At 55.7% G+C, this 115,343-nt stretch carries 92 protein-coding genes, 1 pseudogene, 1 riboswitch and 1 other annotated feature (1 of these 95 cut by a window edge); of the genes and pseudogenes, 28 read left to right on the forward strand and 65 right to left on the reverse strand.

The window, feature by feature from the left end; translation table 11 throughout:
• The 5 genes from NNL35_RS00710 to ychF form a co-directional block, all read right to left on the reverse strand.
• Positions 1-100, reverse strand: the 5' portion of a protein-coding gene (locus NNL35_RS00710) for an L-threonylcarbamoyladenylate synthase (RefSeq protein WP_006680165.1). It extends 1,073 nt beyond the left edge of the window; 100 of the gene's 1,173 nt are visible here — the first part of the coding sequence; the start codon lies at positions 98-100; the stop codon falls past the left edge of the window.
• A gap of 210 nt (positions 101-310) precedes the next feature.
• The gene (gene spoIIR, locus NNL35_RS00715) at positions 311-1,099 is read right to left on the reverse strand and encodes a stage II sporulation protein R (protein WP_040734622.1); all 789 of its coding nucleotides are present in this window, start codon (positions 1,097-1,099) and stop codon (positions 311-313) included.
• A 252-nt stretch (positions 1,100-1,351) separates the two neighbouring features.
• Entirely contained in the window at positions 1,352-2,335 is a 984-nt protein-coding gene (gene prmC, locus NNL35_RS00720; RefSeq protein ID WP_006680167.1) for a peptide chain release factor N(5)-glutamine methyltransferase, read from the reverse strand.
• Positions 2,332-3,405, reverse strand: coding sequence for a peptide chain release factor 1 (gene prfA, locus NNL35_RS00725; RefSeq protein WP_006680168.1), 1,074 nt, complete (start codon positions 3,403-3,405; stop codon positions 2,332-2,334). Before prfA ends, prmC begins: the two co-directional genes overlap by 4 nt.
• Before the next feature lie 121 nt (positions 3,406-3,526).
• Positions 3,527-4,627 carry a redox-regulated ATPase YchF gene (ychF, locus tag NNL35_RS00730; RefSeq protein ID WP_006680169.1) on the reverse strand — a complete coding sequence of 367 codons (1,101 nt, stop codon included), beginning with the start codon at positions 4,625-4,627 and terminating at the stop codon, positions 3,527-3,529.
• 407 nt (positions 4,628-5,034) lie between these two features.
• Here ychF and NNL35_RS00735 point away from each other — a divergent pair, with 407 nt between their 5' ends.
• Complete coding sequence (locus tag NNL35_RS00735) at positions 5,035-5,175, forward strand: hypothetical protein (protein ID WP_006680170.1); 141 nt, start codon at positions 5,035-5,037, stop codon at positions 5,173-5,175.
• Between the two features lie 92 nt (positions 5,176-5,267).
• Here NNL35_RS00735 and NNL35_RS00740 read toward each other — a convergent pair whose 3' ends face one another.
• Positions 5,268-6,428 (reverse strand): hypothetical protein, encoded by a 1,161-nt coding sequence (locus NNL35_RS00740; protein WP_006680171.1) that lies wholly within the window; start codon positions 6,426-6,428, stop codon positions 5,268-5,270.
• A gap of 448 nt (positions 6,429-6,876) precedes the next feature.
• Here NNL35_RS00740 and NNL35_RS00745 point away from each other — a divergent pair, with 448 nt between their 5' ends.
• Positions 6,877-7,050, forward strand: a complete 174-nt coding sequence (locus tag NNL35_RS00745) for a hypothetical protein (protein ID WP_254552832.1) — start codon at positions 6,877-6,879, stop codon at positions 7,048-7,050.
• A gap of 503 nt (positions 7,051-7,553) precedes the next feature.
• Here NNL35_RS00745 and NNL35_RS00750 read toward each other — a convergent pair.
• From NNL35_RS00750 to NNL35_RS00805, 14 genes are all read right to left on the reverse strand, one after another.
• Positions 7,554-8,543 carry a hypothetical protein gene (locus NNL35_RS00750; RefSeq protein ID WP_006678469.1) on the reverse strand — a complete coding sequence of 330 codons (990 nt, stop codon included), beginning with the start codon at positions 8,541-8,543 and terminating at the stop codon, positions 7,554-7,556.
• A 166-nt stretch (positions 8,544-8,709) separates the two neighbouring features.
• A complete protein-coding gene (locus NNL35_RS00755; RefSeq protein WP_006678470.1) occupies positions 8,710-10,065 on the reverse strand; it encodes a sodium-dependent transporter in 1,356 nt (451 codons plus the stop codon).
• Positions 10,066-10,549: 484 nt separating this feature from the next.
• Complete coding sequence (locus tag NNL35_RS00760; protein WP_006678471.1) at positions 10,550-11,380, reverse strand: energy-coupling factor transporter transmembrane component T family protein; 831 nt, start codon at positions 11,378-11,380, stop codon at positions 10,550-10,552.
• Positions 11,373-13,085 carry an ABC transporter ATP-binding protein gene (locus NNL35_RS00765; protein ID WP_006678472.1) on the reverse strand — a complete coding sequence of 571 codons (1,713 nt, stop codon included), beginning with the start codon at positions 13,083-13,085 and terminating at the stop codon, positions 11,373-11,375. Before NNL35_RS00765 ends, NNL35_RS00760 begins: the two co-directional genes overlap by 8 nt.
• A gap of 128 nt (positions 13,086-13,213) precedes the next feature.
• Positions 13,214-13,777, reverse strand: a complete 564-nt coding sequence (locus NNL35_RS00770) for an ECF-type riboflavin transporter substrate-binding protein (RefSeq protein WP_006678473.1) — start codon at positions 13,775-13,777, stop codon at positions 13,214-13,216.
• Positions 13,778-14,096: 319 nt separating this feature from the next.
• Positions 14,097-15,146: a type 2 isopentenyl-diphosphate Delta-isomerase gene (gene fni / locus NNL35_RS00775; protein WP_006678474.1), complete on the reverse strand. Its 1,050-nt coding sequence runs from the start codon at positions 15,144-15,146 to the stop codon at positions 14,097-14,099.
• Positions 15,147-15,169: 23 nt separating this feature from the next.
• Complete coding sequence (locus NNL35_RS30290; protein ID WP_276540116.1) at positions 15,170-15,301, reverse strand: hypothetical protein; 132 nt, start codon at positions 15,299-15,301, stop codon at positions 15,170-15,172.
• Between the two features lie 126 nt (positions 15,302-15,427).
• A complete protein-coding gene (gene sdaAA / locus NNL35_RS00780; RefSeq protein WP_006678475.1) occupies positions 15,428-16,336 on the reverse strand; it encodes an L-serine ammonia-lyase, iron-sulfur-dependent, subunit alpha in 909 nt (302 codons plus the stop codon).
• 34 nt (positions 16,337-16,370) lie between these two features.
• The gene (gene sdaAB / locus NNL35_RS00785; RefSeq protein ID WP_006678476.1) at positions 16,371-17,033 is read right to left on the reverse strand and encodes an L-serine ammonia-lyase, iron-sulfur-dependent subunit beta; all 663 of its coding nucleotides are present in this window, start codon (positions 17,031-17,033) and stop codon (positions 16,371-16,373) included.
• A gap of 286 nt (positions 17,034-17,319) precedes the next feature.
• Positions 17,320-18,546 carry an MFS transporter gene (locus NNL35_RS00790; RefSeq protein WP_006678477.1) on the reverse strand — a complete coding sequence of 409 codons (1,227 nt, stop codon included), beginning with the start codon at positions 18,544-18,546 and terminating at the stop codon, positions 17,320-17,322.
• 234 nt (positions 18,547-18,780) lie between these two features.
• The gene (locus tag NNL35_RS00795) at positions 18,781-19,635 is read right to left on the reverse strand and encodes an ABC transporter ATP-binding protein (protein ID WP_040732938.1); all 855 of its coding nucleotides are present in this window, start codon (positions 19,633-19,635) and stop codon (positions 18,781-18,783) included.
• Positions 19,636-19,762: 127 nt separating this feature from the next.
• Positions 19,763-19,897: a hypothetical protein gene (locus NNL35_RS30295; protein WP_274380418.1), complete on the reverse strand. Its 135-nt coding sequence runs from the start codon at positions 19,895-19,897 to the stop codon at positions 19,763-19,765.
• 28 nt (positions 19,898-19,925) lie between these two features.
• Positions 19,926-21,437, reverse strand: coding sequence for a cardiolipin synthase (cls, locus tag NNL35_RS00800; RefSeq protein WP_006678479.1), 1,512 nt, complete (start codon positions 21,435-21,437; stop codon positions 19,926-19,928).
• A gap of 243 nt (positions 21,438-21,680) precedes the next feature.
• Positions 21,681-22,355, reverse strand: coding sequence for a TorD/DmsD family molecular chaperone (locus NNL35_RS00805; RefSeq protein ID WP_006678480.1), 675 nt, complete (start codon positions 22,353-22,355; stop codon positions 21,681-21,683).
• A 326-nt stretch (positions 22,356-22,681) separates the two neighbouring features.
• Between NNL35_RS00805 and NNL35_RS00810 the strand changes: the two genes are divergently transcribed.
• The 6 genes from NNL35_RS00810 to NNL35_RS00835 all read left to right on the forward strand — a co-directional run bounded on the left by NNL35_RS00810 (position 22,682) and on the right by NNL35_RS00835 (position 31,141).
• The gene (locus NNL35_RS00810) at positions 22,682-23,605 is read left to right on the forward strand and encodes an AraC family transcriptional regulator (protein WP_006678481.1); all 924 of its coding nucleotides are present in this window, start codon (positions 22,682-22,684) and stop codon (positions 23,603-23,605) included.
• 157 nt (positions 23,606-23,762) lie between these two features.
• Positions 23,763-25,616 (forward strand): class I mannose-6-phosphate isomerase, encoded by a 1,854-nt coding sequence (locus tag NNL35_RS00815; protein WP_006678482.1) that lies wholly within the window; start codon positions 23,763-23,765, stop codon positions 25,614-25,616.
• Between the two features lie 381 nt (positions 25,617-25,997).
• Positions 25,998-26,639 carry an ROK family protein gene (locus NNL35_RS00820; RefSeq protein WP_158000468.1) on the forward strand — a complete coding sequence of 214 codons (642 nt, stop codon included), beginning with the start codon at positions 25,998-26,000 and terminating at the stop codon, positions 26,637-26,639.
• Between the two features lie 161 nt (positions 26,640-26,800).
• On the forward strand, positions 26,801-29,308 hold the full coding sequence (locus NNL35_RS00825; RefSeq protein WP_050979469.1) for a glycoside hydrolase family 38 N-terminal domain-containing protein: 2,508 nt from the start codon (positions 26,801-26,803) through the stop codon (positions 29,306-29,308).
• Between the two features lie 186 nt (positions 29,309-29,494).
• Positions 29,495-30,586: a M24 family metallopeptidase gene (locus NNL35_RS00830; protein ID WP_006678485.1), complete on the forward strand. Its 1,092-nt coding sequence runs from the start codon at positions 29,495-29,497 to the stop codon at positions 30,584-30,586.
• Positions 30,587-30,973: 387 nt separating this feature from the next.
• Positions 30,974-31,141 carry a hypothetical protein gene (locus tag NNL35_RS00835; RefSeq protein ID WP_254552834.1) on the forward strand — a complete coding sequence of 56 codons (168 nt, stop codon included), beginning with the start codon at positions 30,974-30,976 and terminating at the stop codon, positions 31,139-31,141.
• Positions 31,142-31,526: 385 nt separating this feature from the next.
• Here NNL35_RS00835 and NNL35_RS00840 read toward each other — a convergent pair whose 3' ends face one another.
• The 7 genes from NNL35_RS00840 to NNL35_RS00870 form a co-directional block, all read right to left on the reverse strand.
• Complete coding sequence (locus NNL35_RS00840; protein ID WP_006679059.1) at positions 31,527-34,244, reverse strand: alpha-mannosidase; 2,718 nt, start codon at positions 34,242-34,244, stop codon at positions 31,527-31,529.
• Between the two features lie 25 nt (positions 34,245-34,269).
• The gene (locus NNL35_RS00845) at positions 34,270-35,553 is read right to left on the reverse strand and encodes a glycoside hydrolase family 125 protein (RefSeq protein WP_006679058.1); all 1,284 of its coding nucleotides are present in this window, start codon (positions 35,551-35,553) and stop codon (positions 34,270-34,272) included.
• Positions 35,554-35,825: 272 nt separating this feature from the next.
• Positions 35,826-37,307, reverse strand: coding sequence for an ABC transporter substrate-binding protein (locus tag NNL35_RS00850; RefSeq protein ID WP_006679057.1), 1,482 nt, complete (start codon positions 37,305-37,307; stop codon positions 35,826-35,828).
• A 104-nt stretch (positions 37,308-37,411) separates the two neighbouring features.
• Positions 37,412-38,326, reverse strand: a complete 915-nt coding sequence (locus NNL35_RS00855; protein WP_006679056.1) for a carbohydrate ABC transporter permease — start codon at positions 38,324-38,326, stop codon at positions 37,412-37,414.
• Between the two features lie 13 nt (positions 38,327-38,339).
• Positions 38,340-39,278: an ABC transporter permease gene (locus NNL35_RS00860; RefSeq protein WP_006679055.1), complete on the reverse strand. Its 939-nt coding sequence runs from the start codon at positions 39,276-39,278 to the stop codon at positions 38,340-38,342.
• A gap of 161 nt (positions 39,279-39,439) precedes the next feature.
• Positions 39,440-41,011, reverse strand: a complete 1,572-nt coding sequence (locus tag NNL35_RS00865; RefSeq protein WP_006679054.1) for a response regulator transcription factor — start codon at positions 41,009-41,011, stop codon at positions 39,440-39,442.
• Positions 40,986-41,207 carry a hypothetical protein gene (locus NNL35_RS00870; protein ID WP_254552836.1) on the reverse strand — a complete coding sequence of 74 codons (222 nt, stop codon included), beginning with the start codon at positions 41,205-41,207 and terminating at the stop codon, positions 40,986-40,988. Before NNL35_RS00870 ends, NNL35_RS00865 begins: the two co-directional genes overlap by 26 nt.
• Before the next feature lie 290 nt (positions 41,208-41,497).
• Here NNL35_RS00870 and NNL35_RS00875 point away from each other — a divergent pair, with 290 nt between their 5' ends.
• On the forward strand, positions 41,498-42,883 hold the full coding sequence (locus NNL35_RS00875; RefSeq protein WP_006679053.1) for a YjiH family protein: 1,386 nt from the start codon (positions 41,498-41,500) through the stop codon (positions 42,881-42,883).
• Between the two features lie 82 nt (positions 42,884-42,965).
• Here the strand turns inward: NNL35_RS00875 and NNL35_RS00880 are convergent, their stop codons facing one another.
• Positions 42,966-44,870, reverse strand: coding sequence for a sensor histidine kinase (locus tag NNL35_RS00880; protein WP_254552838.1), 1,905 nt, complete (start codon positions 44,868-44,870; stop codon positions 42,966-42,968).
• Positions 44,871-45,245: 375 nt separating this feature from the next.
• On the opposite strand from NNL35_RS00880, the gene NNL35_RS00885 reads away from it, so the two are divergent.
• Positions 45,246-46,592, forward strand: a complete 1,347-nt coding sequence (locus NNL35_RS00885) for a helix-turn-helix transcriptional regulator (protein ID WP_006679051.1) — start codon at positions 45,246-45,248, stop codon at positions 46,590-46,592.
• A gap of 442 nt (positions 46,593-47,034) precedes the next feature.
• Here the strand turns inward: NNL35_RS00885 and NNL35_RS00890 are convergent, their stop codons facing one another.
• The 7 genes from NNL35_RS00890 to NNL35_RS00920 form a co-directional block, all read right to left on the reverse strand.
• Entirely contained in the window at positions 47,035-47,871 is an 837-nt protein-coding gene (locus NNL35_RS00890; protein WP_006679050.1) for a carbohydrate ABC transporter permease, read from the reverse strand.
• On the reverse strand, positions 47,871-48,746 hold the full coding sequence (locus NNL35_RS00895; RefSeq protein WP_006679049.1) for a carbohydrate ABC transporter permease: 876 nt from the start codon (positions 48,744-48,746) through the stop codon (positions 47,871-47,873). The genes NNL35_RS00890 and NNL35_RS00895 overlap by 1 nt, the downstream gene beginning before the upstream one ends.
• A gap of 147 nt (positions 48,747-48,893) precedes the next feature.
• Entirely contained in the window at positions 48,894-50,168 is a 1,275-nt protein-coding gene (locus NNL35_RS00900) for an ABC transporter substrate-binding protein (RefSeq protein WP_006679048.1), read from the reverse strand.
• A gap of 171 nt (positions 50,169-50,339) precedes the next feature.
• Positions 50,340-51,302: a LacI family DNA-binding transcriptional regulator gene (locus NNL35_RS00905; protein WP_006679047.1), complete on the reverse strand. Its 963-nt coding sequence runs from the start codon at positions 51,300-51,302 to the stop codon at positions 50,340-50,342.
• Between the two features lie 237 nt (positions 51,303-51,539).
• Entirely contained in the window at positions 51,540-53,396 is a 1,857-nt protein-coding gene (locus NNL35_RS00910; protein ID WP_006679046.1) for a hypothetical protein, read from the reverse strand.
• Complete coding sequence (locus tag NNL35_RS00915) at positions 53,393-54,691, reverse strand: efflux RND transporter periplasmic adaptor subunit (protein ID WP_100226438.1); 1,299 nt, start codon at positions 54,689-54,691, stop codon at positions 53,393-53,395. The genes NNL35_RS00910 and NNL35_RS00915 overlap by 4 nt, the downstream gene beginning before the upstream one ends.
• Positions 54,692-54,694: 3 nt before the next feature.
• On the reverse strand, positions 54,695-57,787 hold the full coding sequence (locus NNL35_RS00920; protein ID WP_420832844.1) for an efflux RND transporter permease subunit: 3,093 nt from the start codon (positions 57,785-57,787) through the stop codon (positions 54,695-54,697).
• Positions 57,788-58,410: 623 nt separating this feature from the next.
• On the opposite strand from NNL35_RS00920, the gene NNL35_RS00925 reads away from it, so the two are divergent.
• On the forward strand, positions 58,411-58,578 hold the full coding sequence (locus NNL35_RS00925) for a hypothetical protein (protein WP_254552842.1): 168 nt from the start codon (positions 58,411-58,413) through the stop codon (positions 58,576-58,578).
• A gap of 495 nt (positions 58,579-59,073) precedes the next feature.
• Here the strand turns inward: NNL35_RS00925 and NNL35_RS00930 are convergent, their stop codons facing one another.
• The 3 genes from NNL35_RS00930 to NNL35_RS00940 all read right to left on the reverse strand — a co-directional run bounded on the left by NNL35_RS00930 (position 59,074) and on the right by NNL35_RS00940 (position 61,761).
• Positions 59,074-60,435 carry a sensor histidine kinase gene (locus NNL35_RS00930; protein ID WP_040731334.1) on the reverse strand — a complete coding sequence of 454 codons (1,362 nt, stop codon included), beginning with the start codon at positions 60,433-60,435 and terminating at the stop codon, positions 59,074-59,076.
• The gene (locus NNL35_RS00935) at positions 60,432-61,115 is read right to left on the reverse strand and encodes a response regulator transcription factor (RefSeq protein WP_040731386.1); all 684 of its coding nucleotides are present in this window, start codon (positions 61,113-61,115) and stop codon (positions 60,432-60,434) included. The genes NNL35_RS00930 and NNL35_RS00935 overlap by 4 nt, the downstream gene beginning before the upstream one ends.
• Before the next feature lie 256 nt (positions 61,116-61,371).
• The gene (locus tag NNL35_RS00940; protein WP_006677103.1) at positions 61,372-61,761 is read right to left on the reverse strand and encodes an OsmC family protein; all 390 of its coding nucleotides are present in this window, start codon (positions 61,759-61,761) and stop codon (positions 61,372-61,374) included.
• Positions 61,762-62,094: 333 nt separating this feature from the next.
• Between NNL35_RS00940 and NNL35_RS00945 the strand changes: the two genes are divergently transcribed.
• From NNL35_RS00945 to NNL35_RS00980, 8 genes are all read left to right on the forward strand, one after another.
• The gene (locus tag NNL35_RS00945) at positions 62,095-62,982 is read left to right on the forward strand and encodes a C40 family peptidase (protein ID WP_006677102.1); all 888 of its coding nucleotides are present in this window, start codon (positions 62,095-62,097) and stop codon (positions 62,980-62,982) included.
• A gap of 349 nt (positions 62,983-63,331) precedes the next feature.
• Positions 63,332-64,195, forward strand: a complete 864-nt coding sequence (locus NNL35_RS00950) for a sugar phosphate isomerase/epimerase family protein (RefSeq protein ID WP_006677101.1) — start codon at positions 63,332-63,334, stop codon at positions 64,193-64,195.
• Between the two features lie 89 nt (positions 64,196-64,284).
• Positions 64,285-65,409: a Gfo/Idh/MocA family protein gene (locus NNL35_RS00955; protein ID WP_006677100.1), complete on the forward strand. Its 1,125-nt coding sequence runs from the start codon at positions 64,285-64,287 to the stop codon at positions 65,407-65,409.
• 161 nt (positions 65,410-65,570) lie between these two features.
• Positions 65,571-66,629 (forward strand): tyrosine-protein phosphatase, encoded by a 1,059-nt coding sequence (locus NNL35_RS00960; protein WP_006677099.1) that lies wholly within the window; start codon positions 65,571-65,573, stop codon positions 66,627-66,629.
• A 209-nt stretch (positions 66,630-66,838) separates the two neighbouring features.
• On the forward strand, positions 66,839-69,439 hold the full coding sequence (locus NNL35_RS00965; RefSeq protein WP_006677098.1) for a sensor histidine kinase: 2,601 nt from the start codon (positions 66,839-66,841) through the stop codon (positions 69,437-69,439).
• Between the two features lies 1 nt (position 69,440).
• Entirely contained in the window at positions 69,441-70,157 is a 717-nt protein-coding gene (locus NNL35_RS00970) for a response regulator transcription factor (protein WP_006677097.1), read from the forward strand.
• A gap of 208 nt (positions 70,158-70,365) precedes the next feature.
• Positions 70,366-71,604, forward strand: coding sequence for an MFS transporter (locus NNL35_RS00975; protein ID WP_006677096.1), 1,239 nt, complete (start codon positions 70,366-70,368; stop codon positions 71,602-71,604).
• Between the two features lie 261 nt (positions 71,605-71,865).
• The gene (locus tag NNL35_RS00980) at positions 71,866-72,318 is read left to right on the forward strand and encodes a hypothetical protein (RefSeq protein WP_006677095.1); all 453 of its coding nucleotides are present in this window, start codon (positions 71,866-71,868) and stop codon (positions 72,316-72,318) included.
• A 29-nt stretch (positions 72,319-72,347) separates the two neighbouring features.
• Here the strand turns inward: NNL35_RS00980 and NNL35_RS00985 are convergent, their stop codons facing one another.
• The 7 genes from NNL35_RS00985 to NNL35_RS01015 form a co-directional block, all read right to left on the reverse strand.
• A complete protein-coding gene (locus NNL35_RS00985) occupies positions 72,348-72,869 on the reverse strand; it encodes a hypothetical protein (RefSeq protein WP_006677094.1) in 522 nt (173 codons plus the stop codon).
• A 422-nt stretch (positions 72,870-73,291) separates the two neighbouring features.
• Positions 73,292-73,660: a hypothetical protein gene (locus NNL35_RS00990; RefSeq protein WP_006677093.1), complete on the reverse strand. Its 369-nt coding sequence runs from the start codon at positions 73,658-73,660 to the stop codon at positions 73,292-73,294.
• Between the two features lie 490 nt (positions 73,661-74,150).
• Positions 74,151-74,489 carry a DsrE family protein gene (locus tag NNL35_RS00995; RefSeq protein WP_006677092.1) on the reverse strand — a complete coding sequence of 113 codons (339 nt, stop codon included), beginning with the start codon at positions 74,487-74,489 and terminating at the stop codon, positions 74,151-74,153.
• Positions 74,490-74,721: 232 nt separating this feature from the next.
• On the reverse strand, positions 74,722-76,386 hold the full coding sequence (locus NNL35_RS01000; RefSeq protein ID WP_006677091.1) for a glutamine--tRNA ligase/YqeY domain fusion protein: 1,665 nt from the start codon (positions 76,384-76,386) through the stop codon (positions 74,722-74,724).
• Positions 76,387-76,446: 60 nt separating this feature from the next.
• Positions 76,447-77,415: a hypothetical protein gene (locus tag NNL35_RS01005; protein WP_006677090.1), complete on the reverse strand. Its 969-nt coding sequence runs from the start codon at positions 77,413-77,415 to the stop codon at positions 76,447-76,449.
• Positions 77,416-77,519: 104 nt separating this feature from the next.
• Complete coding sequence (gene ilvA / locus NNL35_RS01010; RefSeq protein ID WP_006677089.1) at positions 77,520-78,785, reverse strand: threonine ammonia-lyase IlvA; 1,266 nt, start codon at positions 78,783-78,785, stop codon at positions 77,520-77,522.
• Between the two features lie 77 nt (positions 78,786-78,862).
• Positions 78,863-79,136: a binding site (T-box leader), on the reverse strand.
• Positions 79,137-79,239: 103 nt separating this feature from the next.
• Positions 79,240-80,514 carry an MFS transporter gene (locus tag NNL35_RS01015; protein WP_006677088.1) on the reverse strand — a complete coding sequence of 425 codons (1,275 nt, stop codon included), beginning with the start codon at positions 80,512-80,514 and terminating at the stop codon, positions 79,240-79,242.
• 150 nt (positions 80,515-80,664) lie between these two features.
• On the opposite strand from NNL35_RS01015, the gene NNL35_RS01020 reads away from it, so the two are divergent.
• Both NNL35_RS01020 and NNL35_RS01025 read left to right on the forward strand, forming a co-directional pair.
• Complete coding sequence (locus NNL35_RS01020; protein WP_254552844.1) at positions 80,665-80,949, forward strand: hypothetical protein; 285 nt, start codon at positions 80,665-80,667, stop codon at positions 80,947-80,949.
• Positions 80,950-81,110: 161 nt separating this feature from the next.
• Positions 81,111-82,445 (forward strand): Na+/H+ antiporter family protein, encoded by a 1,335-nt coding sequence (locus tag NNL35_RS01025; RefSeq protein ID WP_006677087.1) that lies wholly within the window; start codon positions 81,111-81,113, stop codon positions 82,443-82,445.
• A gap of 89 nt (positions 82,446-82,534) precedes the next feature.
• Here NNL35_RS01025 and NNL35_RS01030 read toward each other — a convergent pair whose 3' ends face one another.
• The 5 genes from NNL35_RS01030 to NNL35_RS01050 all read right to left on the reverse strand — a co-directional run bounded on the left by NNL35_RS01030 (position 82,535) and on the right by NNL35_RS01050 (position 88,943).
• A complete protein-coding gene (locus NNL35_RS01030) occupies positions 82,535-83,365 on the reverse strand; it encodes a TatD family hydrolase (RefSeq protein ID WP_006677086.1) in 831 nt (276 codons plus the stop codon).
• Between the two features lie 949 nt (positions 83,366-84,314).
• Complete coding sequence (locus NNL35_RS01035) at positions 84,315-85,847, reverse strand: MDR family MFS transporter (protein ID WP_006677085.1); 1,533 nt, start codon at positions 85,845-85,847, stop codon at positions 84,315-84,317.
• A gap of 237 nt (positions 85,848-86,084) precedes the next feature.
• Complete coding sequence (locus tag NNL35_RS01040) at positions 86,085-86,945, reverse strand: ABC transporter ATP-binding protein (protein ID WP_006677084.1); 861 nt, start codon at positions 86,943-86,945, stop codon at positions 86,085-86,087.
• A gap of 14 nt (positions 86,946-86,959) precedes the next feature.
• On the reverse strand, positions 86,960-87,724 hold the full coding sequence (locus tag NNL35_RS01045; protein ID WP_006677083.1) for an ABC transporter permease: 765 nt from the start codon (positions 87,722-87,724) through the stop codon (positions 86,960-86,962).
• Between the two features lie 187 nt (positions 87,725-87,911).
• Positions 87,912-88,943, reverse strand: a complete 1,032-nt coding sequence (locus tag NNL35_RS01050; protein WP_006677082.1) for an ABC transporter substrate-binding protein — start codon at positions 88,941-88,943, stop codon at positions 87,912-87,914.
• A gap of 341 nt (positions 88,944-89,284) precedes the next feature.
• A riboswitch (TPP riboswitch) is annotated at positions 89,285-89,399 on the reverse strand.
• A 157-nt stretch (positions 89,400-89,556) separates the two neighbouring features.
• Between NNL35_RS01050 and NNL35_RS01055 the strand changes: the two genes are divergently transcribed.
• Complete coding sequence (locus tag NNL35_RS01055) at positions 89,557-89,814, forward strand: hypothetical protein (RefSeq protein WP_006677081.1); 258 nt, start codon at positions 89,557-89,559, stop codon at positions 89,812-89,814.
• A 343-nt stretch (positions 89,815-90,157) separates the two neighbouring features.
• On the opposite strand, the pseudogene NNL35_RS01060 reads toward NNL35_RS01055, so the two are convergent.
• The 6 genes and pseudogenes from NNL35_RS01060 to NNL35_RS01085 all read right to left on the reverse strand — a co-directional run bounded on the left by NNL35_RS01060 (position 90,158) and on the right by NNL35_RS01085 (position 96,215).
• Positions 90,158-91,642 (reverse strand): annotated as a pseudogene (locus NNL35_RS01060) (ABC transporter substrate-binding protein).
• Positions 91,643-91,887: 245 nt separating this feature from the next.
• Positions 91,888-92,616, reverse strand: coding sequence for a queuosine precursor transporter (locus NNL35_RS01065; RefSeq protein ID WP_006677078.1), 729 nt, complete (start codon positions 92,614-92,616; stop codon positions 91,888-91,890).
• A 134-nt stretch (positions 92,617-92,750) separates the two neighbouring features.
• Positions 92,751-92,915 (reverse strand): hypothetical protein, encoded by a 165-nt coding sequence (locus NNL35_RS01070; protein ID WP_254552846.1) that lies wholly within the window; start codon positions 92,913-92,915, stop codon positions 92,751-92,753.
• Positions 92,912-94,285, reverse strand: coding sequence for an ABC transporter substrate-binding protein (locus tag NNL35_RS01075; RefSeq protein ID WP_254552848.1), 1,374 nt, complete (start codon positions 94,283-94,285; stop codon positions 92,912-92,914). Before NNL35_RS01075 ends, NNL35_RS01070 begins: the two co-directional genes overlap by 4 nt.
• A gap of 55 nt (positions 94,286-94,340) precedes the next feature.
• Positions 94,341-95,171 carry a carbohydrate ABC transporter permease gene (locus tag NNL35_RS01080; RefSeq protein WP_006677076.1) on the reverse strand — a complete coding sequence of 277 codons (831 nt, stop codon included), beginning with the start codon at positions 95,169-95,171 and terminating at the stop codon, positions 94,341-94,343.
• A gap of 24 nt (positions 95,172-95,195) precedes the next feature.
• Positions 95,196-96,215 (reverse strand): carbohydrate ABC transporter permease, encoded by a 1,020-nt coding sequence (locus NNL35_RS01085; protein ID WP_006677075.1) that lies wholly within the window; start codon positions 96,213-96,215, stop codon positions 95,196-95,198.
• Between the two features lie 472 nt (positions 96,216-96,687).
• On the opposite strand from NNL35_RS01085, the gene NNL35_RS01090 reads away from it, so the two are divergent.
• The 5 genes from NNL35_RS01090 to NNL35_RS01110 all read left to right on the forward strand — a co-directional run bounded on the left by NNL35_RS01090 (position 96,688) and on the right by NNL35_RS01110 (position 101,483).
• Positions 96,688-97,191: an FMN-binding protein gene (locus NNL35_RS01090; RefSeq protein WP_006677073.1), complete on the forward strand. Its 504-nt coding sequence runs from the start codon at positions 96,688-96,690 to the stop codon at positions 97,189-97,191.
• A gap of 181 nt (positions 97,192-97,372) precedes the next feature.
• Positions 97,373-99,247, forward strand: a complete 1,875-nt coding sequence (locus NNL35_RS01095) for an FAD-dependent oxidoreductase (protein ID WP_006677072.1) — start codon at positions 97,373-97,375, stop codon at positions 99,245-99,247.
• 99 nt (positions 99,248-99,346) lie between these two features.
• A complete protein-coding gene (locus NNL35_RS01100) occupies positions 99,347-99,796 on the forward strand; it encodes a hypothetical protein (protein WP_006677071.1) in 450 nt (149 codons plus the stop codon).
• Positions 99,783-100,781, forward strand: a complete 999-nt coding sequence (locus tag NNL35_RS01105) for a polyprenyl synthetase family protein (protein ID WP_006677070.1) — start codon at positions 99,783-99,785, stop codon at positions 100,779-100,781. The genes NNL35_RS01100 and NNL35_RS01105 overlap by 14 nt, the downstream gene beginning before the upstream one ends.
• 174 nt (positions 100,782-100,955) lie before the next feature.
• Positions 100,956-101,483, forward strand: coding sequence for a hypothetical protein (locus NNL35_RS01110; RefSeq protein WP_006677069.1), 528 nt, complete (start codon positions 100,956-100,958; stop codon positions 101,481-101,483).
• Between the two features lie 63 nt (positions 101,484-101,546).
• On the opposite strand, the gene NNL35_RS01115 is transcribed toward NNL35_RS01110, so the two are convergent.
• The 8 genes from NNL35_RS01115 to NNL35_RS01150 form a co-directional block, all read right to left on the reverse strand.
• Positions 101,547-102,380 carry an arylamine N-acetyltransferase gene (locus NNL35_RS01115; protein ID WP_006677068.1) on the reverse strand — a complete coding sequence of 278 codons (834 nt, stop codon included), beginning with the start codon at positions 102,378-102,380 and terminating at the stop codon, positions 101,547-101,549.
• A gap of 468 nt (positions 102,381-102,848) precedes the next feature.
• On the reverse strand, positions 102,849-103,721 hold the full coding sequence (locus tag NNL35_RS01120) for a UbiA-like polyprenyltransferase (RefSeq protein ID WP_006677067.1): 873 nt from the start codon (positions 103,719-103,721) through the stop codon (positions 102,849-102,851).
• 232 nt (positions 103,722-103,953) lie between these two features.
• Complete coding sequence (locus NNL35_RS01125; RefSeq protein ID WP_006677066.1) at positions 103,954-105,291, reverse strand: aspartate aminotransferase family protein; 1,338 nt, start codon at positions 105,289-105,291, stop codon at positions 103,954-103,956.
• Positions 105,288-107,348 (reverse strand): peptidase U32 family protein, encoded by a 2,061-nt coding sequence (locus NNL35_RS01130; protein ID WP_006677065.1) that lies wholly within the window; start codon positions 107,346-107,348, stop codon positions 105,288-105,290. Before NNL35_RS01130 ends, NNL35_RS01125 begins: the two co-directional genes overlap by 4 nt.
• A 152-nt stretch (positions 107,349-107,500) precedes the next feature.
• Positions 107,501-108,292 (reverse strand): energy-coupling factor transporter transmembrane component T family protein, encoded by a 792-nt coding sequence (locus NNL35_RS01135; protein ID WP_006677064.1) that lies wholly within the window; start codon positions 108,290-108,292, stop codon positions 107,501-107,503.
• A 4-nt stretch (positions 108,293-108,296) separates the two neighbouring features.
• On the reverse strand, positions 108,297-109,202 hold the full coding sequence (locus tag NNL35_RS01140) for an ATP-binding cassette domain-containing protein (protein ID WP_254552851.1): 906 nt from the start codon (positions 109,200-109,202) through the stop codon (positions 108,297-108,299).
• Positions 109,175-110,728 (reverse strand): Gx transporter family protein, encoded by a 1,554-nt coding sequence (locus tag NNL35_RS01145; protein WP_006677062.1) that lies wholly within the window; start codon positions 110,726-110,728, stop codon positions 109,175-109,177. The genes NNL35_RS01140 and NNL35_RS01145 overlap by 28 nt, the downstream gene beginning before the upstream one ends.
• Positions 110,712-111,107 carry a NusG domain II-containing protein gene (locus tag NNL35_RS01150; protein ID WP_006677061.1) on the reverse strand — a complete coding sequence of 132 codons (396 nt, stop codon included), beginning with the start codon at positions 111,105-111,107 and terminating at the stop codon, positions 110,712-110,714. The genes NNL35_RS01145 and NNL35_RS01150 overlap by 17 nt, the downstream gene beginning before the upstream one ends.
• Before the next feature lie 286 nt (positions 111,108-111,393).
• On the opposite strand from NNL35_RS01150, the gene NNL35_RS01155 reads away from it, so the two are divergent.
• Complete coding sequence (locus tag NNL35_RS01155) at positions 111,394-112,473, forward strand: FAD:protein FMN transferase (RefSeq protein ID WP_006677060.1); 1,080 nt, start codon at positions 111,394-111,396, stop codon at positions 112,471-112,473.
• 141 nt (positions 112,474-112,614) lie between these two features.
• Here NNL35_RS01155 and NNL35_RS01160 read toward each other — a convergent pair whose 3' ends face one another.
• Complete coding sequence (locus NNL35_RS01160; RefSeq protein WP_006677059.1) at positions 112,615-114,543, reverse strand: beta-N-acetylhexosaminidase; 1,929 nt, start codon at positions 114,541-114,543, stop codon at positions 112,615-112,617.
• Positions 114,544-115,343: the final 800 nt, after the last annotated feature.

Genomic DNA, 115,343 nt, shown 5'->3' on the forward strand with positions numbered 1-115,343 from the left:
CGACCGTCCAGTGCTTCGTTGCCTCTCCCTTACGGCCGGCAGCCGCCTCCGCAGGCTGGTCGGCAAGCTTCGGTTCATTGAATCGATTCATGACGTTCATTCCTTATTCTCTCAGATGGGGATCAACGCAAGAAAGATGCCAAAACAGCTTCGGCATCTCCCAGTCCATCCCGTCGAATTGATGTCTTCTTCTAGTTGTACCATAATTGCCGAGAGCTCGTCCAGCATGCGGCGCTGCCCGGCCGGCCCGTAACGGGCGGCAACGATAGCACAGCGCTAGCGAATCAATAGCCTACAGAGGAGCCTATAATTAACCGATAAGAGCATTCCACACCTCTGCCAGCCATTGGAATAAGCTTACCAGCATATCCCATAAAAAGAAGCGCACTTCCGTCCCGCCATCCGCACTTGGCTCCGCTCCCGAAGCCTCGAGTCCGCCGGCAGCTCCGGCCGTTCCGCCTCCCCCGTCCGCCGGAGCTCCATCCTGCCCCTTCGCTGCCGATGAGGCGCCTCCGCTTCCGCCACCGGAGTCCGCCTTCGCCTGGCCCGTATCGCCATCAATGAAGCAGAGCGGCGGGAACAGAACGCACCACCAGTTCTGGCCTTCCCCCGCGCCCAGCGTCACGAGCAGGGCTTCGTACATGCCCGCCGGATACACCTGGCCGCCGTACAGCTTCGCCGGGAACGGCACCTCGTCCAGCGTCAGCTCCGCCGAATACGGCATGCCTTCATCCGCCAGCGTCAGGGCGACCGTGGTCTCCAACTCCTCAAGATGCCCGGCGATGAATTCCCGGGCCTCCTCCCGCGTCTGCGGTTCGGCTTGCTGCTGCAGCCAGCCGTTCAGTTGCTCGACGATGCGATCCCGCACCAGCCGCTTCACCCGCTGATCGCCGTCCGTGTCCGAATTCGCCAGCACGCGCAGCCGAATCGCATCTTCGGGTATCGCCGCTGCCATCGTCTGTCCGGCTTCCGCCGTCGTTATCCCTGCCATGCCTGCTTCTTCCATAGCCGCTGCCGCGCGGCCTTGATCCCAACGCATCCACGTCCCTGCGGCGACGATGGCCAGCAGGAGACCGAGTACGAACATCCGTGATCTCATGTTCTTCTACTCCTTGTGAGGTTGGGCGCGCCTCTTGTCTATCAGTATGTCCGGCAGCGTCAGGATTAAACGTCGGCAATTCATAATTCATAGAATAAAAAAATAGAGTCCCGCGCCCCGGGCCCGCCTGAGAGACGGGCCGCGAAGAAAAGGAACTCTATCAATAATGAACACCATATTATCTAGCGATTTACAATTTTATAGGCATGATTTGGGAGATTCGTTCAATTGGCTGCTCTGGCCTCCCAATACTCAGCGTTCTGCCGTGCCGTCTTCCGCTCCGCCGCGGCCAGCCGGCTCCCCATCGTCCGGGCGCATGGCGCGCACGCCGATGACATGGCGCTCGATGCCGGCCAGATCCGGCACGATGACGAGGCGCTCCCCGTAGCCTGCCGCCTCCAGCAGCGCAGCAACGTCGCGGGCTTGGCCCTGGCCGACCTCGAAGCCGATGAGGCGCGGCGGGCAGTCCAGCAGCGGCAGCATGGCGACGATGCGGCGGTACGGGTCGAGCCCGTCCGCTCCGCCGTCCAGCGCTGTGCGGGGCTCATAATCGCGCACCTCGCGCATGAGCCCGCCAATCTCGGCGGCCGGGATATACGGCGGGTTGGACACGAGCACGTCCAATCCGCGGCCGGCCAGCGGCGCCAGCAGGTCGCCCTCGCGCCAGCTCAGGCGCGCCGCCACGCCGAGCTGCTCGGCGTTGGATTGCGCCATCCGGAGCGCCGCGGGCGAGATGTCGGTCGCCGTCACCTGCCAGGATGGCCGCAGATGCGCCAGCGTGCAGGCGATGGCGCCGCTCCCGGTGCCAATATCGGCCGCCCGCAGCGCGGTCCCGGCCGGCCAGAGGCGATTCGCTTCGGCCACGATCGCCTCGACCAGCAGCTCCGTCTCCGGACGCGGAATGAGCACATCCGGAGACACGGCGAACGGCAGGCCGTAGAAATGCTGCTCCCCGATAATATATTGGGTCGGCTCGCCTCCGGCCCGCCGTTCAATCGCGGCCTCGTACGGACGGCAGGCCGCTTCGGGCATCGGTTCGGGCAGCCGCACGAGATAGGCCGCCCGCTCCCAGCCGAGCGCATGGCGCAGCAGCAGCTCCGCATGATGCGGCGCGTCCTCCACCCCGCCGGCCGCCAAAAAAGAAGAAGCCTGCACCCAGGCTTCTCTTATCGTTAACGGCCAGGCTAGGCGGAAGGAGCCTTGCGCTCCCTGCTCCGATCCGCCGGGCCGGCTCATGCGTGATTCTCCCGCTCCATCAGCTCGGCCTGTTCGGTCAGCGTCAGCGCCTGAATAATCTCTTCCATATCCCCGTTCATCACCTGATCCAGCTTGTGCAGCGTCAGGCCGATGCGGTGATCCGTCACGCGGCTCTGCGGGAAGTTGTACGTGCGAATGCGCTCGCTGCGATCGCCGGTGCCGACCTTGCTTTTCCGCTCGCCCGCGTATTTTGCTTCCTCTTCCTGCCGCTTGATATCAAAGATCCGGGCCCGAAGTACTTGAAGGGCCTTCACTTTGTTGTCATTCTGCGATTTGCCGTCCTGACAGGTCGCCACGATGCCTGTCGGAATGTGGGTTACCCGCACGGCCGACTTGGTCGTGTTGACGGATTGCCCGCCGGCGCCGGACGAACAGAACGTATCGACGCGAATGTCCTTGTCGAGAATCTCCACTTCGACTTCATCGATCTCCGGCATGACAGCGACGGTCGAGGTCGAAGTGTGAATGCGGCCGCCTGATTCCGTCGCCGGAATGCGCTGCACGCGATGCGCGCCGCTCTCGTATTTCAGCTTGCTGTAAGCGCCCTTGCCCGAGACGAGGAAGATGACTTCCTTGAATCCGCCCAGATCGCTGATATTCGCTTCCATCAGCTCCGTGCGCCAGCCCTGGGCATCGGCGTAGCGCGTATACATGCGGTACAGATCGGACGCGAACAGCGCCGCTTCGTCGCCGCCGGCCGCGCCGCGAATCTCGACGATGACGTTCTTGTCGTCATTCGGGTCTTTCGGGAGCAGCAGCACGCGGATGCGCTCCTCCAGCTTGACCTTGCGCTCCTCCAGCTCCTCGATTTCCATCTTCACCATTTCGCGCATGTCATCGTCCAGCTTTTCCTGCAGCATGGCTTTCGCTGCATCCAGCTCGCTTATTACGTTTTTGTACTCCATATAGGCTTCGTACGCAGGCTGCAAATCGGACTGTTCCTTCGAATAGTCGCGCAGCTTCTTCGGATCGTTCGCCACATCCGGATCGCACAGCAGCTCGCTCAATTTGTCATAGCGATCCGCCAAAGATTGCAGACGGTCCAACATATCACGTTCACCTCTTTCTAATATGCAACTTGCTTTCTATTTTCAAATACCCGATTACCCGAATAGCCCGAGGCTATCAACAGCAATATGCCGCCGCCGTGCAATCGGCGCATGCTTTTATCTATACATTGAACCGGAAGTGCATGACGTCTCCGTCCTGCACGACATATTCCTTGCCTTCCAGCCGCAGCTTGCCCTGCTCCTTCACGACGTTCATCGATCCGGCCGCGACCAGATCGTCATAGGACACCACTTCCGCCCGGATGAAGCCGCGCTCGAAGTCGGTATGGATGACGCCCGCCGCCTGCGGCGCCTTCATGCCCTTGCGGATGGTCCAGGCGCGCACTTCCTGGACGCCTGCAGTGAAGTACGTATACAGCCCAAGCAGACGGTAAGCCGCCTTGATGAGCCGGTTCAGACCGGACTCCTCCAGCCCGAGCTCCTGCAGGAACATCTCCTTGTCCTCGCCGTCCAGCTCCGCGATCTCTGCCTCGACCTTGGCGCTGATCGGCACGACCTCCGCATTCTCCTGCGCCGCGAAGTCGCGCACTTGCTGCACGTACGGATTATTGTCTGCATCCGTTACGCCGTCCTCGCTTACGTTCGCCGCATAGAGCACCGGCTTCATCGTCAGCAGATGCAGATCGCGCACGAGCAGCTTCTCGTCATCGGTCAGGTCCAGACTGCGAGCCGGCTGATCATTGTAGAGCACTTCCTTGAGGCGCTCCAGCACCTCTGCCTCCTGGGCAAATTTCTTGTCGCCGCTCTTCATGTTCTTCTTCGTCCGATCAAGACGCTTCTCGACCGATTCGAGGTCCGCCAGAATCAATTCCAGATTGATAGTCTGGATATCGCTAACCGGATTCACTTTGCCGTCCACGTGCGTAATATTTTCATCCTCGAAGCAGCGGACGACGTGAACGATCGCGTCCACCTCGCGGATATGAGCCAGGAACTTGTTCCCGAGCCCTTCGCCCTTGCTCGCGCCGCGAACAAGGCCGGCAATATCGACGAACTCGAATGCCGTCGGTACCGTCTTGTTCGGCACGACGAGCTCGGTCAATTTGTCCAGACGCTCATCGGGAACCTCCACCACGCCAACATTCGGATCGATCGTGCAGAACGGGTAGTTGGCGGATTCCGCCCCCGCTTGCGTAATCGCATTGAACAGCGTCGATTTGCCGACATTCGGCAGTCCGACGATACCAGCTTTCAAAGCCATTTATAATGACAACTCCTTCATTCGATGTGCTCTATCCATAAGTCCATTGTGCCGGCAGGGTTCAAGGCCTGCCCTATCATTGACCATTGCTGTAGAAAGGACGCAAAAATTCCTTAACCATTATAACCAACAACACAAAAAAAACCTAGTCATCGACTGGATTTTTTCCGAATTGTCTACATATTCGGGTTGGGCTCCCTGTTCGGGTCCCCGCTTCGCGGCTGCCCGGGCGTATGAGCCTTCAGGCAAGACAGCTCCCCCCGGTTCCGGGATGATCGGGAAGCCCCGCATCCGCTGAACCGCTGTGCGCGGTGAGTGGATAAGTCATCCGCCATCGGCGAAAAGTAAAAATCGGGCCTTGATAACCGCCCGCAACAATAAGCTCAGGAAGAAAGAGGTGCAAGACGATGGAAAACAAAACGCATCGCGGCAACTACAAAGGCACGACGAAAATGAAAGCCCAAAATCAGGACATGGCCTTCGTGAACGATAACGTCGAAGATGCCAAATCGGTCAATCCGCTTCCCGATAAGCGGGCAAGGGACTAATAAGGGCTCTCCATTGCGGCCAACAGGCCGCTGACCGCTAGCGCCGATGGAAGGCGGGCCGCCTCAGGCGGCCTTACTGCAGCCGAAGAGGTCTAGGTCAGATAACGGTATAGGCTTCGAATGAGACGGCTTGCTCCATACCGCCCGGCATTCGGCATCTCCACCTGATACTGCAGGCATAGCTTGATCACTTTCGCGACGACGGGCGGCTCATTCTCCGGTTCGATCCCGGTCTCCGCGTCGCGGACCCCAGCGAACAAAGAGGACAGCATCCCATCCGCCACCAGCATCGGCCCGTTCCAATTCCACTGCAGCCACTCTTCATCCCATTGCACCGTCGAGGCCCCGATTTCCCAGACGACCTGACGGGAGCGCTGGCGGTGCGCCTGAATGGTCCGTTCCAATGCCTTCATCCAAAATTCGGCCCGCTCCTCGCGCGAGGCGGATCGGGCAAGAGCCAGGCATGCGGCCTGGGCGCATACGGAAGAGATGGCGCCATCCGCCCACGGGAATTGAATCCGCTCAAGCCGCGGCAAGGCGCAGCCTTGAATCAGCTGCTCCCACTCTTTCCGTCCAAGCGACTCCTGCCCGGCAAGCGCCATGCAGATGGAACGGACAGCTTCTTCCCTTACATCGTCGCGGTGTTGACCGAGCGCAAGCGAAGGATTGAATGGCTTATGAAGCCGGCGGCGGCAATCGGCAAGGGCTATCAGCCCGTTCAGTCTAACGCGCTGCCATTCCCCGTGCAAGGAAGCGTGAAGCAGCATATCCTCCGCTTCCGGCGCTGCGTCCTGCATCAAGTGAATGACATAGATGGCCTGAATCGCCGTCTGCTCGTCTTCATGCAGGAGCGCAGTCCACTCTGCGAACCGATCCCGCAGTGCCGCCAGCCACCGTCCGGCCAACTGTTCGGCTTCATCCTCTCCCGCCGCATCCCGGATCCGGGCGTTCGGCGTGACGCCGAACGGAAGGCGGCAGGTCGCCGTCAGACGCAGCACCTGGGCGATGCCGTTCAAAATCGTCGCCTTGGCCACTGATTTGTTCTGCACGCTCAAAATATCGATCAGCGGATGGATCAACCCGCAGACGGCGAGATCCATCTCGTTGCCGTCGCTGCATAATTGTTCGAATAGCGAATGGGCCGCATCTGCCGATTGCTCCCGCGAACCGTTCTCCATCACGTTGAGCAATTCGGGCATATAATCTCCAGAGCCGAACGCATGCAGCCATCCCGCATCATAAGCCGTCCCCATTACTCTCTCCTCCATATGCCTGCCCTTTCCATCGGGGCCGTGGTTTTAATTGCCATTATATCACTTCAGGACCGGGAAGTTACTGAAAAATATCGGAAAATGTCGAAAAGAAAATGCCCGCCGGCCGCAGCCCCTCCAAAAATGCATCAAACTGCTGTTTCAATCGTCCGGGAAGCGGTGAAATCTATAGTAGCATGACATTCTCCCCCTTTTCGAATAGACGGCACGGAACGCCCCCTGCAGCCTTGCGCCGCAGGGGGCGCTTCCATTTCCCCGCAGCCGGCATATCCGGCATCCGAAGCAGGATCTCGCAGCACCGCGTCGGATCCTGGGGGCATCATCGCCTCCAGGAGGTATCATCGCCTCGATGCCTTCAGCAGGCATCGTTGCCTCTCGGGGCTTGAACGTGTGGAGGGAATTGCTGCTATTTTACAGGAATTTCGGCTCAATGAGTCCACATCCCGAGGAAATGCTGCAAATCTACATCATTTTAGGCCCTTTTGCTTCAAGCCGAAGCGAAACGGGTAAAATTCCTGCAGTTGTGCAGGATTCCCTTTCTGGTAAAGTCGTCCATATCGAATTGCTGTATTTGCGCAGGATTAGGATTTCGCTTGCCGAATAGGTGTTGAAATCGTGCAGTTTTGCAGACTTCGCTTACCGAATAGGTGTGTCTGGAGAAATCGTGTAGTTTTGCGGATTTCGCCTACCGGATAGACGTGTCTAGGGAAATGGTGCAGTTTTCAGGTCGTTGGAAAACCCCTGTTTTTACGAAGGGGGGGAGATTGTCCATTTTCCTACTCAAAAATTGGCACGCATAGCGTTTTAAATCGATTTTTTCTACGGAGAGACGAGATCCACCACATAAAAAATGAAGTGCCAAAGAATCCCTTGGACTTTCTCAACAGCCTGACTTTTACAGGAATTGTTCAGAAGTCACCCTCCAACGCAATAAAAAACTGTAAAATTGCAGCTTTGCCGCCACAGGTTTCGTTATGCAGAAAGTCGGAACGCAGGGTAAGCCTAAAACAGAGCTAGTATCTCATCAGAACATAGAACAGTCCGGCCAGAATCACTCCGGCCGGACTGTCTTCATCCGCTGACTGGCGGCGGATGCTCAAAACTATTTTACTCCGTTACGACAATTTGATAGGCATAGCTCATCGGCGGCAGGGACATGGTCATAATTTGCGCATGGAAGCCGATAATTTTTTGGCCGGCCTTCAGTTCGCTCATCTTCAGCTCCTTGCCGTCCTTGGTCACGATCGTTGTATCCTTATTGATGGACAACACGATATCGTTATTGGTATTCCCGTCGGAATCCGCATCCAGCCGAATCGACGCTTGATCGCCTTTCGCATTCACATTCAGAATCGTGCCTGTCTGGCGAACCGTCTCTTCTTTGACCACGATGCTGGCGGCATTGCTGATCGGAGGCAGGCTCTTCGTCATGACCGCACTGTAGCGGGCTTCCACCCGGACATTGTTCTTGAGCGCATCGGCGGTCAGCTTGTTGCCCTTTTCATCCTTGATGACCGTCTCGTCGGTAATGTTCAGAATAACCGGGTTCTCGCCCAGCAGCTCGATGCGATCCTTGCTTGCGTTCACGATGATGCCATCCGTTTTCTTTTCGTTCTTGTGCTCGTCATTGCCATTGCTTGGGCGTTCGACGACGATCTTTTCCGCCGTGCCTTGCGCTGGAATGCTGCGTGTCAGCTTCGGTCCGTACCAAGCGGTCACCGTCCAGCCTTTTTTCACCGCTTGGTGCAAATGCGCCTTTTTGCCGTTCTGATCCACAATCGCCGTATCCTCCGTCAAAGCCAGCACCACCGTATCTTGTGCGTTAGCCTGCACGCCCTCGCCGGTAACCGTGACGTAAGCACCGTCCTTATTGATGCGGATTTCTTCCATTGTGCCTTTCGTAGCGAGCCAGTCCTGTTGAATTGGCCGATCAAGGTCCTTATGTTTGTTGTCTTTCTCATAACGGTCTGCCTGTTGGCTGACGACCTGACCATTCACTTTATTGTTATTCTCTTGGGCCGCCGCAGTCAACGGCATGGCCGCCATCGCAAGCATGCTTACCGTCAATATCATTTTTGTCCATGTACGCTTTTTCATCTGAATTCCTCCCTGTCGCGTCCTGTTCCTGCAAGTTCGGCGCTTCACCCGTTGTGTATAATGCGGGAGAATTGCCGTGTTCATTGTTACAGACGGGCCCAGGTTGGCAGATGTTGCACTTCGCCGTCATTTTTTTTCGGAGCAAAGGACAAGGGACCGAAAGACATCACAATATGCCGATGGAGGAGAGGAAAATGAGAATAATCAAAATTGGCACGACATAGCGCATCATCATTCCCCACACCCGTCCCATAAACGGCCGGAGCCCCGCTTCCTCCTTGGCGCCGGTCCAGACGAAGCCGATCAGCAGCGTCACGAACAAGCCGCTTAACGGAAGCATAATATTGGAGGTGATGAAGTCGAGCCAATCGAACAGATTGCGTCCGCCCGGCTTCCAATCCGTCAATACGCCGCCGGCGGCCAGCGTCGCCGGGAGGGCGATAACATACACCGCCCCCATGACAAGCGCCGTCGCCCAACTGCGCTTCATCTGGAACCGCCGGATAATAAAGGCTACCGGAACTTCGATCAACGACAGACAAGATGTAAGCGCCGCGATGGCAAGCAGAATGAAGAACAGCCCCCCGAACCATTCGCCATACGGCATCGAGGCGAAAGCAGCGGGCAGCGCCGCGAACACAAGGCCGGGCCCCGCATTCGGCTCGATTCCGAACGTGAAGATCGTGGGGAAAATAATGAGTCCGGCAATCAGCGCATACACCAGATCCCCGGCACCGACCGCCAGAGTCGCCGCGGGCAGCGACTGATGCGAATCCACGTATCCGCCATACGTAACCATCGCCCCTATCCCGAGAGAGAGGGAGAAGAAAGCAAGCCCAAGCGCCATCAGCGCGGATTGAAACGTCAATTTTGAAAAATCGGGATACAAAAAGTAGGATATGCCTTCAGCGGCACCCTCCAGCGTTAATGTCCACACCAGCATGACCAACAAAATGATCAGCAGTCCGGGAATGACGATTTTATTGAATTTCTCAAGCCCTCCCGTAATGCCGCGGGCAATGATGTAGCCAGTCAGCAGAAGCACGGCCAACTGCCACAGAACCGGCCCCCAGCCGGCGGTGAAGGCCGTGAAATGTCCTCCATAATCCGGATCGGCATACAAGACGCCTGTCAACGATTCAAAGGCATAATGAAGCGTCCATCCCGCAATAGTGCTGTAATACGTTAAAATAAGAAAGGGAGCAAGCACCGCAATAAATCCGATCGCGCCCCAGCCTCTCTTTCCGGACAGCTTGCGGAAGGCCGTGACCGGATCCCCTCTGCCTGCCCGGCCCACTGTCAGCTCGCCCAGCAGCACCGGAAGCCCTACCAGCACAAGGCAGAAGATGAACAGGAGGAAAAAGGCGCCTCCCCCGTTTTGGCCGGTGACATAGGGGAACTTCCACATATTGCCCAGCCCTACCGAGCTGCCGATGGCCGCCAGAATAAACCCGGAAGAGCTGCTGAATTGATCTTTGTTTTTGTCGATGCGACGATAAGTTGATTTTTGTTGTCTTGACATGCGTAATGATTGCACTCCTTGCTCTGCTCTATTTTTTCTAGGTTACCCGCAAACCCCGGTCACTGCAATAGTTGTGCCAAAAAAACAAAGGGACTGTCCCCATCGGACACTTAAAAATGAAGAGACAGAAGACGGGATTGCGGCAAATGTCGAGGCGGAGAAGACGGCGGGGCAATGCGGCGGAACATAGATGAGACAGTGAAATCCTGTGTAAACGGAGGAATTTCCCCTATTTGAGCCGTTATTGGATGAAATTCCTGCAAAAGCTCAATTTCTCCGATTATTGCTTTCATTCCATTGATATGGCTGAAATTCCTGGGGTATGCAGGAAATGGCTGTAACCCAACCGTCACATCGAATCAGGCTTGAACAAACGGACTCGTCCGGGAAAAGGCGGTATTCTTTGTTCAACAGGCAGGGGCTGTCTCACGGCAGTCTAATACTGCTTATGAGACAGCCCCATTCGGTCCCGGCGCCGATCGCCTCAGGCGAAGGGATACCAGAATGTCCCGAATCCCTGAACGCGCGCTATAATCGCTGCGATCAGCGCGACGGCGCTAATCGTTATAATGACGTAATCCTCCCGCTGCCACACCGTGGCCGAATACCAGGTGCGGCGCGCATGCTTGCCGAAGCCCCTCAAATCCATCGCATTCGAGATCGTCTCGATCCGGTGGAGCGAGGACTGAACGAGCGGAATCGCGATCGATATAAAATGCTTCAGCCGCTGCGAGAACGAGCCTTCCCCCTTGCCAAAGCCGATCCCGCGCGCCTGCATCGCATTCGAGATGTTGCGGAATTCCGCCTGCATGTCCGGAATGTACCGGAAGGCGATGCTGAACGCGTAGGCGACCTTGTACGGCACGCCCACCCGGTTCAGACTGCTGGCCAGCCGGGTCGGATGCGTCGTATAGATGAAGAGCACCGTAATCGGCATAAGGGACATATATTTCATCGACAGAGTCAATACGTAGATGACGGTCTCCAACGTCAGCACGTTGTAGCCCAGATTGGCGATGACCGTCGTCGAACCAGTCACCTCGCTCCCGTAAGCCGGTGTCACGACGAGGGTGAACAGCGAGTTGAACACATTGAAGACGATCATGAGCCAGACGAGCAGGCGAATGCGCCGCCACGGCAGCTTCGCGCTGACGAGCATGATGATGCCCAACAGGAAGAGCGGCACGAAGACGCGCAGATCCTGGAACAAAAAGACGGCGACCGTCCACACGGCCAGCAGAAGCAGCTTGGCCGCCCCGTCCATCCGGTGGAACAGGGTGTTGCGGTCGATGTAGAGCATCCCCGCCTTACTCATGATGATTCACCTTCTTCTCATGTGCAATGAAATCGCGCACAAGCATGTCCGGGGCAGCGGCGCCCGTCAGCCGCGCCAGCGCGCCCAGCGACGTCTCCTTCAGATTCGCGCGCGCGATAGCGGATACATCCGTGAGCACCGACGCCGTCTCGCCGCAAGCGATGATGGCGCCGTCGCAGAGCACGGCGGCCCGCTCGGTATACTCCAGAGCAAGATGCATGTCATGGGTAATGAACAGGAACGACAGCCCGCTGTCCGCCAGCCGCGAGATGAAGCTCATAAATTCCGTATAATGCTTGTAATCCTGTCCGGCCGTCGGCTCGTCCAGAATCATCAGCCGCGGTTCCAGCGCCAGAATCGAAGCGATCGTGACGCGCTTCTTCTGGCCGTAGCTCAGGGCGGAGATCGGCCATTCCCGGTAGCCGTACAGACCGCAGATGCGCAGCGTCTCCTCGACCCGGGCAGAGACCTCCTCCTCGCCAAGCCCGCGCACGCGCAGGCCCAGCGCGACTTCATCCCAGATCATCGCCTGGGTAATCATATGATTCGGGTTCTGCATGACGTAGCCGATCTGCTGGCCAAGACGGCGAATCGACCAGCTGCGGGTGTCTTCTCCCAGCAGGCGGATCGAGCCGGACGAAGGCTTGGCAATTCCGGTCAGCAGGTGGGACAGGGTGGACTTGCCCGCGCCGTTATTGCCCAGCAGGGCCAGCCGTTCTCCTCGCCCAATCGTCAGACTGACTCCGCGAATGACCTCGCGCTCGCCGTCGTACGAATAGCGGACATTGTCCATCTCGATCAGCGGTTCGCGGTCAGGCAGCGGCTTCTCCGCATCGGCTGCGGCGACGAAGGCGGCCAGGCGGGAACGGTATTCCGGATTCGCGCCGACCTGCGCGAGTGAGGACGGATGATCTTCCGGATTCAGCTCGCAGCCGGCATATTTGAGCGCGGTCACATATAGCGGTTCGCGCAAGCCATGCGCGCTCATGACGGAAGAAGCCAGAATCTCGTCCGGGGTTCCCGTCCGGACAATCCGTCCCTCCGCCATAATGACGATGCGATCGACAGGCTGCTCCAGCACATCCTCGACGCGATGCTCGATAATGAGAATCGTCTTGCCCGTCTGCTTATGAATGTCCTCGATCAGAGCCATCGCATGCTTGCCGCTGGCCGGATCCAGATTCGCGAGCGGCTCGTCGAAGAGCAGGACGTTGGCCTCCATCGACAGCACGCCCGCAAGCGACACCCGCTGCTTCTGTCCCCCGGACAGCTCATGCGGGCTGTGTCCGGTATGAGGCAGCATGTCGACGATCTCCAGGGCGCGTGCGACCTTCGGCTTCATCTCCGCTACCGGCATGCAATCATTCTCGAACGCGAAGGCGACATCCTCGCCGACGGACAGTCCGATGAACTGGCCATCCTGATCCTGCAGAATCGTGCCGACGCTGCGGCTGATCTCGAAGATGCTCAAATCCGCGGGACGCCGCCCTTGCAGGCTGTAATCGCCGCTAATCGTGCCGCTGTACGTAAATGGAATCAGCCCATTGATGCAATGGGCCAATGTGGACTTGCCGGAACCGCTCGGTCCGGCAATCAATATTTTCTCCCCCGGGTAGATGTCCAGGGTGATATTTTTCAAAGTCGGTTCAGACAAGCTGCGATATTGAAAGCTGAAATCCCGAAACGAGATAAGCGGTTCCCTCATGATTTCGATAACTCCTGTCACATGCTGCATGCCAATCCATGTCCCACCAGGAGAGGGCCCGATGGGGGACTTCCGATCACGCCACGCGCCCCCTCCTATGCTGTGGAACTCTATTCGTTTCTAGCAGCTTATTTAAGTACCCGCAAATTCGAATTGCGGCGGTTCAAACGGATAAGACCAAGCACGGCCGAGATGCCCAGCACCAAATGAACAGCGATGTTGGCCAAGGTCGAAGCAACGAACTGGAGCCACATTTTGTCCGGCGCTTCTCCCAGCAAATACACATCCAGGATGCTGGACAGTCCGAAGCCGACAGCCAGCCCCAATGAACCGGTGATCGCGAGCGTCAAGATAGCGCCCTTCGTCGAACGGCCTTCATTGACATCGAAAGATTTGTTTATGTAGACGAGACCCATTCCGAATCCGGAAATCGCGGATCCAAGCACCCATGTCCACCAGATCGTGCCGCCGCCCCAAGTCAAATCGGTGATGATATGACCGATGGCCCCGCTCAACAGACCGACGATCGGACCGAACATCGCGCCGAAAATGGTCAGAATCGCAATGGCCGGGCGCAGGCCCGTCTGCGGCACCAGCGGAATCGTAATGGTGCTCAGCAAGCCGTATAATGCCGCTCCGATCCCGATGGCAACAACCGTTTTGGTGCTAAAGTTGAACATCGATTGTTTCATGCTTCAACCCTTCTTTCCTGGTTTAATATGTATCGACATTCGCCCGTTCGGCAGTCTTAGGAGAGCGATATGCGTAAAATCCGAACGTTTGATTGTGATTCCGATAATAATATAAAGGATATTCCAAGGTAAGGGTACAGTTTTTATTTCCCATAAATGAAGGTGACTCACAGTTCTGGCAAGGCGAGTGGGACAAGCTGAGTGAAGTGCTTCATAGGCGCAGGTTGGACACCCTCCGGGCCCGATAGCCGGGAGCATAAAGGAGGCCACAGGCTCGGGGTCTGTGGCCGTTGGATGTGTCCATTATAGCAAAGCTTGCCTAATTTGGCATCAGCCGATTCGTGGCGCGCAGATCCCGAATGCGGCCCGCGCCGATGCCGAACATGGCGATGCGGAGCTCCAGCTCCACCTGCGCCAGCACCTCGTCCACCGCCTCCTCCGAATCGGCGGCGGCGGCCAGCAGGGAGCGGCCGAATCCGGCCAGATCCGCGCCGAGCGCCAGCGCCTTCGCCGCATCGGCGCCGGTACGCAGTCCGCCGCTTGCAATAAGCGGCTGGTGCGGCAGCGCTGCCCGGATAAGCCGGACGCTCTCCGCCGTCGGAATGCCCCAGCCGGCGAACGCTTCGGCCGCGCGGCGGCGAATCGGGTCGGCGGAGCGGAGCTTCTCGACCTGGCTCCAGGACGTGCCGCCCGCGCCGGCCGCGTCGATGAATGCCGCGCCGGCATCGGCGAGTTGCCGCGCGGTATCGCCGGCGATTCCCCAGCCGACCTCCTTGATGCCGACGGGTACGTCCAACTGGCGGCATAATTCCTCAATACGACGCAGCAATCCTGCGAAGTTGACGTCTCCTTCAGGCTGGAACACTTCCTGCAGCGCGTTCAGATGGAGAATTAAGCCGTCCGCTTCCACAAGCTCCACGGCGCGGCGGCATTCCTCGATCCCCATTCCCATGTTCAGCTGCACGGCCCCGATATTCGAATAGATCGGCACCGTCGGCGCAATATCCCGAATCCGGAATGTGCCCGACAGTCCCGGATTCTCCACCGCCGCTCGGACGGAGCCTACGCCCATCGCCCAGCCCCGCGCCTCCGCCACCGCGGCCAGCCGGCGGTTGATCGGGGCAGCTATACTGCTGCCCCCGGTCATCGAGCTGATAAGGAATGGCGTGCGAATCCGCTTGCCCAGCCATTCTGTCGCCAGATCGATCTCCCGGAAATCCAGCTCGGGCAGCGCCTGGTGAAGAAAGCGGTAACGTTCGAGCCCTGTCGTAATCCCGACGCCATTCACCGCTTCCTCCAAACAAATGCGAATATGCTCCGTCTTGCGCTGCTCGGTTGCTCCCCCAGGAGCCGGCTGCCGTTCCTCCATTGTGAACCTCCTTCATCCTCTTCCTATATCATGAATACAACGAATGTATCGGACAGGAACCCGTCCGCTGCCGTTCCTTCGTCCGCTAAAGCCGTATCCGGCGATTTTTCAGCATCATTAGCATAGCAAATATGGACGCTATCGTATACTTTCATCTATTTGAAAAAAGGCCTCCGAACAGGAAGGCGTTCCTTCCGGTTCGAAGACCTCGCAGTCTGATCATCGCGATTCGGCCAAGCTCTCTCGCAAAGCCTGCCAACTCGCGGCTGCGGCGTTCGGCATCACTCCGTCTGAGCGGAATCGGCCGCGCCGGTTCCCGGATTCTCGCCGAAAATCTCCTTCTTCAGCCGGATGCCCGTCGGCGTCGCGGCCAGACCGCCAAGCGCCGTCTCCTTCATCGTCATCGGCATGCTCTGTCCGATCCGGAACATCGCTTCAATGACTTCGTCGCACGGAATGACACTCTCCACTCCGGCCAGCGCCAAATCGGCTGCCACCATCGCGTTGGACGCCCCCAAGGCGTTGCGCTTCACGCACGGCACCTCGACCAACCCGGCGACCGGGTCGCAGACAAGGCCGAGCATATTTTTCAGCGCGATCGCCATCGCGTTCGCCGCCTGCCGCGGCGTGCCTCCGGCCAGCTCGGCAATGGCCGCGGCCGCCATGCCCGCTGCCGATCCGACCTCGGCCTGGCAGCCGCCCGCCGCTCCGCTGATGGACGCATTGTTCGCCACGACGAGGCCGAACGCTCCGGCCGTGAACAGAAATTCCACCATCTGCTCCCGTGTCGGGTTCAGCTTCTCCTTGAGCGCGAACAGCGTCCCCGGCACCACCCCCGCGGCGCCGGCCGTCGGCGTCGCACAGATAAGCCCCATGGCCGCGTTCACTTCATTCGTCGCCATCGCCTTGCTGACCGCATCGAGCAGCGTGCCGCCGCTTAATGCTTTGCCGGAGGCGATATATTGCTGGACCTTCACGGCGTCTCCGCCCGTCAGGCCCGAGTGGGACTTCACGCCGGACAGCCCCCGCGCGACCGCCTGCTCCATCACATCGAGGTTGCGCTCCATCTGGGCGATGACCGCCTCGCGCGTCATCCGCTTCACTTCCATCTCTTGCTCTATCATCACGTGCGCCAATTTGCACGAGCGTTCCTCTGCGAGCGCGACCAGCTCAGCCACATTGCGGAACATGCTTCATCACCTCTCCCTTAGATTGGACAACGCATCAATCTTCCATGCGGAGCACGCGGTTCACGCCGGGAAGTCCGCGAATCTGCCCGAACATCGCCTCATCGATCATTTCGTCGGTCTCAATCACCATCAACGCCATTTTGCCCTTCTCCTTGCGGCTGACCTCCATGTGGCCGATATTGACCCGGGCCTCGCTCAAAATCCGCGTCACCCCCGCAATGACGCCATAGCGGTCATGATTCAATATAAGGATGGCCGGACACTGGCCAGAGAGCTTCAGCTTAAAGCCGTTCAGCTCGACAATCTCCACCTTCCCGCCGCCGATGGAGATGCCGGTCACTTCCATATCCTCCTGGTCATCCGACAGGCGGATACGGGCCGTGTTCGGGTGCTCCGGCACCGCATCTTCGGCCGTTATCTCGACCGTCATCCCGGCCTCCTCTGCCAATTGAAGCGACTGCGGGAGCCGGGCGTCATTCGTATCAAAATCGAGCAGACCGGCCACGAGCGCGACATCTGTCGCATGGCCTTTATAAGTCTCCGCGAAGGAGCCGTACAGAAATATATGAACCTTCTTCGGCTGTCTCCCGAATATGCTGCGGGCCAGGCGGCCAATCTTGGCAGCGCCCGCCGTATGTGAACTGGACGGTCCGACCATAATCGGACCAATGATGTCAAACACGCTGCGATATTTCATCGCTATTCCTCCTTCTACGCGTATCCATGATCGAATCCGGCTCCGCACGTCATACGATAGGATACGCAGCAGGGAGCGCATCCTGTACGGCGAATGATGAAATGAAAGCACTTTCAGCACCATCCTACCAATCCGGCGGCCGGAAGGCAAGACCTCTTTCAGGCAATATGTCCATCTATACAGGATTTTGGCACAAAAAAGACCGCTTTGCACGAACAAAAGCAGTCCGATTCCTCTTTCCTGCCCGGTTCACGGGCGGCCTTGCCGTGCCGCCCGCAGCCCACGATTACATCGAAGGACTCCCCGGATCCGTCACCGCCTCCAGCGGACGCTCCTGCATGCGGGAAGAGCGGACATAAGCGTAGGCGATAAACAATGCCGACAGTCCGCCGAATACGAGGACCATATAGGAGAGCCCGATCGTATCGAGCATGAAGCCCGTCGCCAGCAGCACGACCTGGAACATGACCCGGTCCAGCATCGTGCGGAACGAGAAGAAGCGGCCATGATAGTCCTTCGGAATCGTCTTCTGAAAATATGTCGATAACAGCGGGAAGAAGAAGCCCGCCGCGAGACCGAACAAACCGAAACCGAACAGCGCCATCCCGCGAATATCGGCAAAGAACAAGAGCGAATGTCCCAGCGCGCTCAGGAGAGCGAACAGGCACAGCAGCTTGAGCAGTCCGCCCTTGCCGGAGATGCGCTTCACGAAGAAGGCGGCAGCGATGAAGCTGATCCCTTCGACCGCATACAGCCATCCTTTGATCTGGGTGTCCTGATGGATCTCGCTGATGTTGATCACCATCAGATTGAAGCCGCCGATGAACAAGCCCGGGATGAACGACAGCCCAAGCGCCATGACCGCGACCGGCATCCGCTTGAGCATCGGCACGATTTCCTTGAAGCCTCCGCCCTTCTTCTTCCCTGCGGAAGCCGCTTTGCCAGACGGCAGATCCTCCTTCACGTCCAGGAAGAACGTCGACACGAGCAGCAGCGCATAGCCGACCAGGGAAGCCGCATAGAGCGAGGCCAGGCTCATGACCGTCAGCATCATGCCCGCCAGCACGGTGCCGATAATTCGGGCGATGGTGGAGGCATTCATATGTACGCCGTTCAGGGTCAACAGATCTTTGTCGGCGACAATGCGCGGAATAACCGATTGAAGCGCAGGGAAATAGAATGCCGCCGATATTTGCAGCGTAATGTTGAACAGCACCATCCACAGCACGGAATCGGTCGCCAACGCAATAAACATGAAGCAGACGCCTACCATCCGACCGAGACCGGCATAGATCAGCACCAGCTTCTTGCGGGAAGAATCGATGACTTTTCCGGCGTAGGGGCCGATCAGGACGCCCGCCAGCAAGCCGATGAACAGAATAATCGATTTCATGAAATCCGAAGGCACCTGATGCTGCATAAATTCAAGATTGGCAATAATGGAAGTCCATAAGCCGAGGCCGGCCACGAACTCGCCACAGAGCACAATCCATACATTCCGATTCGTCCACATCCGAATCCTCTCCAGTTCTATGTACAGATGGACTTATCATACCATGTTCCCGCCTATGACAGGTAATGGTTCCATGCCGTTCAGCGCCGTATCCCTGCCACGTCGGGAGGCCGCCGGTTACGCTCTTCCAGAGCACGACCAAAAAGGCCAGCGGCATTCCTTGCCGATGACCTGTATCGCGTCTATCCTGTCATTCCACCGTCATGCTCATCGCGCCGAGATCGCGTCCCGCCGTTAGCCGGCATGGGTGGCGAGCAGATTGTTCGTCTTGCATTCATCCTTCCGTTCGCACCGGTCGCCGCAGATCCGCCCTTTGCCGCGCGGAACGCACATCGGCGTGCCGAACAACGGATCATCGCAGATGATGCAATCCATGCAGAATACGTCTCTGACCATCTGCGGCGTCAGCACATCCTCCGGCGCCCCTTGGGCGTATACGCCCTTGTCGCGGACAGCGATAATATGATGCGCATAACGGCAGGCCAGGTTCAAGTCATGCAGAACCATGACGATGGTGCGTCCTTCGTTCTGATTCAGCTCATACAGCAAGTCGAGAATCTCGATCTGGTGGCTCATATCGAGATAGGTTGTCGGTTCGTCAAGCAGAATCACATCCGTATTCTGGGCAAGCGTCATCGCGATCCAGGCGCGCTGGCGTTGTCCGCCCGACAAGGAATCGACCGGCCGGTCGGCGAGGCTCTCCACACCCGTCACCTGCAAGGCATGGCGGACCAGCCGCTCATCCTCTTCCGACCACTGCTTCAGCCACGATTGATACGGATAACGCCCCTGCTTCACCAATTGAAGCACCGTCAATCCTTCCGGCGCCGTCGGCCCCTGCGGGAGCATCGCCAGCTTGCGGGCGACGGCCTTCGTGCTGGACTGATGGATATCCTTGCCATCAAGCAGGACGGAGCCTTGCTCCGGCTTAAGCAGCCGGGCCAACGAGCGGAGCAGGGTCGACTTGCCGCATCCGTTGCTGCCGATCAATACCGTGATCTGCCCCTCGGGAATGCTCAGTGTGAGATTGTCGATAATCGGCACGTCGCCATAGGCCAGTGTCAACGACTTCGTCTGAATCATGGACATGCTCTTCCCCTCCCCGTTCTCGTTCCGCATGCGTCTGCCGTTCGGCATGACAGTCAGGCTCTACAATCTATAATAATGAAAATCGTTCTCAAAAATAACTAGCTACATCATGCCATATTCAGCACCGCTAGTCAATCGCCGGACGGCCTGCCGCGGCAGCCGTCATCGGCCGAAGAGCCGGGCGCATCACGCCGCCCGCGCGCTTGTTCCAAGCCCGCCCGCCTTGGACCGGCAGAGACCGTTGGCGGCGCCCTGCCACCACAGCGGCCCCTCCCGGCTCCCTTCTCTGCCTACAGCAGCGGCGAGAACAAGCGGGCTGCTGACTCGAGGAAGCGGGTAATGACTTTTTTGTTGGCAAATTGTTCATCCGAGATCTGCACGGCCGACTCCAAATCCTGCTGAAACTCCCGGATCAGCTGTTCGACGCTCTCCGTCCGGATCAGCAGCGCATTCACCTCGAAGTTAAGGTGGAAGCTGCGCATATCCATATTCGCGGTGCCAATCGTAGCCACTTCGCCGTCCACGATGATGAGCTTCGAATGGAGAAAGCCTTTTTCATATTCGTAGATTTGCACGCCGGCCTCCATCAGACCAAGGAAATAGGAATGGGAGGCCAGGAACGGCAGCCATTTATCAGGCTTGCCCGGGAAGAGCAGCTTCACCTCGATGCCGCTCAAGGCCGCTACCCGCAGCGCGGTAAAAATGTCCTCATCCGGAATGAAATACGGCGTCGCTATCCAGATCGAGCGCCGGGCCGAGGTCAGCATGGAGAAGAACAGATTCTTCATCGTCTTGAATTCCTGATGCGGCCCGCTCGCGATCATCTGCACCGCGCCCGCCGTCGCCTCCACCGGTTCAGGCTGAAGGTATTCCGCCCCATAGAGCGTCTCTCCGCTCGTATGGGCCCAGTCCTGCAGGAAAATGATCTGCAGTGTCTGCACCGCGTCGCCGCGCACGATCATGTGCGTGTCCCGCCAGAAGCCGTACGTCTTATTGCGGCTCAAATATTCATCCCCGACATTGAGGCCGCCGATGAACGCAACATTGCCGTCGATGACAACAATCTTGCGGTGGTTCCGGTAATTGACCCGATTGGAGAAGATCGGGAACTTCACATTGCCGAACACAGCCACCTGCACGCCGGCATTCCGCAGCTCCTGCAGGAAGGTTTTGCGCAGGTGCATGCTCCCGACCGCATCGATCATGAACCGGACCTCGACGCCGGCCCGGGCCTTGTCCATCAAAATCTGGGCAATGCGGCTTCCGATGTCGTCATCGCGGTAAATGTAATATTCCATATGAATATGATGCCGGGCCTGATTCAGCTCCGCAAGCAATGCCCCGAACGTCTCTTCGCCGTTGTTCAGAATGCGCGTATCCGACGCAAACGTAATCGGGCTCTTGCTGATGCGGCTGGTCAGGCGGAGCAGATGGCGCTGATCCGGCGTCATGGCAGCCAGCGCCTCCTCCCGGAGCTGCTTCGGCTCATTCTCTACGAAGGTATAGGTATGCTTGTCCTGCTGCGCCTTCCGGGTATACCGGCGGCGCTTGCGGTAATTTTGACCGAACACGAGATAAAAGATGAAGCCGACGACAGGCACCACCGCCAGCACCAATATCCAAGCGACCGTGCTGGAAGGATGCCGGTTCTCCATAAAAATAATGATAGCCAGGGACACAACGGCGAGCGTCGTCATAATGCTCAGCGCCGTCGTGATATTTTGGCCAATCGTGCCATTCATATAATAACCGAAAGCGAGTAACAAGATAAGAAATAATCCGACTTGCAGCGCTCTTCTCATGACGAGGCCCCCATTCACGCCATAACGGCGCTTCTCTCTCAGGTATTTTTTGAACCATACTGCGCGGCATACCGCAATTTCTTCTTTTTCCTATTATATTCGACATGCGCTCCCTTGAATATGGGAATGACATCCCTGAAAATTATATAAAAAAAGACCTTTCCGCAGAAAGGTCCTTCGTATCTGAATCGATTCCTTGACCGGTGTTCTGTATCTATGGCGGTACTTCCTGCGCGCCGCCGCTTACGCCGCCTGCCCGGCCCGCTCAGCCTCGCTGGCCATGAACTCCACCAGCAGCCGTCCGATCGCCCGGTAGAGCGGATGATCCGCATGCCGCGCCAAGTCTTCGCCGAAGCGCGGAGCCCAGCGCGTCAGATGGTCCAGCACGAAGCGCCGCTGTCCGTCCATGTAACGGTGGTAACGCTTTTCGGTCATGACATTGCCGAGCATTTTGCCAATCAGGACCGCCATGAACTCCAGCTCGATGGCGATATGATCATCCGGCTCGCCGTTCATCTTCTTGAAGTAGAGGCTGAATTCGGCGTAATGCTGCCGTACAATCTGAGCGTAGCTCTTCGGCAGCTTCTGTTCGTTGGCCCGGTACATCGTCTCGCAAGGCGTGACAGGCAGCTGTCCCGAGCTTCCGAATAAGCGGTAATAGTCATCGCGCAAGGAAGAGAATACGGCGTACAATTCGCTTACCGACAAATTATCCAACAACGCGCACAGGTCGCGGGCAGCCTCGGAATGGCGGCATAACCGCTTCATCCCTTCATGATTCCGCCAAGACATTAAGACATCGAGCGTTGGCATGTGACCCAGGAAGTCGGCCAGCAATTGATATGCCGCCATCCGCGTCTCCAGCCGTTCAACGGTCTCTTCATTCCACTGTGCCGGTCGATCTGCCGTTAACAACATTGTCCGTCCCCTCCATATGATGATGAATTCCCTTGCTTAACCATATTGTCCCATATCCGGATTTGGAAAGCTGTGACGAAACACAAACATTCCCGCGCTTGAAAGCGCTGTATGTGAATCTTGTGTGAACAGCAGGGAATTTCATGATTTGCGTCACCGATTGGACAAACTTCCGTTCGATCACACGGCTATCAATTTTACCAGATTCAGGTCATCACGCCTACATGTAAAAACTGGAACCCGGCCCTTCCGGATGAAGGACGGCCTCGCCCAGTGTACAATAAGACACAGCAAGCCATGAACGAATAAATCGAGGAGTGTCGATGATGCCTTTGCTATCCGCCTTCAAAAAAGCGAACGCGCTGCTGAACGTCCACGCGACTTCCCTCCATGCCGGGCCGGCCGGGTTCCGCGTGCATTACTGGGGTTTCATGCCGAAGCACTATAACAACTCGGTGCACCGCCATTCCTTTTTTGAAATGTGCTATGTGCTGGAGGGGGAAGGGGAATATACCGATGACGGGCAGGATTACATACTTCGCGCCGGCAGCGCCATCTGCTCGCGGCCGGGCGTCTGGCACCAGATCCGCAGCGCGGCGGGCATGGCGCTCCTGTTCGTCGCCTTCGACATCGAGGAGGGCGAGACGCAGGACGACTATGTCCAGGCCTTCCGGCGCCTGGCCGAGGATGCCGTCCCCTGCCTCGCGGATGCGTCCTCCGCCCCCGCAGCCAAGCTGTGGGAGGCGCTCCTCGCACTGTCCGAGGGCGGGCAGCTTCTGTATCCGCCACATATGCTGCGGGCCACCGCTCATGCGCTCCTGTCCTCGATGCTGCCGCTGTTCATGCCGGATGCCTCCGGCCTGCCGGACGTCCCGGCGCTGGAGGGAGAAGCCCCGCGGCCGGGCAACGAGCTGTTCCGGCGCGCCCGGCTCTATCTCGAAGACAATCTGAATGCTCCGCTGACCCTGGATATCGTCGCCCAGCATCTGCATATTTCCCCGCGCCATCTGTCGCGGATCTTCATGCAGGAGAGCGGGCAGACCTTCGTCCACTATGTGCAGGAGCGGCGCATCCGGCTGGCCAAGAACCTGCTCCTCTCCTCCGATGCCGCGATCAAGGATATCGCCGAGCGGTGCGGCTTCGAGTCCGTCCATTACTTCACACGCGTCTTTACCCGCAAGCTGGGGGTCTCCCCGGCGCGCTTCCGCCGTTCCGGCTTCGCCGAAGGGCGTTCCGGGCCGATGCGTTGAGGCCATGGTTGAGGCCATGTCCGTTCTGTACAAAAAGAAAGCTGCATTGTCCAAATACAGCCCCCCTGACTTTTTCTACAATGGGCTTGAGCCGGGCAGACCTGTTCTGTCCGAGAGTTGACGGCTCAAATGTGTAGAGGGAACGGAGGGCTTTTTGATGTTCGACAAGCTTCCACGCAACCGGATTCATGCGGATATTCCCAGCGGGGGGCACCGCCCCCTGGACTGGCTCCCATCCGGACTGGAGACGGGAATGGACCGGATCGCGGACGCGGTTCTCGCCGCATGCCATGCCGGAAGGAAGGATATTCTGTACGTTGCGCTTGATGCAACGCATGGCGCGAATGTGCAAGCCGTCGCCTCCCGGCTGACGGACCGGCTGGAACAGGAGCAGATTCGGGCTCATGTCTATTCCACGGAAGATTATTTATACGGCGGCAGCGAGCTGCGCCGCTGCTTCTACCGCTATATTACGGACAATCGCGCCTTCGGCTATATGGCCAGCGACGTGGCGTTCACCGATTATTTCCGCCCGGACGCGGCCGCATGCTGGGCAGCCGAGGCGAAGCAGGATACCGCCGCGAAGCCGGGGGCCAAGCAGGTGGTCCTGATATGCGGCCCCGGCGCGCTGTGGCTCGGCGGCGATCGGATCGGGCTGTCGTTCTATTGCGACGTATCCCGGGAATACCAACAGCGGGAGCACCGCCGGTCTCTGCGCAATCTCGGCTTCTCCTGGAACCGCGATCATACGGAGAAGTATAAAATCTGCCTCTTCCTCGAGTGGCCGGCCTGGGAGACATACCGGAAGCAGCATCTCGGCCGCTTCGACTATTATGTCGATCTGAACCGGCCCGCGAAGCCGGTCATCACGACGGTCGCAGCCTTGCGAAGAATGGTGGCGGAAGCGGCGGAACAGCCGTTCCGCGTCAAGCCGTTCTTCGCGCCGGGGGTATGGGGCGGACAGTATTTGAAGGAGCTGTGCGATCTGCCTCCGGAATGGGTCAACTGCGCCTGGAGCTTCGAGCCGATCGCCCCCGAGAACACGCTGCTGCTGGAATACCGGGACGAGACGATCGAGGTGCCGTTCACGCTGCTGCTCGGGTATGAGCATCAGGCTGTCATGGGCGATCGCATCGTCGGGCTGTTCGGGGACTATTTCCCGGTCCGGTTCGACTATCTGGATACGATCGGCGGCAGCCATCTGTCCTGTCAGGTCCATCCGAAGCAGGCGTATATCGAAGACGTGTTCAACGAGCGGATGACGCAGCAGGAATCATACTACATTATGGAGCGCCTGAACGATGCCAAAGTCTATCTGGGCTTGACCGACGGCACGACGCCGAAGCAGTTCCTCGGCGCGGTGCGCGAGGCTCAGGACACGGGCGTGCCGCTGCCCTTCGAATCGTACGTCAAGGAATACGATTCGGCGAAGGGCGCGCTGTATCTTATCCCGCCGGGAACGGTTCACTGCTCGGGCAAAGACAATCTCGTGCTCGAAATCTCGTCGACGACCTGGTGGTTCACCTTCAAAATCTATGATTATTTGCGCCAGGATCTGGACGGGAAGCCGCGTCCGATCAATATCGATCATGCCGCACGGAACATCAATGCCGGCTTGACGGAAGAGGAGGTCCGGCAGCGGCTCATCCCGGAGCCGCTGCTCATCGGGCGCCAAGGCGGGAACGAGGAATATCTGCTCGGCGAGCATGAGGACGTGCTGTTCAGCGTGAAGCGGGTTCATCTGATCGACCGCTGGGAGGACGACACGAACGGCGAGTTCGTCATGGTTAACCTGGTCGAGGGCGAACGGGTGCGCCTCGTGCCGCTGGCCGATCCCTCGAAGGCGGTGGAATTCGGCTACGCCGAAAGCTATATCGTGCCGGCCAGCGTCGGCGCCTACCGGCTGGAGAATGCCGGGAGCGCGCCATGCAAGCTCGTGAAGGCGGGCGTAGCGTCCCATTGGCAGACGCCGCTGCTGCCGCACGGCTGGCCGGCCGGCGCGGAGGCGTAGGCCGTGGGCGCCCCGGAGCGGCCGGAAGGCCGCCGCAGCCCCGGGCGGGGCGCTGCCGCGCCGCCGAAGGCGGTCACGCTGGCGCTCGATGCCGGCGGGACGGCCCTGAAGGGGGCGGTCGTCGCCGGCGGGCGCCTCGTGCCCGGCCTGGCCGGCCAGTGGCCGTCGCGCGCCGACGGCGAGCCGGACGCCATCGTGGCCGGCTTCGCGGCAGCCTGCGGCGAGCTGCTGGCCGCCTATGCGGCCTATACGGCCGCCGGGCCGGAAGCCCCCGCAGCCGGAGCGCCGCTGCGCATCGGCTTCGCCTTCCCCGGCCCGTTCGACTATGCCGCCGGCGTGGCGCGCCTGCAGGGCCTTGGCAAGTACGACCGCCTCTACGGCGTGAACGTGCGCGAAGCGCTGTGGGCCGAGTTCGCCCGCCAGGCCATGCGCGGGATTCCGCACGCGGCTGAACTCGCCCGGGCGGACATCCGCTTCGCGAACGATGCGCTGCTGTTCGCGCTCGGGCTCGGCCGCCGCTATCCGGGCGAACGCTTGCTGTGCTTGACGCTCGGCACCGGCCTCGGATCGGCCTTCATCGAGGCCGGGCAGCCCGTCGCGGGCCGGAACGGCGTGCCGCCAGGCGGCCTGCTGTACGCGGAGCTGTACCGCGGACAGCCTGCGGACGGCCAATTCGGCCGCCGCGGCATTTTGCGGCTCGCCAGCGAGCTTGGCGCGGGCACAGCGGGCGGCGACGTGCATGAGCTCGCCACGGCAGCGTATAGCGGCGATCCCGGAGCGGCCGCGGTCTTCGCGGCATACGGAAGGCAGCTCAGCGAGTTCCTCGCGCCGTATGTCGCGGCCTTCCGTCCCCGCCGCCTCATCCTCGGCGGCCAGATCGCGAAGAGCGCCAGCTTGTTCCTCGCGCCGCTGGAAGCGCTGCTGCGAAGCGTCGGCGGCTTCCCGGAGACGAGCGATCGCGTGATGGAGCATACGTATGAAGGCATTGACGCTGTATTCGACGGAACAAGGAGCAAGACGTAAGACGTTACCTGCTAACGCCGTGACTGTCCAGCGGCAGGCCCGCTGCGGCTGCATGCGCCGAGCACTTGCTCCGAGGGGGCCGCTTCGCGCTCCACTCCGCTCCAGATGCGGGCCATGCTGCAAACCAGTCAACGGACAAAGTTTTAGACCACCGAGAAAGGATGATAAATTTGAGCCGACAGATTCAACAGGCAGACACGCCGGCGCCGAAGCGGGCATGGACCATCTGCGCCATCCATCATTCGCATACCGATATCGGGTATACGGACCGACAAGAGAAAATTGAACAGTATCACGTCGATTTTATCCGCCAGGCGCTTCGCATCATTGCCCAGGCCAAGGATGGCAGCCGCCCGGAATATGACGGCTTCCGCTGGACATGCGAGACGTTCTGGGCCGTTGAGCGGTTCCTGGAGAGCGCCGCGCCGGAAGAGCGGGAGCAGTTCGCGGAAGCGGTCCTCAGCGGCCATATCGAGCTCTCCGGCACCTACTTGAATATGACGGAGCTGCCCGACTATTCGCTGCTGCGCCATATTCATGGCAAAGCCCCTTCCTATGCGGCTTCCATCGGCCATGCCGTTGACTCTGCCATGACCGCGGATATTAACGGCTACGGCTGGGGCTACGCCCGAAGCCTGCTTGAGAACGGCATCAAGCATCTGTTCAGCTGCGTCCATACCCACCACGGCATGTTCCCGCTGGGCCGCAAGCAGACGCCCTTCTGGTGGGAAGCTTCCTCGGGGGAACGGCTGCTCGTCTGGAACGGGGAGCACTATATGTTCGGCAATGAGCTCGGCCTGTGCCCGGGCGCGCTCGGCAAATATATCATCCGGGACGAATTCGATCACCGGCTCATTGACGAGAATCATGACGATATCGCCCGCATCCGTCTCCATCGTTATGTATGCAAGCTGGAAGAGGAGGGCTATCCGTTCGACTTCGTCCCGGTCATGCTGTCCGGTCTTGGCACGGACAACGGAGCGCCGAACGGACGAATCATGGAGTTCATCCGTCAATGGAACGAACAATACGGGGAATCGATCCGGATCGAGATGACCAGCTTGTACGACTTCTTCGCCCGCCTCAAACGCGAGGATATGAGCCAGCTGCCCGTCCATCGCGGGGATTGGCCTGACTGGTGGTCGGACGGCGTCGCATCCACCGCCATGCATACGCAAATTTTCCGGGATGCCCAGCGCGTGCTGCGACAAGCGGAGCGGCTTGATCCGGACAAGAGCGTGCTCACGGAAGCGGACAGGGACGCAGCCCTGCAGCCTTTGGTGATGTATGCGGAGCATACGTGGGGGTATCACTCCTCCATAGCCGAGCCATGGCATCCGAACGTGCAGTTGCTGGAGGTACGGAAGCTGGCTTATGCCGCGGAGGCAAGCCGCTGCGCTTATCAAGCTCTGGATAAAGTGCTCAGCGCCCAGGGTGCGGCCACGCTCTTCCCGGAACGGCCGCTTCGCTACCGCATCGTCAACCCGGCGCCCGTCGCATCGATCCAGCTGGTGACCTTGCCGCTTGACGGATGGGAGCCCGCCCTGCTTGCCAACGGATTCGATGTCATCTGTGAAGCGACCGAACAGAAGCTGGCTTGGCAGCAGCCGCATCCGCAGGCCATCGTCGTGGAGATCGCATTGGAAGCCGAAGAGGCTTGCCTTCTTCGTATCCAACCCCGGACGGAAAAGAATACGGCTGCCGGAGTCATGACGTCCAGCACCCGGTTGATCGGGAGCGACCGCGTGTATGATATGGAAGACATGTGCCCGGACGCGCCTGGGCATGGTCCGATTTCGATGACGGAGCATGGCGTTGAATCGCCATTTTGCCGCATCGAATGGCAGGAGGATCGGGGCATCGTGTCGTGGCGCAATCGGTTGACCGGACAAGAGCTGCTGAATCCTGATTCTCCGTACGGAGCATTCACGCCCATTTACGAGGTGACTCCCGCGGAAGATCCGACGAGTCCCCATCAAGTATGGTCGGTGCGCAGCCGGATGGGCCGCAACCGCAAAGGGATGGGCGTCCGGCGCTCCGCTGGCCGCCTCGTCCAGGTCAGAGCGTTGGAGAACGGACCGCTGTACGCCACTCTGGAGCTGCAGTACAAGACGGACGGCATGAGCTATTACAGCCTCTTTCTCAAGGTCTATGCCACGTTGAACCGGGTCGATGTCTCCGTCCGGCTTCATAAAGACAGCGTCTGGCAGCCGGAGAACGTCTATGTCGCCCTGCCGTTCACGAATGGCGATTCGTCCGCAGATACCCTGTATGCCGACAAGGCGGGCGAGCTGATTCGACCGTGGACAGATCAGCTGCCGGGAACGTGCCTGGACTATACTTGCGTTCAGCACGGGCTCGCCTGGGTCAACGAGTCGACCGGCGCTCTCCTGCTGGCCATGCCGGATACGCCGCTGGTACAGCTGGGTCCGCTCGAGTATGGACGGCGCCTTGTTCATACCCAGCAGCCAGCGGGCGCGAAGCCGCAGACGTACTCCTGGCTGATGACGAACTACTGGGAGACGAACTTCAAGGCAACGCTCGGCGGATTCTATGAGTTCCGCTACCTGGTGGCAGCCGGCGATTCGATCAGCGCAGCAGACATTGGATATGAGCTCCAGGCGCTCAATGACGGACTCATTGTCTCCTGCATGAAGCAATCGACATAGACACCTATGAACAGAACGCTCTCCAAGGGCAGTCCGGATGCACTCGGGCTGCCCTTGCTGCCTTCTTTTTCCCGCCATCTCAGACCTCGGTCGCGGATTGTGCAAATGTACTCGCACGGGAAGCCATACTTATGATATGGTCAATGAAGAATACGAATTGCCGCACTACGGAAAGGATGAAAAGCTATGAACGAGTCCTGGAACAGATTACGCACGGCAATGGAGCAGGAGGGCCATGACGCTCTGCTCATTACCGACCCGAAGCATGTCTACTACTTGACCAGTTTCGCCTGCGATCCTCATGAGCGCTTCCTCGGCCTCGTCATCCAGCGGGATGCCGAGCCGACGCTAATCGTGCCGGCCCTGGATGCGGATAAGGCGGCGTCCGCCTCCTCCGTCAAGAACATCGTTACCCATACCGACACGGATAACCCCTACGATGTGTTGAAGCCCTGCCTGCCCGCCGGGCTGAATCAGTTGGCCTTCGAGAAGAATCATATCTCCGTCGCCCGGTTCGAGGCGCTGGCCGCAGCGCTGGATGCCAAGCGTTATGCCGATGCAGGGCCGATTCTGCAGGAGCTGCGCGTCATCAAGTCCCCGGAGGAAGTGGAGCGGCTTCTCGAGGCGATCCGGGTAATTGAAGACGTGCTGATGGAAGGCGTAAGCCGCGTGCGTCCCGGCATGACCGAACTGGATGTCGTCGCGGAGCTGGAATATTTGATGAAGAAAAAGGGCGCGGAACGGCCGTCGTTCGACACGATGGTGCTGGCCGGCGAGAGGGCCGCGCTGCCGCATGGCGTTCCGGGCAATCGCGTCATCCGCGAAGGCGAGCTCCTCCTGTTCGATCTGGGCGTCTACGTGAACGGATATGCTTCCGACATTACCCGCACCTTCGCCGTCGGCGAAGTGAGCGAAGAGAGCCGCCGCATTTATGACACGGTGCTGGCGGCGAATGAAGCGGCCATTGCCGCCGTCAAGCCCGGCGTTACCTTCGGCTCGCTGGATCGTACGGCGCGGCAGGTCATTGAAGACCGCGGCTACGGCGCTTACTTCACCCACCGGCTCGGGCACGGGCTCGGCCTGGACGTGCACGAGTATCCGTCCGTGCATGGCCGGAACGAGGATGTGCTGAAGCCGGGCATGGTCTTCACGATCGAGCCAGGCGTCTATGTGCCGAACGTGGCGGGTGTGCGCATCGAGGATGACGTCATCGTCACGGAGGATGGCGTGCGCGTGCTCACGTCCTATCCGAAGGAATTGACCGTCATCGGGGGATAGCGGCTTCTCTCGCCAAAGCTGTAAAAATACAGTTTTTTCAAAGGACAAAAAGGAATTCCTGCAAATGTCAGGCTGTTGGAAAACCCGTGTTTTTTACGAAGGGGTGGAGATGTCCATTTACCTAATCAAAACTTGGCTCTCAGAGCGTTTTAAGTCGATTTTTTCTACTGAGAGACGAGATCCACCATATAAAAAGTGAAGTGGAGAAAATTCCCACAGACTTCTCAACGGCCTGATTTTACGGGATCCAAGAGACCGCGCCGGATCCTGGGGGCATCATCGCCTCCAGGAGGTATCATCGCCTCGTTGCCTTCAGGAGGCATCCTTGCCTCTCGGGGCTTGAACGTGTGGAGGGAATTGTTGCTATTTTACAGGAATTTCGGCTCAATGAGTCCACATCCCGAGGAATTGCTGCAAATATACATCATTTTAGGCCCTTTTGCTTCAAGCCGAAGCAAAACGGGTGAAATTCCTGCAGATTTGCAGGATTCCCTTTCTGGTAAAGTCGTCCACATCGAATTGCTGTATTTTCACAGGATTTCGCTTACCGAATAGGCGTGTCAGGGAAATGGTCCAGCTTTCAGGCCGTTGGAAAACCCCTGTTTTTATTAAGGGGTGGAGATTGTCCATTTCCTACTCAAAACTTGGCACCCATAGCGTTTTACCTCGATTTTTTCTACTGAGAGACGAGATCCACCACATAAAAAATGAAGTGCCCAAAAATCCTCTGGACTTTCTCAACAGTCTGAAATGTGCAGCAATTTCCGCCGTTATCGCTTGAGTAGGAGACCATTTCGGTGAAAAGATGTAGATTTGCAGGAATTTTGCCGAATACCGCCCCGTTAGAGCGAAAAAGCTGCATTTACGCAGGATTCAGCAGTTCAGCTTCTACAGCGCAAACAAGCCCTCCCAAAGCCATGCTTCGGGAGGGCTTGCTCATTTATTTCTTCATGCCGAGCGTGAAGATTTCCGCTGCGCCGAGCTCAACGCTGACGCTGCGCTTGTCGCCGGAAGCGAGGTCTTCGCCCTTCACTTCCATGATGCTGCTACGATAGAAGCCGCTGTCTGCCTGCGGAAGAGAGACGTGCAACGTGTTCGCTTCATGCGCGAAGTTGACCCAGCGGCCAACCATGTCGCCGGTCTGCTCCGCCATCTTGATCGAGGAGAACGCGATGCCTTCGCCTTCCCATGCCAGGAACGCATGGTTGGCTGGCAGCTTGCCAGCATGCACCTCGGCCTGACGGACAATCCACGGCACCTGGAACGTGTGCGCTTCCTTGTATGCGCCGGAGGTCACGACATCGCCCGCATGCGGAATAATCGCATATTCGGCGGTGTACGTGCCCAGGCATTGCGCTTCCGGCGTCGGGAAGACACCCCAGTCGCCAAGCTCGCCCGAAGAGCGGAGCAAGGTGACCGCCATCGTGTTGCTGCCGTCGCGCAGCACTTCATATTCGAACAGCCCTTTGTTGGCGATGGTCAGGCCGAGCTGGCCGTCGCTTACGCTGACGAACGTATGCTGATGCTGATCGTTGCTCGGATTCTCCCATTCCGGAGCCGGCTGTGTATTGCGGCGGGCCACCTCGAAGATGGATTCCGCCTGGTGCGTCTCCGCCTGCAGGGCGGTCGGGAACAGCGCGCGCAACCGGTGATCCTTCGCTTCGTTATGAATGGTCACCTGCACTTCGACGCGCTTCGCGCCGCGATCGAGCGTGTAGCGGGTCACAAGCCGGAACGGCACCATTGCTGTGGAGCGCTGCGCCGTACGTCTTGGGAAGTCTACCAGCTCATTCATCTCTTCCTGCAGCTTCTCGTCGGCGGAAGCCGGAATCTCCCATTGGTGAACCGCTTCGATGACAGCGCGGTACGGCGCGTCTTCGACGACGCGGATATCGGCCGCCAGACCTGCCGTCGTCAGCGGCACCTCGCCGTCCGGCTTGCGGAACATGTACTCGTTCCCGATGTCTCCGCTGTCTTCGTACACATTCAGCCCGCTGAATGTATGTCCCGTCGCTTTGTCAGTCAGCGTCAAGGAGCCGTCCGCCTCGACGACCGCCTTCAGATGTTCGTTCTCGAGCGTATTCTGCCCATTCAACAGGCTGGCCGCTTGCGGCGCTTCTCCGCCTGCCACCCAGGCGAAGGTCTGATACGCGAAGGCCGGCATGCCGCTTGCCTGCAGGCGAACCTTCACGCAGCGCGCCACATAAGGCTGGCGGAACTTGTCCTTCGGCAGGTCGTAGCCGAACTGGACGCCGGCGTCTTCCCATTCGCAGACGACCGCATTGCCGTTCGCATCGATAACCGTGCCCGGCACGATCGGCTCCTGCTTCAGCTCCCGCGCCAGCTTCGTCGGATGCCCTTCGCGGAAGTAGCGGCGCTTCAGCTCCAGCGTCACTTCGACGACGCCGCTGCGCTCATAGCCCGCCGTATTGAATACGACGAACGGCACGCCTTCCTTGGCGCCGTATGCCGATGTGTCGATCTGCTTCACGAGGCTGTCTACCGTCTCATTAATAATCATCTCGGTCATATGCTTCGACTTCTCGAAGCGCGTCACCATCTCGCGGTGGACTTCATCGACGCTGCACCCGCAGATGCTGTCATGCGGATGGTTCTGCATCAATGTCTTCCAGGCATAGACGAACAGAGGGTGCGGATAGGGCTTGCCTGCCTGGTCAGCGAATGCCGCCAGCGGCTCCGCCACCTTCTCCAGGAGCGTCTGGTTCTCCGCGTTCATCTGCTTGAGGTAGACGCGGGAAGAAGCGGTATTGACCAGGGTATACCAGCCGTCGGTGCGCTGGCTGCGCAGTTCGCCCTTTACCGTCTGCAGATTCTCAGGCAATTCCTGTCTCAGCACATCCACATAGTAATTGAAGTTGGAGTGTACGAAGTCCACATCCGGGAACAGCTTCTTCGCCACTTCAATCGCTTTGGACAGATCCGTCTGAATCGGCTGATGGTCGCAGCCGTTCATGAACAACAGATGCGGCGTGGAAGCGAATTTCTCCGCATTGTCGATATTCTTCTCCCAATAGGCAATCGCTTGCTGCTCATCAACCGGCACTTCCATACCGTTGCAGTACCAGTTCGCGAACAGAATGCCGATGACGCGCGATCCGTCCGGCGATTCCCAGATCATTTCCGAGAATGGGGACTCGTATGCGGCATCTTCGGATACCTGGTTGTTGAAGCCGGTCGGCTTCACGCCGCGTCCGAACACGGCGACATCGATATTGGCCTGCTTGAGCATCTGCGGCGCCTGGCCCATATTGCCGAACGAATCAGGGAAATACCCGATCTTGGAGATGGTGCCGCCGTATTGGTTCGCATCGCGATGTCCGATCTGCAGGTTGCGCACATTCGCCTCGCTGCTCGTCAGGAACTCATCCTGCAGAATGTACCATGGACCGATATGAATGCGGCCTTCGCGGATATATTTCTCCAGCTTGTCCTTCATTTCGGGACGGACCTGGAGGTAATCTTCCAGCATAATCGTCTGGCCGTCGAGATGGAAGCTCTTGAAGCCCGGGTCGTTGTCGAGCGTATCCAGCAGCGTGTCCATCAATTCGATCAGCAGCGCATGGTGATACTCGTAAGGCATATACCACTCGCGATCCCAGTGCGTATGAGAGATGATGTGGGCCGTTTTTTTCGTCATGTTCTGTCCCTCTCTTCTTGTCGGATTAGGCTTTCAACCAATATTCACGGTAGATTAGCTCAGAGAATAAGCTGTTCGACCAGGCGAACCATTCACGAGTGAATTGGGCCGGATCGTCCACATGGAATCCTTCATGCATATAACCGGTGTCGGCATCCGTCGCCGTCAGCAGCTGAATCAAGCTGTCGATCTCTTGCTGCGATCCGGCGGTCAGCCCCTGCATCGACAAGGCGATATGCCAGATGTATTGGTCAGGGGTATGCGGGCTGCCGATGCCCTGAGCGGCCTTGCCGGAATAATAGTAAGGATTGTCCTCGCTCAGGATGAAGCGGCGCGTATTCTGATAGATCGGATCGTCCTCCGTCGTATAACCGAGATAAGGAATGGCCAGCAAGCTAGGCACATTCGCATCATCCATCAGATTATAGTTGCCGAAGCCATCGGTTTCATAGGCATAGATTTTTCCGTATTTCGGGTGATGAAAGATGCCGTAATTGTGAATGCCGTCCTCAATCTCTTCACACAAGGCGCGGGCCTTGGCGGCGAATGGCGCATCCTCGTAGACTGCCGTTGCGATCTCCTCCAAATAACGAAGCACGACAACGGCGAACATATTCGAAGGAATCAGGTAACCGAAGGTGCACGCATCGTCGCTTGGCCGGAAGCCGGACCACGTCATGCCCGTATAGTTGACCGGCATGCCTTGCCCGTTGTTCTTGAGCGTGTCCGTCTTGCGGCAGTCCATGCGCGAGAACCGGTAAGGCGATTGCTCGAAGTGGCGCTGCTCCGTCGTCCACAGGTTCATGATGATATGCGCGACCGTCTTGTACTCGCCATCGAAGAGCGACGTATCGCCCGTCTCCTTCCAGTACAAATAGCTCAACTGGATCGGGTAGCACAGCGAATCGATCTCATATTTCCGTTCCCAGACCCAGCCGTTCAGTTCCGTCTGATCCCGGTGATGAATCTGATCGAGCGGAATTTCTTCCTCATTGAATGCGTTGGCGTACGGGTCGATTTGAATATATTTCAACTGCTTGCGCACCAGCCCGGCAATGATGCGGCGAATATCGGCATCCTCCTTGGCAAGCGGCATATACTGGCGCACTTGGGCGCTGGAGTCGCGCAACCACATGGCGGGGATGTCTCCGGTGAAGACATATGACGTGCCGTCTTCATGCAATTTGGTTGTCGTCTGCAGCGTATTCGGGAAACAGTTCAAGAACAGCTGCTGCAATTTCGGGTTGTCCGCTAATCGGGTCTTGGCTTCTTCCATCACGCGAAGCACGGCTTGCGGTAGGCGTTCCATGTCAGCTCTCTCCTTCTCCATCCATCAATCAAAGTAGTCGTGTAAGCCGTCTTTTCCGGCCATTACATTATTTATCACATTAGATATGTCCATCATATTGTATATAAGGCTTGTGCAAAATTCAACCAATAATCGTACCTATTCCGCAGTCTTACACGCGAATAGCAGACAGTCAGGTGAAGCCTACGCTCCACCTGACTGCACAGTTGCGGCGATTCATTGCTGGCCGGCAGCATACTGCCTTCAACCAGCGAATGGAACGATGCCGTTATTTATTTTCTGGATGCTTTCCACTCATCCAATTGTTTTTGCATTTCGGCTTGAACTTTATCCAATCCAGCCGCTTTGAATTTCTCGACTGCCTTCGGCACGTATACTTTCGGATCTACCGAGCCGGTGAACAGGGACGCATAGAACTCGTCTTTGACGTTCGTCAGCGCGGTCATTTCCGTTTTTACGCTGTCTGCATTGAAGTGGAAGCCAAGCAGCGGCGCATTTTTCGCATTGTCATTGAATTGAGCGAACTGCTCCCATTTATCTTTCGGGTCGGCAGGAAGCTTATCCAAGATGAAGAAGTTGCCCAACGTAAAGGTTGGCATGTCATACGATTCCGTTTTTGCTGGCAAGTACTCAACCGTTTCTTCATCAATGCGTTTGTAGTGAACGTCTTCGATACCGTTGTTCACCAGGTTGCGCAGGTAACGATCGGAGTTCAACAGGTTCAGGAATTGCATTGCTTTCTCCGGATGCGGGCTGTTCGCGGAGATCGCGTGCATGGAGCCCATTACGGACCAGTTATATACATATGGTTCTGTGTAAGGAACCGATTCAACCGGATAACCCATCGATTGAGACCACAGATTATCGGCGAATGGCTGCGTATCCGGCATATCTACGAGCCATTTTCCGGTTTTCATTTCATCCCCGCCGGAAGCGGTTGCGGCATCCTTCTTCAGGTAGCCTTTTTTGTAGTAGTCATGCATCGTCTCGAAGCTTTTCATAATGTCCGGCTGTTCGAGAATATTGACGATTTTGAGCTCGTTCGTGTCTGTCAATGCGACGCCCAATGGCAGGTTCTCGTTCACCAGGTCGTAAGGGACAGCGAACTTGAACTGCTTATCTGCGGACAGCGGGTACAATCCCGGCTCGCCCTCTTTGACCTTCGCAAGCAGCGGCTCCAGATCTTCCAGCGTCTTCACGCTGTTGATATCCAGATTGTATTTGTCAACAAGCCCTTTGTTGAAGCGGAATACTTTCTGGGCCGGCAATTCTTTGTTGACCGGAATCGCATACGTTTTTCCATCGATCTTAGCGCCTTCGAGGAACGAAGGGTGAACCAGCTTTTTAATGTCTTGGCCATACTGATCCATCAGTTCGTCAAGCGGATAGAATGCGCCTTTCTTCGAATTGGCAACGTATTCAAAAGCCCACGAAGAAGTGAATGCGATATCAAACGGTTCGCCGGAAGCGGCAATAACGCCCATTTTTTGGTTGTAATCGCCCCAGTCGAACAGCTTCATTTTGACGGTAACACCGATTTTTTCCTTCGTGTACTCGCTAACCTTTTCCATGACCTTGTCCAAATCTTTTTGCGGCGCTCCGATGGAATACCAGATCAGCTCAACCGGCTTCTCGCTCGTGCCTGCTTCTGCTCCGCCCGCTTCTTCCTTCTTGCCGCCGCAGCCAGCCAGTGCCAGCGAAGCGACCAGGACAAGACAGAAGGTCATGAGCAACAATTTTTTTGCCTTAGCCATGTTTTTCCTCCCCTTTTTGTGACCAAGTTGTTGTGTATATTATTTCCGGAGCGGCGGCCTGCTTATGTATGCCGCCGCCCGGGAATAATCGAAGGTGGTCTTGCTTATTCTTTCACCGCGCCAATCGTCAAGCCTTGAACGAAATAGCGCTGGAAGAACGGATACGCGCATGCGATTGGCAATGTAGCCAGGACGACGAGCGCCATCCGTGTCGATTCTTGCGGCAGCGTCCGCATCAATTCAAGCGTCTGACCCGAAGCATTGAGCTGCGCATTGTTGAGCAAGAATTGCATACTGTTCTCGATCCGCATCAGCATCGATTGCAGCGGAACGAGCGCAGGGTTGTCGATGTAGAGCAAGGCGTTGAACCAGTCGTTCCAGAAACCAAGCGTGGCGAACAATCCAATCGTGGCAATCCCCGGCAAGGAGATGGGCAGCACAATCGTAATGAATGCCCGTAATTCCCCGGCTCCGTCAATCTTGGCCGATTCGATAATCGCATCCGGCACCGTTGTGTTATAGAACGTTCTCATGATAAGGACGTAGAACGCATTCATGATAAGCGGCAAAATCAGCGCCCAGATCGTGTCTTTCAAATGAAGCACTTGCGTTAGAACCATATAAGTCGGCACTAGTCCGCCATTGAACAGCATCGTAAAGAAGGCGATAAAGGAGAAAAATCCCCGATATTGGAAGTTCTTGCGCGAAATCGCGTAAGCGTATAGACAAATTACCGCCAAGCTGATAAGCGTCCCCACAACCGTAATCAGGATGGTGACTCCATAGGAGCGAAGAAGCTGATCGCCGGCCTTGAAAATGTATTCATAAGCGGAAAAGCTCCATTTCTCCGGGAATATGGAATACCCGTTCCGTGCGAGCGCCTCCTCATTCGTCAATGAAATAACAATGACGAACAAGAACGGGTAGACGCACAGGAAAGCAAACACACCGGCAATGAGGTTGAATATCAGGTTAGTGCCTCTCGATAAATTGTGGAAATCTCGTGTTTTTTTTCTCAATGTCGTCCCCCCCTTAGAACAGCGCGTTGTCCTTGTCCACTTTACGCACAATCCAGTTCGATGTCATAACGAGAATGAATCCGACCAGCGACTGATACAAGCCTGCGGCCGTACTCATCGAGATTTCCCCTGTTGCCTTCAGCCCCCGGTACACGTACGTATCGATGACGTTCGTTACGCTGTACAACGGACCGGAGTCGCGTGGAATCTGATAGAACAAACCGAAATCCGCATAAAAGATTCTGCCGATGGCCAGCAATGTCAGAATGGTCATCAAAGGCGTAATCGCAGGTATCGTAATATGGCGAATCTGCTGCCACTTGTTAGCGCCGTCAATCATTGCTGCCTCATAATAAGTCTTGTCAATCCCGACAATGGCGGCCAAATAAACGACGCTGGAATACCCGATTCCTTTCCACAGATTGAGGAAGACGAGAATATAAGGCCAATACGTGGTGTCGGAATACCAGGAGACCGGATCCTTTCCTAACCAAGTCAGGAATTGGTTCAGTACCCCTTTGTCGACGCTCAGGAAGCTGAACGTGAAATAACCGACGATGACCCACGACAAGAAGTGAGGAAGGAACATCCCGGTCTGATATATCTTCGCCAGCCGCTTGTTCACAATCTCGCTCAAAATGATAGCCATCGCCACGGCCCCGACCAGACCAAGCACGATAAACACCATGTTGTACAAAATTGTGTTGCGCGTAATGACATATGCGTCATTGGTACCGAAAAGATATTCGAAATTTTTAAAGCCTACCCATTCACTTTGCTGCAAGCTGGCAAGGAAGCCGTCTCTGCTAAAACGATAATCCTTGAAAGCGATAACAGTCCCGAACATCGGCAGGTAGGAGAAGAACAAAAACCACAAGGCTCCCGGAAGAACCATGATGAGAAAAATCCAGTTGCGGTTTAAGCTCCGAAAAACGTTCTTGATGGATTGCATCAGATTCATCCCCCGTTGCTATGTTGTAACTATAGCGTACCCCAATTGATGCGCTTCCAATAGTCAACAAACTTTAGATTTGGTGTACAAAATAAAGGAAGGGCTTTCACAGATGCCACATTTTCATGTGATACCGTGGAACCCCTTCCCAGTAATGTATTTCATACGATTTCATTTCGGTTTGCATGGAATTCTCTGTATTCTTTGGGGGATACGCCAACGTACTTCCGGAACTGCTTATAGAAATAACTTTTATCCCAGTAACCTACATTAGAGGCAATATCGGTCATGCGCTGATTCGTATTGACGAGCATTTCCTTCGCCATTTTGATGCGGGTCTTGTTCAAATAATCGGAGAAGGTCGACTGAACCTCCTTCTGGAACAATTGCCCTAAATAAACCGGGTTGATATTATACACCTGGCTCAATGTCTTCAGCGACAGTTCCTCCGCATACCGGGCATGAATATCATGCAGCACCTGCTTGATGACGGGACTCATATGCTCCGGCTCGGCGAGCTGCCCCATCATTCTGCAGCCGACCTGGAGCACATGATCCTTCAGTACTTCCAGCGTCTGAATATGATAAACATCGTCGAACCAGTCCCGCTCCTCCTCCAACAGGTAGTGCGCGGTATCCTTCACCGACTGCTTCCAGGCGATGAGCAATTCGACGGCGAAGTTGCGAATATCCCGCGGCGTTACCCCTGACGTCGCCGACAGCTGTTCGAAATCGGCCTCCAGCTGCTTCCGAAGCTGTTCCTTGTCCCGGTCGTACAGCAGCTTCACGTAAGGCTCCGTCTCCGGCTGCACGTCTGCCGGCCGGGACGAGCGGTAGTCGGCGATCTCGTCGGCGTCGACCCATTCGTCATCTGCACGGACAAGATGATAAGGCTGGACCCGCTTCGCGTGCAAGTAGCTTGCCGAAGTATGGGCGTACCCTTCCTGGACGCTCCCCAGCGTAATCTGGAGGGAGGTGCTCAGCATCTCCTCTACCTCCCGCTTCCACTCTCGAAGCCGGCCCATCATCTCTTCCTTCTCCTCGCTCCGGTACAGACCGAAAATGATCGCGGTCTCTCCGTCCCATTCCGGGACGCAAAATCCGCCGTTCGCCTGCTTCAGCAGGCGTCTTGCGTGACTCACGACCTCTTCCTGCTTATCATAATCCGCCTCATGATCCATTTGCAGCTCGGGCCGGACCAGGACAACCATATAATAAGGATGAATAAAACGGATATCCAGCAAGTCCGCCCGCTGCTGCAATTCTTCCAGATGGATGAGATCACGCAGCCAACGGTAGAGCACATTGTCCCGCAAAATATCCCGATTGTGCTGCTCCGCCATCCGATGAACCCGGGACTGGTCGATCTTCTGCACGGTCGTCTCGAGCGTGGAGCGGAACTCTTCAATATTGATCGGCTTCAGCAAGTAGTTCTCGACGCCCAGCTTGATGCCTTCCTTCACATACATGAACTCGTTATAGCCGCTCAATATAATGAACCGGGTCTGAGGATGGGACTCCTTCACTTTCTCAATCAGCTGGAGGCCGGTCATGCGCGGCATCATAATGTCGGTAATAATCAAATCAACCGGCTGCTGCTGCAGCTTCTCCCACGCATCCTCCCCATTCTCTGCCGTTCCCGCCACGCTTAATCCGTAATCGTTCCATTCCAGAATCGTCTGCAAGCCTTCTATAATAAATGGTTCGTCATCTACTAAAAATACGCTGTACATCGTATCCCCCCTTAACCACTTCCCAGCTTCCATTCAAAGGCACACGATTGGTGACCGTCGTGCCGGCACCGAGAACGCTTACCGGCGTAATCCCGTTCTTGTCTTCATAGCATATCCACAGACGGTCATGCACATTTTTCAACCCCCAGGAACCATGCTCCTGAGTGCCGGACTGCTGCGAAAGCTGCCCCGGCATGTAATCGGTTTACCATCTATCATCATACCATAATCGGCCGGCCTGTTTGATAGCGTCCACGAATTCGCATATCAGAAGATGATTTTTAGCAAAACTTGCACAAACCCCAAATATAACCTTGTGAAGAATGATTTGGAGGATATAATAAAAAGATAGGAGGTTGGAGTGGGCTGCAACACACTCCAATACCACTTTTTGTTACCCAGTCTGCTCTTGGATTTCGACTCTTTTTGTAATAAAGTAAATAATGTTGCATAATTATACCGTAATCCAAGGAGAATTATTCATATATGGTAGCCAAGAACGACAATACGCAACGAAAATTTGCGCATACACAGCAATTGAATCTAAGAGGGTTACTGCATTTCGTCATACCCTCATTGCTTGGGTTGCTTCTCTTCGTCATTCCCGTTCCGTGGAACGGAGAAGTGACCGTGCCCATTGCATTCCTGACCAACGCCATCACACAAGGACTTGCTCCCTGGCTCCCGGGAGCGGTTACGATCATCATCGTGCTCGCCTGGCTGGGAACCGCTTATACCCGCTGGTTGAGACCAGCCAAGCTGCTGCATATGCCGCTATGGAATGCACTGTTCAACATTTCTCCCTTCTGGTTCGCCGCACGAACGTTGGGGATAATATTCGCGATACTTGCCTTTTTCCGGATCGGGCCAGAATGGATATGGTCAGAAGACACGGGAGGCATGCTGCTCTCCGGTCTTATCCCCGGCTTGTTCGTTGTCTTCTTGCTTGCGGGACTTCTGCTCCCGCTGTTGGTCGATTTTGGCCTGCTTGAGTTTTTCGGCACACTTATGACCCGGATTATGCGCCCCATCTTTACTTTGCCGGGACGCTCCTCAATCAATTGCATGGCATCCTGGCTTGGAGACGGCACCATTGGCGTCATGATGACGAGCAAGCAATATGAATCCGGATACTACACGAAGCGCGAAGCCGCCGTCATCGGCACGACATTTACGGCTGTATCCATTACATTCAGTTTCATCGTATTGAGCAATGTCAGGCTTGGGCATATGTTTCTTCCTTTTTATGCGACGGTAACCTTTGCCGGAATGGCAGCAGCCGTCATCATGCCGCGAATTCCGCCGCTGTCGCGCAAGCCGGACACCTATTCACCCGATGCCACGCCTGCGGAAGAAGAGGTCATCCCAGCCGCATGGAGTCCTTGGCGCTGGGGGCTGCGCCAAGCCGTCGGCAAGGCGCGCCAGCACGGGGGAGCAGGCTCCTTCCTTCGGGAAGGCTGCAAAAACATTGTCGACCTGTGGATCGGCGTTATCCCTGTCGTTATGGCCATCGGCACACTGGCTGTGGCAATCGCCAAATTCACGCCAATCTTCAAATGGTTCGGCTGGCCATTCATTCCGCTGCTGCAGTTGCTCGGTATTCCTGAAGCGGAAGCGGCTTCCCAGACCATTCTTGTCGGATTCGCGGACATGTTCCTGCCTACGGTGCTAGCCTCCGATATTACGAGCGACATGACCCGCTTCGTCATTGCGGCATTATCCGTCACCCAACTCATCTATATGTCCGAGGTCGGCGGATTGCTGCTAGGCTCCAAGCTGCCCGTAAGCTTCAAGGATCTGGTTGTCATTTTCCTGCTCCGTACCTTGCTTACATTGCCGATTATCGCGTTCATCGCGCATCTTCTTTTTTAATAGCACAGTGGCCCTGTCTTGCGAGATTCCCTCCAAGCTTCTCGATGAGTAGGGTCTTTTTCTTGGTACTGGGTAACCCTAGTCAATTCAAAGGCACACGAATGGTGACCGTCGTGCCGGCCCCGAGAACGCTTTCCAACGTAATCCCGTAGTTGTCTCCATACAATATCCGCAGGCGGTCATGGACATTTTTGAGCCCTAATGAACCGTGCTCCTGAATGCTCGACTGTCTCAGTTCCTGTTGAATCTCCTGCAGCCGCTCGGGCTCAATCCCTTTCCCGTTGTCGGCAACCCGAATCACCAAGTCCTCTTCATCAGACTCTACTTCGATAATAATATGGTTGTCCGTCCGGTCCAGCCCGAGCCCATGCACCAGGTAGTTCTCAATAATAGGCTGCACCGAGAGCTTCATTATATTATACCCGCCCAGACGCTCATCCATATAGATGGAATACTGCAGCTTGTCCCGGTAACGAATTCGGGTCAGCTCCAGGTAACGGCGGCAATTTTCTATCTCTTCATTTAATGTAATCGTGGTCTTGTCCTTCACCATATGCCGGAACATGGATGCCAGATTATAGATCATATCGCCGACATCGTTCGCGCCCTGCGAGATGGCCCGCATCCGAATGACTTCCAGTGTGTTGTACAGAAAATGAGGCTTGATTTGAGACTGAAGCGCTACCAGCTCCGCATTTTTCTGCTTGAGCTCCGATTTATAGACTTTATTGATATACTGCTGCAAATCTTCGCACATTTGGTTGAAGCTGAGCGCGATAAGCCCAAGCTCGTCTTCCCGATCCACCGGAAGCTTCGTATTGAGATAGCCCTCTCTTACCTTCTTCATCCCTTTGATGACCGTCTGCGTACGGCGCGATAGATGGAGAACGGAGAAATAGGTTGCGACAAGCACCGTTATAATGCATAGCAAAGTAATAATGCCTATCGTATTGCGAATTCCCGACAGCCGGTCGGTAATCGCTTTCTCGGGAATGGTGTTGATGACAACAAGTCCCAATTTATTCGTTTCCGACACCATGACATAGGACTTCTGTCCGTTGAGGTCCACCTGGTCCGACTTGTTGCGCGGCATAGACAGCAATTCACTGTAATATTGCGCGGTGACCGGAATTGCCGAACGTTCTGTGTGGTATACCGTGTGGCCGTTGGAATCAAGCACGAGCCATTGTTCTCCCGGCAATTGCTCGCCAATCTGCCGCGATATTCCGTCGGCATTGAAGTCAATTGTAATATCTCCGGCCGTCGCCAGCGTCTCGGGGTTGCTGATCCGATTGGTTACGCTCAGCAGAGAGAGCGGTTCGGCCGTCTGATCCGGCTCAAAAGGCGGCACATTCACGATTTCCTCGATGGGCTTCGTTGATATGTCGTGGCCCGTCTCGGCCGCGGGATGGGCGTTCCCCATCTCCGGCAAGTATCGCTTGTTCGGAATGGCATAACGATTATTCTTCCATAGCTGCTGCGCCTGGCTGTTCTCGCTCCAATCGAAATAGCCGCGATAGAATCCGCCTTTATAGTAGATGTAGGCAAATTTCTTCTTCAGACTAATGAGATTAATATTTTGCAAATCCTGATCCTTGACGAACTGCGTAGAGAAGAAATCGTGCATATTTCGGATATAGAAGCCGTTGCTTGAACTGAAGCTGTCCAGCCGGTAGCGGATGAAATTTTCGAGCCCTTCATTAAGCAAATAGACCGTTTCCTTCACAAGAATGGTATCCTGGTACACTTGCTGAATGATGGCCTGGGCCGTATCATACTTCTGATCGAGAAAGCGGTTGATCGCATCCACCTTCCGCTGCTGATCGAACAACGCATTGTTGACGTTGTTATAGACGAAGAAATGATACGCCGACACGGACAGCGTAACCAGAGAAGCGACGGCAATAATCGAGTACACGACAATCAGCTTGATGAACAGCTTTTTCTTGAAATGCTTCATATAGATCTGTTTGATTGCCTTGAGCATCCTGATGCCTCTCCTTTATTCGACTGCGTGATCTGCAGCCCAATCACCATGTAATCGGTTTACGCATCTTCTATCATACCATATTCAATATATCCTTTAGATGGAGTCCATTAATTAGCATATTAGTGGTTGCGTGACAGTGGAGGACTGGCTGCTTTAGACAGGTAAAGTGTAGGGATTTGCCGATGAGTTTTCAACAGTATTCGCTAAAATATGACAAAAAATATATGAAAATTCAACCATTTGTCAAATTAAAAATATCGACATTCTGGCTTATACTAAAAATAATTCATTCACAAATTGTAATTATTCGGAAATTGAGCAGGATTTTCATATCACTAAGATGAATTACATAAATTAAGGAGGGTCTTCACAATGGTATTTGACCATCGTATAGCTCCGGTGGTGCTCCGACAATATTTACAAGAGGAACTGGTCAAAAGGGGGTGGAAGCAAAAAGATCTGGCGGAAGCTGCGGAAATGGAAAGTTCAACGATCAGCAACATCTTCAACCGTAAACAGTCCCTCATGCTTCCACAGCTCCACGCGATCAATCAAGCTTTCGGATTGCCGAACGATACCTTTTACGAACTGTTTATCGGGGAGTGCTGCGGCGATAACGGACGGCTGAAGCCGGAGAAAACGAGCGATTTTATCCTTAACTGTATCGCGGTTGAAAAGTATGAAATCATCAAGCAGCTAGTACAAATCCTTCACGAAGAAACGAACCGCTCCAAAATGATCGACACTACCTTCAGAATTGCGGAACATATTTTTCAATCCGACCAACGCAACTACTCTCTCCCCTTCTACGACATCATCACCCAGAACGGATACAGCAGAAGTGAAAGACTGGCCATCTCCTACTACAGAAGATTTCTCATCCTTAGAGACCTGGACACTTCCGGAGCCGGTAATGAAGCATTATGTCAGCTTCTGGAGTATTTGCCTTTATTGCCGGACGAGGTCAGACTCGACGCCTATTACCGCATCCTGACATTCTATAATGTAGTAGAGAACTGGCCGAAGCTGCTCTTGTACGCAAAAGAGCTACGAAGCATTGCGCTGTCCGAAGGTCAAGATGACTATGTTGCGGAAAGCTGGTTGTATGAGTCAGTCGCCTTGAAAGGTATGAAAAACTATGAAAGCGCATTAAAGGCTACTGCGGCGTATAGCAGATATGGAGACCATTATGCACGATTATCTAAATATAATGAGCTCTATATCTCTATTGAAATGAAGCAGATCGAAGCAATCGAAGAACTTATGGACATGCTGAAGGGCGATCAAGTGCTTCTCGTGCTCCCGGTTGCATTGGACAGTTATATCAGCAATAATGCGCTCACCGAAGCAAGAGAATACCTGGAAACATATAAAAGCTATGTAGACGACCTGCTATCCCGAAAGGACCCGTTCCATTTGAAGCACAAACTGCGCCTGACGCAAGCTCTGAGTCAATATTATTTTAGAATCGGCCAGTATGGGGCTGGTTTTGAATATAACGCCTTATCCTTGGAACTGGCGCTCAAGCTTAAAAATATACAGCGTGCAGGAATGGCTGTCATTGCCTTTCAAGAACATGAAATGCATGTTTCGGCAGAGCAAAAAAATCGATTCATAAATATTTTATTGAATGAGGTGGATTCAAATGAAAAAAACATTAATCACGATGTCCATGGCTCTTTTCTTGTTCAATATTACAGGAGTATCGTCGCCGGATGACCACAAAACAGGCTGGTCAATTAAAGAGATTGGCACAGGTTGGATAGTCAGCGAAATCGGTACCGGTTGGTCCCCAATGAGTAACCTGGACGGCGTGATCAGTTCCGCGTAAGCCAGAGGGAATAACAAGTAGGATTCCAAGAAACCTCCAGTTCTCCCTAAAAAATAAGGGTAGCATAAATGCTACCCATTCTCACTTTTTTGGTCCCTCACTTATACGGTAGAGGATCTCCGACTTTTTTCGTTCCTCACTTATACGGTAGAGGATCTCCCGCTTTTTTCGCCCCTCACTTATACGGCAGAGGATCTCCGGCTTTTTCAGGAACAATCATGCTCCTTAAGCCTCACTTTAAGGGGTACATTGGAAATTATCAAGTTGCTGAATTTCATCTGTGTTATTAAATGGTATCCGAGGCAAGAAAACTATTTTCCGAACCTGCTTCTATTTCACCGCACCCGCGGCAATGCCCTTAATAATATACTTCTGCGCGAAAATATAGAAGATGACAATCGGGATGATCGTGAGCGTCAGCCCGGCCATCGCCTGGTTCCACACGATCGTGAATTCGCCGAAGAAATAGAAGGTCGATAGCGGTATCGTTCTTAGCCCCTTGTCCGCCAAGGTCAGGGATGGAAGCAAGTAATCGTTCCACAGGGCAATCACGTTAAGAATGGCTACGGTGATTGTAATATTTTTGAGCATCGGAAATACGATTCTCCAGAATACCCCGAACTTGCTGCAGCCATCGATCGTTGCCGCTTCCTCCAGATCGATCGGGATCGACTTGATGAATCCATGATAGAGAAAGACCGCCATTCCCGAGGCGAAGCCCACGTTCATGTAGATCAAGCCTTCATGGGTGTTCAGCATCGGAATATGAAGATGGGTACGAATCCAGTCCATCACCTGCATCAACGGCATCATCAGCGTCTGGAACGGAATGAGCATGGTGGCGACCAAGGTCATGAAAATGATTTTGCTTAGCTTATTATCGGTGCGAACAAGCATCCAGGCCGTCATCGATGCCAGCACAATGACGAGGATAACGGAGACGAGCGTGACATACAGCGAATTGCCGAAGGCGTTGAAGAAATTCATTTTCTCCATAGCCTCTTTATAGTATTGGAAGCTGAATGAAGTCGGAAAAGCGAGCGCGTTCTCATACAGCTCCGCACGGTTTTTAAATGAATTGACCAGCATCAAGTAGATCGGCGACAAAAAGAGGAGAGCCATCAGAAGAAGCAATAGTTCAAGCAGCCATTTGCTCGTTTTCTTCATTAGTACTGCACCTCTCTTTTCTTCGTCAGGAACACCTGAGTCAGGGTAAATACCGCCACGACAAGGAAGAAGAGCACGGCCTTCGCTTGTCCGAGACCGTAATTGCCGTAAGCGAAGATCTCATTAAAAATATTCATCGCGAACATCTCGGTCGCATTGTTCGGGCCGCCGCGCGTTAAGCTCAAGTTCACGTCATAAATCTTGAACGCGCCGGACAACGTCAGGAAGAGACAGATCGTGAACGCGGGCATAAGGAGCGGAAGCGTGATTTTGGTCAGACGATGCCACCAATTCGCTCCGTCGACCTTCGAGGCTTCAATCAGCTCATCCGGCACGCCTTGAAGGCCGGCCACATAAATAATCATCGTATATCCGGCAAACTGCCACGTGAACACGACAACCATAGCGAACAAGGCGAACTGAGAATCGAGAAGCCAGTTGAAGAATACATTAGTAAGCCCCGTGCTCTCGCCGATATATCCCATCGCATCGGTAAAGATAAACTGCCAAATATAACCGAGAATGAGTCCGCCGATCAGATTCGGCATAAAGAACATCGTACGAGCGAGATTCCGCACCCGAAGCTTCGCGGTGACAAAGAGAGAGAAAGCGAGACCGAACACGTTGACGAGGAGCACGGCCAGAATCGTGAATTTCAGCGTATGCCATGCCGATGCCAGGAATCGTTCATCCTGGAACAGTTGAATATAGTTGTCGAGCCCGACGAACACTTTGGGATTGGCCGGAATGCCATCCCATTGCACGAACGAATAAGCAATACCGAACAGGAACGGTATGACGACGACGGTGGTAAAGATAAAAAGCAGGGGAAGCGTAAATAAGGCAAACCATAGCCGGTCTTTCCGCTTCTTCATGGTTTATCCCTTCTTTCCGGTAAAGTTCGAGCCAGCCGCCCTATCACGCTGGAACATGATGACGAGAGTCCGAATAACAAAAAGCCTAACACGGTCATGTATGTAAACCCATGGGTTAGGCTTTTTGTCTTCAATCAGGGTATCTTATTATTTGGCTGCCTTGGCCCAGACTTCGTCCAGCTTCTGGAGGAACTGCTCTCCGGTCATCGCCTTGTCCAGGAAGAACGCTTGGGCTGCTGGCGCCAGATCGTTGGTAATGATGCCGGCCGGGAAGTAGTTGTTCGCCGTCATTAACGTTTCTCCGCTCTGAGTGGCTTCATATACCGCTTGAGACAATGGGTCCATATTGCCTGCTTCGATATTCGTCATAGCCGGAATGAACTGGAAATCCTCCACAATCGTTTTCTTGCCGGTCTCGCTATTGAAGAGCCAATCCAGGAAAGCGTTTGCGGCTTTGATTTCATCTGCATCCGCTGTCCCATTGACGACCCAGTAGCTTGCAACGCCTACCGTCAGCTTCTGGTTGCCGTTGATTGGAAGCGGCATCATTCCGATGTTGGAGCCGAAGTCGCCGAAGTCCTTCAGCATCGAGAAGCTCCAGTTGCCTTGGTGCACCATCGCCGTCTTGCCGGTTGCGAAGTCACCCATTTGCGTATCGTACTTGATCTCCATCGGATTTTTCGCATAGGCCTTGATGGCATCCATGAACTTCGCGAACTCCTGGAACTCCTTCGTGTCGGCCATCTTCACTTCGCCCTTGTTCAGCTTATTAATGTAGTCGACAGGATCGGCCTGCAAAGCGAACGGCGTATTGATGATATGGCCAATGAGGAAATACGCCTCTTGAGAAAGCGCAAGACCGTTAATGTTTTCGTTCTTGAACTTCTCCAGCGTCTTGGTGAAGGAATCCAGGTCCGTCACCTCGGAAGGATTGACGAGATCCTTGTTGTACACCAAGCCGTAGCCTTCCACGCCATACGGAATGCCCGTCACTTTGCCGTCTACTTCCAACGCCATATTCGGCGCTACATTTTTCGCATACCCTTCATTGCTCATATCGTAGAAGTAAGACTTGAACTTCTCTGCTTCCGTACCCGGCCCAATGCTGAAGATGGACGGCCCTTGGTTGCTCGTCAACTTCGCCTGCAGCTGCGTTGTATAGTTATCGCCGGCAGCGCCCCATACTTCCGCTTCATTCCCGGTTTCCTCTGTATATTTCTGAGCCAATTTCTCTAATTGCTCCGCGATCTCAACCTTCGATTGGAAAATCGTAATCTTCTTCAGCTTCTCCTGCCCCGAAGAATCCGTGGAAGGATTGGCATTGTTGCTGTCCGATCCGCTGCCGCAACCTACAAGCGCCGTAATCACGGCCAGTACGGTCAACAAGCTAAGCGTGCACGTAATGTATTTTCTCTTACTCATTTCTTACGCCTCCCCGATTAAGATGAATACTTCGTAGTTAAGCGCTTACAAACCCATCTTAACGGATAATTTGCGTGAATGCAATAAAAAATAAGTGAAATAATCTGATGATTTTATATTTATTAGATAAACTTTAACTCTTAATTAGATAAAATAATTATATATTTTTACTTATTCCGTTGTTTTTCGCCATTGAATCGTGGCATTGAGCTTCACCGGCTCCCGATTGGCCTGGCCGCGTATCATCGTTAGCAGCTCCTTCGCCGCCAAGTAACCGCATTCATACCGCGGAATCGCGATCGTCGTCAACCCTGCCATCATCGCTGCGTCGGTGTTGTCGAAGCCCGTCACCGCAATGTCTTCGGGAACCTTGATCTTATTTTCCTCGAATGCCTTGAACGCGCCGAGCGCCATATGGTCATTCGCGCAGACGAGCACTTCCGGCAGTTCATTGCTGAGAATGATAAGCTTCGCCGCCTGGTACCCGCTCGTCTCGCTGTAATCGCCATGAAAATAATGACGCGAGTCGAAGGTCAGGCCATTGTGGTGAAGCGTATCCGTAAAGGCCGCAAAGCGTTCCTTGTGGTCCAGCGTGAAGTCGACCCCGCCGATATAGCCGAACCGCCTGTATCCCTTGTCCACGAGCCCTTGAACCATCTCGCACATGACGGGATAATTATCGACGACGACGCTTTTCGTATTCGCGTAATCGTGGGCGATCATCCGATCCATCAATACGACCGGGAAATGGGGCTTCGCGTATTCGATCAGGACTTCATCGCTCATATGGCGATCCAGGCAAATCATCCCGCAGGCGAAGTTATTGCGCATAAATTTTTGACTGGACTTATTCGTGCAAATAACCAAATCATAGCCATTCTCGGTCAGACAATGGTTAATCCCTTTAATAATCTGCAAGTAATATTCCCGATCAAAATCACTGAAAATGAACATTACGGTGCTGCTGCTCACCGCCTTGTTCGAAGAGCTTGAATAGTATCCCTTCTCCATGCATATTTTCAGCACTCGCTCCCGGGTCGCTTGTCCTACATTTTTACGGCCATTCAATACGTTGGACACCGTGGCGACCGATACATCCGCAAGCTCCGCAATTTCCTTCAATCTGCTCTTCAAGCCGCTTTCCCTCCTACAGCACTTGTTTTATCCATCAACCCGATTTTTTTTGCGAACCCATCCCCTCCTGGCTGCGTGGTTAACATTTATGGATTGCATTATTAACTATTTTACTAAACCATTTTACTAGATACACTCTTTTTTTCATACTGCCGCCAAGGATACCATGAAAAAAAGACTGCAAAACCTTTTGAGGTTTTGCAGCCTTGGCCATACTCATCGTATTTGTACACGACGTTAATTACTCCGGATTACCCGGCCCAGGAACCGCTTGACCGGGCCATACGAGGTGTCGAGCGTCTCGTAGAAATTGACCATCACCGGATATCTGACGCTATCCATGTCTATTTTCTCGAAGTAGATATATTGCTCTCCGTCCGTCAGGCGCGGCTCATCGACGAGCGAGAACTGCTTCGTTCCGAGCATGCGGCCGCCGTGATCCGTCAGTTCCAGCCGGATCTGGGACAGGCTCGCCTCAGCCATAACCTGCCGGGCCCGATCGATAGAGAGCTTAAGCTTCAACGCGTACGTGGATTCCGATTGCGTCATCGGATTCATGTCCCGGATCCATTGGCCATCCCAATTATCAATCTTGATGCGGAACGGATACATGTCATAGATGAGATCGGAGGTGTTGTCCAGCGTCGTCGAGAAGCGGAACGTGTCCATGACGACAGGGTACCCCTTCTCTTCCCGGTTGTCGACGAGATGCAGGAGCAGATCCTTGCCCGTCTCGCCTTCCGGAAGAATAAACAGATGCGACTCGACGACGGCGGCGTTCGGGATGAGCGCCTTCGGTTCGGCCGCCGGCGTGCCGATTCGCTCCCCGCCATATCGCGTCCCGTCCGCGCCCTCAAGCTCCGCATGGAACGGCGGCGGGATGATGGACGAGCCGCTCTTGTTCTCCAGCTTGAACCGGAGCAGCAGCGCTGTGAAGCCGGCCTCCTTGTTCACCAGCATCGTGTCTTCCTCGATGGACAGGTTCAGCCCCTTCGGGAACAGATCCGAACCGGAGGAGAACTTCATCGGCGTCCGCAGCTTATAATCGATCGGCGGCACGGAGGCCTCCGCCTGCCTCGGCACGGCAATCTGAATTCGCCCGACCTGGTAAGTTACCGCCTGGGCCGGATCGGACGCATCGGGCAGCAGGAACGTCTCCGGCATCAGCACCCGCAGCATGGTAAGCTCCCGACTCGCTCCCGTCTCGATGGCGTAGCGGAGCTGAACCGCTTCGCCCGGCTTGAGGACGGGCGGAGCCGGCTGGCCGAGCCGCTTCCCGTCATAGATGGCGGTATCCGACCATGCGGTCAAGGTGAACTCGGGGAGCTTCTCGCTAATATTATTGCGGTTCTCTACCCGGAGCGTCACGATGTGCACCGTATCCAGCTTCTCTCGCGCCCGCTCCGTCGTCTGTTCCGGCTTGCCCGAGCTCTTCACGATGCTTACCGGGGTGAAGATGAGCATCGAGGTGCCGGCAGGACCATTCAATTGAAACGGCTGCCCCCACGGCTTCACCATCTCCGGGTCGGTCATCGGACTGTAATCGTTCTCCCATACGTCCCGGATAGGCATGCCGCCGAGGACGGTCACCTTCGCCGGATACACCTCCCGGTCCGTCTTCTTCCAGATGAACCGGACCGGAGCGGATTCCTCCGCCAGCGTCCGGCTCATCCAGCGCCACTCCACGGTCTGGCCCGGCATGAGGAAGCGCGGGCTGCCGGCGCTCGGCTCCATGGCGGCTTCCGCCCCGGACGCCATCCGGACGGCGAGTTCATAGTCGGGAATGCGGACCCGCTTGCCGGAACTATTTGTCAGCTGGAACACGGCGGCCACCTGGCGCCCGTTGTCCTGCTGGCCGTAGATGACCCGCTCCACCGCGATATCGATGCCTTGGGCGGACTTCATGAAGGCGGCCGCGTCGGTCTGGATCGAAGCGCGCGAGGGCGCTGCCTGGCCGCTTGTCTGCGCCTTCGCTTCCGCCGTACCGGACAGTCCCGGTACCGGCACCGCCCCCGTCAACGCCATGGCAAGCAGGCTGACCGCCCATGCCACGGCCGTGATTCGCTTCAAGCTCCGCTTCGTCTTCGGCTTCATTGGTTGTCCCCCTTCTCTGGCTGCTGCGGCTTGGCGGATGGCGGCTCCACCGTCACCGGATCGTTCTCCTTCAGGCGATGCTGCCCTGTCACGATGACGGTATCGCCTTCCTTGAGCCCGCCCGTCACGGCATAGAGCGTGCCCTGCAGCGGGCCAAGCTCGACATCCTGCCGGACCGCCTTGCCATCCTTATAGACAAAGACGAACGTCTTGCTCTCGTCACGGATGACCGCGCTGGCCGGAACGGCCGGCACAAGCCGTTCGGCCTCCGTCTCGAGCCGGATGCGGACCTTCATGCCAGGCTTCAGGGCCCCTTTGCCATTCGCGGCCCGCAGCTCCACATCATAGGTTCGAGTGCGCGTATCCATCACCTCGGACAGATAGACGAGCGAGCCCTTATAGGTCTGGGCAGGGCGGTCGGGTACATAAAAGGCAAGCGAATTCTTCCCTTCCACCAGCGGCAGCAGGTCTTCCGGAAGCTTGGCCCGGACGAGGACCGGATCAAGCTGCACGATCCGGCCGATCGTCCCCCCTTGGTTAAGCATCATGCCAGGCTGCGGAGTCCATTCGGTCAGGATGCCTTCTGACGGCGCGGCGATCCGGGCTTCATCGATAGCCATCCCCGCCTCCAGAAGCTCCAGCTTCGCCGTATCGAGCTGTTGGCGGGCGGTAGCCTTCGAATCGCTATTGTCCGCCGCCTCCAGCTTCATTTTCCACACGCCGAGATCGATCGCCGAATTTTTCAATTGCAGCTCGGCCTGATCGACAGAGGTCTTCTCTACCGTGCCTTCGTCATATCCGTTTTTGAGACGATTCAACTCCTTCGTCTGCTGCTCGATCTCCCGCTCCAGCTTCGCAATGCTCTGCTTCACCTCTTCTTTGCCTATCCGATCCTTCTCCTCCGTCTGCTCCATTAGACTCTCGGCGCTGCGGATGGCAAGCTCCGCCCGCTTCTTCTTCATGTGGGCGACGGAGTCATCCAGCCGGGCGATGACCTCTCCGCGCTTCACGCGATCGCCGCGCTTCTTCAGGACGGCGGTAACCTCGCCGCCCCCCTTCGCCGTTACGTCCATGGAGACGGAAGGCGCGATCTCGGCAATCAGCTCGGCCGGCATGCCGATCTTCTCGCGCTTCACGACGGCTGTCTTCACAAGCGGAGCCGCTTGCTTCGCATCCGCAGGCACCGCCCCATTCTCCGGCTGGCTTGCGCAGGCCGCCAGCAGCACGGCGCAGGCGGTGATGCCTGCCATCATGCCGAGCCACCGCATGCGCCGGCTCTTCTTACTCTGTCTCATTCGTTACATCCCCTTTCCTTCGCCTTGCTCCGGCACGGCGGCCGGCAAGGCGTCAATCTGCCTGCGCTTCCCCCGTCCGATCAGGTCGTACATGACAGGCACGACCAGGAGGGTCAGCAGCGTGGATACGGTCAGTCCGCCGATAACGACAACGGCGAGCCCTCTCGATATCAGCGTGCCATGCCCGAAGCCAAAAGCGAGCGGCAGCAGCGCCACGATGGTGGCTCCGGCCGTCATGATGATCGGCCGCAGGCGCGACACGCCCGCTTCCACCAGCGCCTCCCGCACCGCGAAGCCCGCCTTGCGGAGCTGCTGCGCCTTGTCGATAAAGACAATGGCATTGGTGACGACAATGCCGATCAGCATCATGAACCCGATAAGCGAGGTAATGTTCAGCGATTCGTTCGTCACGAACAAGCCGAACACACCGCCGATTGCGGCGAACGGGAGCGAGAACAGAATCGAGAACGGCGCGCTGGCATTGCCGAAGGTCAAGACCATAATGAGGTAGACGACGCCGATGGCAGCGCCCATCGCGACGAACAGCTGACCGAAGCTGTCCCCGATGTTCTCGCTGATGCCGCCCACGGAACGGCTCACGCCTTCCGGCAGCTCAATCCGATCCAGTTCAGCGGCGATATCGGCGCTGATGCCCCCCTTGTTTTTGCCGATAATTTTCGCCGTCACCGTCACGACCTGCTCTTCATTCAACCGCTTGATCGAGGCCGGAGCCGGCTCCCGGCTCACATCCGCGACGTCGGCGACGCGAATCGTGCCGCCGTTCCCCGTCTCCATCGGGATAGTGCCGACCGCCTCCAAATCCTGGCTGCCGTTCTCTCCCGTCTGGACGGTCAGCGCGCGCAGGCCTTCATCGAATCGGTATTCGCCCAGCTTCTGCTCGAACAGCCAGGTGCGAAGCGAATGCTGAACGGCAGCCGGGGATACCCCCGCCTGAAGCGCCTTCTGCGGGTCCACCCGGATCGTTACCTCGGAGGAAGCTTCGCTTATCGAGTCCTTGACCTCCGTCAGCTCCGGGTAGCGCAGCACGGCTTCCTTGATGATGGCCGCAGCCTGCCGCAGCTTGACGCTGTCGTCCCCCTTCAGCATGTAGGAGAAATCCTCGCCTCCTCCCGAGTTGCCCGACAAGGTGCGCGTGTCAATCTCGCCTCCCGCCGGGACAAGGGACAGAAGCGATTCCTTATAGTCCCGCTTCACCTGCTCGACGTCGGCGTCTTCATTCACTTCGGTATAGATCTGAGCCATATACGGAATCGCGTTCGGATCGCCCCCGTAGCCGACCAAGGCCTCGACGAAGGTGAACAAGGGACGGCCCGCCTTGTCCGATGCCGATCGGAGCTTCGCCTCCATATCCTTGACGACGGCATCCGTCGTCTTGAGCGATGTCTCGTAAGGCAGCTTCACCGTGAAATAAAACTGGCGCGGCGGATTCCCTTCCGGCATGAAGGTGAAGGACAACTGCGGTACGAGCGCGACCATCGTCACGACAAAGAGCAGCGCCGATGCCCCCAACGTCTTCCAGCGATGGCGCAGCGACCATTCCAGGATGCGCCGGTACCCCTCCGTGAAGGCGGACGGCCCCGGCTCCACATGGGCCTTGGCGTTGGCGCTGCGGAGCACCAGCAATTTGGCCAGCATCGGAATGACGGTCAGCGCGACGGCCAGCGAGGCCAGGATGGCGCAGGACAGCGTCACCGCGAACGGGCGGAACAATTGCCCGGCTGGCCCGCTAATCAGGCCAATCGGCGCGAAGACCCCTACCGTCGTCAGGGTGGACGACGTAATGGCATTCGCCACTTCCTTCGTCGCGAGCAGGATGACCGACTCCTCCTTGCGGGCCGCCCGCTCCAGCTTGCTGTAAATATTTTCGATAACGACGATGCTGTCGTCGACGACCCGGCCGATAGCGATGAACATGCCCCCCAGCGTCATGATGTTCAATGAAATATCGAGCCACTTCATCATCAGCAGCGCGATAAGGACGGACAACGGAATCGACACGAGCACAATCAGCGTCATCCGCATGTTGCGGAGGAACACCAGGATCATGAGCGATGCCAGCACGGCGCCGACCATGCCTTCGCGCAGCAGCCCGCCAATGGATTGCTTGACTTCATCCGCGTAGTTGTACACCTGCTTGAACGTAATCCCCGGCAATTCGGAGGTCCATCGCTCCATCAAGCGATCGGCCTGGTCCGTGAATTGGACGGCGTTCGCTCCCCCGGACTTATACAGCAATACCCCGATGGCAGGCCGATCGTCCATGCGGGCCGCGAACGCGGATTCCCGAATCTCCGCCACGCTTCCCAGACCGGCGACCGTCAACTGGCTCCCGTCCGGCGCCGCCAGCGGAATCGCCTCCAGCTGCGAGATGCTGCGGAGACCGTTGTCCATCCGGGCGAGCAGCGTATTGCCGTCCACTTCCACGGTGCCCGCCGGGCCGGCAGCCATCGCGCTCTGGACCGCCTCGGACACTTGCGCCGGCGTGAGACCGTTCATTCGCAGCAGCTCCGGGGACAGCCGGATCGCCACCTCCGTCTTGCGCTCCCCGATGACATCCATATGATCGAGCCCCGGCATCGCCTGGAAGCCGGGCCGGATTACATGCTCGAAATGATGCTCCAGCTCCGTCTGCTCCATTCCTTCCCCCGCCTGAATGGCAAGGTAGTAGGTGGGAATGGACGATACGCCGAATGTCGATACTTTGGGGCGTCCCGCCTCCGACGGCAGCTCCGTCTCCTGGAACAGGCCCTCCATCTCCGTCTTTTTCCGATCCGGGTCCGCTCCTTCCTCGAACGTCACGACGATCGTCGCCATCTGATCGCTTGATGTGGATTCGATCGTCTTCACGTTCTCCATCCCGTGAATTTTTTTCTCCAGCGGCTTGGTGACGTCTTCCATGACATCCTGCGGCGAAGCCGGATAGGGAACGGTGACCATGACGAGCGGCAATGAAATATCAGGCATATTGTCCACCTTGAGGCTGGTCGCGGCGTAGATCCCTCCCCCGAACAGCATGCAGCACAGGATGATGACGGCCGTCACCTGTTTCATCGAAAATTGAATGAGCGATTTCATCGTTGTATCTCTCTCCCCTCCTTTGTCAATCTCTGGACTACCGCAACGAACGAATTTAAGATAGCAACGAAATATGAACGGAGTATGAACGGAAAAGAAAAAGGGAGTGTCTCATAGGAATTGCAAAATGATTGAGGTGACGAGTCAATAGAGAATGTGGATGCGGGAAAAACAAAAACGCTCGCATAGAGACTGTACAGAGCGAAAAATGGCGGCGCGCAAAGCGGTGGAAGCTTGGAAGCTGGATGAACCAGTGAAATGCTGCGTGGATGCAGCAATTTCTGCTCTTTAAGCCTCTATTTGATGAAATTCCTGCAAAAGTCAGGCTGTTGGAAAACCCCTGTTTTTTGCGAAGGGGTGGAGATTGTCCATTTACCTAATCAAAACTTGGCACTCAAAGCGTTTTAAGTCGATTTTTTCTACTGAGAGACGAGATCCACCATATAAAAAATGTAGTGGAGAAAATTCCCACAGACTTCTCAACGGTCTGATTTTACGGGATCCAAGAGACCGCGTCGGATCCTGGAGGTATCATCGCCTCGTTGCCTTCAGGAGGCATCGTTGCCTCCCGCGGCTTGAACATGTGGAGGGAATTGCTGCTATTTTACAGTAATTTCGGCTCAATGAATCCACATCCCGAGGAATTGCTGCAAATCTACATCATTTTAGGCCCTTTTGCTTCAAGCCGAAGCGAAACGGGTGAAATTCCTGCAGTTTTGCAGGATTCCCATTCTGGTAAAGTCGTCCATATGGAATTGCTGTATTTACGCAGGATTTCGCTTACCGAATAGCCGTGTCTGGAGAAATCGTGCAGTTTTGCGGATTCCGCCTACCGGATAGACGTGTCTAGGGAAATGGTGCAGTTTTGCGGATTTCGCCTACCGGATAGACGTTCTAGGGAAATGGTGCAGCTTTCAGGCCGTTGGAAAACCCCTGTTTTTACGAAGGAGTGGAGATTATCCATTTTCCTACTCAAAACTCGGCACCCATAGCGTTTTAAATCGATTTTTTCTACGGAGAGACGAGAGCCACCACATAAAAAATGAAGTGCCACAAGATCCCTTGGACTTTCTCAACAGCCTGAAAAGTGCATTTTTTCCATCGGTTTTTGTCTTTTTATCTATTGGAAGTCGGAAATTGATGCCGTTTTGCAGGATTCCCTGTAACGGAGTACACGTGGTAAAGGAAAGGTGTAGTTTTGCAGTTTTTCGGGGAGTCGAGCTTAGCGAATCAGGGGGGCTGTCTCACTGTAGTTACTTACTACTTGTGGGACACCCCCTGTGGAACTACGAATTACGCCGGATCGGGAGCGTCACGCTCACGGTCGTCCCCTGGCCGGGTTCGCTGTCCAGCCGGATCGTCCCGTGATGCAGGGTCACGACCTTCTTCACGATGGCCAGGCCGAGGCCGCTGCCGCCCGCATTCCGCCTGCGGGCCTTGTCCGCCTTGAAAAATCGCTCGAACACGCGCGCCCGGTCCTCCTCCGCAATCCCAATGCCGTTGTCGGCAATGGTGACGAGGGCTTTGCCGTCCTGACGCGCAAGGCTGACGGTGATCATGCCGTTCTCCGGCGTGAACTTGATGGCATTGCCGATGAGATTCGTCCAGACGAGGCTCATCAGATCCTCATCGGCTTCGATCGATAAGTCATCAAGCTGTTCCTCCAAGCGCACTGCCTTGTCGGCCCTTTGCGGCTCGGCTGCGACGATGACCTGGCGGAGCTGCCCGTCCAGCCGGTAGATGCGCGGCGTGAACGGATGATGCTCCGAATCGAGCGAGGCCAGCTGCAGCAGATTGTCGCTGAGGCGCGACAAGCGTTCGCATTCCGTCATCATAATCTCCAGGTAGCGATCCTGATCCGCCTCGGGAATGACGCGATTGCAGAGTGCTTTGGAGAAACCGTAGATCGAAGTAAGCGGCGACTGAATCTCATGCGACACGCTGGAGACGAAATCTTGCCGCATCTGCTCCATCTGGCCGAGCTCCTGCGCCATGTGGTTGAAGCTGGCTGCGAGGACGCCAATCTCGTCCTTCCGCCGGAAGCTCAGCTTTGTGCTGAAATCCCCCTTCGCCATGCGCTTCGTCGCCTCAGTCATCTTCTTGATCGGCCGCACGACATAGCGGGCGGCGACAAGGAAGCAGAGGCTGCCGGCCGCCAGGACGACCCCAAGGGTGAACAGAATCAGCCGATTGATGAGATGATTGTCGCCATACGCCATTCGCAGGAACAAGGCGTGCCGCTCTCCCTCCTTCAGGAAGGAGATGCCGATGATGGGGCGATTCCCCTCCGGGTCCGTGCTGTGATACGGGCGTCCTGACAGCACATCATTCACGACCTGCGCCTCTATCGGCTGAAGCGTCTCTCCTGCGATCGCATGCTGCACGATTGCGTTACCCTGGCTGTCGACTACATGGACCTGCGTCCATTCGAATGATTTCAACGAGTCCACATAATCACGGAAGTCCGCTTCGGGCACCTGCTGATACAGCCGGACGATGTCATTGCCGAGATTGGTCAAATCTTCAAAGACAATCTCCTTCATCTCACTCTCGAAAAAAAAGCCGGAAGCGGCAAATGCGACGATAATGCCTGCGATTACGGCGAATAAAAACGTGAACACAACCCGGACATACAGCGTCCTCATCATGAGCAGACCTCCAGCCGGTACCCGAGACTGCGGGCGGTCTCGATGCGGAACTCATGCGAATGGCCGGCGAAGCGCTCGCGCAGACGCTTAATATGGACATCGACGGTCCGTTCCTCCCCTTCATAATCGATGCCCCAAATGTCGCGGATCAACTGCTCCCGGGTCAGAATCTGGCCCGGATGGCTCGCGAGCTTGAATAGCAGCTCGAACTCCTTGAGCGGCAGCGCCGTCCCCGTGGACTGGTCATCCGCATAGACCTTGTAGCCGTTCCGGTCCAGCTTCAAGCTGCCGAGGCGGATTATCTGTTCGTACACGATCTTGTAGCGGCGCAGCAGCGCCTTTACCCGCATCACCAGCTCCATCGGATCGAACGGCTTCGTTATATAATCGTCGGTGCCGAGACGGAAGCCCTTTACCTTTTGGCCGGACTCGCCCTTGGCGGTGACCATGAACAACGGAAGATCAGGGTACTGCGACCGCAGCTCGCTGCAGAGCTGCCACCCGTCCATAACGGGCATCATAATATCGAGGATCACCAGGTCGGCCGGATCCGCGTCCATCAGCCGGAGCGCCTGCTCCCCGTCTTCCGCCTCCAGCACCCGGAAACCTTCATTGCGCAAAAACAAACCTATCATCTCGCGAATATGCTCGTCATCATCAGCGACCAATATCGTTCTCATCGTCTGTCCGACACTCCATTCCCCACGTTCTCCCTTACATTTCTGTATCTTTATTCTAATTAGATGGCCCGATGCCTTCATGACACCGAATTTATTGTAATATAACTCACCTCCATATTCCATGATTTCCCTGACGGATGCGAGCCATCTTTCTTTTTCATCGGACATATCCTTCCTGTCCTGAATCATGAATAAGACGATCGACAACAGGCCGCTTCCGTTATCGAAAGCAGCCTGTCGATGCCAACCGCATGGTTCAGTCCTGCACCAAGCGGTCCGCGAAATAAATCTCCAGATTCGGATGGACGGCCCGAAGCAGCCTGCAGCGCGGCCGAACCGCGCCGAACATTTCCCCCCGCTGCGGGGCAGTCAATCCTTCAGCCGTCACATATAGCTTAATATCCATGATGGCGCCCTCGTCGTTCCGCTCATCCTGCGCTTCAATCTGCAGGGCGGACAACGCCCATCCCCGCTCCTCGGCATAGCGCTCCATCTCCGCTCCAACGCCGGATGCAAGCGCCATCAACCATAGTTCCTCAGACCTAACGCCCACCTCTTGCTCGTCCTCCTGCACAATCGCAATGCATTGGGAACGAACGTTCCCAACCTGGCGATGCGGCTCCATTCGTTTGACTGTAACTTGCAAATTCAATGCCTCCTTTTCAATACGCCCTTACCTGGCGGCAAGACTTACCCTGTCGAGCCTTCCTGCCGGATTCTCCTCATGCCGCCCGGAAATTATTTCCTTTAATTCGATGTCCCTTTCATTTCCATAGCAACTTCCGATAACATGGCAGCAAGCGCTGATCCACTCCAAAATGGCTCTGCACAGCGAAATTAGGCGTCTATCCGGAAAGGTTACATTTTTGTAATAATGATTCCCGTAGACTATTGTAATCATTTTGTAACCTATGTTAGGCTAGTTTTGTCGATTTTTTAGTAATCCATTTACAGTTTTAACAATGAAGGAGGAGATGCCGTGAAGACCGCCATCCGATCTGCTCTTGTGGCTGGCGCCGTATTCGGATGCATGCTGTTGGCAGACAGCGCATGGACTCATGCGACTGCTCAAGCCGCCGCAGCTACGAAGCAGATTACGATCCAAGTGAACGGTGAAGATTTACTATTTACGAATGATATTATTCCCATTATAGATGAGGCGCAGAACATGCATGTTCCTCTGCGCACCGTAGCCGAGCAATTGGGCTATGAACTGAACTGGCAGGCCGATAACAAAGGCGTGCAGACCATTGAAATGTCGAATGGCACGAATACGATTCAACTGAAGTCCAACAGCTCCAAGGCCGAGGTGAACGGCAATACGGTAAGTATGGGCAGCGCCCCGATATCCTATAAGGACAGTACATACGTGCCTTTCCGCTTCCTGTTGGAGCAGCTTCAATTGAGCTTTACATGGGATGCGGAACAGATGAAGAACATCCCCCGCATCAATCGGAGCCGTGGAGAGGTACAAACCGCCTCGGCCCGTCTATCGGAGGATAAGGCCGCCGGGATCTTGAACACGGCCCGCAGCTATCTGGGCGTTCCTTATGTATGGGGCGGAACGTCTCCTAACGGCTTCGACTGCTCCGGCTATGTGAGCTACGTCTTCCGCAAGCATGGGATCGAGCTTCCGCGCACGTCCCGCGCCATGTACAGCTCCTTGGGCTCGAAAGTGACCAGTCTGAAGCCTGGTGATCTCGTCTTTTTCGCCGGCAACGGCAAGACGATTTCGCATGTCGGCATTTACATCGGTGACAACAAGTATATCAACGCTTCTTCCGGCTCCGCCGGGCGCGTTACGATATCCAGCTTGTCCTCCAGCTGGTCCAGCCGCACCTACGTCGGCGCCAAGCGGGTGCTCTAATTCAATAACCAGACCTTATTCCCTTCCCCTGAAAACACCTGCCCTGCGATGATGCATCCGGGCGGGTGTTTTTTTGCTGTCATCCTCTTCGTCGAATCCCGCGTGATTCCATCGGTTACGGCAAATGACGCGGTGAACGGATAGACTAAGCCCGGATGTGATTTCCGTCATTGACAAATCTGCCTCGATTTGAAGCAAACCTTCAGAATCGGGCGTTAGGGCGAGCAGGAAGGGCAATCTGTTCTGTAAACGGTATCAATATGACGGTATAGCCGAATTGTTCCCTTTTTCATAATCTGCTACGCTCGGATTGGAAAATAAAGCGCTTATAAATTGAAGGAGGAACGCAATGAAACTATCCATTGGAGGCTTCTCATTCAACACGATGCGCGTGGAAGGCAAGATGGATATCTTCAGTTATATCCGCACGGTGCATGAACGCTTTGGGCTTCACGCCATTGATTTCTGGAATGCTTTCTTTGCTGATACATCCCGGCCGGTCTGGAAGGTGGCGGATGACGATCATCTGCGCCGCATTCGCCAGGCTCTCGACGAACGGGAGATGACGCTGGTCAACATCGCCGTCGATTCGGCGCATCTCTGGGATCCGGACCCGGAGATTCGCGAGGCGCTGCATCAGAATGCGCTCGCCCATCTTCGTGCGGCCGAGATTCTGGGCGCGCAGTCGGTCCGGATCGATGCGGTGCTGCATGGCGGAGATGAGGTAAGCGACGAGGCCCTGGAATATATCGCCGGCCGCTACCGTTCGTACGCAGACCGGGCCGCTGAGGGCGGCTATTGGGTCGGCCCGGAGAATCATACGGGATTCGCCCTGCGGCCAGAGTCGCTCGCGCGCATCTCCGAAGCCGTCGATCACCCCCATTACGGCATCCTGCTTCATCTGGGACGCTGGCAGGCGAAGAACAAGCCGATCGTGAACGCCAAGCTGATGGCGGATAAGAATGAGCCCTTCGTCTGGGAGGGAGATATCGAGGTTGCGCGCTGGGTTCGCCATACGCATGTCGACTGGCGGACGCTCCAGGCCCCGAATGCGGCGATGCGGCTGTCGAATCTGATGAAGGCCGGGTACGGCGGCTACTGGGCTGTCGAGTACAATGCGCCTGGCGATCAGCTGGCGTCCATCGAAGAGGCGCTGGCGCGTCTTCGCACACTCCTGCAAGAGACCGGGCAGCCCAGCCAGCCGGAAGCATAACGCCGGGGAGGGCGCGGACGCTTCGCACCCGAACGGCAGCACGCCAATTCGTTCCGCATGAATTCAGGAAACGCCAGGAGGCAGATTCGATGGAACAAAGACGTATCGCGATCATTGGAGCAGGCCAGATTGGGAAGCATCACCTGAACGAATATAAGCGAGTGGGCGGCGCCGATATCGTCGCCATTTGCGATATTAATGAAGCGGAGGCGCGCCGGGTCGCGGAGGCGAACCAGGTCCCCCATGTGTACACCGATTTCCGCAAGCTGCTGAAGCGCGATGACATCGAAGCGGTGGATGTGTGCCTGCACAACAACTTCCACGCCCCGGTCTCTATTGCGGCCATGGAAGCAGGCAAGCATGTCTATTGCGAGAAGCCGATTGCCGGCTCCTACCGGGATGGCGCAGCGATGCTTGAGGCGGCGCGGGCCACAGGCAAGATGCTGCATATCCAGTTGTCCACCCTGTACACCAAGGAGACGAAGGCCGCCAAAATCCTTATCGACGGAGGCAAGCTCGGCAAGCTGTATCATGCGCGCTCGACCGGGTTCCGGCGCCGTGGCCGCCCGTTCGTCGACGGATACGGCACGACGGCGTTCACGCAGAAAGCTACCGCCTCGGGGGGCGCTCTCTACGATATGGGAGTATACCACATCTCCCAGATACTCTATCTGCTCGGTCTGCCGGCGGTGACCCGCATTAGCGGCCAGACCTATCAGGAGATGGATATGCTGCCGGACCGGAGAGAGATCAGCAAGTTCGATGTGGAGGAGCTGGGCGTTGGCTTGATCAAGTTCGAGGGAGGCATTACGCTCGATATTATCGAAGCCTGGGCGATCCATCTTGGCGGCTTCGAAGGCAGCAGCATCGTCGGCTCCGAAGGCGGCATCCGCATGCCGGCCCGCATGGGGGACCATATTCAACCGTTCACGTACCACAGCACGGCGCTCGACCTGGACCTCGACACGGTGATCGACCTCAATGCGATGGACAGACGCCGCCATCGGCTGAACCCCAACGAGTGGGCGTATGATTCCTCGCAGGGCCACTGGGTTGCCGCGCTGGCCGGGATCGTTCCGCTGCTCCCGACGGACGAATTGGCGGTGAGCACGATGCTTATCAGCGAGGGCATCTATATGTCCAGCGCGCTCGGCCGGGAAGTGACCGCGGAGGAGGTCGCAGCCTTGTCCGTATCGAGCGCAATCCGGTTGTAGAGAGAGGAGCGGCTGTCTGATGCCGCAGTATACGGCAGGAACAGGCAGAGCGGCTTTGCCAGCCAGCGCCTGTTCCTGTTTTTGTTCGCTTGTTCCCCCCATATCGTATATGATGGAGTAGTAAGCTTCATCATGAATGGAACGGGAGAGGTGACTAGACGATGCCGACATCATTTAACGCCATGAACCATGCTCCGCTGGAGACCGCCGCTATCCTCCGGTCCAAGGCAGACGACCGGCTCTGCTTCCTGCTTGCCGATGAGGGAGAATGGAGGCCGGGCCCCCTTACCCTATACTCCAGCCCGCGCCCCGAATATGATCCCGAGCAGTCCACCTTCGCAGCGACGATCGTACCGGGACAGGAGACTTCATTCCCTGACCCGACCCCTGGGCGCAGAAGCTACTATCATCTATGTCAAAATGGACAATATCTGCTGACGACTGCCGAGCGCGTGCTTCCGTTCGCGGGCGTCTCCAATTTTCGCGATCTCGGCGGATACCGGACGGCAGAAGGACGGTATGTCCAGTGGGGCAAGCTGTACCGCTCTCCGGAATTATCGGATCTGACTCCGGATGATCTCCACTATCTGGATTCGCTGCACCTGCTCCAGATCTGCGACCTGCGTGACAGCGACGAGGTGGCGGCGATGCCGTCGCCGCCGCTTGCGCCCGCGGTCCATTCCCATATCCCGCTCGTCGAGATGCTGGGCAAGGATGTCATACGCCAGCCCGGGGATGTGGCGGGCGAGGGCGGCCCGCCGGCAGGCGAACCGGGGCAGCTGCTCGTCGACATGAACCGCTCGCTCGTCCACTCGACGGCGGGAATACGCAGCATCTTCGATCATCTGCTCGCCGAGAACGGCGCTCCGTTGCTGTTCCACTGTACGGCAGGCAAGGACCGGACCGGTCTGGTGGCCGCGCTGCTGCTCCTGACGCTGGGGGTTCCGAAGGACACGGTTATGACCGACTATTTGCTGACGAACCGCTATCTCAACACTAGGCTGCTGCGTTCGAAGACGGCTGCCAAGCTGGGCAAGGGAAAGCTCAGCAATGAAGCGCTCGACGCCGTCTGGGAGGCAAGGTCGCAATATTTGGAAGCCGCCTTCGCGGAGATCGAGCGTGAATCCGGCGATGTCAGCCGCTTCGTAACCGAATCGCTCGGCTTGTCCGCGGACGAGATTGCCGCCCTGAAGGATAAGCTGCTGACCGCACAGCCGTAATCTTACAGGCCGGCTAACGCACATCGGCGTGCATCTCTTCCCCCAGGAGACGCAGCGCCGATTTTCCAACCACTTTTTATTTTTTTGTAATGTAACCCCTTTCAATTTTATACAAATGTAATGCTTCATTACTTATAATTCAAGTCAAGATAAACACATTGGCTTCTCTTTATAATGCCACACATCCCATTCTAGACGGGAGGGAGACAATGAAAAAGGCTCGCTCCTTTAAAAAGGAACTCATTTATTCTTTTTTAATCATTACCTTTTTTTCAACTGTTCTTCTGGGAAGCTTTCAAATTCACCAATTAATTTCATTGATTAAAGAAAATAAAAAAAGCCAGGCCCAAACGGCGCAATATCTTTCAGATTATATTAGCAGCTACATTGTCGAGCATAAAAAGGCAATCCAGACGCAAGCGATAAATTTAAAGGAGCTTTTTGCCAAAGGGGATGTTCAACGTATTCACGAGCATCTCAAACATATCAAAACGATTTACCCTGGCTTTGTCAATTTCTATGTAGGCGATCAAAATGGCCAATCCATCGTTTTCTATCCCACAGTCAATACCGATGGGACAAAACGAGAAGATCTTAATTTTAGTGATCGTTCTTATTATACAGAATTGCTTAGCAAGAAAAGCACCGTCATCTCCCCGGTGTTTCAAGGCCGAGGCGGAACCGATAATTTATTAGTCACCATTGCGTCCCCCATTATGGATGATGCCGGAGAGATGACAGGTTATGTGCTTGGGGCTTTAGATCTGGATGCGTTAAGAAGGCATATTCAGAATTGGAGCATGAGCGAAGAAGACTATGCTGTCGTCATTGATCATGAAAAAAACGTCATCGTCCATCCTGATGTTGATACGAGGAGGGAACTTGTTAACCTGTCGCAATCCCGGATTGTTCATCATATTGATGAACAGCATACAGTCGAAGGAAGCGGCTTTTTCAGTCTGGAAGACCCGCCCGAGGATGTCTATATTACGTATGAAAAAATTAAACCTCTTGATTGGATCGTATGGGTCGGAAAATCGACGGATGTACTCACAAATATGTATAGAAATTCGATTTTGACCATCATCATCATTCTGTTTCTTACCACCATCACCATGGTTGGCGCAAGTCTTCTCTTGACCAATCGGTTGGAAAAAACGATTCGACAGTTGCTTAACTATATTAAAGAATATACGGTCGGTTTTAAACAAAATCATATCAGAACAAAGAAAATCCAAGGTCCAAAAGAACTGGAAGAGCTGTTTTTTTATTTCAATCATATGATTGATGAAGTTGAGAAAAACAGAAAGGAATTAATGGAGTTAAATAAAGAGCTGGAAGGAAGAGTACAAGAAAGAACCGCTATTTTAAAAAATAAAAATTCAGAGCTTAAAGCGGTCAACAAATTAATCACTTCCGTGTCTTCCAATATGGATTTGGCTCAATTTATTCAACACTGTTTGCAAGAAATTAAACCGTTTACGGACTATTCGATTCATGTTCTCTTCCATGATCTTGCCGTGACGAATGAGAAGATTCATACGAAGCAAAATGTACTTGAATATCTCAACAAAAATATTGCAGGAGAGCTTCAGTATATCAAAATGATTCAACTCGAAGAAAAACATACCGGGTTTCTCGTCGTTGATCTTGCCTCTCAACAATACATTACGGGCAGCGAACAAGAGTTTCTGGATACGTTCTCCAATTCTATGGGAGTCATGCTGCAGAATAAGTTCCTATTTGAACAAATCCGCAATAAGAATGCGGTGTGGCTCGCTGTTCTGGAAAGTATGTCTGAGGGCTTAATGCTCGTAAATAATCAAAAAGAAGTCGAATATGTGAATGAATTTTTCCTGAATGTAGTTGCTAACGGAGAAGAGCATAAGGTACAAAATCTAAATGATGTTTACAAAAGATTTCTCGCCTTATTCGATGTCGACAAGGAAGAATTGTCCGCCTTCTTCACGGATGAAAATGCAGAACTAAAAATGAAGCATAAGCAAAAATCAAAGTACTATAGGCTCCATAAATTTTTGGTCACGTTAGATGATGATACGATTGGTGAAGGCCTATTGCTGCGTGATATAACGAAGGATGAGGAAATCGACGCATTAAAAAATAATTTAATCTCGTTAACTTCACATGAATTCAAAACCCCGATCACGAATATTAAAGGAAGTATTGAAACCTTGCTCCGGCAAGAAGTAGAATGGGGACCGGAATTCCAGCAAGAGCTTCTGGAGGGGGTCCACGAAGATATTGACAGAATTCTGTGTTTGGTAAACGATTGGATGGATATTTCGAAAATTGAATCCGGAACCATGTACGTGGAAATGAATAAGATCCGTCCCGATCAAGTAATTGCAAAATCGATGGAGCAGATTCCGTTGCCGCTTCGGCGAGATACAGCATTCCATTTCCATAATCAACTGGGGAATGACTTTGTTTTATATGCGGATAAGCTCCGTGTTCAACAGGTTCTTGTGAATTTATTTACAAATGCGCTTCGTTATAACGATGCCGCATTGAAAAAAATTGATGTCTCGTTAAATATAGAGCAGGATTATATTACAATCTCGGTGTCCGATAATGGGATTGGAATCGCTGAAGATCAACTTGATAAAATTTTTAATCACTTTTACCAAGTAGATGCCACAGCGGCCAGACGAACGGGGGGAACAGGCTTGGGACTTGCGATATGCGTTGGCATTATGGAAGCCCATGGAGGGAAAATCGAAGTAACAAGCAAGCCGGGAACAGGAAGTACCTTTACACTCTATTTTCCTATCAAGAAAGGGGAAGAATAGGATGAAAAAGCAAAAGATTTGCATTGTTGATGATGAACCCAAAATTCTGCGCTTTGTGTCTGCAAACCTCAAATCAATCGGATATGAAGTAACAACAGCGGGCTCAGGCGAAGAGCTGTTTGCCAATTTTGATCTTGTATCGCCTGATTTAATTTTGCTTGATATTATGATGCCGGGACAAGACGGTTTCCAGGTACTAGAAAAAATACGCAAATTCTCTAATGTTCCTGTCATTATGCTAACGGCAAGAGGCAATGCCCAAGATAAAGTGCAAGGATTGAATTTTGGCGCGGATGACTATTTAACAAAGCCATTTTCATTGGATGAACTATTTGCCAGAGTGAACGCCGTGTTGAGAAGAAGCCAATTTAATGGCGCCAAAGCCTATATGGTGAATACGCCAATCATTCGAACCGGAGAACTCGTCATCGACCTGGGCAGCAGAAGATGCTGGATTCATAAGGAAGAGCTTAACCTTACGCACACGGAATATTCCGTAATGGAAATATTATCGCTCCATTTAGATAAAGTCGTACAGCATGAGACCTTATTATCCGAGGTATGGGGAGCGCAATATCGGGATGAGGTGGAATATTTACGTGTTAGTATTGCAAGAATCCGGCGCAAATTAAAAAATCTCTTAAACCATAAAGAAGAATATATTGTTACTTACTCCGGCATTGGATATATGCTGAAAAGCATTCCGATTTCGGAATAAAATTTTCCTGTATTGCAAATTTTGCAATACAGGATTTTTTTGTTATGGAGCTTATTTTCCTCTCCTCATGTTTATTTTTTCTTTCTCATTTTTAATGTTTATGCAATGAAAGCACTTACATTTTTATTCGACTGTTATGCCGCTTATCTTATAGTTTTATTGAACGGTCACCGAGATAGTACAAATCTACAATCAGGAGGAAATCAAGATGGACAATCATGATGCCGCAGCAAAGGGCCTAATTCCCTACTGGGTCAAAATTACAATTGTTTTCTTTTTAGGCTGGATTGCCATTTACGCCACCCGCTCCGTGCTCAATCCGGTCATGGACAATATCCAAGCGGAATTTGGCTTATCGGCTTCTCAATTAGGTTTAATCAGCAGTATTTTCTTCATTGGTTACGCAGGACTCAACGTGCCGTCCGGAATATTAGGCGATAAAATCGGCAAGAAAAAAGTGCTTGTTCCCGGTGTGATTCTATTCGGGATCTTCGCGGCCGTAACCGGTATGATGCCCACATTTGCACTTTTCATGGTAACATGGCTCTTTGTCGGCATATTTCAAGGTTTTTACTACGGACCTCAGTACGGACTATCCTCAGAAGCGATTCCCAAAAAACATATTACCGTAGGCAGCGCAATTATTAATAGCGGGATGGCATTCGGGCTTTCCCTTGGCTACTTCATTTCCAGCTACACGGTCGGTACGTTAGGGATGAGTTGGAGAGCCCCCTTCTATATTATTGCCGTTCCTGTTGTTCTGATCGGTATCGCGATGTGGATCGTGATTAAAGACAAACCAAAAGCTAAAGGACAAGGAACAGATGGAAAAGCTCCTCAAAAGCTTAAAGTCAAAGAACTATTTAGCAAAAACCTGATTTTTGCGTACATTACGATTTTTTGTGCGATATATGCCTTCTTCGTCGTCGTCACCTGGATCCCGTATTATTTACAGCATGCCCGCGGCATTGAAGGTACCGAAGTCGCCGTTGTCTCTTCACTCGTTCCATGGGCCGCCATTCCCGGTTCCCTCTTGTTTAGCTGGATTGCGGATAAAATGGGGACGCGCCGTCCCGTATTGTTAGTCATGCTTCCCCTTTCCATTATCGCGATTATTTCCATTGTTGCCTTCGATAATATGTGGGTTTTATATATGGCATTGATCGGTTACGGGATTTTCGGAAAAATCAGTACAAACCCTGTTCTTGTTGCCGTTGTTGCAGATAATGCACCTAAGCATGCATTAAGCACCGCATTTGGTCTCTACAATTTCATCGGTATGTGCGGCTCCATTTTGGCACCTTATATTACCGGCTTCCTTACCGACGTAACCGGCTCGCTGAATGCCGGATTCTATTTCGCCGGTTTCCTTCTCGTCATCGGCACCGTGTCCGTACTCTTTATCAAGGAAGATAAAAAACGGAATCTGGAAGCTCTCTCGAATTAAGAGAGCCGTAATCTTCGTGTGAAGCCGTATCATCTCGAAGAGACAAAAAAACTGACCACTGCAATAGAAAAAAACTAGATACAAATTAAGGAATGACCTGAATAGAGGTGTTCGTAAAAATGACGGACAACCTCTTTTTTTATCTCCGTTAGGTTGTAAATTTCTAAGAGTCATCTCCCTATATAGTGAGCAGGGAAAAATTCATCGCGATGGAAATAAATTTCTCGGTTCACAATGAAATCAATGAGGAGGAATGTAACAATGGATGCCAGAGAATATGTACAAGAAGTTGAATTGAATCTGCGGACGATTTCAGATCTCCAGGAAGCGCAGCAGATTATCCTTGATAATGTCGAGAGACGTCTTGATGTGTCAGATTGGGCAGGGTATTTGGGTAATGCTGCCACAGTAGTAGGGCTCATCACTGCCTTCTCCAAGCATTCCGTATGGGGATTGGCGACAGGTCTGGTAGGTTTGTTCACATCGTTGCTGCCAAATGAAAAAGAGCGCCTTAGGGTACATCTTCAAAATGGAATCAACTATCTGGGTACACTCCAACGTTATCTGATTCAAAATCAAGAATATGATGCGCTTAAAGCGAAACTTCCGTTTTTAGAGTATCGCAATGTTGATGGGACTACTCGATTTGTTATGGGAGAAGGCTACATCACCGGGGTTCGTTATCGTGGAGGCGGCTGGAATACTGACCATTAGTTCCTGAAAAAACAAGGGATAGCTTGACGCTAACCCTTGTTTTCTTTATCTTGCAACTTTTTCTGGATAGTTTGCTCAAGAAACTTTAATGTATCGAGTACGGATTCATCTGAAATGGTGTAAAATTTCTCGGGTTCATAAGATTTGCTTATTGCAATCGTTCCATTTTTTGAAATTCTGAGAGACCTAATGATCTTGGTTACTCCATTTATTTCGCCGTCAATAAAAATCTGGTACATTGTATCCCATGATTTGGAAGAATGGATACCCCTTACTTGTATTTCAGAAAGAGATGTTATGAATAATTTTATTTCCTGTTCGTCTTTTAAAAAAACAAATCCCGATTCATTTTTCGTATCGTCTTCGGTTTTCCTTATTGAAATCGATTTGATTTCTTTTTCTTTCAAATGTTCTTGAAGTACATCCTGGAATGAAAAGGATTTCGCATTCAGAACATAATCATAAAAGTAGGGATAACCGTATATCCCTAGATTAATAAGGGCAATGACAAGCACAATCGCAGAAAGAACGGGGCGATGTTTTTTTTCCACTCTATCCCTCCTGTTTAATGGCAAATGTACATTACATATACTTTACCAGAAAATCTAAATTAAAGAACCACAAAATCGGATTGTCAGGAAGGGGTGGAAGCACATATATGAAAAATCCCGGATTTAGAGAAATAGTCCGGCCGCGAGCTGTGATCAGAAGGAAGCCCGTGCAAAAATCCAACCTTTGAGAAGCACGAACTCAGGGCGGGGCCTTTGTATAGAGGCGAGTCTCCAAGACAAGACAAAGCCCCATATAGCCTAGGAATACAGCAGTAAATGGGGCGGGGTACGAGACTGTATCTCCTGTAGAGATGCAGCCCGGATTCAGTTAGGCATCAGCTTATGCGAAAGATGGAGAGAGGGACACGAGCCCATTTTCACGAACGTACATCGGCCATTCAACCAACTTTTCGCCTTGGAGGCTATCTGACATTTTTCCATACATTGATTGCAAACGCCAGGACCCCCAGCACGGAAATGATTCCCCCGCCGATCAGCAAGGCCGTCGCGGCGTCCACGCCATTGGCCGCCATGGCCAGGCCGGCCAGAAAAATCGGCAAACCGATATTGTGAAGCCAAAAATGTACCGTCCCGAGCGTGCTGTCGCCGGCTTGCGGGAAGCGCGCATAAATCAATCCGCTGATCGCCAGCGACACCCAGCCCAGCAGATTCAGGTGCGCATGCAGCGACGTATATTGGAACTGATTGGTCGCTCCGGCGATCAATCCGGCCAATACCCCCGCCACAAAGTAAAATGCCGCTACCTTAATGAAGCGGACACCGACCGTCATCCTATTCCCCCCATCCTGCATCAAATTGGTTATACATATGAACGGCGGGACTTGGTTATGACGAGCGTCGGACCAATCCTGCAAGAGTGCAGGATTTTTGCCGGTTTTCGCTCGTTGAAAGGGGAATTGCTGCATTCATACATCAATTTCGTCCGTTCCAGCTTCCAATAGGGATAATATGAGGAAAATGATGCCGTTTTGCAGGAATGGTCCGGAATGGCCCCCTCAAGGAAAGCAAAGCTGCATATTTGCAGGATTTATTGCTGTTAACCATCAACCTTATTAACTAATAATGAGATTAAATACCAGATAACGGAGCTACAACCTGCTCTATCCACCACCCGCTGCAAGGAGCGCTTCACCCCAACGGCAAAAACCGGGTCCCTCAGGAACCCGGTTCAAGCAACGGCTGCAACCAGCAGTACGTTGCACAGTGCAGCCGCTTCGCGCTATTCATGTCTGGTCCAGCATAACGATGCTCGCGGCAAAATTAGCCTAACGTCAGTACTTCATACCGGGAGGCCAGCTGGACGAACTCGCCCATGCTTGAGATCTCCCCCGCCTCCAGTTCGTCCGCGATGCCGTAATGATCTACGCATGTCTTGCAGGCGAGCACCGGCACGCCCGCCTTGGCCAGATCGGCCAGCTGCAGCGAGGCCATGGACTTGGAGGTCAGCGCCAGCACCCCCCGATTCATGCAAAATATCGCGGCCGGAAGCTCTTCCTGCTGCTTCAGCAGCGTCAGGAAGGTCTCCAGCACAGACGGGCCCAGCCCGTTCTCTTCGGCGCCGATACGATCCGACGTCAATAGAATGACTTTGTTTTTCATGAGAGCCACCCTTTCCTCAGCATGTATCCTTCGACTCTTAGATGGGCACCGCCAGCGCTCCCGCCATTTCGCTTCCGCAGCGAGTTGCGCGGTTCCGGGGCACTGCCTCAGCAGTTCCCAACCCTGACTTGGCAGTACAGAGTCACTGTATCAGCAGCCCGAATCTCCCCAGCGGCTCGAGCCACTGCCTCAGCAGTTCCAATGACTCTTAGGCGGCTCATCCCGTTCGAAATTACTTCTTCGGTAGCTCGAACGAGCTCTTCAACGAGACGATAAGATTGAATACGAGACGTCCATCCTTCGTATATTTCGGATCCGCATTGAAATAGCCGTGGCGGAAAAATTGATATTTGTCATGGCCCGCGACATCCTTCATATTCGGCTCCACGAAGCCCTGCTCCACGACCAGCGAAGCCGGATTGATCCGATCGAGGAACGTCGTGTCGCCTTCATCCTCCGTCTCATCCAGAATGAGCGGCTCATACAGCCGGAATTCCGCCGGAACCGCTTGGGAAGCCTCGACCCAGTGAATCGTTCCCTTCACCTTGCGGCCGGTGAAGCCGCTGCCGCTCTTCGTCTCCGGATCATACGTGCAGCGCACCTCGACGACTTGGCCGTCGCTGTCCTTGATCACCTCGTTGCACTTGATGAAGTACGCGTGCTTCAAGCGGACTTCATTGCCCGGGAAGAGGCGGAAATATTTGCTTGGCGGATTCTCCATGAAGTCGTCCTGCTCAATGTAAATTTCGCGCGAGAACGGAATTTGGCGGATCCCCATCTCCGGATTTTCCGGATTCACTTCCGCGTCCAGCCATTCGATCTGGCCTTCCGGATAGTTCGTAATAACGACCTTCAGCGGCTTGAGCACGCCCATCGTGCGCGGCGCCTTCAGCTTCAAGTCTTCGCGGATGAAATGATCGAGATACTTGGAATCGACCATGCTGTTCCCCTTCGTCACGCCGATCTCCCGGCAGAACGTCCGAATCGATTCCGGCGTGAAGCCGCGGCGGCGCAAGCCGGAAATGGTCGGCATCCGCGGATCGTCCCAACCGTCCACGATCCCCTCGTCCACGAGCAGCTTCAGCTTCCGCTTGCTCATGACCGTATTCGTCATATTGAGGCGCGCGAATTCGTATTGATGCGGCGTAGCCTCCATCTCGCATTCCTGCACGACCCAGTCATACAGCGGACGCTGATCCTCGAACTCCAGCGTGCAGATGGAATGGGTAATGCCTTCAATCGCATCCTCCAGCGGATGGGCGAACGCGTACATCGGGTAAATGCACCATTGGTCGCCGGTGTTATGATGCGTCGCATGCGCGATACGGTAAATGACCGGATCGCGGAGATTGATATTCGGGGAGGCCATGTCGATCTTGGCGCGCAGCACCTTCTCCCCATTTTGGAACTCGCCGTTCTTCATCCGTTCGAATAAGTCCAGATTCTCCTCGATCGAGCGATCGCGGTACGGGCTGTTCTTCCCCGGCTCGGTCAGCGTGCCCCGCATCTCCCGCATCTCGTCGGCGCTCAGATCGCAGACGAAGGCTTTGCCCTTTTTGATCAGCAGCACGGCACGCTCATACATCTCGTTAAAATAATCGGAGGCGAAATAAAGCCCGTCCCAGTCGAAGCCAAGCCAGCGGACATCCTCCTTGATCGATTCGACGAATTCCGTATCCTCCTTGAGCGGATTCGTGTCATCGAAGCGGAGATGCGCCCGGCCCTTGAACTCCTTGGCCAGCTCGAAATTCAGGCAAATCGACTTCGCATGCCCGATATGCAAATATCCGTTCGGCTCGGGCGGGAACCGGGTTACAATCTTCTTCACCCGGCCTTCTTCCAGATCATTCACAATAATATTGCGAATAAAATTCGATGTAGTATTGGGGTTCTCCACCAGCAATCAACCTTTCTGTCTAGCGCTTTGTCTATAATATACCCATATCATGGGGGGAGTTCAACTCTGATCGGCCGGGAACCAATTCTCGATAAGCGAGGCATACTCCCGTTCCGAAGCGGCCTGCTGCCGCTCCACGCTCGCGGCCTCCTCCTCCAGGCGCCGAAGCGTCGCCTGAACATGCCGAACCGCCTCTTCCACCCGTTCCATCGAACGGTTAATCCGGCCCTGCACCATCCAATCGGTCAGGAATCCATCGAACACGTAGTCGGCGAAGGTAAGCCCCGCGCCGATATCGACGGCCTGTGCCGTCTGCCGCAGCTTCTGCACGTCCTCCAACTCCCGTCCGAAGCGGCGCAGCCGGTGATTGGCATTGTTCAGCTCGGCCTTGGCATCGTCATACCGATTATGCTTGAGGTAGGTCGCGATCGTCCCGCCGCCGAGCATATCGTACGTTCCCCAATTGCGGGCGGAACGGAACTGTTCCTCGGCCCGCTTCAGGGCGCGCAGCGCATCGCGTCCCGCCTGGATGGCCTCGTCCAGCTCGCGCTTCTCCATCTGTAGCCGCGCCCGGCCGGAGATGAGCGCATCCAGCTCGGCTGCCACGGTCCGGTCGCAGGCGCGAAGCAGACGCTCCTTCTCCTCGATGGCCCGCTGCAGCTCCTTATCCGCACCGCTGACGCCGCTCAACTGGCGGCGCCATTCCGCCACATCCGCCTCGGCCTGGCGGTAAGCATCCTGCGCCAGCTCGTATTGCTCTTTGGCGCGAAGCGCCTCTTCCTCTTCCTGCTCAAGCTTGCGCTCCTTCTGTCCGATCAGCGTGAAGAAAAAGTTCGCCATCGACCAGGACCGCAGCCGTTCGACATCCTGTTCTTCCTCGCGCCACCACTTTTCCAGCCGCTCCAGTTCCGCCCTGCACCGCTGACGCTCCCGCTCGGCTTCCTGCAGACGGGTCTCATACTTGTCCTGAAGTCTTCCATTCAGCCGTGCCCGCTCGATGCACCGCTGCAGTTCATGCCATGTCTGCATGCCATCTCCTCCTTTTCCCGCGTTCCTTACCTATTTATACGAGAGGAACGCCTCCCGGGATGCGTCCGAAGCACACGAGGCAGGATGCAGCGCAGGCGCAATCATTACACGAGCATATTATACAGCGTCGCGTTTTTATTCACTTCCACGTACTGGATGCCCCGCTTCTTCATCCGTTCGATGAGCGGCTTATAATCCTCGGTATGCTCCAGCTCGATGCCGACCAGGGCGAAGCCGTCATCCTTGTTATGCTTTTTGTTATATTCGAACCGGGTAATGTCATCATTCGGTCCGAGCACATCCTCCAGGAATTCACGCAAAGCGCCGGCACGCTGCGGGAAGTTCACGATGAAGTAATGCTTCAAGCCTTCATAAATGAGAGACCGTTCCTTAATCTCCTGCATCCGGTCAATATCGTTGTTGCCGCCGCTGATGACGCAGACGACATTTTTGCCGCGAATCTGATCCCGGTACAAATCGAGGGCCGCGACAGGCAGCGATCCGGCCGGCTCCACGACAATCGCATTCTCGTTGTAGAGCTGCAGGATGGTCGTGCAGGCTTTGCCTTCCGGCACGAGAATGACATCATCGAGCACCTGCGAGCAGATCTCGTAAGGCAGCTGCCCTACCCGCTTCACGGCGGCGCCGTCGACGAACTTGTCGATCGTCTCCAGCGTGAGCACTTCATGGCGTTCCAGCGCGGCCGTCATCGACGCCGCCCCCTCCGGCTCCACGCCAATCACCCGGGTGGACGGACTCACGGTCTTCACGTACGTGCCCACGCCGGCCGCCAAGCCGCCGCCGCCAATCGTCACGAAGACATAGTCGGCCGGCACATCAAGCGATTCCATAATCTCCATGCCTACCGTGCCGCTGCCTGCAACGATATACGGATCATCAAAAGGATGAATGAAGGTGCTGCCGTTCTCTTCGCAAATGTTCATGGCCGCTTCATAGGCATCATCGAAGGTATCCCCCGTCAAAACGACTTTGACGAACGATCCGCCGAAGCGCTTCACCTGGGTCACCTTTTGGCTCGGCGTCGTGGTTGGCATCACGATCGTGCCCTGAATCTGCAGCGCCTGGCACGAATAAGCGACTCCCTGGGCGTGGTTGCCCGCGCTGGCGCACACGATTCCCTTCTGCAGATCCTCGGCGGACAGATGGCGGATCATATTGTAGGCGCCCCGGATTTTGAATGAACGGACGATCTGCAGATCCTCCCGCTTCAAATAGACATTGCATTGATATTTTGCAGATAAAATCGGGTCGCGCTGCAAAGGCGTCCGCACAATGACTTCCTTCAACACATGGTGGGCACGGACGATATGCTCCATCGTCACGGCCGGTGCAGGATGAGTGGTCTCCATGTCACATTCCTCGCTTTCGGTCGGTATACAGTCTAGTGTTGGGCAATTGCCGGGAAAATAAAAAAAACTCGCCCCAAAAAAGGGACGAGAGTTACCGTGGTACCACCCTTGTTCCGCGAAAGTCCGGATTCGCTTGCCGAATCCGCTTCTAACGGCGCTTGGCCGCGGCATTGCCGCGCATCCGGGTAACGGCGGATGAGCCGTCCGCGCTTACTGGGTGCCGCCAGGCGGCACAGGGTTCAGCGCGGCATCTCGGAGAGGATATTCAGCTGATCCAGACATCGACTCGCACCGGCCGTCGACTCTCTGCGGTCCGCATCCCAGCTTACTTGTTCTCGTCATCGATTCCAATACGATTCATGAATTGTATCCTATTATTATGAACATGCGTCCGGCTTCATGTCAATGGGCACGGTTATAAATTGTTCACCGTCCATAATAAGCGGACATTCGATTATTCCTCGCCGACGGCGGGTTGGACCGGATGCACAGGCTCCGGCGCCTTCTTCGTCCGCAGAATCGGCAGCATGACGGCAATTCCGACTATGAATAGAACCGCGGAGATCTCATACATGGTCGTAATGGAAGTCAAGTTTTTGATCCATCCGGAGATCGACATCATGATGACCATCGCTCCCATGAACAGCGGCGTCAGGATGCCGTTGACACGGCCGATGAAGGACCCTTCCGTATTTTGCAGAATCATCGTGTTGATGCCGATCTGAATCGACGGCAGCATCAAGCCGCTGATGAACTGCGCCACAAGCGTAAGCCACAATTGGGTCGACATGCCGGCCATCCAAATCCCGATGCTGCTGAACAGCAAGCCGATCGCCAGCATATGCTGCGGCAGCAGCCGCTTCGATATGCCCATCGCGATGGCGCCGCCGATCATCATCGCCACGCCGTTCGTCATCATCAGATAACTCAAATTCTCCTTCGGCAGGCCAAGACGCTCCGTCACAAGGAAAGCCCCCATAGGCTGAATCATCCCGATCGCCAGCCCTGCAAAGGCGAAGCAGCCGCCAAGCGACTTCAGCAGCTTGCTTTTCATCACATAACGCAAGCCGGCTCCAAGCTCATCCCATACCCGGGAATCCTGCTTCTTCGCTTCATCCTCCTGATAATCGCCAGGCAGGAACGTCAATGCGATCGCCGACAACACGAAGGCCAATCCGGTAAGGACGAGCGATGTCGTAATGCCATAATGCTGGAAGATCATCGTGCCGATGGCCGGACCGAGTACCATGAACAGGGCCACCATCGTCTGGAAGATGGACATCCCCGCCTGCATCATCTCGGCCGGAACATGCTGCTTGAACAGCTTCATGGAAGAAGGCTGCGAGAATTGCGACAGAATGGCCGATACAAAGGTCGTGAAAAAAACGGCCTCCCACGATCCGAGCAGGATGGTCACCAGGACGGCGAACACGGACAAGGCGCTTAATATATCACACCATATCATGGTGCGTTTCGGTCGCCAACGGTCGGCGAAGGTTCCCCCGATGAACGAAAAGACGAAGATCGGAGCGAACTCTGCTACCGATATCATCGAGACCGCGAAGGCATCCCCGTTCGTCATCTCCATGACGAACAACAGCACCGCGAAGTTGCGGATCCAGATGCCGACTTGCATGAACAATCCCGCCATCATGATAGCTTGTACGAACCGGTTCCGGAACAGGCTGAATACCGACTCGTTCTTCTTGTCAGTTGGTGCAGAATTCATGTACATTTCCCTCCACTCTATCCTCAATGTGGATATCTCCACTTTGGAATATTTCTGAACATGCCTGGTTTCTTCTCTCTGAACTCAAATAGTGTACTGGATCATCACCGCTTTTCGCAATCTTTTTGTTTCAAAAATTTTGTATAGATGTTGAGTGCGGGACTAGCGTGGCGTTCCATTCCCGATAAGGCGTCCCGGGGCAAGGAATTCGGCCGCGGCTTGTCGCTGCAGCATCGTTTCCGGACGGCCTTCAGCCACAATTCAGTGTACCGGAAAAGCGGGAAAGGCTGCATCCGCAACCAGCAGGAACTTCTGCTGCGTCCCGGAAATGAACCGGGGCTCGGTCTTGGGACGGATAGCCTCTCCGTCTCGGGACCGACCAGACCGGGCTCGAAGGCCTTAACTGCTCTATTTCGTTGGGCTGCTTGCGACTGATCCGGCTTGCAGCACGCTATATTTAAGGAAGAAAGGCGGGCGGAAGAGCAAGATCGGAACCTATATGTCATAAAATGGATGAAGAGAAACGTTATACATTACTCTGGTAACGTGGTAATGTTTTAATTAATTATTATCATCAAGTGAGGTTGATCTTTTATATGAATGCCGTTCTTCTCTCTCTCGCGGTATTATTCGGATTAAGCCTGCTGCGGGTCCATGTCGTCTTTGCGCTGCTCGTGTCCGCCATCATCGGAGGCTGGTCCGGAGGGATGCCGATCTCGAACACGATCGCTGCCTTCTCCGAAGGGCTGAAGGACAACGCCGGCATCGCGCTAAGCTATGCCTTGCTCGGCGCGTTCGCCGCCGGGCTGGCTGAGACGGGGCTGCCTGAACGGCTGGTGCGGCGGGCGGTTCGGCTCGTACGGGGCCAATCGGACAGCGGCACGGTACGCGCCTCCGTCCGGTACGGCGTATTGGCCGCAATCGCCGGCATCGCCTGCCTGTCGCAAAATGCGGTGCCCGTTCATATCGCCTTCATTCCCGTGCTTATCCCGCCGCTCCTCATACTGTTCAATACGGCGCGGCTGGACCGGCGGGCCGTCGCGTGCGCGCTCACCTTCGGGCTGATTACACCATATATGCTCCTGCCGGTCGGCTTCGGCGCTATCTTCCACGATATCGTGGCGAGCAATATGACGCAGAACGGCCTGGCTGTCGATGCTTCCCAGTTGCCGAAGGCGATGCTGCTTCCGGCCATCGGGATGGTTGCTGGCCTGCTGTTCGCCATCATGATCAGCTACCGCAAGCCGCGGCGGTATGCCGAGGGGGCTGCGCTCCAGCCGGCCGCCGCAGCCGACGAGGATGCCCCTTCCGCCAGCCGCTTCGCTGCCGGAGCCGGCATCGCCGCCATCGCTGCCATGCTCGCCGTGCAATTAAGCACGGGCTCGATGATCTACGGCGCGGCCGCCGGGCTGGCCATGCTGCTGCTCTCGCGCGTCATGCCGCTCGGCCGGGCCGACCGCGTCCTCTCCGACGGCATGCGGTCGATGGCCTACATCGGCTTCGTCATGATGTCGGCGGCCGGCCTCGGCGCTGTGCTGCGCGAGACCGGGCACATCGAGTCGCTCGTGCAGGCAGCCGTCAGCATGGTCGGCGACAACCGGGCGCTGGCGGCCATCCTGATGCTCGCCATCGGGCTGCTCGTCACGCTCGGCATCGGCTCGTCGTTCTCGACGATTCCGCTGATCGCGACCGTCTTCGTGCCGCTATGCATCGAGCTCGGCTTCAGCCCGCTGGCGACCGTGGCGCTCATCGGCACGGCAGCGGCGCTGGGGGATGCCGGATCGCCGGCCTCGGACAGCACCCTCGGCCCGACCGCAGGGCTGAACGCCGACGGACAGCATGATCATATATGGGACACCTGCGTTCCGACCTTCCTGCACTACAACGTGCCCCTCTTGCTGTTCGGCTTCCTCGCGGCCATGATGCTGTAAGCCGGCTCCTGGCTGCGCAAGTTCCCGCAGCGCAGACGCCCGGCAAGGCAGGCTCCCGGATCTGGCGAGCTTGCACAGCCGGGACAGGGCTACACGCCGTAGAAGTGCGTCGCGTTGGCCCGCAGCAGTGAAGCGGCCTCGCCGAACTCGAGCCGCTGAAGCGCGGCCCATGACGCGGCGACGTCGCGCACCATCAGCGGGAGCGTGACCTGCCCCGCAAATGGCCCTTCAAAAGGCCATGGCCCGTCCGTCTCCGTCATGACGCGGTCTGGCGGGTAGCGAAGGGCCAGCTCCCGGATCTCGGCTTCATAGGCGAGGTCCGGCGTGAACGAGATATAGTATCCGTTCGCGGCCATCCGCTCCGTCGTCTTCGCGTCTCCCTTGAACCAATGGAAGTGGGCCGTCCGCACGCTGTACCGTTCCAGCAGATCGATGACGAGCGGTGCGTCGTCGTAGACCGCGTGCAGCACGATCGGTTTATCCCAAGCGGCGGCCCGCTGCACGAAGGCCTCCAGCAGCTCCAGATAAGCGCCGCGAGGGAAGGCTGCCTCGCTGCCTCCGGCGCGGACGGCTTCCTGCCTCATATAATAGGGCAGGCCGACCTCGCCGATGGCGATCATCGCATCGCGACGCTCATCCATCCATTGCAGGAGCGCGCTCCGCTCCTGTTCAGTAGGCAGCGGCTGCTCCGGGTGGAAGCCGTACGCGGGGTGAACCCGCCCCGGATGCCGCTCCGCCCAGCGCTGCACCTCGCGGCACGAGGCCGCATCCATCGACACGGCGATAACGCCGTCCAATTCTTCCGCCTCCAGCGATTGCTCCAGCAGCGGCCGCTGCTCCGGGCCATATCCGTCGAGATGGATATGAGCATCTATGAAGCGGAGCCGCTCCGTGTTCGCGGCAGTATATCTTCCTTCCAATGTCCGCACCTCTCCTTTACCTAGTATGATTGGATATCGGAATACGGGGTTGTTCAAACAGATTGTCATGCGTAGTTGCCATGTGGTTGCCGTCCAGTGCGGCGGATCCCGTGCCCCCTTCCGTTCCGGCTAGGTGAACATGCATTCTAGACGGTTCGACTTGTAAATGCTGCAAAAGTGCAGGATTTTATGCCAAAAACGACTCGAAAAGAAGGAATTCCTGCAAAAGTTCATCAATTTAGTTGAATATAGCTCATTTTAGGATGAAACCAGGAAAAATCATGTAATTTTGCAGGAACCCTGTTGCAGCAACATTCCCGAAAAAACAAAACTGTATAATTGCAGGATTACGGCGAGTTGGCGCTTCATGTGGTGCCGTGTGTGACAGCCATACGGTACAGGTAAAGCGGTATGCGGCACAAGTAAGGTTGTATGCGGTACAAGTAAGGTTGTATGCGGTACAAGGCGGTATGCGTTGCAGGTAAGGCAGTATGCGATACGGGCGAGACAGCATGCGGTACAGGTACGGCAGTATGCGATACGGGCGAGACAGCATACGGTACAGGTAAGGCAGTATGCGTCACAGCGCGAGGCGGCATCCGGGTTCTGCGCTACCCTACTGGGGCGTCACTGCAGCCCACGTTGCGTTCAACTGTCATGACGCACCGAACGTTAGCTCACTTGTGATTTATCCATCATGAAGTACCCACCGTTAGCCCACTCCGATTCAACCTTCATGAAGTACCCAGCCTTAGCACACCTGCGATTCAACCCTTATAAAATACCCACCGCTAGCTCGCCTGAGGCTCTTTCCTCTTCATGCATGACATGGTGCAGCCCTTCATCATCCGACACTCCCGAGTTAAAAAAGACGCTGCGCTCCCATTCAGGCAGCGCAGCGACTGACTGCTGCAGCTATGAATCACTGTCCGGTTCGAGCCCGGACTCCTCAGGATACCGCTTCCTCCGATTTGGCGCCGGAGCCCTTGCCGGCGGCGTCATCCATCATGCGCGCCTTACCCATCAAGGCGATGCAGATCAGCGCCAGGCCGACCGGGATCAAGGCCCAGGTGAAGATGCCGCCGATGGAGTCGGCCAGCGCAGCCGCCATCCCCTTCATTGCCTCCGGCGGCAGGTTGGCGCTGCCTCCGCCGCGCAGCAGCTCTTCCGGCTTGATGTCGGCCGGCATCGCTCCGCCCGGCATCATCTCCTTCAGCCGTCCGCTGAACAAGGAGGACTGCAGCGAGCCGAAGACGGTAATTCCGATCGTCATGCCGAGCGAACGGCAGAAGGATGAAGTCGAGTTCGCCGTTCCGCGCTGATGGTAGCTCATCCCGTGCATGGAAGCCATGCCGAGCAAGGAGAAGGAGAAGCCGACCCCGAGTCCGGTCAGAACCATGTACAAGGTAACCAAGGCGCGCGGCGTATCCGCAGACAGCGTGCTAAGCGATACGATGCCTGCCGTGAACAGAATGCCCGAGACGATCATCAGCTTGCGGAAGCTCGTCTTCGCGGCCAGAATTCCACCGATCGAGCTCGTCACGACCGACCCGATCATCATCGGCGTCAGCACGAGGCCGCTATTCGTGGCTGACCCGCCATACACGCCCTGCACGAACATCGGAATGTAGACCGTCGCGATGACGAACGTGACGCCGTAGAAGAAAGCGACCCCTTGGCTGGAGGCGAACAGCTGCTTCCGGAAGAGAGCGAAGGAGATGATCGGCTCCTTCGCATTCAATTCGAACAGAACGAACGCAATCAGGAAGATGACGAATGAAGCAAATAATCCGATGATAAATAAAGAATTCCATTCATATCCTTCCTTGCCGCCCAGCTCGAGCGCGAACATCAGGCTGACGACGGCGACCACCAACGTAACCGCGCCGCCCCAGTCGATGCGCTGCTTCGACTTCGCCGCGGTCTCCTTATAGAACTGGGCAATCAGCCACAAGGACACAATGCCGAGAGGCAGGTTGATATAGAACACCCACTCCCAGCCGATATATTCGGTAATATAGGCGCCAAGCAGCGGCCCCGCCACACTGGAAATGCCGAACACGGCGCCGAACAGGCCGGTCATTTTCCCGCGCTTCTCTAACGGAAAGACATCATAAATAATCGTAAAGGCGATAGGCATCAGAGCGCCGCCGCCAATCCCCTGGATGGCGCGGTAGATCGCCAGCATCATGATGCTGTCTGCCGTCCCGCACAGCATGCTGCCCGCCAGGAAGACGAGCAGGCCGAAAATGTAAAACCGCTTCCGCCCGTACATATCGGACAACTTGCCGAAAATCGGCATGCCGGCCATGGTCGCGACCATATACGCCGAGGTGACCCAGACGTACAGCTCGAAGCCTCCCAACTGGCCGACGATCGTCGGCATCGCTGTCGCGACGATCGTATTGTCCATCGCCGCCATCAGAATACCGAGCAGGAGCGCTGCCACCACCAAGCTCAAGTTGCTCTTTTGAGCCACCATATCTCATTTCCCTCCTTCTTATGTACCGGACCAGCTTCGGAAGCCGGTCCTGATTCAACCTGCGATCACTTCGCTGCCGAAGCCGGGATAACTTATTATATAGCGTCAACTTTCCATTTACCAGTAAAAGTTATTCGCCCGATCTTGTCATAAAAGATGGAAATTCCCCCGCCGGAGAATCGGGTCCAACTCCCCTGCCCAGGCCAAAAAGGGACGGCTCTCGCCGTCCCTCTGTCCTTATTTGTCCAGTCCGCCCGTCCCCTGCCGCTGCGCCTCCTGGAGCAGCCCGGCCAGCTCCTGCTTCAAGCGGAGAAAGGATTCCTCTCCCGTCAGCGCCTCGCGCCGCGGCCGCGGGAACGGAACAGCCACCTCCCGCAGCACGCGGGCAGGGCGGCTGGAGAACACGTAGATCGTATCGGAGAGCAGCAGCGCTTCTTCGATACTGTGGGTAATGAACAGCACGGAGCGCCGGTGCTGCTCCCACAGGCCGATGAGCCAGCGCTGCATCTCGCTGCGGGTCAGGGCGTCGAGCGCGCTGAACGGCTCATCGAGCAGCATCAGTTCATGCGGGTTCATCAGGGCGCGCAGGAACGCGACGCGCTGCTGCATGCCGCCGGACAGCTCATGCGGATACGCCCGCTCATAGCCGGACAAGCCGATCTTCGCCAGCCACTGCCGCGCTTCCGCGCGGGCCTCCCTCTTCGGCCGGCCGCCGATCTCCTGGGCCAGCATGACGTTCTGCTCCACCGTCCGCCACGGGAAGAGCGCCGGCTGCTGAGGCATGTAGCTGACATGCCCCGTCCGCCCAGCCGCCTCTTCCCCGTTCATCCGGATATGGCCGCCGTCCGGGCGCAGCAGGCCGCCGATCAGGTGGAACAATGTGCTCTTCCCGGAGCCAGAGGGACCGATGATGGACACGAATTGGCCCTGCTTCACCTGCAGCGACACTTGGTCCAGCACCTGCAGCCGTCCTTCGCCGCGGCCCTTTGTCCCCGGATAAGACATGTCCACCTGCTCCAGCTCCAGAGCGGGCGGCGGCGCGGAAGCCAGCCCGGCGGCTCCTCCGATCGGCCCGGCCAGGTTGGCCATTGCCTTCATAGCGCTTCCCTCCCTCATTTCTCGTTCTCCTCGGGCCGCCAGCGGATGACCATCCGCTCCAGCAGGCGGATCGCTCCGAACATCGCCAGGCTGAGCAGAATGATGACGACGATGCCGAGGAACATCCGGTCGACGCGGTATGCCGCTTTTTGCAGCATCATATAATAGCCGATGCCCTGATCCGTTCCAAGCCATTCCGCGATTACCGCTCCCATCACACTGTAGGTGGCGGCGATCTTCAAGCCCGAGAAGACGGAGGGCAGCGCATGCGGCAGCTCCAGCTTCCAGAACAGCTGCGCCCGGGTCGCCCCCGTCATGCGCATATAATGAAGCATCGTCCGATCCGTCTGGGTCAGGCCGTCCAGGGCGGCCACGCAGACCGGGAAAAAGCAGACGAGCGCAATCACGATCACCTTCGGCAGCAGGCCGAAGCCGAACCACAGCATCAGCAGCGGCAGCAGCGCGATTGTCGGCACGTTCTGGCTCAATATAATGAGCGGATAGATCGCGCGCTTCAGCCACGGAAGCGGATGGAGCAGGCAAGCCAGCGTGAGGCCGATCCCCGCTCCGGTTCCGAAGCCGATCAGCATCAGCTTCAGGGTCGCCAGCGCGTGCAGCAGAATGCCGCTGCCGTTGGCCGCCGCTTCCCGCGCAATATCAAGCGGGCTTGGGAGCATCCACTTCTCCACATCGAACAACATGACAGCGATCTGCCACACCCCGATGAACAGCAGCAGGGCTGCCAGGGGCGGTCCCGCCGTTGCAAGACGTCTTTTCATGCCGCCGCCACCTTCCTGCACGTCCCTCTCGCAGACATGCGGTTCACGCGGTTCGTCCTCCTCATGCCAACTCCTCCTCTCGATGCTAATCCCTGCTCGAACCGTTCGTCCCGGTGAGGGAAGGCCCCTTGCAGCCGGATTGTCCGCCTTCATTTATCTGCCGCTCGCTCCCTGAGCAGCGCCAACGTCAGGCTTCAGGCAGGAACTCATTCGTGAACGCCTTGTCGATATCGATTGGCTTCTCCATCAGCTTGTTCTGCAGGAGCCAGTTCGTATAGTTTTCCCACACTTCCCGCTTCTGCTCTCCCCAGCGCGGCGCATCGTCGCGATATTTGGGACTGAGCCAGCGCTGGCTGGCCATAACCAGTTCCTTGTCCAGGTCAGGCACCTGCTTCAATAAGATCTCGGCCGCCTGCTCCGGATTGTCGATCGCATGCTGATATCCACGGGAGACGGCCCGCATGAACGCCTTGACCAGCTCGGGATCGGACTCGATCAGCTTTTCGCTTGTGGCGATGACCGGGGTGTAGTAGTCGAGCGCATCCGAATATTGATTGACGTACATCATATCGATCGGCTCGTTGCGCAGCTCGGCCTCAATGCCCGTCCACCCGTAGAAGATCCAGGCGAAATCAATATCCTTTTTGACCGCTGTGAAAAAGTCGGCAGAGCCCATATTGATGTTCTTGATCTTGCTGTAGTCGGCACCCTCCTGCTCCATCAGCGTACGCAGAACCATTTCTTCTACCGGCGAGCCCCAGCCCCCGTACGTCTTGCCTTCGAAATCTTGTGGCGACGTAATGTGCTTGTCCCGCGGGGCGGCGAACCCGGACGTATTATGCTGAATGATCGCCGCCAAAGATACGATCGGCACATTCTGCGTGCGCGCCAGCGTAATGCTCTCCTGCACGCTGACGCCGAATTGCGCGGCGCCGGACGCGATCATCGCATCGGCTCCGCCCGTCCCGGGCTGGATAATGTTCACTTTCAGCCCTTCCGCTTCGAAGTATCCTTCTTGCTGGGCGACATACACCCCGGTATGGTTCGTGTTCGGCGTCCATTCCAGCACGAACGTAATCTCGCGCAGATCCTTCGGCGCTTCGGCGCCTTGCGCGCCGTCTCCTGGCGATGTCGGGGCGGCGCCTCCTCCCCCGCAGGCTGTCAACATGAACACGAGCGCCAAGGCAAGTCCAAGCGCTCCTCTTTTTACTGCACGCATGCTTCTCATCCTTCTTCCTCTTCCCCTTTCCGATTCGCCCGTCAGACGGGCGGTACAGACGGCCATGCTCCTTCTCTGGCATATGATCGGTTGTCCCGGCAAGAACACGTCCTGCCATGGCCCCCTCCCTCATGAGCGGCCGCGTAAGCAATCGCGCGGATCCAAAAAAGCGCCCCTCATCGGGGCGCTTACGCTATCCATTACCTATGCGCATGCATGGCGGCAGATCGAACTGAACGGCACGTTCCATGCAGGAGCATTCCGCTTGCCCGCCCGCGCCTTGAACACGGAAGCGGTGCATCGGAATCCCCGACCGCAAATGAACGCACCCACCGTTCGGATGGTGCGACGCCATTCTCATTCCTACGCTGGCATTACCCAGATCAGGTGTAAGGGTCAGTATCTTCACGGGATACGATCTCAGCCGGCCTTATTCCAGCCCCCCTAGTATGCATATTCAGTTGCCGTTTCACATGCAATTATAGACCTGCTTCGCTCCCTTGTCCAGACGTTAGGCAGAGCAGGAGGCGCATGTTCCATACCTATCCTGTGACGAAGCACATAGCGAGCCGCCTTTTGCTCGGTTACAATACACCCCGGGAGGGATGTCTTTATGAAAAAACGACTTGTATGGGTTGGAGCAACCGCGATCGCCCTCATCTTCGGAACTGCGGGATATGCTTCCGGTTCCGGCAGCTACGGCCAAATGCTCCCGCATATGAAGCAGATGCATCCGGACATGACCGATACACAGATTGAGGAAATGGTGCAACACTGCCACGGCGCGGATCGCGAAGCTGTCCGCGGGCAAGGCATGATGCGCGGGGGCAAGATGCATAATCAAATGATGCAGAACGGACATTGGTATTGATCACATATATCAACGACAGAGTGAAGCAAGGGGTTCCAGCCGCTAATCAGCGCAGGAACCCCTTTTTGTGCAGTGAGGCGGGCCGTCCGGTCAAGACGGAATCGAGATATCGCGGCAGCCATCCGAGGCGCTGACTGGCGCCATATTAGGCTCATGGCGCCCTCTCTCCAGAAAACGTTCCATGTGAAACATGGCGCAATTTGTCAAAAAAGAACGACTGTCCTCTCGTCGGGAAATGCCATCTCCTCCATATAGCATCCCACGTATGGCCGCCGACGCAATCAAACCCCAACGCAGAACAGCGAAGCCGCGCCTTCCGGCTTCAGCTTCGCTGCTTATCCGATTATTGCTTGGACTTCTTCCACTCGTCGACTTGACGCTGCGCTTCCGCCACTATTTTTTCAATGCCGGCTTGCTTGTATTTTTCCATCGCCTTCGGCACGTACACTTTCGGATCGACGCTTCAGGTGTTGAGTGTCTTCATGAACTCATCGGTCACGTTCTGCACTGCGGCAATCTCCGAACGAATAGAGGACGTATCCAGGGCGAACCCAAGCAGCGGCGCATTTTTCGCCGAGTTGTTGAATTCCTCGAATTTTTCCCATTTATCCTTCGGATCTTCCGGCAGCTTGTCGAGCAGGAACAGGTTGCCCAGGGTGAAGGTCGGCAGGTCGTAGCGTTCCTTCTTCGCCGGGAGCGGCTCGATCGTCTGGTCGTCGATCCGTTTGTAATGTTCTCCTTCGAGGCCGTAGTTAATGAGATTCCGCAAATATTTGTCCGTATTAAGCAGATTCAGGAATTCCATCGCCTTCTCCGGGTATTTCGAAGAGGAGGAAATAGCCATCATCGAGCCCGTCACCGACCAATTGTATACGATAGGCTCTTCCGCCGGAGACACGACAATCTTGTCCGGAATGCCTTGGGACCAGCTCGTCTCGGCATAAGGCTGATAGTGAGCGGTATCGACGAACCAGCGTCCGGTCTTGAGCGCTTCGCTTGCATTCGCGTCCGTATAGGAAGCTACGTCGGCCGGCATATAGCCTGCCTGGAAGTATTGGCGCATCGTCTCGAACTGCTGCATCTGCTCCGGCTTATCGAGCGTAATCTCCAGCTTCAGATCGGTCGAGTCGAGCGGAACGCCGATCGGAATATCCGCATTAATGATATAGTCGAACAGTTGCGGCAGCCCGATCTTGGCGTTGATCGGCTTTATTTTCTCCTTTTCCAGCACCGTCTTCAGCATCGGTTCCAGATCTTCCAGCGTCTTCACCTTGGAAATATCGAAATTATATTTATCGACCAGCGTCTGGTTGAAGCGGAACACCCGTTGGGCCGGGAGCTCCTTGTTCACCGGAATCGCATACAGCTTGCCGTTGATCTTCGCCCCTTCGAGGAAGGAAGGGTGAAGGACTTCCTTGATGCCCTGGCCATGCTGATCGAGCAGATCGTTCAATTCCAGAAAGGCGCCCTTCTGCGCGTTGTTGATATAGTTGAACGTCCAGGAGCTCGTAAACGCGATGTCGAACGGTTCGCCCGACGCCGAGATGACCTGCATCTTCTGATCGTAATCGCCCCAATCCAGCAGCTTCATCTGAATGGTTGCGCCGATCTTTTCCTTCGTATAGGCGTTGACCTTCTCTATCACCTTGTCCACATCCTTCTGCGGCGTGCCGATCGTATACCAGATCAGCTCGACGGGCTTCCCGTCCTTGCCGGCTCCTGCGCCGCCGGACGCGGTGTCGGAGCTGCTGCCGCATGCCGCCAAGACGATGGATGACAGGAGTACCATAATGAGAGTAAGCAGGAATGTCTTCTTTCCAGTCTTCATGATGTAATCCCCCTTGTTCAAGTTGTGCATGAATGCAATATTGCGGGATCTTGCAGAGGCAACCGGATATCCTTCTTACAGACAGTCAACGATAATTGTAATCGCTTACAATATCTAATATTATTATATTTATCCTATTAAATAGAATCAACTGTTTCTCCCGTTTTTCGTGAGAAAGATCACAAAAAAAACCGCCCGGCTCCGCATCTTGTCTGCGAAGCCAGGCGGATATCTCTCCCGCAAAGCTATCGTCTGTCCATGCTGCGTTCCGTGCCAGCAGACGATTCCATTCCCGGCACGCGGAAGCTTCTCGCCCAATACAAAAACGGCGTTGACGCTATCGACAACAGCAGCTTGACGACATATGTCGTCAGCAAAATTTGAATCCACACATCCCATCCGTAATAGCCGGCAAACGCGATCGTGCAGAAGACCAACGAGTCCGCCAATTGGCTGATTCCCGTGCTCCAGTTGCTGCGAATCCATAGCTGGCCCGACTTGGGGAACCGTTCCCGCAGCATGCTGAACAGCTTGACATCGAGAAATTGACTGACGAGATAGGCTGTCAGGCTTCCCACGGCGACCCGCGGCATCAAGTCGAAAATATGCGCCAGCGACGCCTGCGCCGTCTGGGCAATCTCATCTCCCTGAGGAATGAAGGCCAAAGCCATCTGCATGATAATCGTCGTCATGATGAGCATGAAAAATCCGAACCAGACCGCACGGCGCGCTTCCTTCGGTCCGTATTTCTCGTTCAGCAGATCCGAGGTCATGAACAAGCTGGCATTCGCCGCGTTCCCCAGCGTCATCACGATGCCGAACATCTCGATCGTCTTGCCGACCTGAATATTGGCGACGATGGTCATGACGCCGACCCAGGCGAACAAGCCGTTCTTGCCGAACAAGCGGTAGCACAGCAGAAAAAAGCCGAAATTGGCAAGGACAAACAATATCCCCCATATAAAATTGAACATTTGGTATTCCCCCTAGTTTTGATTACGCGGGATGGTTGCGAACCGCGGTGCGATGGCACACAGGGGTATACTTTATCATAGACCCGGGCAATTGCCAATGCCCAAAAATCACTGCTTCCCTTCTCCGGCACTTCTCAGCCGGCATGCCCGCTGGACGGAGGAAGCGCTTGGCGGAGAGCTGCCGCCGTAACGGCCAGCGGCCATCCGGGCAAGCAGAAGAAGCACCTTCCCCTTCGATACAGGGAGGTGCTTCTTTCTGTTCCGGTCGGTTCCGATCCGCCCGGCCATCCGGCCGTCATTTGCGGAGCAGCTTGTTCGCCTTGTCCGTCGCCGCCTGCAGCGCTTCGTCCGGCGTCGCCTGGCCGAGGATGACCCGCTGGATCTCGGTCATGATGACCTCCTGCAATTCCTTATAGCCGGGTACCATCGGACGCGCTTTGCCATATTGCAGCTGATCGATCGCGACCTTGAAGTTCGGATCCTTGGCGAAGGCCTCTTTCAAGGCGTCCGATTCGACCGCGGTCTTGCTGACCGGCATATACCCCGAGCCTTGGGACCAGCGAATCGTCTGCTCCGGAGCGGTCATCCATTGAATGAACTTCCACGCCGCCTGCTTCTTCTCCGGAGACGATGCCGCCAGCACGGCCAGGTTCGCGCCGCCCGTCGGAGCGCCGTAATCCTTGTTCGCCGGCAGGAAGGCGGTCCCGACCTCGAATCCGGCCGTCTCCTTCAAGCCCTTCAGATCGCCCGTCGACGTGAAGATCATGGCGACCTGCCCGTTGACGAAATCCTGCTTGGCCACGTCCCAGGCATTGTATTTCTCGCCCGGCGGATTCTTCATGATGCCTTCCTTGATCATGCGCGACCAGAATTCGAGCGGCGCCTTCCCCGCTTCGTTCAAAAGCGCAAGCTGCTTGTTGTCCTCGGTCAATATGCTGCCGCCGCTCTGGAAGACAAGCGCTTCATAGAACCAGATGTCGATCGGCGTGGAGAAGCCGTAACGCACCGTCTTCCCGCCTTCCTGCTTGGTCAGCTTGCCGGCGAATTCCTCCAGCTCCGCCCATGTCTTCGGGCCTTCCGGGTTGAGCCCCGCTTCCTTCAGAAGCGCCTTGTTCACATAGAGCAAAGGCGTCGAACGGTTGAACGGGATGGCGTACAGCTCATCCTTCCAGTAGGAATTGCCCATCAATCCGTCGATATAGTCTTTCTCCGCGCCTTGCGTATACGGCGACAGCGGCTCGATAACGCCCGCGTCCGCGAACGCCCCGACTGAAGCGACCTCGATCATCGTGACATCGGGCTGGTTGCCCGCCGCGACGGCGGCCAGCACCTTGGAATGGTTCGTATAATAATCGCCCTGATAAGCCGGCCGGACGAACACTTGATCCTGAGACGCGTTGAAGTCAGCCGTCATCGCCTCAATCAGCTCGCCATTCGCTCCGCCAAGGGAATACCAGAACTCAATCTCTACTGGCGAGCCCGCAGCCGGCTCGGAAGCGGTCTGCGCCGCCGGTGCCGGGGCGAGTCCCCCTGTCTGGGCGTCCGATCCGCTTCCCGAGGACGTGCCCGCGGCTGACGCGCCGCAGCCGGACAACAATGCCGCCGCCCCCATCATCATCGCCAGCACGGCTGACAGCATTCGCTTCCTGCCATACACATTCGAATTCATCCTTCTCCATCTCCTTTACCATTGATTGATGTGTGATTGATTCATGTAAGAAGCTTTATTTGGTGCTGTACACGAAAGCCTGCATAATATGCCGCTGTGCCAGCACGAACAGCAGCAGCGCCGGAACGACCAGCATCAGATTGCCTGCCATCAACACGTTCCACGCGCTGATGCCTTCCGTCTCCTTCAGCATCGCAATGCCGACCGGAAGCGTCCGCATCGCGGCTTGATTCGTCATAATCAGCGGCCAGAAATAATCATTCCAATGGTAAATAAGGCTGAACAGCGCAAAGGTCGTTACGGCCGGCTTCGCCATCGGCACCGCGATGCGCCACATGATCGTCCATTCGGTCGCATGATCGAGCCGGGCCGCCTCCATCATATCTTCCGGTATCTGCATGAATGCTTGCCGGATGAGGAAGATCCCGAAGGCGCTCGCCCCGAACGGAAGAATTAACGCCCACAGCGTATTGATCAGATTCCATCCGCTCATTTGCACATAAATAGGAAGGAACACGACCTGCGACGGGATCATGAGCGCCAGCAGCACGAGGCTGAACAGCAGTCCCCTTCCCTTGAAGCGAAAGCGGGCGAAGGCATAAGCCGCCGGAATGCCGGTGAGCAGTTGCAGCGCCAAAATGCTGACGGCAACAATCACATTGTTCAGCACGTATCGGCCGAACGGACCCGAGTTCCATGCCGCCGCGAAATTGTCCCATCTCCATTCCTGCGGGATCCACGTCGGCGGGAATTGCAGCACCTCCGGCTTCGATTTGAAGGCGGTCACGAGCATCCACAAGAAGGGAAAGAGAAACATGCCCGCTATCAATGTGAGCGCAAGGCCTTCCAGCAAGCGGAATGGCCATCGGTGGACCAGGTTGTGCATATCGGCAGCCTCCTTTTCTTGTTTTTAGTGGTAATGGACCCGGCGCCCGAGCAGCGCGAAATGCGCGAGCGTCACCAGACCGACAGCGGCCAGCAGCAGGACCGATCCGGCAGCGGCGTAGCCGCCATTGAAGAATTCCATCCCTTGCTCGTAGATGTAATAGACAAGCATATTGGTGCTGTTCACCGGACCGCCTTGAGTCATGATGCTGATCGTATCGAAAACTTGAAAGGAACTGATCGTATTCATGATGAGCAGAAAGAACAGACTGGGCGACAAGAGCGGAATCGTAATCCGCCATACGACGCGCCAGCGTGAGACGTTATCCAGCAGAGCCGCTTCATGAATCTCGCGCGGGATGCTCTGCAATCCGGCAATCAGCACGATCATGTTGTAGCCGACCCCCTTCCAGAGCGCGACAAGAATGAGCGCAGGCAGAGCGGTGGCCGGATCGGCGAGCCAAGGCAAGCCGGGAATGCCGAATGCTTCCAGCACGCTGTTCAGCAGGCCGTATTGGGGATCCATCATCCACAGCCACAAGATCGATATGGAGACGAGGGAGATGATATGCGGGCTGAACAGCATGCCCTGAATCATCCCGAACCTCCGCCCGGGACGGTTCAGCCACAAGGCCAGCAGCAATGCCAGCAGCAGCCCCAGGCCGACGGTAGCCGCCGTGTATATCGCCGTATTGGCGACCACATGGGCGAAGTCGGGATCCGCGAGCAGCTCGCGGTAATTGGCCAAGCCGTACCAGGAACGGCTGGACAGATTAAGCAGGGACCAGTCGAAGAAGCTGAGAACAAAGACGGACAGCATCGGATAGAAGAAGAACAACGCGAGGAACAGAAAAGCCGGGCCGATATAAACGTAGGGACGGATTCGCTCCCACAGGCGGCGGCGATGGACCGCAGCATCGTTCTTCTGCACGGCCTGCCGTGTCCGCTCCCCAGACAGCAGCGCTCCTCGTCCGGACATTACAGTCGATTTCACGATAAGGCACCCCCAATCATCAGCTGTTACAGCGGCATGCTTCCATTCCACGGGCGCTTGCCTCATGGAACAGGAGCAGCCTGTCATCTTCCCCAGCATAGCGGAGAAATGTAAAGCCAGTATCAGAGGCTTGTAAAGGGTTCCTGCATTTCTTGCAAAGAAATGATGAAGCCGCAGGGCAGCGAATCGATGCGGCACCGAGACGAGGACTGCGGCATCGGCGATCCCGCAAAATCAATGAACCGTTGTTTGCCTTGTCCGGATAAGGTGTATATATGCTTAACAAGCTGCATCGGAATACGCATTGCAGTTTCGTTCCCGCTTGTATAAGATGGGAGAAAGTTCGCAACAATAAGAAAAAAACATAAGAAAAACAGCACAATTTTAATATTTTTAAATTTTAGGGTTGACTGTGACTTATATCACATCTAATATTTGGTCTTGATGTTACAATCATGGTGTAAAACGGTTAGTTAAATTTTTCACAAAGTATTTTTGAATAATGAAAAGGTGGGGACGGGTTATGAAAAAGAAAATTGCACTGCTTTTGTCTGCTGTCTTGGTAGTGGGAATGCTGGCAGGCTGTGGAGATAAGAAAGAAGATACTACAGCAACACCAGATACGGAGACAACAACTCCGGCGGAGCAAGGTCAAGCCCAAGGCCAATATAAAGATGGCACATACCATGCCGAAGCCGGTGACTTCGACGAGAAATCCGGTTGGAAAGATACGCTCGATATCACCGTGAAAGACGGAAAAATTGCAGAAGTGAACTGGGACGCCGTGAACAAAGAAGGCGGAAAAACGAAAAAAGAACTGGGCGAAGAGTACGGCATGAAGAAAGCCGGTTCCGAACTGGAATGGAGCGAGCAAGCGAAAAAAATGGAAGATGAGCTGATTGCGAAGCAAGATCCTACGGCCATCGCAGTGAAAGATGATGGCACCCAGGACGCAATCTCCGGCGTATCCATCCACGTCGTCGGCTTTGTGAAGCTGGCTGAGGAAGCTCTCGCTTCGGCTAAGTAATCTGGCTTCGATTCAGGATTGAATATAGAGCTCCGCAGTAAGAGAGTACGGTGGCCTACGGGCACAGATGACGCTTGATCGCATTCATCCTTGCTCTCCTGCTGTCGGGGCTCCCTTCATGATATGGTTTAATTTTGAACCAACGCAATTCATACTACATCGTTTATACAGGGGTGAAACCATGAAAGAGATCGTTGTGTTGGGCGCAGGCTACGGCGGTGTCCTGACGGCGAAGAAGCTGGCCAAACGGTTCAAAAAGGATCAGGATATCCGCATTAGGCTGATTGACCGCAAGCCGTTCCATACGATGATGACGGAGCTGCACGAGGTCGCTGCAGGACGCGTTGACGAAGATGCCATCAAGATGGACCTGAACAAAATTTTCGCGGGCCTCAAGGTGGACATCGTCCTGGACGAAATCACGAACATTGATTTCAAGAGCAACAAGCTCCAAGGGAAACGGGATACGTATAAGTATGACCATCTTGTTATCGGTACCGGATGTAAGCCGTCATTCTTCGGTATTCCGGGCGCAGAAGAGCATTCCTTCTCGCTGTGGTCGTTCGAGGATGCGGTGAAGCTGAAGCAGCAGATTCGCCAAATGTTCATGGATGCGACGAAAGTGACCGATCCGGAGATGCGCAAGCAGATGCTGACCTTCGTCGTCGTCGGCGCCGGCTTCACCGGCGTGGAAATGATCGGGGAATTGGCGGAATACCGCGAACAGCTGTGCAAGGAATTTTATGTCGATGAATCCGAAGTGCGCCTCGTCGTAGCCGACATGGCCCCGAAGATTTTGCCGATTCTGCCGCAGAATCTTATCGACAAAGCGGATAAATACCTCCGCAAAATGAAGGTTGAGATCATTACCGGAACGAAAATCTCCGGCGTGACCCCGAACTCGGTTATTCTTGGCGAGGACAACGAGATAAAATCGAGCACGGTCATCTGGACGGCTGGGGTCGAAGGTTCCGATCTGGTCGGCAATCTCGACGTGCAGCAGCAGGGCCGCAAGCGCATTTTGACCAATGACAAGCTGCAGTCCGTTGATTATGACAATGTCTATGTTGTCGGCGACAACATCTTCTATATTCCGGAAGGCGAAGAGCGGCCTGTGCCGCAAATGGTCGAGAACGCCGAGCACTCTGCCGGCCTTATCGCCCACAATCTCGTATGCGACATCAAGGGCGGCACGCAAAAATCGTATAAGCCTGCCTTCCACGGCACGATGGTCTCCATTGGCGGACGCTATGGGGTTGCCGCCGTCGGAACACCGAAGAAGCTGTTCCATTTCTCCGGCTTCCTGGCCATGTTCTTCAAGCATATGATTAATATCGTATACTTCTTGCAGGTACTCGGCTTTAACAAGGTCTGGACTTATCTGATGCACGAGGTCTTCCATATCGAGAATCGCAGAAGCTTCGTCGGCGGCCATTTCTCCAAGCGCTCGCCGAACTTCTGGCTCGTGCCCCTGCGCATCTACGTCGGGGTCATGTGGTTACTTCAAGGTTGGGAAAAGGCGGGGAAACTGCTGAAGGATCCTTCCCAAATGTTCTTGATTCCGCCGAAGGCGATGGACGGCGTAACGGCCGCCACGGAAGCGGTAGATGCGGTTCATTCGACCGTAGACGCCCAGACGGCCGCATCGGCCGTAGAAGGGGCAAGCACCGCCATCAAGGCCATTCCGGTGCCGGATTTCATCAAGGGCATGGTCGATTGGTCGATGGATCTGATGTTCTATACGAGTGACGGCGGCTACACCTCGCTGGCTTATATTTTCCAAGGCTGCATGGTAGCGGCCGAGGTTATCTTCGGCATTATGCTTATTCTGGGCTTGTTCACGGCGATTGCCGCGATCGGAACATGCGCGATGAGCGTCATGATCTACACGTCCGGCATGGCACCTTACGAGATGTTCTGGTACTTCTTCGGCGGCATCGCGCTGATCGGCGGTTCCGGAAGCACCTTCGGCTTGGATTACTACTTGTACCCTCGCCTGAAGCGAATCTGGAAGAAGATTCCGATCGTCCGCCGCTGGTACCTGTATACCGATTAATCGGGACCCAGACGATATAACATTCATTGACAACGGCAAAGTAATGTGTCCCTGTGTCACATTACTTTGCTTATTTCTACAGGGAAGCGGGGGGTTCCCATGAACCGGCAACTTATGAAGGATACGATTCAGATGCTTGAGCAAGAGCTTCCGCCGCTGGCTGGCATCCGCATTACGGCAGGCTCGGACGAACGCTACCTGTCCGATATGGCCCGGACGCTGGACGCTTACGATATGACGGCGCAGGAACGGCGCGTTCTGTTAGGCTGCTACTGGCTGCTGCGTCAAGCGATGCGGACGCATCACCATGTTCCCCAAGACGAGCGTCTCGCGGGGAAGGCGGTGCTGGACGGCGACTTCTTGCTCAGTCTGTACTACCAGTTCGCCGCGCGTCACGGGTTAACCGAGCTGATAGCCGATATGGCTACAGTCAACAAGCGGATTCAGATACGGCGGGCAGAGGGAAAAGGAACGGAAACGGAACTGCATCGGCAGATGTCCCGGTTTCTGATGAAGCGTTACAAGCAGGTCGCGTATGAAGTCATTTGACGGCACGCTGCAGGAACGCCTGCATATCCCGCTCGCTCGCATCAACCGCGACCTGGAACGAATTGTGCTGCATGACCCGGATGTATCCTCCCGATCCATCGTCGCGCTCAGCGTCATGGATCTCATCCGCGCTGGAGGCAAGCGTCTGCGGCCGATCATGACGATCGTCGGCAGCCGGTTCGGCTCCCGTCCGGAGACGGACAGCGTCTATCAATTGGCCGCGATGGTCGAAATGGTCCACGCCGCCTCTCTCGTTCACGACGATATTCTGGATCAGGCTGAGACGCGGCGCGGGCAGCCTGCCCTGCATCGCAAGACCGGCATCTATTCCGCGGTCCATATCGGGAATTATATTATGTGCCGCGTCATGGAGCTCGCCTCCGCCAACGGGCAGGAGGCGGAAAAGTATATCCACGAGCTGGCCTCGGTCACGACGACCCAGCTCTGTCTCGGGGAATACCAGCAGATGGAGCAGCGCTTCAATCTCGATATCCCGCTCGAGGCCTATTGGGAGAAGACCCGCAACAAGACCGCCCTGCTGATGGCCACCTGCCTGCAGCTGGGCGCCAAGGCCGCCGACGCCGATCCGGACGTCGTGGACAGCCTGTACCGTTTCGGCGAGCTGCTCGGCATGGCCTTCCAGATTCGGGACGACATCATGGACTTCACGGCGACGGCCGAGGAGCTGGGCAAGCCGGCAGGCACCGACCTGCGGAACGGTCATGTCACCCTGCCCGTCATGATGGCGATGAAGGATGAGGCCACGGCAAGCAAGCTGCGCCAGCTGCTGCGCCCGGACGCCTCCGAAGCGGCGCTGGACGAAGCAATCGAGCTCGTCCGGCAGAGCGGCGGCCTGGAGGAAGCGCTGGCGGTAAGCCACCGGTTCATGAAGCAGGCTTGGGACGTCACGGAGCAGCTGTCCGCATTTCCGGCGCATGCCGACCTGCGCACGCTGTGGTCCTATTTCGAGGCGCGGACGTATTGACCCGTACCCGGCAGAAGCCGAATCTCTTGGTTACAAGAGGTTCGGCTTTGTTGGTTTCCCGAATAATTCAACTGTTTACTCTTTTGTCCATTGGGGCAAGGTGGTATTATTATGTTATTGCGCGCAGCCTGTCTGCCAATCGCAATCTGCATCTTAGATGAAGGAGGATCGACAGTGAAGCCTCGCCGATTTGTATTGGAAGCCGTTATGCTAGCGGTATACGGCCATTTATTCGAGCCCCGGCGGCCCGTTGAATATGTAATCCCTTATACGACGATCATGGAATTGTACGAGATGCGTCAGGAGGGCGAGCAGGTGATGCCCGACCCGGAAGAAGACGTATTTGCCAAGCAGCAGATCGAGCAGCTGATCACCTATTTCGAGAGCGAATTGAACAAAAAGAAGATCGAACGGGCCTTAACCGCTCCTTGGCGGACCAGCCCTCCCCTCCTCTTGCGCGACAACGTCTCTTGCGTCATCATCAACGCGATGGACAACGCGCGCTACGGAGAACTGTTCGATCCGGTGGAGACGGAGCTCATTCTGACCTCCATGCGCGAGCAGGCTCCTTTGTTGACGGATCAGTTCGAATTTGTCAGCCGGCTCATCGCGAATGAAGTGCCAATTCCGATCTACGACATCGATGATTTCGAATATGCCGTCGAACAGGAAGATTTCCCTGACGATACCGGCATCCATTAGCACCAGCCCGCCCCTTAAGCTAGCAAGAGGCGGGTTTTTGTATAGGAAGGGCGGTTCCGCAGACTATTTTTCAGAGCTAAAAATATCGATGCCAAGTTCAGCTAGCACCTCTATAGCCTCTCTTACGGGGAGCTTGGGCAAAGCGAATTCGTTAGCGATGACCTCTTCGATCTCGGCAACCGAATGCAAGGTGTACTTGTCAGTCCTGCCGTCTGAATGACGAATGCCGAATTGATTGTTGACTAAGGAGACGCTTCTGCCCTGGCTCAACTGCCAAAGCTGGCATCTGAGAATGGTCATGAACGCCGTCCCAGCCGTATTCGAATTTAGGATAATGTCGTGGAAATCTGGAAATTCGCTTTTTAAGTTGATATTAAAATGCCACTCTTTCCCGTTTTGTTTGCCCTGCGTATACCTTACATATTTATAGCGGCCTGCGTCCGGATGAACGGGTTGGATATGAACTTTATCATCCCCGAATTGGGAGACATGAAGAGGGTTGCTCTCGAACCGGACAGGTTGAAAAATGGGAGCGGCAGCCCCGCAATCCACATATACTCGTTCTCCCGGAAGATCAACAAGAATCCCCATATGTTCGTTGCCAAGCATGACATAATCGCATGCAAAGCTTAACTCCATTAATAATTCACGCAGATTATAGTTTAATATATAACATGTACCTCCGAAATGGGAATCGTAATGATGTTGAACCCACGTTTCAACCGGAGGAATGATAAATCCATTTTTGTGCTGATCACGAAAATAGAGCAATTTGCTTATATTCTCAAACGGCAACGCAGTTAAATGAGAGCGGCATATTTTTGCTAAGTAATCACAAGAAGGGGACTCCTTACTTAATCCAAGAATCGAAAGATAATCTTCTAACCAAGCCGCCATATCATTCTGTCTCCCCTCGCCCATGCTCCTGTATTGGAATTGGATTTTATTATAGAAAAGATATCCAGAAACTTCAAATCCGTAGATTTAGCGAAAGCAGGCCTTGAATTCAGTATAAAAGAAAAACACCCTTCGCGGGTGCTGTTTCTTATGCGTGGGTGAACGCCGGTTTTTGTCCTTGTACAACGGAAAATCGAAAGAATTGTCTTTCAAATAGTGGACACTATTTTGGGAATGAGACAGTTTTTCTCATGCGTCGAGAACACTATATATCGTGAGTTTACAACCTATATACTCTATATATTGATTTTTCCTTACAATAAAAGCTTAATACCCTTTTGTCCACTTATGTGTGGACGATTTCGGAATTTTTCCACAGATAGAGGACATTACCCACGTTCTCCTATTTCCATTCCTGAGACAAGCAATACTGACATTCTCGCCAAAGCTCGTCCTCATTTCTGAAACTCAGAGCAGAAAGAAGTCAGCCATCGTGCAAAACAGGATCAGCATGCTGATGACCTGATTCAAGTTGTAGGAGGCCACGTTCATCCGCTTCCGGTTACTCGGCCGGACGATGCGGTGCTCGACCGCAAGCAGCACGGCGGAGATCGCGATGCCCGTCAAGTAGATCCAGCTGAGTCCCCGAATGAAGAAGAGGGCGAACAGCACGGCCAGCATAATCGTATGGAGCGATCGGGCGATGAACAACGCATCCTCGTAGCCGAACAGGCTAGGCACGGACCACAGTCCCGTTTTCCGGTCGAACTCGATATCCTGCGTCGCATAAATAATATCGAAGCCGGCAATCCAGAGCATCACCACCAGACCGAGCAGGAACGGAGTCAAGGCAAGTTCCCCCGTGACGGCGAACCAGGCGCCCACCGGCGCGGACGCAATCGTGAAGCCGAGATACAGATGGCAAAGCCAAGTAAACCGCTTCGTGTACGAATATGAGCAGATGAGCGCGATCGCGACCGGCGACAGCCACAGACAGAGCGGATTCAGCATGCCTGCGGCGAAGATGAAGACGGCGAAGTTCAGCAGGATGAACGCCGTCACCTCCCGCTCCTGAAGCAGCCGCTGCGGCAGATGGCGGTGGGCCGTCCGCGGATTCGCCTCGTCATATTCCCGGTCAGCCAGCCGGTTGAAGGCGTTCGCTCCGTTCCGCGCCGCCACCAGCGCGATAAGCGACCACAGCATCACATGCGCGGACGGCAGGCCGCCGGCGGCCCATACCATCGAGATAAGCGCGAACGGCAGCGAGAACAGCGTATGCGAGAACATGACGAGCTCGCCGAACAGCCGGGTCTTGCGGTACAGCTTTTGAATCCAGATCATTTGTGACTCCCCCAATATGCAATCATCCAGACTTCGGTTCCAGGCCAATTGCCGGAGCCATGGCAGCCCGCACAGATTATCCGATGCAGGCTGCGGCTCCGGTCTGGAACATGCCTATCCATATATTGCCGCCCCGGACAATACCTATACATACTTGCCACCCTGGCAACCTCCATGCCTTCATGCGGCCGGCGCCTGGGACCGGTCAAGATGGCCGAAGCAATTCCTGATTCTACGCTTCGATGCCGCCCAGAACGTCATCCAGTGCTTCCAGCATCGCATCGATATCGCCCGCCTCGATGACGAGCGGCGGTTGGAACGCCAATACGTTGCGGCCGATGCCGTTTTTCCCGATGATGAAGCCGCGTTCCTTCATCGCTTCCAGCACGGCGTCGGTAAGCGCGGCGCTGTCCGTTCCCGCCGCGCCCTGCAGCTCCGCGCCGAGCATCAGGCCGCGGCCGCGCACATCCGCGATCACCTGATGCTTCCGCTGCAGCTCTTCCAATCCCTGCTTCAACCGTTCGCCCAACCGGGACGCCCGCTCGACGAGGCCTTCTTCCTCGATGTAACCCAATACGGCCAGCGCCGTCGCGGACGAGACCGGATTGCCGCCGAAGGTCGAGGCGGACGGGCGGTTGAAGCTCGCCGCAATCTCGTCGGTCGTCGCAAAGGCGCCGATCGGCACCCCGTTCCCGAGCGCCTTGGCCATCGACACGATGTCCGGCGCGACGCCGTCATAGTCGAGCGCGAACATCCGGCCGGTGCGGCCGAAGCCGGTCTGAATCTCATCCGCGATCAGCAGCACGCCATAGGCCTCAAGCAGCGCCTTTACTTCGCGGAAGTAGCCTTCCGGCGGCACGATGATGCCGCCATTGCCCTGGACCGGCTCGACAATCATCGCCGCATACCGCTCGGGATCCGCCTCGAGCGCCTGCTTCAGCGCCTCCAGGGAGCGCCGCATCGCGGTCTCCGCATCCAGGCCCGGTTCGTACGGCCGCGGGATGAACGTCACGCCCCCCTCATCGAGATGGTCGTCGGCCCGCCACATCGGCAGGCCGGTCACGCCCATCGTCAGCCAGGTGCGGCCGTGCAGCCCGTACTCCAGCGCCAGGAAATCGCGGCGCTTCGTATGCAGCCGGGCGAGCAGCAGCGCGCCCTCATTGGCCTCCGAGCCGCTGTTGCAGAAGAACGTCCGCGACAGCCGGCCCGGCAGGATGCCGTTCGCCAGCCGCTCGGCCAGATCGGCCATCGGCTGCGTCAAATATATCGTCGTCGTATGCTGCAGCGTCTGCAGCTGCTTCACCGAAGCCTCGGCGATGCGGGGATTGCAGTGGCCGCAAGCGACGACGGATACGCCGGCGAAGAAGTCCGTATATCGGCGGCCTTCATGGTCGTACAAGTATTGCATGGAGCCGCGCACGATCTGCGGCGGCTGGCGGTAGAAATGCTGCGTGCACGGGTAGAAATAAGCCCGGCGCTTCGCCAGCACGCCCTCCGGCCCGATAAAGGCGTTTCCCTCTATGCCGCTTGCCTGGTTAACACCCTGCCGCTCGTTCCCGATGCTTGTCATCGCGTACCCGCTCCTTCCTTCTGCCCGGCTGTTTTCTTCTGATCCGTCGCTGTCTTCGATTCTGCCGAAGGCTCCGCCTCCGTCTTCGCTTCCGCCGGTCCCTTCGGCTCGCCCATCGGACGGTCGAATTGCAGCGCGCCCAGCGTATAACCGGCATAGACCGGCTTCATCCCGCGATAGATATCCTCGCATCGTTCCAGCCCCTGCAGCGCCGTCCGGTAGGCCTGCACGATGTCGCGCAGCTGGTCTACCGTATACGACTGTCCTTCAATCCGGAAGTGGTTCACTCCAGCGGAGTGGAGCTCGGCGAGGAACGGCATGTAGCACAGCTCCTTGCACAAGGCGAGATGGTTGCGGCCGCGGGAATCCCGGTACACCGGATTCTCTCCCTTGTCCGTCATCAGCACGAGATAACGGTTGTCGACGTAGCGGTTATCCTCCTGGCTGATCGGCTCCAGCACCTCCGCATTCTCATACAGATCGAGCTCCAGATACATGACGACCGGAGACCCGTGCACGATCACCTCAACCGGCACCGGGCTCTGCTCCAGCAGCAAGCCGAGATCATGAAGCGGCAGCTCCAGCGACGCCGTTACCCGCTCCAGACCGAAGCGCTCGTGGTAGAACCCGGCCGAACGGGCATTGTACACGTTCAGATTGACGTCCCCGATCAGCGGCAGGCCCGCATCGTGGAAGCGGCGCATCGCACCGAGATTCGTGACGAGCAGCCCATTCAGGCCGCTGTGGTCCTGCGCCAGGGCATGGCTGTATTGCTCCATATGCAGCCCATCCATCATACGCGGCAGGCCGAGGATCACCTTCGACGCCCCGGCGGCGCCGGCAATCCGTTCGATATCGCTGCGCGTGAACGGCCGGGCCGGCTGGAACACGTCTCCCGCGAGATAGACGATATCGGCGCCCGCCTCCAGCGCGGCCTGCGCCTGCTCGACATCGTTCACATGAACGGAGAGCTGCGAGCGGTCCGTCCGGCGGGATGGGGTACGCACCTGCGCCAACGCAGCCTTCACTTGCTCGATGCGCTCCTCCTTCATCTTGCGCTCGGCGGTCGGGGTGCTGAATACTTTGCCCGTGCTGTAGAACTTGCCGGTTCCTTCATAACGGGTATTCAGATAATCCAGTCCGGGCTTGCCGAACGCATAGGCGGTCGAGAAATCCCGCTTCCGGTTCTCGAACAGCTTGCGGCTGTCCTGCGAGCGCTCGAATCCGACCGGATCGGCAATATAGCGGTCGATCGCGTCCCCGTAACTGTTCACCAGCAAGCGGAGGAACTCGGCGTCGCGCATCCGCCCTTCGATCTTGAAGGAGGTAATTCCCGCCTCAATCAGCTCCGGAATATGCTCGTACAGGTTCATATCCTTGGCGGCGAGCGGATATTCAGTCGGGTATACGTTGCCGTCCTTCTTCACGCGATACTCCCAACGGCACGGCTTCATGCAGCGGCCCCGGTTCGCGCTGTTGCCGAACAGCATCGAGCTGTAGTAGCAGTTGGCGCCATGCACCGTGCACATATCGCCATGGACGAAGTATTCGAACTCCATGCCGGTCTTCGCCTGCAGCAGCTGCGCCGTCCGGAGATCCATCTCCCGGGAAGCGACGATGCGCGTCACGCCAAGCTCCTGCAGCGCGCGAATCATTTCCTCGTTATGCACGTTCATCATCACCGAGGCATGCACAGGCAGTTGGTTAAGATTCATCTCCTTAATTAGCGGAAAAACGGCCATATCCTGCGAAATAATCCCGTCCGGACCCGCCTCATTCAGGAACGACAAATACTGCTTGGCTTCCTCGATGTCTTCGCCATTCAGCAGATTGTTCACCGTCACATAGACACGCTTGCCCCGTTCATGCGCCATCTCTACCGCCGTCCGAATCTCGTCGTAGGACAGATTGTAGCCTTTGCGCATCATCCGCATGTTCAGCGACGGCCCGCCAAAATAGACCGCATCGCAATTCGCCTCAATCACTTCCTTGAAAATTTCAAACGTGCCTGCCGGTGCCAGCAGCTCAACCTCTTTGCCGTGAAAATATCTAGCCATGCCCGTTCCTCCTATCCTACATTTCCATACTAGCATACTGTCAATTTTATTTTTCCTAATTTTAAATATATCAGGCTTTGAAATATTTTATGTGATATTTTTCACTAAACAGACTGTGAATATAGAAGAGGTGGTGATCTATAACCTACCGATCACCACCACGATATGAAGAGCAGCAGGACGAGGAACGACGCAATGAACAGCGTGTCCGTCGCCCGCCATACGAGCATGCGCAGCGACGTGCGCGGCGCATGCAGCACATATCCCCGGGCCTCCATCGCCTGGACCAGCTCCTCGGCCCGCCGGAACGCGCTAACGATGACAGGCACCATAAGCGTCATGACCATCTTGCCCTTCTGGACGAAGGAGATCTCATGGAAATCGGCGCCGCGCGAGGCCTGCGCCTTCATTACCTTGTCCGCCTCCTCGAATAGGGTCGGAATGAAGCGCAGCGAGATCCCGATCATCATCGACCACTGCTGCGGCGAGCCGCCGACGAAGCGCAGCGGCTTCAGCACCCGCTCCAGGCCGAGATTGAGCTCGACCGGCGTCGTCGTGAATGTCAAAATCGCGGTAAAGGTGACGAGCAGCGCCATGCGCCATACCGCGTACGCCCCGTAGGTCACCCCTCCGGTCGTAATATTGAGCTTGCCCACATTCACCAGCGAGTTGCCGGTCTTGTCGAATAAGATATAGAACAGGAACATGAAGGCCATGATGAACCAGAGCGGCCGCGACGCCCGAAAATAGCGGGTTAGCGAAATACGCGAGCTCATCATCACAAGCAGGGCGAATCCGCTCAGCACCGCGAGCTCCGCGAAGGCTTCAGCCATAATGACCGTAATCAGAAAAAGGACCATCGCCACCAGCTTCCCCCGCGGATCGAGGCGGTGAATCCAGGAATCGGCGGGGACATACCGGCCGAGCATCATTTTGGCTTCCATCTGGCTAGTCCCCCTCCCTGCTGTCTAATGGGCGTTCCGCCCTTCCGGCCGCCTTCATGCCCAACCGCTCCGCAATCCAATCGGCCCAGCCGGCCGGATCGGCGGGCAGAGTGTCGAGCGGCGCCCCCGTCTTCTCCGCCACCAGCGCCGCGAGGCGCAGCGTGGCGGGAATCTCGATGCCGGCCGCCTCCAGCTCCTCGGGCCGGCGCATCAGTTCCTGCCGGCCGCCCTGGAATACGATGCGGCCTTCCTTCATCAGGATGAAGCGGTCGGCATGAGCGAACACTTCATCCAGGCGGTGCGTCACCATGACGACCGCCTTGCCCTGCTGCGCGCACAATCCGTGCAGCAGCCGGATCAGCTCCGCCCGGCTGATCGGGTCCAGCGTCGCCGTCGGCTCGTCCAGCACAAGCAGCTCCGGATCGGAGGCGAGCACCGTCGCAATCGCGACCTTGCGAATCTGGCCTCCGCTCAGCTCGAACGGGCTGGCCTCCAGCACCGATGAGGGCAAGCCCACCATCGCGAGGGCCTCCCGCGCCGCTTCGGCAGCCGCCTCGGGCTTCGCTCCGAACTGTATCGGTCCGAACATGAGATCCCGCTCGACCGTCTCCTCGAACAGTTGATGCTCGGGGAATTGGAAGACGAGCCCGACCCGGCGGCGCAGCGGCTTGAGGCCGGACTGCTTCGCTCCGCCCACGAAGGTATATTCCAGCACCTGCAGCTTCCCGGAGGTCGGCTGCAGGATGCCGTTGAAATGCTGCAGCAGCGTCGATTTGCCGGAGCCGGTCGAGCCGAGCACGACCGTGAAGCCGGAATCGACGGCAAAATCCAAATCCTGCAGCGCATGGACCGGCGGCTGTCCCTGCGCCATATAATCGTATGTCAATCGTTCAGCGTGCACGATGGCCATAAGGCGTTCACCAACTCTCTCTCGTCATTCGTCGAGGCGACCGCTACGCCGCGCTCCCGCAGCGATTGGGCCACCGACCAGACGAACGGGGCCTGCAGCCGGCAGTCCCGCATCAGCGCCTCATCCGCGAACAAAGCCTCGGGGGTGACATCCGCCGCAATCTTCCCGTCCTTCAGCACGATCGCGCGATCGGATGCCATAATTTCTTCCGCATCATGCGTAATCGAGATAATCGTATAGTTGCCGGTCGCATGGAGCTCCTTCCAATAGGCCGTCATCTCCCGCTTGGAGCGCTCGTCGAGCATCGAGGTCGCCTCGTCGAAGATGAGCACCTCCGGCTCCAGCACCATCATGCCGGCGATGGCTGCCCGCTGCTTCTGTCCGCCGGACAGCTGCGCGGGATGGCGGTCCAGAAGCGGCTCGACGCCGAACCGTTGTGCCGCCTCCGCCAACCTGCGCTCCATCTCCGCATGCGGAAGACAGCGGTTCTCCATGCCGAAGGCAATATCGTCCCGGACCGTCGTCGCGAAAAATTGATTGTCCGGATTCTGGAACAAGAACCCGACCCGGCGGCGAATCTCCTCGAGGCTGGCTTCGGACAGCGTCAGGCCGGCCACCTCGATGCGGCCAGCCTGGGGCAGATGCAGTCCGTTGAGCAGCTTCACCAGCGTCGACTTGCCGGAGCCGTTCGGGCCGACAATGGACACCCACTGCCCTTGCGGAATGCGGAGGGACAGATCATCGAAGAGCAGGCGGTCCGTCCGGTACTGGTACCGAACGCCAGACAAGACGACCGCGTCATGCGCCCCGTACCCGTCCAGGCCGCTGCCCAGTGCAGCGCCCGCCGAAGGCGGCCCCTGTTCCGGCGCTCCGTCCGCCGGGATATCCGAAGCGAGCGCCTGGTTCCGATTGAGCGCCGCCTGCCGGTTCACATCCGCCGCCGAGCTGTCGATCTGCGGCGTCAGCTTGTCGAAGAGCGGCAGCTTCGCCAGCGCCGCCACAATGTACTTCACGGCAATGCCGATGAAGACGCCGGTGACAACGCCGGTAATAAGCAGCACCGGCAAGTAATAAAAAATATTGGCGGTGCGGAATACAATGTACGCGGCCGTCAACTGGCCCGCATTATGCGCCGCGCCGCCCACCACGGAGATGCCGATGAGGCTGACGTGATCTTTTCCAATTTTCAAGATGGCATACATAACGATGAAGCTGAATAGCGATCCGAGGAAGCTGAACAGAAATGCGGAGAACGTCCCCAGCATCAATGTCATGAGCAGCGTCTTCAGAACGACCAGCATCAACGCATCGCGTCCGCGCAGGAAGTAGAGGCAGGCGAGAATCATCACGTTCGCGAGCCCCAGCTTCGCCCCCGGAATCGGCAAAATCGTCTGCACGGGCAGCATCGCTTCCACGAACCCGAGCACGACGGCGACGGCGCTGAAAATCGCGATAATAACCGCCCTCTTCAAGGCGTCCGAAGACGATTCCCCCTTCCGCAAGGCGGGGCTATTGTACGACCGCATCGATCTCATCCTCCTCTGCGCCGTCCTCGCTTACCAGCTCGACGAGCACACGATGAGGGATGCAGACGATCGTGCTGTTCGGACGGGTAACAAAGCCGAAGGACAGGCATACTTTATCCGGGCAATCAGCCTCGAACATTTCAATGCCATAGTCATGAACCTTCAATATATTTAGTCCTTTGCTTGTTTCGACTTTTATAATCTGCTCTTCCTTCGTCAGTTCTACTTTTTGATACAAATCTCCGTCCACCGTAATATTGGCAAACACCTTTGAATTGTGCAAATTTTCACTTTCTTGTTGAAACAGCCATTTCGGCACAAGAAACGCCAGCGCCGCGATGACAATGACTCCGATGAGAATCAGGTCTCCACGTTTCATTGTAATGACTCCTTGGATTAAATTTGAATAGTTTATCTTTTGCCATTATACATCTCCCATCCCTCATCATCAATGAACTTCCATGTCCATCCGATGACAATGCTCATCCCATCGAAGACATCCGCGGCCGAATCCCCATGACCTGAGCGGGATCGTAACGGGCTTCCTTGCAACTCCATCCGTAACTGTTATAATAAGCGTGTTCCGCAAGCGAGCTTCACCGCCACGGGAAGCCCGGCGCGAACCGTTATCCAGTCAGTCTAACCGAACGGGGGAATTGAGAATCATGACACAACATCGACGGCTGCCACTCCGAAGCTGCCTCCTTCTGATCGCGGTCTTCGTCCTCGCGCTTGGCGGATGCGCCAAGGGGGATTCCACGAACGCCGGATCCGCCTCCGGGGCGTCTTCGATCAAGCAGCAAACGTATTTCATTTTCGATACGATCGTGACCGTCAAAATATATGATGAACGGGCGGGAGACGCCCAATTCAAGGATATCGAAGCGATCCTCAAGGAGATCGACCATAAAATGAACCGCCAGGACAAGGAGAGCGAAATCTCTAAAGTCCAAGCCGCTTCCGGCAAGCAAGCCGTGGCTGTCTCCCAGGATACGTTCGATATTATCGCCACCTCGCTTGACTACGCGAAGCGCACCGGCGGGATGTTCGATCCGACAGTCGGCCCGATCGTCGATCTGTGGGGCATCGGCTCGGAGCATGCCAAGGTTCCCGATCCGGCTGAATTGAAGCAGAACCTGGAGCTGGTCGACTACCGGGATGTCACCCTTAATCCGGACAAGCGGGAAGTGAAGCTCGAGAAGGAAGGCATGGAGCTTGACCTCGGCAGCATCGGCAAAGGCTATGCCGCTGACCGTATTGCGGAATATTTGCGCGAGTCGGGATTCGAGAGCGCGATCGTCGATCTCGGCGGAAATATTTTCGCCGTCGGGCCAAAGCCGGGCGGCAAGGATTGGATCATCGGGGTGCAGGATCCGGATGAGACGCGCGGTAATCAGATCGGCAAAATGACGGTGCAAAACAAAACGATTGTCACCTCGGGCGTGTATGAACGGTATTTCGTCGAGAACGGCAAGCATTATCACCATATTCTGAACCCGATGACGGGTTATCCGATCGAGAATAATCTGAGCAGCGTCACGATCGTCACGAGCAGCTCGACCCATGCCGATGCACTGTCCACCTCGACATTCGCTCTCGGGCTGGATGAAGGGATGAAGTTCATCGAATCCAATCCGGAAGCCGAGGCCATTTTCATCACGACCGATCACAAAGTATACTGCACGCCGGGCATTAAGGATATCTTCGAGCTGACGAATAGCAATTACACCATCGTCAAGCAGTAGTCGTCTCCTGCCTGCGGCGATATGGAGGGGTGCCCCTGGCTTTATACGGCCGGACGGCACCCCTTGTCGCATGTGCCGGGCTCATAATGTACACAATGCCCGACCTTGGGCGTTCGAAGCCCTGCGCTGCAATCCCTTTGCCTAAATCGCGGACAGCACGGCTCCTGTCGCAATGCGGTGGAAGAACGGAGAATGCGAGACGCGATGCTCTCCGACCGGATCGTTCGCATTGAACGGCAGCCGCTCCGCCTCCAGCTCCTCGAGTCTGTCCACCCGGCCCTCCACATAATCCAGCAGCCGATCCTCGGCCGATTGCAGCCGGGCCAGCACCCCGCCGTACCGGATGTCGAGCACTTCCCAGCCGAACGGCTTGCTCGTCGCCATCCACAGCGCGCGATGCGCCTTGCGCGTCCGATCCACCTGTGCGCGGACGCGCGGAATGACGGTCTCCGCCAACTGACGGAGCATCTCATTCTCCTGCGCCCGGTAGGCGGCGGTTACCTGCAGGCCGAGCGTTCCCTTCATGGCCAGCGTCTCCGCCAGCTTCGCATAGAACCCGAACACCAGCTTATGCGTGCCCGCAGCTTGCGATTCGGCGGCCGCAAGCCGCTCGGCCAGCTTTGCGTAATGCGCCGGCAGTTCCGTCTCCAGCCCGCCCTCCAAATCTTTGTCGAACAGACCGATCAACGTATCCTGCCAGAGCAGGAACTTGGACGCGTTCGAGCTGTGCATATTGTTCTTCGTCACGCCCGGCGTCTCGTCCAGGTAGGTCAGCTGCCAGTAATCGTCCAGACACTGGCCGGTGCAGAGGCGGAAGCGCTCCGTCAGCGCGGCCTCGTCCACTTCTCCGTCCGTATACCCGTGCTCGGCGAACAGCTGCAGGCCCGGCAGAATCGTCAAATGGTTCGTCTCCTGTCCATTGTCGCCCCAGGCCGTCGCGAATACTTCGCGTATGCCCTTCGCCTTGCAGGCCAGGAGCGCCGGATTCGTATTCTGCCATGTCTTCCCGTAGTTCGGGCTCATGCTGCCCCACAGCCAGACGCCGCCGGCGAACACCGGATCCGAACCGAGCGCGCGGTGCTTGTCGAGGAAGTTCTCATAGAACTTCTGATCGTCATGGTAATAGTCCCAATAGACGAACTGGACGCCCTTCGGAATCCGGGCCACCGCATCGCTGGAAAACTCTAGATCCAGGTCGTAATAATGGCCCCCGTTATTCATCAGCAGATGGAAATACATATCGCTCCACATCATCGGCTTCAAGCCATGTTTCTCGGTAATCTCCAGCACTCGCCGCAAATGATCGTTCATAATGTCGAACCGTTCCCGGAAGCCGTGCTTGAACAAGTATCGCCCAAGCCCGAGTCCGAACGCCTCGTCCATGCCGATATGGATCCGGTTCGATCGAAGCGGCTTAGAGGCAGCCGCGATCATGTCCTCAATGAAGCGGTAGGTGGCCTCGGAGCCGGCCAGCAGCACATCCTCGGTATCGCGCAGCTCTTCGGCCTCATCCCATTTCAGCGCCTGGGCCAGATGCCCCAGCGTCTGAATGCACGGCACCACCTCGATGCCGAACTGGGCTGCGTAATCGTCAATGGCCCGCAGCTCGTCTGCGGTATACCGTCCCCGCATATACCCGAAATAAGGCCGTTCGGGCACCTCATACGTATCTTCCGTATAGAGCATGATGCCGTTCAAGCCCATCAGCGCCATCGATCGCAGCAATTCCTCCAGCATGACCAGATGGGGAACGGCGTTCCGCGAAGCGTCGATCATCGCCCCGTTATACGTGAATTGCGGGCGCTCGGCCATATGGAACGTCCCGCCCTTGCGGTAAGCTTCCACGAACCGCCCCAGCGCCCGGAAAAAATGGATCGGCTCCGCATAACGGATCAATCCGGCGCTTCCGTCCCAGGACACCGTCAACTCCCCGGCGGCCTGCTCAACCTGTATAGTTACCGCATCGGGAGTGGGGCTCCCTCCATCGCTTATTTCCACATCAAGCAGCTGCCGCAGCTCCCGGATGCCGGGCAAGAAGCGGTCAACATCGCCGCTGAAAAAAATCTGCATCGTAAGTTCCTCCTCTAGTTGTATAAATCTGCTCCGTACTGGCCAATGTAAGCGGTAGGATGTGATTAGGATAGCGCTATCGATCCCGTTATGCAACCGCAGGGGCCACCGACTGTTCATATGCACGCTAGAAAATTGTGAGGGCCCTTACGCTCCTTTGCTTCATTATCCCAATCACTCAGCTTACCCGCTGAGCTCACGGGATAATGACAATAAGGAATGCGAGTGCTCTCCCGCCCCTTTGTTCCATTATCCCCAGCACTCAGCTTAACGCCTGAGCCGTTGGGATAATAACAATAAGGAGTGCTATTGGCTCTTCCGCCCCTTTGTTCCATTATCCCCAGCGCTCAGCATAACGCCTGAGTCGTTGGGATAATGACAATAAGGAATGCGATTGCTCTCCCGCCCCTTTGTTCCATTATCCCCAGCACTCAGCATAACGTTTGAGTCGTTGGGATAATGACAATAAGGAATGCGATTGCTCTCCCGCCCCTTTGTTCCATTATCCCCAGCACTCAGCTTAACGCCTGAGCCGTTGGGATAATGGCAATAAGGACTGTGATTGCTCCTCCGCCCCTTTGTTCCATTATCCCCAGCACTCAGCTTAACGCCTGAGCCGTTGGGATAATGGCAATAAGGACTTGCGAGGCCTCTCTCGCTCCTTTATTCCGTTATCCCCAGTACTCAGCTTAACACCTGAGCCGTTGGGATGATGACAATAAGGACTGTGATTGCTCCTCCGCCCCATTGTTCCACTATCCCCAGCACCTAGCTTAACGCCTGAGCCGTTGGGATAATGG

This window comes from Paenibacillus dendritiformis (assembly GCF_945605565.1).
GTDB lineage: Bacteria > Bacillota > Bacilli > Paenibacillales > Paenibacillaceae > Paenibacillus_B > Paenibacillus_B dendritiformis_A.

Bases quoted from the DNA above. Each gene is read 5' to 3' on its own strand.
- spoIIR (WP_040734622.1), bottom strand. From the start codon at position 1,099: ATGAGATCACGGATGTTCGTACTCGGTCTCCTGCTGGCCATCGTCGCC.
- prmC (WP_006680167.1), bottom strand. From the start codon at position 2,335: ATGAGCCGGCCCGGCGGATCGGAGCAGGGAGCGCAAGGCTCCTTCCGC.
- prfA (WP_006680168.1), bottom strand. From the start codon at position 3,405: ATGTTGGACCGTCTGCAATCTTTGGCGGATCGCTATGACAAATTGAGC.
- ychF (WP_006680169.1), bottom strand. From the start codon at position 4,627: ATGGCTTTGAAAGCTGGTATCGTCGGACTGCCGAATGTCGGCAAATCG.
- NNL35_RS00735 (WP_006680170.1), top strand. From the start codon at position 5,035: ATGGAAAACAAAACGCATCGCGGCAACTACAAAGGCACGACGAAAATG.
- NNL35_RS00740 (WP_006680171.1), bottom strand. From the start codon at position 6,428: ATGGGGACGGCTTATGATGCGGGATGGCTGCATGCGTTCGGCTCTGGA.
- NNL35_RS00745 (WP_254552832.1), top strand. From the start codon at position 6,877: ATGAGTCCACATCCCGAGGAAATGCTGCAAATCTACATCATTTTAGGC.
- NNL35_RS00750 (WP_006678469.1), bottom strand. From the start codon at position 8,543: ATGAAAAAGCGTACATGGACAAAAATGATATTGACGGTAAGCATGCTT.
- NNL35_RS00755 (WP_006678470.1), bottom strand. From the start codon at position 10,065: ATGTCAAGACAACAAAAATCAACTTATCGTCGCATCGACAAAAACAAA.
- NNL35_RS00760 (WP_006678471.1), bottom strand. From the start codon at position 11,380: ATGAGTAAGGCGGGGATGCTCTACATCGACCGCAACACCCTGTTCCAC.
- NNL35_RS00765 (WP_006678472.1), bottom strand. From the start codon at position 13,085: ATGAGGGAACCGCTTATCTCGTTTCGGGATTTCAGCTTTCAATATCGC.
- NNL35_RS00770 (WP_006678473.1), bottom strand. From the start codon at position 13,777: ATGAAACAATCGATGTTCAACTTTAGCACCAAAACGGTTGTTGCCATC.
- fni (WP_006678474.1), bottom strand. From the start codon at position 15,146: ATGGAGGAACGGCAGCCGGCTCCTGGGGGAGCAACCGAGCAGCGCAAG.
- NNL35_RS30290 (WP_276540116.1), bottom strand. From the start codon at position 15,301: ATGAAAGTATACGATAGCGTCCATATTTGCTATGCTAATGATGCTGAA.
- sdaAA (WP_006678475.1), bottom strand. From the start codon at position 16,336: ATGTTCCGCAATGTGGCTGAGCTGGTCGCGCTCGCAGAGGAACGCTCG.
- sdaAB (WP_006678476.1), bottom strand. From the start codon at position 17,033: ATGAAATATCGCAGCGTGTTTGACATCATTGGTCCGATTATGGTCGGA.
- NNL35_RS00790 (WP_006678477.1), bottom strand. From the start codon at position 18,546: ATGTGGACGAATCGGAATGTATGGATTGTGCTCTGTGGCGAGTTCGTG.
- NNL35_RS00795 (WP_040732938.1), bottom strand. From the start codon at position 19,635: ATGTCCATGATTCAGACGAAGTCGTTGACACTGGCCTATGGCGACGTG.
- cls (WP_006678479.1), bottom strand. From the start codon at position 21,437: ATGAGAAGAGCGCTGCAAGTCGGATTATTTCTTATCTTGTTACTCGCT.
- NNL35_RS00805 (WP_006678480.1), bottom strand. From the start codon at position 22,355: ATGTTGTTAACGGCAGATCGACCGGCACAGTGGAATGAAGAGACCGTT.
- NNL35_RS00810 (WP_006678481.1), top strand. From the start codon at position 22,682: ATGCCTTTGCTATCCGCCTTCAAAAAAGCGAACGCGCTGCTGAACGTC.
- NNL35_RS00815 (WP_006678482.1), top strand. From the start codon at position 23,763: ATGTTCGACAAGCTTCCACGCAACCGGATTCATGCGGATATTCCCAGC.
- NNL35_RS00825 (WP_050979469.1), top strand. From the start codon at position 26,801: ATGATAAATTTGAGCCGACAGATTCAACAGGCAGACACGCCGGCGCCG.
- NNL35_RS00830 (WP_006678485.1), top strand. From the start codon at position 29,495: ATGAACGAGTCCTGGAACAGATTACGCACGGCAATGGAGCAGGAGGGC.
- NNL35_RS00835 (WP_254552834.1), top strand. From the start codon at position 30,974: ATGAGTCCACATCCCGAGGAATTGCTGCAAATATACATCATTTTAGGC.
- NNL35_RS00840 (WP_006679059.1), bottom strand. From the start codon at position 34,244: ATGACGAAAAAAACGGCCCACATCATCTCTCATACGCACTGGGATCGC.
- NNL35_RS00845 (WP_006679058.1), bottom strand. From the start codon at position 35,553: ATGGAACGCCTACCGCAAGCCGTGCTTCGCGTGATGGAAGAAGCCAAG.
- NNL35_RS00850 (WP_006679057.1), bottom strand. From the start codon at position 37,307: ATGGCTAAGGCAAAAAAATTGTTGCTCATGACCTTCTGTCTTGTCCTG.
- NNL35_RS00860 (WP_006679055.1), bottom strand. From the start codon at position 39,278: ATGCAATCCATCAAGAACGTTTTTCGGAGCTTAAACCGCAACTGGATT.
- NNL35_RS00865 (WP_006679054.1), bottom strand. From the start codon at position 41,011: ATGTACAGCGTATTTTTAGTAGATGACGAACCATTTATTATAGAAGGC.
- NNL35_RS00870 (WP_254552836.1), bottom strand. From the start codon at position 41,207: ATGCCGGGGCAGCTTTCGCAGCAGTCCGGCACTCAGGAGCATGGTTCC.
- NNL35_RS00875 (WP_006679053.1), top strand. From the start codon at position 41,498: ATGGTAGCCAAGAACGACAATACGCAACGAAAATTTGCGCATACACAG.
- NNL35_RS00880 (WP_254552838.1), bottom strand. From the start codon at position 44,870: ATGCTCAAGGCAATCAAACAGATCTATATGAAGCATTTCAAGAAAAAG.
- NNL35_RS00885 (WP_006679051.1), top strand. From the start codon at position 45,246: ATGGTATTTGACCATCGTATAGCTCCGGTGGTGCTCCGACAATATTTA.
- NNL35_RS00890 (WP_006679050.1), bottom strand. From the start codon at position 47,871: ATGAAGAAAACGAGCAAATGGCTGCTTGAACTATTGCTTCTTCTGATG.
- NNL35_RS00895 (WP_006679049.1), bottom strand. From the start codon at position 48,746: ATGAAGAAGCGGAAAGACCGGCTATGGTTTGCCTTATTTACGCTTCCC.
- NNL35_RS00900 (WP_006679048.1), bottom strand. From the start codon at position 50,168: ATGAGTAAGAGAAAATACATTACGTGCACGCTTAGCTTGTTGACCGTA.
- NNL35_RS00910 (WP_006679046.1), bottom strand. From the start codon at position 53,396: ATGAAGCCGAAGACGAAGCGGAGCTTGAAGCGAATCACGGCCGTGGCA.
- NNL35_RS00915 (WP_100226438.1), bottom strand. From the start codon at position 54,691: ATGAGACAGAGTAAGAAGAGCCGGCGCATGCGGTGGCTCGGCATGATG.
- NNL35_RS00920 (WP_420832844.1), bottom strand. From the start codon at position 57,787: ATGAAATCGCTCATTCAATTTTCGATGAAACAGGTGACGGCCGTCATC.
- NNL35_RS00925 (WP_254552842.1), top strand. From the start codon at position 58,411: ATGAATCCACATCCCGAGGAATTGCTGCAAATCTACATCATTTTAGGC.
- NNL35_RS00930 (WP_040731334.1), bottom strand. From the start codon at position 60,435: ATGATGAGGACGCTGTATGTCCGGGTTGTGTTCACGTTTTTATTCGCC.
- NNL35_RS00935 (WP_040731386.1), bottom strand. From the start codon at position 61,115: ATGAGAACGATATTGGTCGCTGATGATGACGAGCATATTCGCGAGATG.
- NNL35_RS00950 (WP_006677101.1), top strand. From the start codon at position 63,332: ATGAAACTATCCATTGGAGGCTTCTCATTCAACACGATGCGCGTGGAA.
- NNL35_RS00955 (WP_006677100.1), top strand. From the start codon at position 64,285: ATGGAACAAAGACGTATCGCGATCATTGGAGCAGGCCAGATTGGGAAG.
- NNL35_RS00960 (WP_006677099.1), top strand. From the start codon at position 65,571: ATGCCGACATCATTTAACGCCATGAACCATGCTCCGCTGGAGACCGCC.
- NNL35_RS00965 (WP_006677098.1), top strand. From the start codon at position 66,839: ATGAAAAAGGCTCGCTCCTTTAAAAAGGAACTCATTTATTCTTTTTTA.
- NNL35_RS00970 (WP_006677097.1), top strand. From the start codon at position 69,441: ATGAAAAAGCAAAAGATTTGCATTGTTGATGATGAACCCAAAATTCTG.
- NNL35_RS00975 (WP_006677096.1), top strand. From the start codon at position 70,366: ATGGACAATCATGATGCCGCAGCAAAGGGCCTAATTCCCTACTGGGTC.
- NNL35_RS00980 (WP_006677095.1), top strand. From the start codon at position 71,866: ATGGATGCCAGAGAATATGTACAAGAAGTTGAATTGAATCTGCGGACG.
- NNL35_RS00990 (WP_006677093.1), bottom strand. From the start codon at position 73,660: ATGACGGTCGGTGTCCGCTTCATTAAGGTAGCGGCATTTTACTTTGTG.
- NNL35_RS00995 (WP_006677092.1), bottom strand. From the start codon at position 74,489: ATGAAAAACAAAGTCATTCTATTGACGTCGGATCGTATCGGCGCCGAA.
- NNL35_RS01005 (WP_006677090.1), bottom strand. From the start codon at position 77,415: ATGCAGACATGGCATGAACTGCAGCGGTGCATCGAGCGGGCACGGCTG.
- ilvA (WP_006677089.1), bottom strand. From the start codon at position 78,785: ATGGAGACCACTCATCCTGCACCGGCCGTGACGATGGAGCATATCGTC.
- NNL35_RS01015 (WP_006677088.1), bottom strand. From the start codon at position 80,514: ATGAATTCTGCACCAACTGACAAGAAGAACGAGTCGGTATTCAGCCTG.
- NNL35_RS01025 (WP_006677087.1), top strand. From the start codon at position 81,111: ATGAATGCCGTTCTTCTCTCTCTCGCGGTATTATTCGGATTAAGCCTG.
- NNL35_RS01035 (WP_006677085.1), bottom strand. From the start codon at position 85,847: ATGGTGGCTCAAAAGAGCAACTTGAGCTTGGTGGTGGCAGCGCTCCTG.
- NNL35_RS01040 (WP_006677084.1), bottom strand. From the start codon at position 86,945: ATGAAGGCAATGGCCAACCTGGCCGGGCCGATCGGAGGAGCCGCCGGG.
- NNL35_RS01045 (WP_006677083.1), bottom strand. From the start codon at position 87,724: ATGAAAAGACGTCTTGCAACGGCGGGACCGCCCCTGGCAGCCCTGCTG.
- NNL35_RS01050 (WP_006677082.1), bottom strand. From the start codon at position 88,943: ATGCGTGCAGTAAAAAGAGGAGCGCTTGGACTTGCCTTGGCGCTCGTG.
- NNL35_RS01055 (WP_006677081.1), top strand. From the start codon at position 89,557: ATGAAAAAACGACTTGTATGGGTTGGAGCAACCGCGATCGCCCTCATC.
- NNL35_RS01065 (WP_006677078.1), bottom strand. From the start codon at position 92,616: ATGTTCAATTTTATATGGGGGATATTGTTTGTCCTTGCCAATTTCGGC.
- NNL35_RS01070 (WP_254552846.1), bottom strand. From the start codon at position 92,915: ATGACGGCCGGATGGCCGGGCGGATCGGAACCGACCGGAACAGAAAGA.
- NNL35_RS01075 (WP_254552848.1), bottom strand. From the start codon at position 94,285: ATGAATTCGAATGTGTATGGCAGGAAGCGAATGCTGTCAGCCGTGCTG.
- NNL35_RS01080 (WP_006677076.1), bottom strand. From the start codon at position 95,171: ATGCACAACCTGGTCCACCGATGGCCATTCCGCTTGCTGGAAGGCCTT.
- NNL35_RS01090 (WP_006677073.1), top strand. From the start codon at position 96,688: ATGAAAAAGAAAATTGCACTGCTTTTGTCTGCTGTCTTGGTAGTGGGA.
- NNL35_RS01095 (WP_006677072.1), top strand. From the start codon at position 97,373: ATGAAAGAGATCGTTGTGTTGGGCGCAGGCTACGGCGGTGTCCTGACG.
- NNL35_RS01100 (WP_006677071.1), top strand. From the start codon at position 99,347: ATGAACCGGCAACTTATGAAGGATACGATTCAGATGCTTGAGCAAGAG.
- NNL35_RS01105 (WP_006677070.1), top strand. From the start codon at position 99,783: ATGAAGTCATTTGACGGCACGCTGCAGGAACGCCTGCATATCCCGCTC.
- NNL35_RS01115 (WP_006677068.1), bottom strand. From the start codon at position 102,380: ATGGCGGCTTGGTTAGAAGATTATCTTTCGATTCTTGGATTAAGTAAG.
- NNL35_RS01120 (WP_006677067.1), bottom strand. From the start codon at position 103,721: ATGATCTGGATTCAAAAGCTGTACCGCAAGACCCGGCTGTTCGGCGAG.
- NNL35_RS01125 (WP_006677066.1), bottom strand. From the start codon at position 105,291: ATGACAAGCATCGGGAACGAGCGGCAGGGTGTTAACCAGGCAAGCGGC.
- NNL35_RS01130 (WP_006677065.1), bottom strand. From the start codon at position 107,348: ATGGCTAGATATTTTCACGGCAAAGAGGTTGAGCTGCTGGCACCGGCA.
- NNL35_RS01135 (WP_006677064.1), bottom strand. From the start codon at position 108,292: ATGGAAGCCAAAATGATGCTCGGCCGGTATGTCCCCGCCGATTCCTGG.
- NNL35_RS01140 (WP_254552851.1), bottom strand. From the start codon at position 109,202: ATGGCCATCGTGCACGCTGAACGATTGACATACGATTATATGGCGCAG.
- NNL35_RS01145 (WP_006677062.1), bottom strand. From the start codon at position 110,728: ATGCGGTCGTACAATAGCCCCGCCTTGCGGAAGGGGGAATCGTCTTCG.
- NNL35_RS01150 (WP_006677061.1), bottom strand. From the start codon at position 111,107: ATGAAACGTGGAGACCTGATTCTCATCGGAGTCATTGTCATCGCGGCG.
- NNL35_RS01155 (WP_006677060.1), top strand. From the start codon at position 111,394: ATGACACAACATCGACGGCTGCCACTCCGAAGCTGCCTCCTTCTGATC.
- NNL35_RS01160 (WP_006677059.1), bottom strand. From the start codon at position 114,543: ATGCAGATTTTTTTCAGCGGCGATGTTGACCGCTTCTTGCCCGGCATC.